Origin of the sequence: Streptomyces sp. NPDC047453, assembly GCF_040643155.1 — a bacterium.
Lineage (GTDB): Bacteria > Actinomycetota > Actinomycetes > Streptomycetales > Streptomycetaceae > Streptomyces.
Genome location: NZ_JBEYTS010000007.1, coordinates 57,241 through 172,583 on the forward strand (window position 1 = coordinate 57,241; position 115,343 = coordinate 172,583).

The 115,343-nt window shown below is 71.5% G+C and carries 98 protein-coding genes and 1 riboswitch (2 of these 99 only partly in view); of the genes, 43 read left to right on the forward strand and 55 right to left on the reverse strand.

The window, feature by feature from the left end; genetic code table 11:
- Both ABZ818_RS09190 and ABZ818_RS09195 read right to left on the reverse strand, forming a co-directional pair.
- A protein-coding gene (locus ABZ818_RS09190) for a serine/threonine-protein kinase (protein ID WP_361412573.1) crosses the window boundary here: on the reverse strand, positions 1–1,639 show its 5' portion. It extends 707 nt beyond the left edge of the window; 1,639 of the gene's 2,346 nt are visible here — the first part of the coding sequence; the start codon lies at positions 1,637–1,639; its stop codon lies beyond the left edge, outside the window.
- 189 nt (positions 1,640–1,828) lie between these two features.
- Positions 1,829–2,554 carry a VOC family protein gene (locus tag ABZ818_RS09195; RefSeq protein ID WP_361412574.1) on the reverse strand — a complete coding sequence of 242 codons (726 nt, stop codon included), beginning with the start codon at positions 2,552–2,554 and terminating at the stop codon, positions 1,829–1,831.
- A gap of 134 nt (positions 2,555–2,688) precedes the next feature.
- Here ABZ818_RS09195 and ABZ818_RS09200 point away from each other — a divergent pair, with 134 nt between their 5' ends.
- The gene (locus ABZ818_RS09200; protein ID WP_361412714.1) at positions 2,689–3,321 is read left to right on the forward strand and encodes a TetR family transcriptional regulator; all 633 of its coding nucleotides are present in this window, start codon (positions 2,689–2,691) and stop codon (positions 3,319–3,321) included.
- A gap of 128 nt (positions 3,322–3,449) precedes the next feature.
- On the opposite strand, the gene ABZ818_RS09205 is transcribed toward ABZ818_RS09200, so the two are convergent.
- Positions 3,450–4,121, reverse strand: a complete 672-nt coding sequence (locus tag ABZ818_RS09205; protein WP_361412575.1) for a hypothetical protein — start codon at positions 4,119–4,121, stop codon at positions 3,450–3,452.
- A gap of 171 nt (positions 4,122–4,292) precedes the next feature.
- Between ABZ818_RS09205 and ABZ818_RS09210 the strand changes: the two genes are divergently transcribed.
- From ABZ818_RS09210 to ABZ818_RS09225, 4 genes are all read left to right on the forward strand, one after another.
- A complete protein-coding gene (locus ABZ818_RS09210) occupies positions 4,293–5,507 on the forward strand; it encodes a HupE/UreJ family protein (RefSeq protein ID WP_361412576.1) in 1,215 nt (404 codons plus the stop codon).
- Positions 5,508–5,662: 155 nt separating this feature from the next.
- Complete coding sequence (locus ABZ818_RS09215) at positions 5,663–7,639, forward strand: metallophosphoesterase family protein (protein ID WP_361412577.1); 1,977 nt, start codon at positions 5,663–5,665, stop codon at positions 7,637–7,639.
- Positions 7,640–7,888: 249 nt separating this feature from the next.
- Positions 7,889–9,016 (forward strand): DUF916 domain-containing protein, encoded by a 1,128-nt coding sequence (locus ABZ818_RS09220; protein WP_361412578.1) that lies wholly within the window; start codon positions 7,889–7,891, stop codon positions 9,014–9,016.
- A gap of 29 nt (positions 9,017–9,045) precedes the next feature.
- Entirely contained in the window at positions 9,046–9,711 is a 666-nt protein-coding gene (locus ABZ818_RS09225; RefSeq protein ID WP_361412579.1) for a pyridoxal 5'-phosphate synthase, read from the forward strand.
- Positions 9,712–9,717: 6 nt separating this feature from the next.
- Here ABZ818_RS09225 and ABZ818_RS09230 read toward each other — a convergent pair whose 3' ends face one another.
- A complete protein-coding gene (locus ABZ818_RS09230) occupies positions 9,718–10,581 on the reverse strand; it encodes a GNAT family N-acetyltransferase (protein ID WP_361412580.1) in 864 nt (287 codons plus the stop codon).
- A gap of 40 nt (positions 10,582–10,621) precedes the next feature.
- A complete protein-coding gene (locus ABZ818_RS09235) occupies positions 10,622–11,224 on the reverse strand; it encodes a GNAT family protein (protein WP_361412581.1) in 603 nt (200 codons plus the stop codon).
- Positions 11,225–11,365: 141 nt separating this feature from the next.
- Here ABZ818_RS09235 and ABZ818_RS09240 point away from each other — a divergent pair, with 141 nt between their 5' ends.
- On the forward strand, positions 11,366–12,580 hold the full coding sequence (locus tag ABZ818_RS09240) for an NAD(P)/FAD-dependent oxidoreductase (protein WP_361412582.1): 1,215 nt from the start codon (positions 11,366–11,368) through the stop codon (positions 12,578–12,580).
- 41 nt (positions 12,581–12,621) lie between these two features.
- On the opposite strand, the gene ABZ818_RS09245 is transcribed toward ABZ818_RS09240, so the two are convergent.
- Positions 12,622–13,935 (reverse strand): MFS transporter, encoded by a 1,314-nt coding sequence (locus tag ABZ818_RS09245; RefSeq protein ID WP_361412583.1) that lies wholly within the window; start codon positions 13,933–13,935, stop codon positions 12,622–12,624.
- 72 nt (positions 13,936–14,007) lie between these two features.
- Here ABZ818_RS09245 and ABZ818_RS09250 point away from each other — a divergent pair, with 72 nt between their 5' ends.
- On the forward strand, positions 14,008–15,021 hold the full coding sequence (locus tag ABZ818_RS09250) for a helix-turn-helix domain-containing protein (protein ID WP_361412584.1): 1,014 nt from the start codon (positions 14,008–14,010) through the stop codon (positions 15,019–15,021).
- A gap of 394 nt (positions 15,022–15,415) precedes the next feature.
- On the opposite strand, the gene ABZ818_RS09255 is transcribed toward ABZ818_RS09250, so the two are convergent.
- From ABZ818_RS09255 to ABZ818_RS09265, 3 genes are all read right to left on the reverse strand, one after another.
- On the reverse strand, positions 15,416–15,925 hold the full coding sequence (locus tag ABZ818_RS09255; protein ID WP_361412715.1) for an ATP-binding protein: 510 nt from the start codon (positions 15,923–15,925) through the stop codon (positions 15,416–15,418).
- 698 nt (positions 15,926–16,623) lie between these two features.
- The gene (locus ABZ818_RS09260; RefSeq protein ID WP_361412585.1) at positions 16,624–17,136 is read right to left on the reverse strand and encodes an EF-hand domain-containing protein; all 513 of its coding nucleotides are present in this window, start codon (positions 17,134–17,136) and stop codon (positions 16,624–16,626) included.
- Between the two features lie 214 nt (positions 17,137–17,350).
- Positions 17,351–17,719 (reverse strand): STAS domain-containing protein, encoded by a 369-nt coding sequence (locus ABZ818_RS09265; RefSeq protein ID WP_361412586.1) that lies wholly within the window; start codon positions 17,717–17,719, stop codon positions 17,351–17,353.
- A gap of 416 nt (positions 17,720–18,135) precedes the next feature.
- Here ABZ818_RS09265 and ABZ818_RS09270 point away from each other — a divergent pair, with 416 nt between their 5' ends.
- Positions 18,136–18,717 carry a sigma-70 family RNA polymerase sigma factor gene (locus tag ABZ818_RS09270; RefSeq protein WP_361412587.1) on the forward strand — a complete coding sequence of 194 codons (582 nt, stop codon included), beginning with the start codon at positions 18,136–18,138 and terminating at the stop codon, positions 18,715–18,717.
- Positions 18,714–19,895: a zf-HC2 domain-containing protein gene (locus ABZ818_RS09275; protein ID WP_361412588.1), complete on the forward strand. Its 1,182-nt coding sequence runs from the start codon at positions 18,714–18,716 to the stop codon at positions 19,893–19,895. Before ABZ818_RS09270 ends, ABZ818_RS09275 begins: the two co-directional genes overlap by 4 nt.
- A gap of 43 nt (positions 19,896–19,938) precedes the next feature.
- Here ABZ818_RS09275 and purU read toward each other — a convergent pair whose 3' ends face one another.
- Positions 19,939–20,823 (reverse strand): formyltetrahydrofolate deformylase, encoded by an 885-nt coding sequence (gene purU / locus ABZ818_RS09280; RefSeq protein ID WP_361412589.1) that lies wholly within the window; start codon positions 20,821–20,823, stop codon positions 19,939–19,941.
- Between the two features lie 46 nt (positions 20,824–20,869).
- Positions 20,870–21,370, reverse strand: coding sequence for a hypothetical protein (locus ABZ818_RS09285; RefSeq protein ID WP_361412590.1), 501 nt, complete (start codon positions 21,368–21,370; stop codon positions 20,870–20,872).
- 117 nt (positions 21,371–21,487) lie between these two features.
- On the opposite strand from ABZ818_RS09285, the gene ABZ818_RS09290 reads away from it, so the two are divergent.
- Positions 21,488–22,789 carry an ABC transporter substrate-binding protein gene (locus ABZ818_RS09290; protein WP_361412591.1) on the forward strand — a complete coding sequence of 434 codons (1,302 nt, stop codon included), beginning with the start codon at positions 21,488–21,490 and terminating at the stop codon, positions 22,787–22,789.
- Positions 22,790–22,811: 22 nt separating this feature from the next.
- Here the strand turns inward: ABZ818_RS09290 and ABZ818_RS09295 are convergent, their stop codons facing one another.
- Positions 22,812–24,440, reverse strand: a complete 1,629-nt coding sequence (locus tag ABZ818_RS09295; protein ID WP_361412592.1) for a hypothetical protein — start codon at positions 24,438–24,440, stop codon at positions 22,812–22,814.
- Between the two features lie 188 nt (positions 24,441–24,628).
- Positions 24,629–26,014 carry a transcriptional regulator gene (locus ABZ818_RS09300; protein WP_361412593.1) on the reverse strand — a complete coding sequence of 462 codons (1,386 nt, stop codon included), beginning with the start codon at positions 26,012–26,014 and terminating at the stop codon, positions 24,629–24,631.
- Positions 26,015–26,343: 329 nt separating this feature from the next.
- On the opposite strand from ABZ818_RS09300, the gene ABZ818_RS09305 reads away from it, so the two are divergent.
- The 3 genes from ABZ818_RS09305 (at position 26,344) to ABZ818_RS09315 (ending at position 29,544) form a co-directional block, all read left to right on the forward strand.
- Positions 26,344–27,018, forward strand: coding sequence for a bifunctional DNA primase/polymerase (locus ABZ818_RS09305; protein WP_361412594.1), 675 nt, complete (start codon positions 26,344–26,346; stop codon positions 27,016–27,018).
- A 124-nt stretch (positions 27,019–27,142) separates the two neighbouring features.
- A complete protein-coding gene (locus ABZ818_RS09310; RefSeq protein ID WP_361412716.1) occupies positions 27,143–27,937 on the forward strand; it encodes an ABC transporter ATP-binding protein in 795 nt (264 codons plus the stop codon).
- Positions 27,934–29,544 (forward strand): transporter, encoded by a 1,611-nt coding sequence (locus ABZ818_RS09315; protein WP_361412595.1) that lies wholly within the window; start codon positions 27,934–27,936, stop codon positions 29,542–29,544. The genes ABZ818_RS09310 and ABZ818_RS09315 overlap by 4 nt, the downstream gene beginning before the upstream one ends.
- Before the next feature lie 12 nt (positions 29,545–29,556).
- On the opposite strand, the gene ABZ818_RS09320 is transcribed toward ABZ818_RS09315, so the two are convergent.
- From ABZ818_RS09320 to pdxH, 6 genes are all read right to left on the reverse strand, one after another.
- Positions 29,557–30,348: a class I SAM-dependent methyltransferase gene (locus ABZ818_RS09320; RefSeq protein WP_361412717.1), complete on the reverse strand. Its 792-nt coding sequence runs from the start codon at positions 30,346–30,348 to the stop codon at positions 29,557–29,559.
- 51 nt (positions 30,349–30,399) lie between these two features.
- The gene (locus ABZ818_RS09325; protein WP_361412596.1) at positions 30,400–31,302 is read right to left on the reverse strand and encodes an alpha/beta hydrolase; all 903 of its coding nucleotides are present in this window, start codon (positions 31,300–31,302) and stop codon (positions 30,400–30,402) included.
- A 455-nt stretch (positions 31,303–31,757) separates the two neighbouring features.
- Positions 31,758–32,450: a metal-dependent transcriptional regulator gene (locus ABZ818_RS09330; protein ID WP_361412597.1), complete on the reverse strand. Its 693-nt coding sequence runs from the start codon at positions 32,448–32,450 to the stop codon at positions 31,758–31,760.
- Positions 32,451–32,884: 434 nt separating this feature from the next.
- Positions 32,885–34,315, reverse strand: coding sequence for a PAS domain-containing protein (locus ABZ818_RS09335; protein ID WP_361412598.1), 1,431 nt, complete (start codon positions 34,313–34,315; stop codon positions 32,885–32,887).
- Positions 34,316–34,524: 209 nt separating this feature from the next.
- Positions 34,525–35,280, reverse strand: coding sequence for an SIS domain-containing protein (locus ABZ818_RS09340; protein WP_361412599.1), 756 nt, complete (start codon positions 35,278–35,280; stop codon positions 34,525–34,527).
- Positions 35,281–35,374: 94 nt separating this feature from the next.
- A complete protein-coding gene (pdxH, locus tag ABZ818_RS09345; protein WP_361412600.1) occupies positions 35,375–36,052 on the reverse strand; it encodes a pyridoxamine 5'-phosphate oxidase in 678 nt (225 codons plus the stop codon).
- Between the two features lie 375 nt (positions 36,053–36,427).
- Here pdxH and ABZ818_RS09350 point away from each other — a divergent pair, with 375 nt between their 5' ends.
- Positions 36,428–37,528 (forward strand): citrate synthase 2, encoded by a 1,101-nt coding sequence (locus tag ABZ818_RS09350; protein ID WP_361412601.1) that lies wholly within the window; start codon positions 36,428–36,430, stop codon positions 37,526–37,528.
- Between the two features lie 37 nt (positions 37,529–37,565).
- On the opposite strand, the gene ABZ818_RS09355 is transcribed toward ABZ818_RS09350, so the two are convergent.
- From ABZ818_RS09355 to ABZ818_RS09405, 11 genes are all read right to left on the reverse strand, one after another.
- On the reverse strand, positions 37,566–38,594 hold the full coding sequence (locus ABZ818_RS09355) for a 2-oxoglutarate and iron-dependent oxygenase domain-containing protein (protein WP_361412602.1): 1,029 nt from the start codon (positions 38,592–38,594) through the stop codon (positions 37,566–37,568).
- A gap of 247 nt (positions 38,595–38,841) precedes the next feature.
- A complete protein-coding gene (locus ABZ818_RS09360; RefSeq protein ID WP_361412603.1) occupies positions 38,842–39,471 on the reverse strand; it encodes a TetR/AcrR family transcriptional regulator in 630 nt (209 codons plus the stop codon).
- Positions 39,459–40,193, reverse strand: coding sequence for an enoyl-CoA hydratase family protein (locus ABZ818_RS09365; RefSeq protein WP_361412604.1), 735 nt, complete (start codon positions 40,191–40,193; stop codon positions 39,459–39,461). Before ABZ818_RS09365 ends, ABZ818_RS09360 begins: the two co-directional genes overlap by 13 nt.
- The gene (locus ABZ818_RS09370) at positions 40,190–41,791 is read right to left on the reverse strand and encodes a 4-coumarate--CoA ligase family protein (protein ID WP_361412605.1); all 1,602 of its coding nucleotides are present in this window, start codon (positions 41,789–41,791) and stop codon (positions 40,190–40,192) included. Before ABZ818_RS09370 ends, ABZ818_RS09365 begins: the two co-directional genes overlap by 4 nt.
- A gap of 27 nt (positions 41,792–41,818) precedes the next feature.
- Entirely contained in the window at positions 41,819–43,009 is a 1,191-nt protein-coding gene (locus tag ABZ818_RS09375; protein WP_361412606.1) for an acyl-CoA dehydrogenase family protein, read from the reverse strand.
- Positions 43,006–44,871, reverse strand: coding sequence for a biotin carboxylase N-terminal domain-containing protein (locus ABZ818_RS09380; protein WP_361412607.1), 1,866 nt, complete (start codon positions 44,869–44,871; stop codon positions 43,006–43,008). The genes ABZ818_RS09375 and ABZ818_RS09380 overlap by 4 nt, the downstream gene beginning before the upstream one ends.
- An 8-nt stretch (positions 44,872–44,879) precedes the next feature.
- On the reverse strand, positions 44,880–46,478 hold the full coding sequence (locus ABZ818_RS09385; protein WP_361412608.1) for a carboxyl transferase domain-containing protein: 1,599 nt from the start codon (positions 46,476–46,478) through the stop codon (positions 44,880–44,882).
- Positions 46,475–48,193 (reverse strand): acyclic terpene utilization AtuA family protein, encoded by a 1,719-nt coding sequence (locus ABZ818_RS09390; protein WP_361412609.1) that lies wholly within the window; start codon positions 48,191–48,193, stop codon positions 46,475–46,477. Before ABZ818_RS09390 ends, ABZ818_RS09385 begins: the two co-directional genes overlap by 4 nt.
- On the reverse strand, positions 48,190–48,984 hold the full coding sequence (locus ABZ818_RS09395) for a TIGR03084 family metal-binding protein (RefSeq protein WP_361412610.1): 795 nt from the start codon (positions 48,982–48,984) through the stop codon (positions 48,190–48,192). The genes ABZ818_RS09390 and ABZ818_RS09395 overlap by 4 nt, the downstream gene beginning before the upstream one ends.
- A gap of 89 nt (positions 48,985–49,073) precedes the next feature.
- On the reverse strand, positions 49,074–50,030 hold the full coding sequence (locus tag ABZ818_RS09400) for an EamA family transporter (RefSeq protein ID WP_361412611.1): 957 nt from the start codon (positions 50,028–50,030) through the stop codon (positions 49,074–49,076).
- 127 nt (positions 50,031–50,157) lie between these two features.
- Positions 50,158–53,085: an FAD-binding and (Fe-S)-binding domain-containing protein gene (locus ABZ818_RS09405; protein WP_361412612.1), complete on the reverse strand. Its 2,928-nt coding sequence runs from the start codon at positions 53,083–53,085 to the stop codon at positions 50,158–50,160.
- A 91-nt stretch (positions 53,086–53,176) separates the two neighbouring features.
- Here ABZ818_RS09405 and serC point away from each other — a divergent pair, with 91 nt between their 5' ends.
- The gene (gene serC, locus ABZ818_RS09410; RefSeq protein ID WP_361412613.1) at positions 53,177–54,295 is read left to right on the forward strand and encodes a phosphoserine transaminase; all 1,119 of its coding nucleotides are present in this window, start codon (positions 53,177–53,179) and stop codon (positions 54,293–54,295) included.
- Between the two features lie 172 nt (positions 54,296–54,467).
- Here the strand turns inward: serC and ABZ818_RS09415 are convergent, their stop codons facing one another.
- The 3 genes from ABZ818_RS09415 to ABZ818_RS09425 all read right to left on the reverse strand — a co-directional run bounded on the left by ABZ818_RS09415 (position 54,468) and on the right by ABZ818_RS09425 (position 58,284).
- Positions 54,468–55,418: an endonuclease/exonuclease/phosphatase family protein gene (locus tag ABZ818_RS09415; RefSeq protein WP_361412718.1), complete on the reverse strand. Its 951-nt coding sequence runs from the start codon at positions 55,416–55,418 to the stop codon at positions 54,468–54,470.
- A gap of 264 nt (positions 55,419–55,682) precedes the next feature.
- Positions 55,683–57,206, reverse strand: a complete 1,524-nt coding sequence (locus ABZ818_RS09420; RefSeq protein ID WP_361412614.1) for a cellulase family glycosylhydrolase — start codon at positions 57,204–57,206, stop codon at positions 55,683–55,685.
- 97 nt (positions 57,207–57,303) lie between these two features.
- Positions 57,304–58,284: a WD40 repeat domain-containing protein gene (locus ABZ818_RS09425; RefSeq protein ID WP_361412615.1), complete on the reverse strand. Its 981-nt coding sequence runs from the start codon at positions 58,282–58,284 to the stop codon at positions 57,304–57,306.
- A gap of 88 nt (positions 58,285–58,372) precedes the next feature.
- Here ABZ818_RS09425 and ABZ818_RS09430 point away from each other — a divergent pair, with 88 nt between their 5' ends.
- The 3 genes from ABZ818_RS09430 to ABZ818_RS09440 all read left to right on the forward strand — a co-directional run bounded on the left by ABZ818_RS09430 (position 58,373) and on the right by ABZ818_RS09440 (position 60,816).
- On the forward strand, positions 58,373–59,047 hold the full coding sequence (locus ABZ818_RS09430) for a GDSL-type esterase/lipase family protein (RefSeq protein ID WP_361412616.1): 675 nt from the start codon (positions 58,373–58,375) through the stop codon (positions 59,045–59,047).
- 113 nt (positions 59,048–59,160) lie between these two features.
- Positions 59,161–59,748: a Uma2 family endonuclease gene (locus tag ABZ818_RS09435; protein WP_361412617.1), complete on the forward strand. Its 588-nt coding sequence runs from the start codon at positions 59,161–59,163 to the stop codon at positions 59,746–59,748.
- Positions 59,749–59,820: 72 nt separating this feature from the next.
- Positions 59,821–60,816, forward strand: a complete 996-nt coding sequence (locus tag ABZ818_RS09440) for an aldo/keto reductase (protein WP_361412618.1) — start codon at positions 59,821–59,823, stop codon at positions 60,814–60,816.
- A gap of 154 nt (positions 60,817–60,970) precedes the next feature.
- Here ABZ818_RS09440 and thpR read toward each other — a convergent pair whose 3' ends face one another.
- Complete coding sequence (gene thpR / locus ABZ818_RS09445; RefSeq protein WP_361412619.1) at positions 60,971–61,543, reverse strand: RNA 2',3'-cyclic phosphodiesterase; 573 nt, start codon at positions 61,541–61,543, stop codon at positions 60,971–60,973.
- A gap of 104 nt (positions 61,544–61,647) precedes the next feature.
- Between thpR and ABZ818_RS09450 the strand changes: the two genes are divergently transcribed.
- Positions 61,648–62,235: a Uma2 family endonuclease gene (locus ABZ818_RS09450; RefSeq protein ID WP_361412620.1), complete on the forward strand. Its 588-nt coding sequence runs from the start codon at positions 61,648–61,650 to the stop codon at positions 62,233–62,235.
- A 31-nt stretch (positions 62,236–62,266) separates the two neighbouring features.
- Here the strand turns inward: ABZ818_RS09450 and ABZ818_RS09455 are convergent, their stop codons facing one another.
- Positions 62,267–63,628, reverse strand: a complete 1,362-nt coding sequence (locus tag ABZ818_RS09455; protein ID WP_361412621.1) for an MFS transporter — start codon at positions 63,626–63,628, stop codon at positions 62,267–62,269.
- A gap of 49 nt (positions 63,629–63,677) precedes the next feature.
- Positions 63,678–64,115: a MarR family transcriptional regulator gene (locus ABZ818_RS09460; RefSeq protein ID WP_100568981.1), complete on the reverse strand. Its 438-nt coding sequence runs from the start codon at positions 64,113–64,115 to the stop codon at positions 63,678–63,680.
- 153 nt (positions 64,116–64,268) lie between these two features.
- On the opposite strand from ABZ818_RS09460, the gene ABZ818_RS09465 reads away from it, so the two are divergent.
- The gene (locus ABZ818_RS09465) at positions 64,269–64,451 is read left to right on the forward strand and encodes a ribbon-helix-helix protein, CopG family (protein ID WP_361412622.1); all 183 of its coding nucleotides are present in this window, start codon (positions 64,269–64,271) and stop codon (positions 64,449–64,451) included.
- 21 nt (positions 64,452–64,472) lie between these two features.
- Here the strand turns inward: ABZ818_RS09465 and ABZ818_RS09470 are convergent, their stop codons facing one another.
- A complete protein-coding gene (locus tag ABZ818_RS09470; protein ID WP_361412623.1) occupies positions 64,473–65,924 on the reverse strand; it encodes an NCS2 family permease in 1,452 nt (483 codons plus the stop codon).
- A 248-nt stretch (positions 65,925–66,172) separates the two neighbouring features.
- Here ABZ818_RS09470 and ABZ818_RS09475 point away from each other — a divergent pair, with 248 nt between their 5' ends.
- Positions 66,173–66,442, forward strand: a complete 270-nt coding sequence (locus ABZ818_RS09475) for a DUF2530 domain-containing protein (RefSeq protein ID WP_361412624.1) — start codon at positions 66,173–66,175, stop codon at positions 66,440–66,442.
- Between the two features lie 87 nt (positions 66,443–66,529).
- Here the strand turns inward: ABZ818_RS09475 and ABZ818_RS09480 are convergent, their stop codons facing one another.
- From ABZ818_RS09480 to ABZ818_RS09495, 4 genes are all read right to left on the reverse strand, one after another.
- Positions 66,530–67,471: a sugar kinase gene (locus ABZ818_RS09480; RefSeq protein ID WP_361412719.1), complete on the reverse strand. Its 942-nt coding sequence runs from the start codon at positions 67,469–67,471 to the stop codon at positions 66,530–66,532.
- A gap of 5 nt (positions 67,472–67,476) precedes the next feature.
- Positions 67,477–68,127 (reverse strand): bifunctional 4-hydroxy-2-oxoglutarate aldolase/2-dehydro-3-deoxy-phosphogluconate aldolase, encoded by a 651-nt coding sequence (locus ABZ818_RS09485; protein WP_361412625.1) that lies wholly within the window; start codon positions 68,125–68,127, stop codon positions 67,477–67,479.
- Positions 68,128–68,289: 162 nt separating this feature from the next.
- Complete coding sequence (locus tag ABZ818_RS09490; protein ID WP_361412626.1) at positions 68,290–69,081, reverse strand: IclR family transcriptional regulator; 792 nt, start codon at positions 69,079–69,081, stop codon at positions 68,290–68,292.
- Positions 69,078–70,676, reverse strand: coding sequence for an amidohydrolase family protein (locus ABZ818_RS09495; protein ID WP_361412627.1), 1,599 nt, complete (start codon positions 70,674–70,676; stop codon positions 69,078–69,080). The genes ABZ818_RS09490 and ABZ818_RS09495 overlap by 4 nt, the downstream gene beginning before the upstream one ends.
- A gap of 182 nt (positions 70,677–70,858) precedes the next feature.
- Here ABZ818_RS09495 and ABZ818_RS09500 point away from each other — a divergent pair, with 182 nt between their 5' ends.
- The 7 genes from ABZ818_RS09500 (at position 70,859) to ABZ818_RS09530 (ending at position 80,132) form a co-directional block, all read left to right on the forward strand.
- Entirely contained in the window at positions 70,859–72,379 is a 1,521-nt protein-coding gene (locus tag ABZ818_RS09500) for an ABC transporter substrate-binding protein (protein ID WP_361412628.1), read from the forward strand.
- A gap of 4 nt (positions 72,380–72,383) precedes the next feature.
- Entirely contained in the window at positions 72,384–73,241 is an 858-nt protein-coding gene (locus ABZ818_RS09505; RefSeq protein ID WP_361412629.1) for an ABC transporter ATP-binding protein, read from the forward strand.
- Positions 73,238–74,251, forward strand: a complete 1,014-nt coding sequence (locus ABZ818_RS09510) for an ABC transporter ATP-binding protein (RefSeq protein WP_361412630.1) — start codon at positions 73,238–73,240, stop codon at positions 74,249–74,251. The genes ABZ818_RS09505 and ABZ818_RS09510 overlap by 4 nt, the downstream gene beginning before the upstream one ends.
- Positions 74,251–75,198, forward strand: coding sequence for an ABC transporter permease (locus ABZ818_RS09515; RefSeq protein WP_361412631.1), 948 nt, complete (start codon positions 74,251–74,253; stop codon positions 75,196–75,198). Before ABZ818_RS09510 ends, ABZ818_RS09515 begins: the two co-directional genes overlap by 1 nt.
- Positions 75,199–75,207: 9 nt before the next feature.
- On the forward strand, positions 75,208–76,173 hold the full coding sequence (locus ABZ818_RS09520; protein WP_361412632.1) for an ABC transporter permease: 966 nt from the start codon (positions 75,208–75,210) through the stop codon (positions 76,171–76,173).
- Between the two features lie 44 nt (positions 76,174–76,217).
- Positions 76,218–77,570, forward strand: a complete 1,353-nt coding sequence (locus ABZ818_RS09525) for a serine hydrolase domain-containing protein (RefSeq protein WP_361412633.1) — start codon at positions 76,218–76,220, stop codon at positions 77,568–77,570.
- 165 nt (positions 77,571–77,735) lie between these two features.
- Positions 77,736–80,132: an HAD-IC family P-type ATPase gene (locus ABZ818_RS09530; RefSeq protein WP_361412634.1), complete on the forward strand. Its 2,397-nt coding sequence runs from the start codon at positions 77,736–77,738 to the stop codon at positions 80,130–80,132.
- Between the two features lie 4 nt (positions 80,133–80,136).
- On the opposite strand, the gene ABZ818_RS09535 is transcribed toward ABZ818_RS09530, so the two are convergent.
- From ABZ818_RS09535 to ABZ818_RS09545, 3 genes are all read right to left on the reverse strand, one after another.
- Positions 80,137–81,066, reverse strand: coding sequence for a hypothetical protein (locus ABZ818_RS09535; protein WP_361412635.1), 930 nt, complete (start codon positions 81,064–81,066; stop codon positions 80,137–80,139).
- Positions 81,067–81,256: 190 nt separating this feature from the next.
- On the reverse strand, positions 81,257–82,015 hold the full coding sequence (locus ABZ818_RS09540; RefSeq protein ID WP_361412636.1) for a calcium-binding protein: 759 nt from the start codon (positions 82,013–82,015) through the stop codon (positions 81,257–81,259).
- 180 nt (positions 82,016–82,195) lie between these two features.
- Positions 82,196–83,662 (reverse strand): chlorohydrolase family protein, encoded by a 1,467-nt coding sequence (locus ABZ818_RS09545; protein WP_361412637.1) that lies wholly within the window; start codon positions 83,660–83,662, stop codon positions 82,196–82,198.
- A 260-nt stretch (positions 83,663–83,922) separates the two neighbouring features.
- Between ABZ818_RS09545 and ABZ818_RS09550 the strand changes: the two genes are divergently transcribed.
- From ABZ818_RS09550 to ABZ818_RS09575, 6 genes are all read left to right on the forward strand, one after another.
- Positions 83,923–85,002 carry an ABC transporter permease gene (locus tag ABZ818_RS09550; protein ID WP_361412638.1) on the forward strand — a complete coding sequence of 360 codons (1,080 nt, stop codon included), beginning with the start codon at positions 83,923–83,925 and terminating at the stop codon, positions 85,000–85,002.
- A 63-nt stretch (positions 85,003–85,065) separates the two neighbouring features.
- Complete coding sequence (locus tag ABZ818_RS09555; protein WP_361412639.1) at positions 85,066–86,784, forward strand: ABC transporter substrate-binding protein; 1,719 nt, start codon at positions 85,066–85,068, stop codon at positions 86,782–86,784.
- Positions 86,785–86,843: 59 nt separating this feature from the next.
- The gene (locus ABZ818_RS09560; protein WP_361412640.1) at positions 86,844–87,845 is read left to right on the forward strand and encodes an ABC transporter permease; all 1,002 of its coding nucleotides are present in this window, start codon (positions 86,844–86,846) and stop codon (positions 87,843–87,845) included.
- A complete protein-coding gene (locus tag ABZ818_RS09565; protein ID WP_361412641.1) occupies positions 87,845–88,858 on the forward strand; it encodes an ABC transporter ATP-binding protein in 1,014 nt (337 codons plus the stop codon). The genes ABZ818_RS09560 and ABZ818_RS09565 overlap by 1 nt, the downstream gene beginning before the upstream one ends.
- Entirely contained in the window at positions 88,855–89,856 is a 1,002-nt protein-coding gene (locus ABZ818_RS09570; protein WP_361412642.1) for an oligopeptide/dipeptide ABC transporter ATP-binding protein, read from the forward strand. The genes ABZ818_RS09565 and ABZ818_RS09570 overlap by 4 nt, the downstream gene beginning before the upstream one ends.
- Before the next feature lie 65 nt (positions 89,857–89,921).
- Positions 89,922–91,133, forward strand: a complete 1,212-nt coding sequence (locus ABZ818_RS09575; RefSeq protein WP_361412643.1) for an amidohydrolase — start codon at positions 89,922–89,924, stop codon at positions 91,131–91,133.
- Between the two features lie 71 nt (positions 91,134–91,204).
- On the opposite strand, the gene ABZ818_RS09580 is transcribed toward ABZ818_RS09575, so the two are convergent.
- The 4 genes from ABZ818_RS09580 to ABZ818_RS09595 form a co-directional block, all read right to left on the reverse strand.
- On the reverse strand, positions 91,205–92,392 hold the full coding sequence (locus ABZ818_RS09580; RefSeq protein ID WP_361412644.1) for an amidohydrolase: 1,188 nt from the start codon (positions 92,390–92,392) through the stop codon (positions 91,205–91,207).
- A gap of 56 nt (positions 92,393–92,448) precedes the next feature.
- A complete protein-coding gene (locus ABZ818_RS09585) occupies positions 92,449–93,087 on the reverse strand; it encodes a GntR family transcriptional regulator (protein ID WP_361412645.1) in 639 nt (212 codons plus the stop codon).
- Positions 93,088–93,207: 120 nt separating this feature from the next.
- Positions 93,208–96,336 carry a molecular chaperone Hsp90 gene (locus ABZ818_RS09590; RefSeq protein ID WP_361412646.1) on the reverse strand — a complete coding sequence of 1,043 codons (3,129 nt, stop codon included), beginning with the start codon at positions 96,334–96,336 and terminating at the stop codon, positions 93,208–93,210.
- Positions 96,337–96,456: 120 nt separating this feature from the next.
- A complete protein-coding gene (locus ABZ818_RS09595; RefSeq protein WP_361412647.1) occupies positions 96,457–97,383 on the reverse strand; it encodes a DUF3027 domain-containing protein in 927 nt (308 codons plus the stop codon).
- 947 nt (positions 97,384–98,330) lie between these two features.
- Between ABZ818_RS09595 and ABZ818_RS09600 the strand changes: the two genes are divergently transcribed.
- The 4 genes from ABZ818_RS09600 to ABZ818_RS09615 all read left to right on the forward strand — a co-directional run bounded on the left by ABZ818_RS09600 (position 98,331) and on the right by ABZ818_RS09615 (position 101,896).
- The gene (locus ABZ818_RS09600; RefSeq protein ID WP_361412648.1) at positions 98,331–99,764 is read left to right on the forward strand and encodes an MFS transporter; all 1,434 of its coding nucleotides are present in this window, start codon (positions 98,331–98,333) and stop codon (positions 99,762–99,764) included.
- Positions 99,765–99,843: 79 nt separating this feature from the next.
- On the forward strand, positions 99,844–100,317 hold the full coding sequence (locus tag ABZ818_RS09605; protein ID WP_141360165.1) for a DUF2771 domain-containing protein: 474 nt from the start codon (positions 99,844–99,846) through the stop codon (positions 100,315–100,317).
- Positions 100,287–101,045: a futalosine hydrolase gene (locus ABZ818_RS09610; RefSeq protein ID WP_361412649.1), complete on the forward strand. Its 759-nt coding sequence runs from the start codon at positions 100,287–100,289 to the stop codon at positions 101,043–101,045. The genes ABZ818_RS09605 and ABZ818_RS09610 overlap by 31 nt, the downstream gene beginning before the upstream one ends.
- A complete protein-coding gene (locus ABZ818_RS09615; protein WP_361412650.1) occupies positions 101,042–101,896 on the forward strand; it encodes a 1,4-dihydroxy-6-naphthoate synthase in 855 nt (284 codons plus the stop codon). The genes ABZ818_RS09610 and ABZ818_RS09615 overlap by 4 nt, the downstream gene beginning before the upstream one ends.
- A 27-nt stretch (positions 101,897–101,923) precedes the next feature.
- Here the strand turns inward: ABZ818_RS09615 and ABZ818_RS09620 are convergent, their stop codons facing one another.
- Positions 101,924–102,307 carry a cold-shock protein gene (locus ABZ818_RS09620; RefSeq protein ID WP_361412651.1) on the reverse strand — a complete coding sequence of 128 codons (384 nt, stop codon included), beginning with the start codon at positions 102,305–102,307 and terminating at the stop codon, positions 101,924–101,926.
- Positions 102,308–102,668: 361 nt separating this feature from the next.
- Positions 102,669–103,457 (reverse strand): BTAD domain-containing putative transcriptional regulator, encoded by a 789-nt coding sequence (locus tag ABZ818_RS09625; RefSeq protein WP_361412652.1) that lies wholly within the window; start codon positions 103,455–103,457, stop codon positions 102,669–102,671.
- A 602-nt stretch (positions 103,458–104,059) separates the two neighbouring features.
- Between ABZ818_RS09625 and ABZ818_RS09630 the strand changes: the two genes are divergently transcribed.
- The gene (locus ABZ818_RS09630; protein WP_361412653.1) at positions 104,060–104,311 is read left to right on the forward strand and encodes a hypothetical protein; all 252 of its coding nucleotides are present in this window, start codon (positions 104,060–104,062) and stop codon (positions 104,309–104,311) included.
- Here ABZ818_RS09630 and ABZ818_RS09635 read toward each other — a convergent pair.
- Both ABZ818_RS09635 and ABZ818_RS09640 read right to left on the reverse strand, forming a co-directional pair.
- On the reverse strand, positions 104,287–104,934 hold the full coding sequence (locus ABZ818_RS09635; RefSeq protein ID WP_361412654.1) for an HAD family hydrolase: 648 nt from the start codon (positions 104,932–104,934) through the stop codon (positions 104,287–104,289). The two genes, ABZ818_RS09630 and ABZ818_RS09635, sit on opposite strands and share 25 nt — an antisense overlap.
- A gap of 91 nt (positions 104,935–105,025) precedes the next feature.
- On the reverse strand, positions 105,026–106,027 hold the full coding sequence (locus tag ABZ818_RS09640; protein ID WP_361412655.1) for a hypothetical protein: 1,002 nt from the start codon (positions 106,025–106,027) through the stop codon (positions 105,026–105,028).
- Positions 106,028–106,145: 118 nt separating this feature from the next.
- Between ABZ818_RS09640 and ABZ818_RS09645 the strand changes: the two genes are divergently transcribed.
- From ABZ818_RS09645 to ABZ818_RS09655, 3 genes are all read left to right on the forward strand, one after another.
- The gene (locus ABZ818_RS09645) at positions 106,146–108,821 is read left to right on the forward strand and encodes a helicase C-terminal domain-containing protein (protein ID WP_361412656.1); all 2,676 of its coding nucleotides are present in this window, start codon (positions 106,146–106,148) and stop codon (positions 108,819–108,821) included.
- A 1,035-nt stretch (positions 108,822–109,856) separates the two neighbouring features.
- Entirely contained in the window at positions 109,857–110,126 is a 270-nt protein-coding gene (locus ABZ818_RS09650; RefSeq protein ID WP_361412657.1) for a hypothetical protein, read from the forward strand.
- Positions 110,127–110,470: 344 nt separating this feature from the next.
- On the forward strand, positions 110,471–111,823 hold the full coding sequence (locus tag ABZ818_RS09655; protein WP_361412658.1) for a cyclic GMP-AMP synthase DncV-like nucleotidyltransferase: 1,353 nt from the start codon (positions 110,471–110,473) through the stop codon (positions 111,821–111,823).
- Between the two features lie 28 nt (positions 111,824–111,851).
- On the opposite strand, the gene ABZ818_RS09660 is transcribed toward ABZ818_RS09655, so the two are convergent.
- The 3 genes from ABZ818_RS09660 to ABZ818_RS09670 all read right to left on the reverse strand — a co-directional run bounded on the left by ABZ818_RS09660 (position 111,852) and on the right by ABZ818_RS09670 (position 114,639).
- The gene (locus ABZ818_RS09660) at positions 111,852–112,643 is read right to left on the reverse strand and encodes a hypothetical protein (protein WP_361412659.1); all 792 of its coding nucleotides are present in this window, start codon (positions 112,641–112,643) and stop codon (positions 111,852–111,854) included.
- A gap of 8 nt (positions 112,644–112,651) precedes the next feature.
- Complete coding sequence (locus ABZ818_RS09665) at positions 112,652–114,127, reverse strand: RNA-directed DNA polymerase (protein ID WP_361412660.1); 1,476 nt, start codon at positions 114,125–114,127, stop codon at positions 112,652–112,654.
- A gap of 278 nt (positions 114,128–114,405) precedes the next feature.
- A complete protein-coding gene (locus ABZ818_RS09670) occupies positions 114,406–114,639 on the reverse strand; it encodes a hypothetical protein (RefSeq protein ID WP_361412661.1) in 234 nt (77 codons plus the stop codon).
- Positions 114,640–114,642: 3 nt separating this feature from the next.
- Positions 114,643–114,859, reverse strand: a riboswitch (cyclic di-AMP (ydaO/yuaA leader).
- Between the two features lie 239 nt (positions 114,860–115,098).
- On the opposite strand from ABZ818_RS09670, the gene ABZ818_RS09675 reads away from it, so the two are divergent.
- A protein-coding gene (locus tag ABZ818_RS09675) for an NUDIX hydrolase (protein ID WP_361412662.1) crosses the window boundary here: on the forward strand, positions 115,099–115,343 show its 5' end (the start). 289 nt of this gene lie beyond the right edge of the window; 245 of the gene's 534 nt are visible here — the first part of the coding sequence; the start codon lies at positions 115,099–115,101; the stop codon falls past the right edge of the window.

Consider the following 115,343-nt stretch of genomic DNA (forward strand, 5'->3'; position numbering starts at 1 on the left):
CCGTGCCGTCGTGGACGACGGGGCCGGCCTCGGGGGACTCGAAGTCGGTCTGGCAGCCGGCGATCTCCCACAGCTTCTGGCCGCCGGCGGCCTCCCAGGCCTGGACACCCCCGCCGCGGGTGCCGGTGACGACGGTGCCGCGGTCGGCCGTGAGGGAGTACACCCAGGAGTCGGTCTGCAAGCGCCACAGGTCGGCGCCCTCACGGGCGTCCAGGGCGAACAGGGTGGGCCCGTCGGAGGCGTACACCCGGCCGTCGGCGACCGCCATGGACCAGGCCACGTCGCGGGTCTTGAAGCGGCGGCGGCCGGTGGCCACGTCCAGGGCGTGCACCTCGAAGGAGGTGACGTAGACGAGGTCGTCGACGACGGACGGGGTGCCCCAGACGTCGTTGGACATGCGGAAGCGCCACGGCCGCCAGCCGGCCGGGGTCTCCGGCGGCGCCGGCGGCACGGCCGGTACGGCGGGGTCGGCGCCGTTGACGCCGGGATGCGGCCTGGACCAGGTGGCGGCCAGGCCCGCCTCGGGCGGGGGCGCCTTGACGGCGGCGGCACGGGCGTCGGCGACGCGCGGACCGGGACCGATCGGCACCTGGGCGCCGGCGAGCCGCACGGGACCGGAGTCGGGGACGCCCACCGGCGCGGGCCCGGGCAGCGCCGGTACGGCCGGGCTGTGCGAGGGCGGGGGCGGTACGGGGAGCCGACCGCCGCCGCGGGGGCCGGGCGCGGCGGGCTGCACGGCCAGGCGGCCGCCGCGGCGGGACTCGATGAGGCCGACGGCCGGCTCGGGCAGCCAGGCGGAGGCCGTACCGCTGTCGTCGGAGCCGGAGCCGAACAGATGCGGGGCGAGCTGGGCCTGAAGGTCGGCCGGCTTGGGCCGGCCGGTGGCCTCCATCTGCATGCACGACTCGATCAGCGGACGCAGCTCGTCCGGGAGCCCTTCCAGGTCGGGGCCCTCGCGCAGCAGCATGAAGACCGTCTCGACGGGGTTGGCGCCGTGGAAGGGCGGATGCCCGGTGGCGGCGAAGACCAGCATCGAGCCGAGCGAGAAGACATCGCTGGCGCCGGTGACGCTGCGCGAGTCCTTGGCCTGCTCCGGGGACATGTACGCGGGGGTGCCGACGGCGACGTTCGTCATGGTCAGCCGGGTGTTCGAGACCCCGGAGGCGATCCCGAAGTCGATCACCCGCGGCCCGTCCTCGACGACGAGGACGTTGGACGGCTTCAGATCGCGGTGGACGAGCCCGGCGCCGTGGATGGACTGGAGCGCCTCGGCGACGCCCGCCGCCAGCCAGCGCACCGCCTGGGCCGGGAGCGGACCGCACTCGGTCACTATCTCCTCGAGGGAGGGCGCGGGGACGTAGGCGGTGGCCAGCCACGGCACGGCGGCGCGCGGGTCGGCGTCGACGACCGCGGCCGTGTAGAAGCCGGAGACCGCCCGCGCGGCCTCCACCTCACGTGTGAAGCGGACCCGGAACAGCTGGTCCTCGGCCAGCTCGGTCCGGACCGTCTTGATCGCCACGCGCCGGCCGGACGCCGAGCGCGCGAGATAGACCAGCCCCATGCCGCCGGCACCCAGCCGTCCCAGCACCTCGAACGGCCCGATCCGCCGCGGGTCGTGCTGCGTCAGCTGATCCACCACTTGCCTGCCACCTCCCCGTACGAGCCGCGCCATCCACATATGTACGCGACCGAAGTGCAGCGTCTCACCACCGCACCGCCGCGGCGGCACGCACCCTGATTCTTCCTGTCCGGCGCACAGGTTGCGAACCCGGCGACACATCGGGATGTCATGCCGCAAAACCCCCTCTTCCCGGCCGGGGAGCGGAATTCACCTCTCCAGTAGGGCGAAGGACGCCCCCTGATTGTCGGCGACGACGGTGACGGTTCCGTACGACGCCCCGAAGGGCGGCACCTGCACGCGCCCGCCGAGCCGGGCCACCGCACCGAGGGCGGCCTCCGTCTCGGCAACCCGGAAGTGGACGAGGAAGTGCGGCGGCATCTCGGGCGGGAAGACGTCGGAGACGGCGGACCGGCCGAAGTCGGGCTCGGCACCCGGCCCGAACAGGGCATCGTGGAACAGTCCGCCGTAGAAGACGTTGGCGGCCTCGGTGTCGCGGGCGTAGAGCTGGGCCCAGGCGAAGGTGCCCGGCTCGTGGCGCCTGCCGAAGCCCTGGTGGCTGTCCGGCTGCCACAGCCCGAAGACGGCGCCCTCGGGATCGGCGGCGAGGGCGGCCGTACCCAGGCCGTCGACCCGGGCGGGCGGAGTCACGACCTGCCCGCCGGCGGCCCGGATCCGCTCGGCCAGCGCCCGGACGTCCGGGGTGGCGAAGTACACCGTCCAGACGGTGGGCATACGGCCGTCCGTCTTCGGCGAGAGCGCGGCGACGGGCTCCCCCTCCAGCCGGGCGGGCACGGATCCGCCGTACGTCTCCTCCGCGAAGCTCCACCCGAAGAGCTCACCGTAGAACCGCTTTCCCGCCTCGACGTCCGGAAGCTGCGCGTCCACCCAGCAGGGGATGCCCTCTGTGCTCACGGATGCCCTGTTTTCGGCCATGTCGCCAAACTAGCCGGGTCCCGTGCGACCCGCAGACCAGGCACACCAGCCTCTCTGAGCCCACGCACCCCATTTGCACTCGGCCGAATCGCGCTCCGATCACTGCTCGGTAAGCTGACGACATGACAGGACAAGTGCGTACCGTCGACGGCCGCGTGGCCGGTCGACGTGGGCAGGCGACCCGGCAGAAGCTGCTCGACTGCCTCAGCGAGATGCTCAGCTCCTCCCCCTACCGGGACGTCAAGGTCATCGATGTCGCCAGGAAGGCGGGCACTTCGCCCGCGACCTTCTATCAATACTTCCCCGACGTCGAGGGCGCCGTTCTGGAGATCGCCGATCAAATGGCCGCCGAGGGCGCCGGATTGGCCGAGCTGCTGGAAGGCCGGTCGTGGACCGGCAAGTCCGGCTGGCAGACGGCGCAGGAACTCGTGGACGGATTTCTCGAGTTCTGGCATCGCAACGACGCCATTCTGCGCGTGATCGATCTCGGTGCCGCCGAGGGCGACAAGCGCTTTTACAAGATCCGTATGAAGATCCTGAACTCCGTGAACAACTCCCTGACGGACTCGGTCACCGAACTCCAGTCCAAGGGCCGGGTCGACAAGGATGTGAATCCGGCCGCGATCGCCGGTTCGCTGGTCGCGATGCTCGCGGCGGTCGCCTCGCACCAGAAAGGTTTCGTCTCGGGGGTGAAACAGGCCGACCTGAAGCCGAACCTGGCTCTCCTGGTCCACCTGGGCATCACCGGCAAGAAGCCGACACGATAGCCCGCGCCCCGGCCTCGGACTCCCTCCAGGCCCCAAGTCCTGTCAGGCAGGCGGCGGTCCACCCAAGTGGACCGCCGCCTGCTGCGTTGGGGGGAGAACCGAACCACGCGGGGCGGGCTTGGTCGGGGCTAGACGTGGTCGAGCCGGATCACGATGCCCGTCAGGTTGTGGAGGACGGCCGCGACGCCCGCGCGGACGGCGGCCTCGCAGCGCCCGGCGGTGAACGACTCCGGGTCGTACGTCGAGGACATGCCGAGGCCCTCGCCCCGGAACGACGCACCCGACCAGTCGACCGCCGTCACGTTGTGGGTGGGTTCGGCCAGCTCCGCGCCGACGACGAGGAACTCCTGCGACAGATGGCTCGCGGTGACCACGGCGAGGGGGTCGACGAGATCGTTGCCCGCGCTGATGACGAGGTCCGGACCCATGTCGACGGCCCTGCCGATGCCGGGAACGAGGTCGTGGGGGCCGTCCGCGGTCACCGTCCTGAGATCGACGTGCTCGCTCGCGGCCCAGTCCTCGACCGCTGACACCAGGGCCCTGGTCGGACGGTCGTCGCCCGCGGTGAGCAGCACCACGCGGTAGCCCTTCGGCGGGTGCACCCCCTTCCAGGAACCGGGCCGCGGCGTGACCGTGACCTCCGGGGTGGGCGGGGCGGAGGGGTCGGTGAACCCCGCGCCGAGCATGCCGACGGCGGTGGGCTTCGCGTGCGGCCGTGACCAGTCGTCGCCGGAGCCGCATCCGGCGACCAGCGCGGCGGCCGCGGCCAGCGTGGCAACGGCCCGAAGCGGGGAGCGCAAGGCGATCGTCCTCCGAGTGATGAGGGGGTGCGCCGCCATCCTGCTATCCCGGTCACCGCAGGCCGCCTCCGCGAGCGCCCTTGCGGGGCTTGTTTCTCAACGGTTCGCCGATGGGCCGGAGTTTGTTCACCGGTGACATGCACCGTGCACGGGAAACCTCAAGGAGCCACCATGTCATCACGGATCCGCCGCGCCCTCGTCGGGATCATCGCGGCGGTGATCGCTTTCCTGGGCCTCGGGCAACCGGCCTCCGCCCACGGCTTCTCGTCGGTCGTGTACGTCCACGTCACGAACGGCGACGGCGGCGGCCGCATACGCACGGTGCTGGAGCTGGAGTACGACCTCTTCGTCGTGTCCGCCGCCGACGCGGAGCACGACGATCCCCTCTTCCGGGCGGGCACCGCCGCGTTCGAGGCCGGGGACACCGAAGGACAGGCAGCGGCGCTCGGCTCCCACGCGGAGTCGGCCGTCAGGTACGTCACCGAGCGCTTCTCGGTCGGCACCGACGGCAAGGCCTGCACACCCTCCCGGGCAGGCGACTTCACGATCGGCCGGCGGGAGGGCGTGCCGTACGCCGCCGTGCCGCTCGAGTGGGCCTGCCCCGGACAGGGCGGCGACCCCGAGGTGCGCAGCACGCTCTTCCCCGACTCCGAGGGCTATGTCCGCGGCACCCGGACGATCGCCACCTACGACCTCGCCGGCCTCTCCGGCAGCGCCGCGCTCGACGCCGACCATCCGTCCTTCTCGATCGGCCAGTCGTGGTACGAGCGGTTCTGGGAGTTCTTCCGTCTGGGCGCCGAGCACCTGCTGACCGGTGTCGACCACGTCCTGTTCCTGCTGGCGCTCATCGCCGGGTCCCGCCGCCTGCGCGAGATCGTGCTCGCGGCCACGAGTTTCACCCTGGCCCACTCGGTGACGTTCCTGCTCGCCGCCCTCGGCCTGGTGCACGTGCCGGAGCGGATCGTGGAGCCCGTGATCGCGCTGTCGATCGCCGTCGTCGCCGGCTGGCACCTGTGGCGGCTGCCGCGGCGCGGCGACCGTGCCGCCGCCCTTCCCGACCCGGCGGTTGAGGGCCCGTTGGGCCTGGACCGGGCCGGATGGCTGCGCCTCGGCGTCGTGTTCTGCTTCGGTCTCGTGCACGGTCTGGGTTTCGCGGGAGCGCTGGGGATCGACGAGCCGTGGTCCTGGACCCTGCTGTGGTCCCTGCTGGTGTTCAACGTCGGTATCGAAGCAGTGCAGTTGGGGATCATCGCGATCGTCTTCCCGCTGCTGGCGCTGCTGTACCGCCGTGCACCGAGGGCGGGCCTCTGGGCGACCGGCGCCCTGTGCGCGGGCGTGGCGGCCATGGGCCTGGTGTGGTTCGTGCAGCGGGTGCTCGAAGGCTGAGAGCGGCCGAAAACGGCCGAGGGTGGCCGAGAACTGCCCAGGTCTACCGCGAAGTTCAGCTGATCCCAAGATCACATTTGCGATTGATTTACCAAATCCGGAGACCTTGATGGCCTCCATTCCATGCACCCTCGTGCACTAAAGGAACGAATCTGATGATTTCGAGACCCTCCTCGCCGGCCTCCGGGTCGGCGCGGCGCCGCGTGGCCACTGGTGCCGCCGCGGCATTCCTGGGCCTGACCGTGGCCCTCGGCAGCGGCCTGGCCTCCCCCGTCCAGGCAGCCGAGACCAGCACGTTCACCGGCATCATCCTCGGCGTCGGCGCCAACGAGTCCCAGCGCACCGTGACCTGGTACTCCTCGGCCGACACCACGCAGAAGGTCCAGCTCGCCCCGGCGGCGCAGCTCGACAACGGAGAGTTCCCGGCCTCCGCCACCGTCTTCGACGCCCTCGGCGGCGAGAACATCTCCACCAGCGGCGGCTACAACCGCCACGCCACGCTCACCGGCCTCCAGGAGCACACGGCCTACTCCTACCGGGTCGGCTCCGAGGGCAACTGGTCCTCGACGTACACCTTCAAGACGCAGGACTTCAAGGGCGACTACGACTTCCTGTTCTTCGGTGACCCGCAGATCGGCTCGTCCGGCAACATCGCGAAGGACCAGGCCGGCTGGCAGGACACCCTGGACGTCGCGCTCGGGGCCAACCCGAACACCGAGCTGCTGGTGTCGGGCGGCGACCACGTCGAGACCGCCAACACCGAGCCCCAGTGGAACGCCTTCCTCGCCCCCGACCAGCTTCGCCAGTACCCGTGGGCCGCCACCATCGGCAACCACGACGTCGGCGGCAAGGCGTACGAGCAGCACCTCTACACGCCGAACACCGACCGCTCGGCGCCGCTGTACGCCAACGGCAACCCGGCTTCCAACTCGTCCGGGGGGAACTACTGGCACATCTACAAGGATGTGCTGTTCATCGACATCAACAGCAACAGCTACGCCACCACCCAGGGCGGCGGCGGCGACGCGGCGCACATCAACTACGTCACCGACGTCATCAACAAGCACGGCTCCGAGGCCAAGTGGAAGGTGCTCGTCTTCCACCACGCGATGTACTCGCCGGCCGCCCACGCCAAGGACGCCGACGCCAAGGTGCGCCGCAACGACCTGCCGGCCGCCTTCTCCAAGCTCGGCGTCGACCTGGTGCTGGCGGGCCACGACCACGCCTACTCCCGCAGCTACATTCTCAAGAACAGTGAGAAGCAGAACAAGGACGAGCAGCCTGGCGCCGCCGACGTGTACCCGGGTCCCGGCGGTGTGCTGTACGTGACGGCGAACTCGGCCTCCGGCTCGAAGTACTACGGCATCTCCAAGCCGGACAACAGCGGCACGAGCGGCGCCGGAAACGGTGCCGACCCGCTGAACCCGAGCAGCTACTGGTTCAACTCGGCCCAGAACCAGGAGAACGTCCGCACCTACGTCAAGGTCAAGGTGCGCAACGACAAGCTCGTCGTCGAGAACATCCGCAGCGGTACCTGTGCGGCTCCGAACGCGGCGGTGGAGCTCGGCAAGAGCTCCTGCACGAACACCCCCGAGGGTCAGCCGGTCGGCTCGTTCGTCGACCAGGTCGCCGTGCACCCGTACCACGGCGACGGCCAGGACATCCAGGTCAACGTGCCCAACCCCGCTCCGGGCGAGTTCGGCTGGACCATCGACGGCTACAACGGCCTGGTGGACCTCGGCACCGCGAAGGAGCACGACGGCGACTACTTCCAGGCGACCGGCCGGCTCAACCCGATCCTCGTCTCGGACAGCCGCCGCTCGCTCGCTCCGTGGTCGGTCTCGGCCAGCGTGGGCGACTTCAAGGACGCCGACAAGGTGTTCTCCGGCTCCTACCTCGGCTGGACGCCGAACGTGCTCCAGGCCGGCGCCGGTGCCAAGGCCAGCGGGGCGGTGGCCTCCGGCTACGACGGCGGCGCGGGTCTGTCCGTCTCGCGCGGGCTCGGCTGGGCCGACCAGGGCCACCCCAGGGGCAAGGCCAAGCTGGGCGCCGACCTGGATCTGAAGATCCCGGACAGCGTCGACAAGGGCGCCTACCGCGCCACCCTCACGATCACTGCGCTGAGCAGCTGACCGTAACCGCTTGACCTGGGGGGGGGGGGGGGCGGGCGGGGGGCGCCCCCCCCCCCCCCCCCCCCCCCCCCCCCCCCCCCCCCCCCCCCCCCCCCCCCGCCCCCCCCCGCCCCCCCCCCCCCACCCCTCATATTATCGTGGGGATTTTCGTTCAGTCGCATGGTGGTGGGGGGGGGGGGCCCCCCCCCGGCCCCCCCCCCCCCCTCCGCTCGCCCCCAGACCCGCACCAGACCGCCCGAGGACCCCGAGATGCCCCTGCCCGCAACGCGCCGGAAGACCACGGTCACGGCCCTCGTCCGTACCGCCGCCCTGACCCTGCTCATGGCCTTCGCCCTCACCGGGCTGCGGGCCACTCCGGCCGCCGCGGAGGGCGGCGACGTCACCTGGACGGTCAGGACGGCGCCGAACAGCTACGGTGCCGACCGGTCCAGCTTCAGCTACGCCGTGAACCCCGGTGGACGCGTCGAGGACGCCATGGTCGTCTCCAACCGCGGCAAGTCCCCGCTCACCCTGGCCGTCTACGCCGCCGACGGCTTCACGACCGACACCGGCCGGCTCGACCTGCTCACCAAGGACAAGAAGTCCGTCGGCGTCGGCGCCTGGGTGCACGCCGACCGCGAGAGCGTCGTGCTCCGGCCCGGCAAGTCCGTCCAGATCCCCTTCACGGTCACCGTTCCCGGCAACGCCACGCCCGGCGACTACGTGGGCGGCGTCCTGACCTCGCTGCGGCAGTCCGACGAGGCCGAGGGCATCAACGTGGACCGGCGCCTCGGCATCCGGGTCAAGCTGCGGGTCGGCGGCGACCTCAGGCCGAACCTGGCGGTCGAGAACCTGCGCGTGGACTACTCCGGCTCGGCCAACCCGTTCGCCGCCGGCGACGCCACCGTCACGTACACGATCCACAACACCGGCAACGTCATGCTCTCGGCCGGGCAGACGGTATCGGTCGCGGGCCCGTTCGGATGGCTGCGGACCGAGGCGGGCAGGATCCCCTCGCCGCCGGAGCTGCTCCCGGGCGAGAGCTGGAAGGTGAAGGTGCCCGTGCACGGCGTGACACCCGGCATCAGCCTGACCGCGACCGCCACCCTCACTCCCCTGCTCACCGACGCGTCGGGCTCCACCACCTCGCTCGATCCGGTCCGGGCCACCGCGCACGGCTGGGCCGTCCCGTGGATGCTGCTGCTGATCCTCGTCCTGCTGATCGCGGTCATCGCCGGCGCGGTCGTCCGTGCCCGTCGCGGCCGGACCCGGCGCAAGCTGCGCGAGGACGCCCGCGTGCGGGAGGCGGTCGAACAGGCGCTGCGCGACCAGCAGGCGGCCGAAGAGACCCCGGAGGCCCAGCAAGCCCCGGAGGCTCAGGAGGCCCGGAAGAGCTGAGCTCCGGCGTCGGGGGCGATACTCGGGGCATGGAACCGGATCTTCACGAGCTGCTGGCGTCACTTCGCGTCTGGGACCCGGAGTTCACCGAACTGCCCGCCCTCGACCCCGCGACGGCACCCACCACCCCGCTGCCCCTCTTCGCGCGGTGGCTGGCGGAGGCGGCGGCGGCCGGGCAGCCCGAGCCGCACACGATGTCGCTGGCGACCACGGACGAGGAGGGCCGGCCGGACGTCCGCATCGTGATGCTGCACGGCGCGGACGCCGCGGGCTGGTCCTTCGCCACCCACGCCGGCAGCCGCAAGGGCCGCCAGCTGGCCGCCCGTCCGCACGCCGCCCTCGCCTTCTACTGGCCGGTCCGGGGCCGCCAGGTCCGCGTCCGGGGCCCGGTCACGGCCGCCCCGCCGGAAGAGGCCCACTCGGACCTGCACGCCCGCTCGACAGGTGCCCTGGCCGCCGCCCTCACCGGCCACCAGAGCGAGGTCCTGGACTCCCTGGACGAGCTGACCCGCGCCTCGGAGTCGGCCTGGGAGCGGGCCCGGAGCGCCCCGGACACCGAGGTCCCCTCCTGGACCCTCTACCGCCTCCAGCCCGCCGAGGCCGAGTTCTTCCAGGGCGACGCCCAGCGCCGCCACGTACGGCTCCGCTACCGCCGCACACCGGACGGCTGGGCCCGCGAACTGCTGTGGCCCTGACCCGGCTCAGCCGAAGTCGTACACCGCGAAGTCGGACACCGGCCGGTAACCGATGCGCTGGTAGAGGCCGTTGCTGGTCGGATTGGCGAGGTCGGTGAACAGCAGCACCTCCTCGGCCCCCGACTCCAGCGCCGCCCGGCTGACCTCGACCGTGACGGCGCCCGCGTACCCGCGCCCCCGCAGGTGCTCCGGTGTGTAGACGCCGGCCACCCGCACCTGCCCGGCGACCTTCGGAGCCGTGCCCGCCATGGCGACGGGCGCCCCGTCCGGGTCCTGCCAGAACATGACGCCACCGCGCCGGACGCGCTCGTCCGCCCAGTTCTCCGGGTCCTGGACGGCCGCCTCACCGACGGCGGCGCAGAACTCCTCGTACCACCGCGCCAGCAGCTTCCGGTCCGCCTCGCCCGCCACCCTGGCCCGCCCCGGCGGGACCGGGTGCGGCACGGTCAACTCACCCAGCCGGTAGAGCCGCATCCGCTGGTGCAGGGAGACCTCGGCGCCGGTGAGGCGACGCCAGGCCCCGGCGAACGCGGCGGCGGTGTCGCGGTCCGCGGTGACACCGGACACCGCGCGCCCCTCATCGGCCAGCCGCGCCGCCAGCACGGCGGCCTCCTTCTCGGTCAGGGCGGTGAGGAAGGCCGGATGAGGCGGCGTGCGGAGGAAGGCGGCGCGCACACCCGCCCCGTCTTCCCCGGCCAGCACGCCGAACTCGGGGTCGGCGTCCCCGTAGACCCGCGCACCGCGCATGCGCAGGTTCTCCGTCACCGTCAGGTGCACGGTGTGCGGTGCGGGCCGTGAGCGGAGGAACTCCCCTGCACGCGCCAGGAATTCCTCGACGTCGTCGGTCAGGTACCAGTCGTCGGAAGGCATGCCCCATGGTCCTGCCCACGGCCGTCCGGCGCCTCCGAATTTACGGGGCGTCCGGCTCCGGATCCGTGGCCAGACGCGCGTGCAGGTGCGCGTCCCGGAAGGCGTCGCGGCGCCCTGACTCGAAGATCGCGCCGCGCATCGTGCCCTCGTACCGGAAGCCGCAGCGCTCGGCGACCCGGCAGGACGCCCCGTGCCCGACGGCGTGGTCCAGTTCCAGCCGGTGCAGGCGCAGTTCGCCGAACGCCCAGCTCGCCACCAGCTTCAGTGCCCGGGTGGCGACCCCGCGTCCGCGGGCCTCGGGCAGGACCCAGTAGCCGATCGCCGCGACGCCGAGCCGCGGGCGGATGTCGTTGACGCCGATGTGCCCGAGCGTCGTGGCGCTCCCGGCGTCCGCGATCACGAAGGACGCGCCCGAGCCCTCCCGCGCACGCGCGGCCCGTGCCCGCAGGGAGTCGCGGGCGCCGGTGAAATCCGTGACGGGCACGAGCGGTGTGTTCCAGCGGCAGAACTCCGGGTCGGTGATGCCGCGCAGCCACGCCCGTACGTCGGCGTCGGACTCCGGGTCCCACGGGCGCAGCAGCAGCCCGTGCCCCGAGGTCCGTACGGTCGCGAGGTTCCCGGGGTCACGAAGGTCGGCGGTCACCGGCCCATTAGACACCGCCGCGCACCCGGGCCGCACAGCTGTTCAGTTGTGAACATACGGTCGTTCACTTGTGATCAACCTGCAACCGATTCCCGCGTTGACCGCGACCCATCAACCACATCGGCGATTACTCTCGCGCTCATGACCGACTCGACCACCACCTCCGCGGCGCGGCACGCCGACCGTCCCGTCTACGTCATCGGCGGCGGTCCGGGCGGGCTGGCCGCCGCGCAGGCGCTGCGCGCGCGGGGGATACGCGCGGTCGTCCTGGAGAAGTCCGACCGGGTCGGGGCGTCCTGGCGGCGGCACTACGACCGGCTGCGCCTGCACACCACCCGGCGCCTGTCCGCGCTGCCCGGACTGCCGATGCCGCGCCGGTTCGGCAGATGGGTCGCGCGCGAGGACGTGGTGCGGTACCTGGAGAAGTACGCCGAGCACCACCGGCTGGAGATCGTGACCGGCGTCGAGGTCTCCCGCGTCGAGCCCGCGCCGGACGGCACCGGCTGGCTGCTGCGCGCCTCCGGCGGACGGGAGCTGACCGGCGGCGCGGTGGTCGTCGCCACCGGCCACAACCACACGCCCCGCGTGCCCGACTGGTCCGGCCGGGAGACGTACCAGGGCGGCCCCGGCGAACTCGTGCACGCCCGCGACTACCGCAACGCCGAGCCGTACGCCGGGCGTGACGTGCTGGTCGTCGGCGTCGGCAACACCGGCGCCGAGATAGCCGTGGACCTGGTGGAGGGCGGGGCCGCGCGCGTACGGCTGTCGGTGCGCACCGCCCCGCACATCGTGCGCCGGTCGACCGCCGGGTGGGCCGCCCAGTACACCGGGGTGCTCGTACGGCGGCTGCCGGTCCGGCTCGTCGACGTGCTCGCGAGACCGCTGGCGAGGCTGAGTGTGCCGGACCTGTCGGCGCACGGCCTGCCCCGTCCCCGCACCGGCCTGTACTCGCGGGTCGAGGAGGGCTCGATCCCGGTCCAGGACGCCGGTCTCGTCGACGCGGTCCGCAAGGGCAGGGTCGAGATCGTGGCCGCCGTGGAGGGCTTCGAGAGCGGCAAGGTCCTCCTCGCCGACGGCACGCGCATCCAGCCGGACGCCGTCGTCGCCGCCACCGGCTACGTGCGCGCCCTGAAAGGGCTCGTCGGCCATCTGGACGTGCTCGACTCCCGTGGCAGACCGGTCGTCCGCGGCCACCGCACACCGAAGAACGCGCCCGGCCTCTACTTCACCGGCTTCACCAACCCCATCAGCGGCATGCTCCGCGAACTGGCGCTGGACGCCGAGAGGATCGCCGGGGCCATCGCGAAGGAGAACGCCCGCAAGGGCGGCCGCCGGGTCTCCCGGCTGCCGGACTGACGACTTCCGACGCCCCGCCGGATGCGTTGCCGCCGGAGGCCTCACACGGCCGCGGGACTCAGGGCCGCCGGCCGCGGCCGGATCACGAGCGCCATCAGGGCCGCCGCGGCGCACAGCGCGCCCGAGGCGTACCAGACCACGTCGTAGGAGCCGAAGACGTCCCGCGCGAGGCCGCCGAAGTAGGCGATCAGCGCCGCGCCGACCTGGTGGGAGGCGAGCACCCAGCCGAAGACGATCGCGCTGTCCTCGCCGTAGTGCTCCCGGCACAGGGCGAGGGTGGGCGGCACGGTGGCGACCCAGTCGAGTCCGTAGAAGACGATGAAGAAGATCATCGGCGGGTGCACGCTCGGCGCCAGCAGCATCGGCAGGAACAGCAGCGAGACACCGCGCAGCGCGTAGTACACGGCGAGCAGGCGGCGCGGTTCGAAGCGGTCGGTGAACCAGCCGGAGGCGATCGTGCCGGCCACGTCGAACACGCCGATGACCGCGAGCAGCGAGGCGGCCGCCGTGATGGGCATGCCGTGATCGTGGGCGGCGGGCACGAAGTGGGTCTGGATCAGGCCGTTGGTGGAGGCGCCGCAGATGGCGAAGGTGCCGGCCAGCAGCCAGAAGGGGCCGGTGCGCACCGCCGAGGACAGGACGGCCAGGGTGCGGCGGGCGGCCCCGGGCACGGGCTCCGGCTTCGGTACGAACTCGTCGGCGCCGTACGGCTTGACGCCCACGTCCGCGGGGTGGTCGCGCAGCAGCAGCCAGACGAAGGGGACGACGGCGAGGGCCGCCAGCGACACCGTGACGGCGGCCGGGCGCCAGCCGTGCGACTGGACGGTCCAGGACAGGAACGGCAGGAAGATCAGCTGGCCGGAGGCGGAGGCGGCGGTGAGGATGCCGGTGACCAGGCCGCGCCGCGCGGTGAACCAGCGGTTGGTGACCGTCGCCGCGAAGGCGAGCGCCATCGAGCCGGTGCCGAGACCGACCAGCAGGCCCCAGCACAGCCACAGTTGCCAGGCGGCGGTCATCCACACGGTCAGGCCGGAGCCGACGGCGATCACCGTGAGCGCGGCGGCGACCACCCGGCGGATGCCGAAGCGGTCCATGAGCGCGGCGGCGAAGGGCGCGGTGAGCCCGTACAGCGCGAGGTTGATCGAGACCGCGGCGCCGATCGTGCCCCGCGACCAGCCGAACTCCTGGTGCAGCGGGTCGATGAGCAGGCCGGGCAGCGAGCGGAAGGCAGCGGCGCCGGTGATCGTGACGAAGGTGACGGCGGCGACGAACCACGCTCGGTGGACGCGGGCCGCACGGCGGGCGGACGGCGTCCGGGCCGCGGTGGCGGACGCGGGTTCGGTTGTCTGGGTCACGCCATAGAGCTTCCGGTATCGGCCCGGATCTCCTCCACTGGCCCGAAGGACAGCATTCGCTAGGATCGGGCCATGCACAGGACCACGGAGTTCCGCGCGCACCGCGTCGTCGTCCTCGCCCTCGACGGGCTGCTGCCCTTCGAGCTGGGCATCCCGCACAGGATCTTCGGACGGCCCGTGGACACCGCCGGACGGCACCTGTACGAGGTCGTCACCTGCTCGATCCGGCCTCCCGGGCCGGTGGACACGGACGCCGACTTCTCGATCCACGTGCCGCACGGGCCGGAGGTCCTGGCCACCGCCGACACCGTGATCGTCCCGGCCTCGTACGAACTCGGCCCGGTCTACGAGAAGGGGGTGCTGACCGAGGAACTGGCCGCCGCCCTGGCGTACATCCGGCCCGGCACCCGGCTCGCCTCCATCTGCACCGGCGTGTACGTGCTGGCCGCGGCGGGGTGTCTGGACGGGCGGCGCGCCACGACGCACTGGGCCGACGCCGACCGCTTCCAGCGGGTCTTCCCGCGGGTCGAGGTGGACGCGGACGTGCTGTTCATCGACGACGGCGACGTGCTGACCTCGGCGGGCGTCGCGGCCGGGATCGACCTGTGCCTGCACATGGTGCGCCGCGACCACGGCACCGCGGTCGCCAACGAGGTGGCCCGGCGGACCGTCGTACCGCCGCACCGCGACGGCGGTCAGGCGCAGTACATCCACCGGCCGGTGCCCGACCAGCAGTTGGCCACCACGACCACCGCGCGCGCATGGGCGCTGGGCCGCCTGCACGAGCCCATCCGGTTGCAGGACATGGCCGCGCGGGAGGCGATGTCGGTACGGACCTTCACCCGGCGCTTCCGCGAGGAGGCCGGGGTCAGTCCCGGGCAGTGGCTCACCCAGCAGCGCGTCGAACGGGCGCGGCACCTGCTGGAGTCCACGGACCTGTCCGTGGACCGGGTGGCCCGGGACGCCGGCTTCGGCACGGCCCAGTCGATGCGGCAGCATCTCCAGACGGCGCTCGGGGTGACCCCGACGGCCTACCGGCGGACCTTCCGGGTGAGTGGCTCCTCGCGGACCGGGGCGGAGGTCTGAGGCCTGAGGTCTGAGGTCTGAGGTCCGGAGAGTTGTCCACAGCCTGTGGACAAGCGTCCGGGTGCCGCGCAGGGCAGGACGAGCCCGGCTGGCGGCGCGCCCCTGCCCGCCCCGAACACGGCAGCGCGCGCCGCCATCCGATCCCGACGCGCCGGTCCCACCCCCTCGGACCCTGAAGGGACCGGTCGGCGCCGACATCGCGACCCACACTCGTCGAGGACTTCCGGTGCCCCAGCCCTCGTCGTCCCCTCGCGGCGAATCGCTGACCACCAGCGTGATCAAGCGAACACGACGCGTCAACACCGCCTTGGTGATTTACCCGTTATGCCCCACCACAACGGGGTGCGCACAGAAGCATGTCCCGGCGCACGGCCTCGCCGCCGGGACACCCGCCCTACACCGCTCCGTACGCCAGACCCCCGTAGACCCCGTAGACCCCGTAGGCCAAACCCTCGTACGCCGGGGCCGTGCGGCCGCAGTTGCTCGCCACCGCCGCCTCCGCCGCGTCCACCGTCGTGACACAGCGGTCGAGTTCGCACCAGATGCGCTTGCCCACACCCTCCGGACTCCAGCCCCACCGGTCGGCGAGACCGTCGACGAGGGCGAGGCCGCGGCCGCCGGTCGACTCGTCGCCGGGGCAGCGCGGCACGGGAGCCCGGGCGCTGGCGTCGGTCACCTCCAGGCGCACGGTGACCGCCCCGGCCGGGCCCGCGGACAGGAACAGCCGCAGCACGGCGGGGCAACCGGTGTGCACCACGGCGTTGGTGACCAGTTCGGAGACGAGCAGGACCAGGGTCTCGGCGAGCGGCTCGTCCGCCGCTATCCCCGACCCGGCGAGCCGGGAGCGGGCCCACCGCCGGGCTCGCCCCACCTCCGCGGGGTCGGGCCGGATCTCCAGCTGCACTTGAAGCACCTGCACCGCTCACACCATCCGAACCGGCGGACACACAGCCTCGCGCCTCACGAGGCCACGATCGTAGCCATTTTCTGCATGGCCAGAACAACAGCCAGAGCAAGGGTCACGGAACGTGACTCCCTTGGGAGACAGCATGGTTGACGTACCGTCACCGCAACAAGCGCTTCGGGCATATTCCAGCGCGAAGGAGTACCCGTGCGGCATACTGTGCGACGCTCGTCATGGGATGGCTCGGGCTCGGAACCACTCGCATCCCACACAAGGTACCCGAGCACGAGGGCGACCCCGGGACGTGACGAGTCACGCGCGGGACACAACCCGACATCAACGCTCCGTGATGAAGCAGTGCCACGATCGGTGACATTCATGCCCGGGAGACCGCGGCGCGGAGCCGTCCCGAACCGCCGATGTCACCACACGCGGGCACGACGCGCGGCGGCCCCGCGCGCGAGCGGCCGGGCCGCGCCGATGTCCACGAGGTCCGCCGGCGGCCTGTGCCGCGGTGTGCCGCACGGCCCGGAAGGCGCCGATCGACGCTCCGAACTGCTCACGAGCCCGGGCGTGTTGCACAACCCGGCCCCTCTGCGTGCGTGGCAACGCCCGCCACGGCGCGAGGCGCCGCGGAGGGGGCTCAAGTACCGGCCGAGCGAGGGCCGTTCGGCTGTGGTGGTGGGGTGGGGTGGGTACTACTCGGGGACGGTGAAGTAGCGGGCGAGGGCGGGCACGATCTCCTGCTCGCCCACCCTGCCGTCGCCGTCGGTGTCGAGCGCGGCGGCGATGGGCCGGGCGGCCTCCTCGGGCACGCCGAGGACCCGGAGCACGCGCACGGTGTCCTCGATGGTGGCGGCGCCGTCGCCGTCAGTGTCCGCGACGGCCAGGGCGGCGTGCAGGAAGGGACGGGCGATCTCGGCGAACCGCTCGGGGTTGTCGCGCAGGCGCTTGACCGCGCCGGTCACGAACTCCCCCCGGGTGATGCGCTGGTCGCCGTCGCGGTCGGCGATCCCGGCCATGCCCTGCCAGAAGGCCTCCGCGCCCGCGTACAGGGCCTGGCCCTTGTCGGAGCGGGCGGCGGTGGCGAACTCGGCAAGCAGCGAGCGGGCCGCCACGCTGAAGTCCTCGCGGTCGATGTAGCCGTTGCCGTCCTGGTCGAAGGTGGCGAACCGCGCCGCGATCCTGCGCTCGTACTCGCTGCTGACCATGTCTTACGGGCCGCCTTACGTGTGGGGTTGCGTCTGGCAGGGAGCGTACGACGCGGAGAGCGGTCCGGGGCACCAAAACCACGGTTGTGCCAAGACCGGGGGAACTCCGGGACAACGGCGCTCGACTCGTCACGGCTCGGCTCGTCACGGCTCGGTCCGTGACGACCGGACTCATGACGACCGGACGGCGCTGTCCGCCGGGGCGGCCGGCCGGTCAGGCGGACAGCGGCTCGTCGTCCACCGCGGCCGCGACGTCCGGGTAGACGTCGAAGAGGCGCCGGACACCGAGCGCGCCGAGGACCCGGTTGACGTGGGAGCCGTCGACCGCGCCGCGGGCCGGGAGTATCAGACGCAGCCGGCCCCGGCAGGAGCGGATCAGACGGCGGGCGGCGATGAGCACGCCGACGCCGCTGGAGTCGCAGAAGAAGACCTCGGAGAGGTCCAGGACGAGGTCGTGACGCCCCTGGGCCACCACCTCGTGCACTCTCTGGCGCAGCACCGGCGAGGTCACCAGGTCCAGTTCGCCGGCGACCCGGAGCACGCTCCACTCGCCCTGTTCGTCGTCGGTCACCTTGAACGCCACGGCCCGCCCTCCGTCAGCCGGAACTTCCCCGGAACCGCTCGGAAACGGAACCAGTCCCTACGCTTCTTTCCGCGCGGCTGCCCAGCGGCCGTTCCCCCAAACGCCGTAGAGCAAACCGAGACCGTTCGGTCAGGGGCTTGTTTCGGTCACCTTCGGTCGTGTTCGATCCGAGTTGACCTGAAAGCGAAAGACCAGGCGGGACAGAAGGGTCAAGACGCCTGACAAGGGTCATAACACTCCTGACTTCCCCTACCACCAGCGGCTCTTCAGGGGGCGCACATTGTCATAAAGGGGCGTGCACTGTCGGACATGCCGACTACATTCGAGAAGACGACGTCGGACACGCTGGACACACACGCCGGACGGGGGCGGACCGGGACGCGGGCCGCGGCACGGCCCGGCGCGGAGGGGGCCTCATGGCGAAGAAGGACGCACCGCCCCACTGGGACCGCGGAATGCGGCAGCGGCTCGTGCGGGGAGAGGCGGCCGCCCTCGGTGAGCTCTACGACCGTTTCGCCTCGCTCGTGCACGGCCTGGCCCACCGGGTCCTGGGCGACGAGCGGGCCGCCGACCAGATCACCCGCGAGGTGTTCGCCCACGTCTGGGAGCACCCCGACGCCTACGACCCCCGGCAGGGCCCGCTGCGCGCCTGGGTGGCCGGGCTGACCCACCGGCTCGCCGTGCAGCGGCTGCGCACCACCGAGACCGCCGCGCTGGCCCGCGGCGGGCCGGGCTCCGCCGAGGAGCTGGAGCACAGGGTGCGCCGCGCCTCCGCCGCCGCCCGCGCCGACTACATCGTCCACGCCATGCCGGCCCCGTTGCGCGCCGCCCTGGAACTGGCCTACTTCCAGCGCCGCGACTACCGGCAGACCGCCGCCGACCTCGGCGTCACCGAGGACGAGGCCCGCCGCCGCCTCCGACTGGGCCTCCAGCTCCTCTCCACCGCCCACCACACGGACACCCCCGACGCGCCCTCCGGCTACGGAGGCGCCGCATGACCCCGAACGCCCCCCAGAAACCGAAGGAACCGGCGGAGCCGGCGGAGCCGAAGGACCGGGGCGTGCCGGCGCACCACCTGCTGAAGTCGCTGCTCGGGGCGTGGGCGCTGGCCGCGTGTTCGCCGGAGGAGACGGCGGCCGTGGAGGAGCACCTCGGCGGGTGCGGCGACTGCGCGGAGGAGGCGCTGGGGCTGCGGGAGGCGGTCGGGCTGCTGCACCGGCCCGACACTCTCGACCTGGACCCGGAGCTGCGCACCCGGGTCCTGGAGAGCTGTCTCGAGCAGCGGCCGCCGCACCTCCCGGTGCCCGGCTGGGCGGCGCCCTACGACGCCGAGACCGCGCGCCTGGACGCGCTGCTCCAGGACATAGGCGACTCCGAGTGGCACGCGCCGGTGCGGCTGCGGTGGTTCGAGGGCGAGGACGCCACCAGTCGGCACACCACCGTCGCCGGGGTCATCGCGCATCTGATGAGCGTCGACGGGCTGGTCGCGGTGGCGCTCGGCCTGGACGACCCGCTCGGCGACGCGACCACCGCCGCGGACGGCCCCACCCCCGCGGAGCGCACCGAGGCGTACTGGCGGGCCGCGCTCTCCCCGCCGGCGCGTTCGGTGCGGACGCCGTGGCGGGAGCAGACGCACGCCCTGGTGCGGACGGTCTCCTTCGCCGCGAACTGCGTGAAGGCGCCGTCAGTGCTGTACGGCGCCTTCGAACTGCCGCTGCCCGACGCGATGCTGGACCGCGCCTTCGAGTGCTGGGTGCACGCCGAGGACATCGCGGAGGCGGTGGACTACCCGTACGACCCGCCGGCCCCGCGCCATCTGCACCGCATGATCGACCTCGCCGCCCGGATGCTGCCGGGTGTGCTGGCCGCCCGGCGGCAGGCCGGGCTCGCCTCCCCCGCTCACGCCCGGCACCTGGTGACCGCGGGCGAACCCGGGCGCAGTCTGCGGCTGGAGGTCGAGGGGCTGGGCGGCGGCCAGTGGCTGATCCCGCTCGACTCGCCCGGAGCGGTGGGCTCCGCGGACCACGAGGTGGCCCATGTGGCGCTGGACGGCGTCGAGTTCTGCCGGCTCGCGGCGGGGCACGTGGCCCCGCGGGAGGCGGCGGCCGGTCAGGTCGGCGACCGCGAGGCGATCCGGGACGTGCTGTGCGCGACGGCGTCGCTCAGCCGTATGTGAGACCGCCGCCGGCCGGCACCGCGGGCCGACTCCCCGGGCCGCGCTACGCGAAGACCACCGTCCGGCGCCCGTTCAGCAGGATCCGGCGCTCCGCGTGCCACTTGACCGCGCGCGCCAGCGCCTGGCACTCCACGTCCCGGCCGATCGCGACCAGCTGGTCCGGGGTGACGTCGTGGCCCACCCGCTCGACCTCCTGCTCGATGATCGGGCCCTCGTCGAGGTCGGCGGTCACATAGTGCGCCGTCGCACCGATCAGCTTCACTCCCCGGGCGTGCGCCTGGTGGTACGGCTTGGCGCCCTTGAAGCTCGGCAGGAAGGAGTGGTGGATGTTGATGATCCGGCCGCTGAGCTGCTTGCACAGGTCGTCGGAGAGGACCTGCATGTAACGGGCGAGGACGACCAGTTCGACCTTCTCCTCGCGCACGATCTCGAGCAGCCGCTCCTCGGCCACGGACCTGGTGTCCCTGGTCACCGGGATGTGGTGGAAGGGGATGTCGTACGACCCCACCAGCTCGGCGAAGTCGGTGTGATTGGACACCACCGCCGCGATCTCCACCGGCAGCGCGCCGATCCGGGCGCGGAAGAGCAGGTCGTTCAGGCAGTGCCCGAACCTGCTGACCATCAGCACGACGCGCATCTTCTCGTCGGCCCGGTGGATCTGCCAGTCCATCCCGAAGGAGTCGCCGATCGCCGCGAAGCTGGCGCGCAGCTTGTCCACCGTCACCGGCGCGTCGGCCGTGAAGTGGACCCGCATGAAGAACAGTCCCGTGTCGTGGTCGCCGAACTGCTGGCTGTCCTCGATGTTGCAACCCGTCATGAACAGGTAGCTGGACACCGCGTGCACGATGCCCTTCTTGTCCGGGCACGAGAGGATGAGGACGTACTGTTCGGCCTGCGCCGCGGCGGCGCGGGAGGACTGCTCGCTCATGCGGGACAGGGTCTCACGTCCGGGCCCCTGCGCGGCCCTCCGTCCGCTAAGCGGACCGCGTCATGATCCGCAGCACCTCCAGGCTGCGGGGCTGCGTGTCCGGGTCCTCGCCGTCGCTCGCCGCGAGGCGCACATGCGCGTCGCGGGCCGCCCGCACCGCCTCCGGCCAGGCGTGATGGTCGAGGTAGGCGGACACCGGCGCGTCCGGGCCGACCTGGTGCATGATGCGCAGCACCCGCAGGACCGCGGTGTCGACGAGCGCCGCCTCCTGGGAGTCCCGGAAGATCGTGCCGACGTACTTCTCGGCGGACCAGTTGTCCAGCCAGGTGTCCTCGACCAGGCGGTAGACGGCGTCGGTCACGTCGCCGTACCCTTCGACGCCTGCCAGCCAGACGTCCCGCTGGAACACCGGGTCGGAGAGCATGTGCAGCGCGGAACGCACATTGCTGCGCCAGCGCCACCACGGCATGTCGTTGAGTGGCATGCCGCCCATGGTGGAGGAGCGACGGCCGCGACGGGAAGAGTTCTCCGAACCTTGCACGGTCATCGATCGTACGTTCCCCGCCCCAGGGGCCCCACCTGCCCCCGCAATTCACCCATACGTCACTACTCGTTGACCGAGAGTCACCAAAGGGTTGGTGATGTGACGGAATCGTGCATGAGCATGACCGGCAGGCGAAGCTCCCGTGGCACATTCCTCCCCTCACTCACCCGGTCCGTGAGAAGAACCCTGCTGCCGGCATGGGCTCTGCTGGCATGTGCCTCGCTCGCCGCCGGCTGCGGCATCGTCCCCGGTGCCACGGGGGGCTCCGGGGACGGTTCCGTCACCGTGATGACGTGGGCGCCGGAGAACACCCGGGCGACCAACAAGCCCGGCATGCCCGCCATGGCCCGCGCCTACGCCCGCTGGGTGAACTCCCACGGCGGTATCGCCGGCCGCAAGCTCAACGTCCTGACCTGTAACGAGGGCAACGACGGTGTGGCCGCGGCGAAGTGTGCCCGCCGCGCCGTCAAGGAGAACGCGGTCGCCGTCGTGGGCTCGTACAGCCAGTACAGCGACTCCTTCTTCCCGCCCCTGGAGAGCGCCGGCATCCCGTACATCGGCGGTTACGGCGTCACCACCACCGAGTTCACCCGCGCCCTGTCCTACCCCGTCAACGGCGGTCAGCCCGCCCTGCTGGCAGGTCTGGGCAAGGAGCTCGCCGCGCACTGCGGCCCGGTCACCCTGGTGCGGCCCGACAGCATCGCGGGCGACGAGCTCCCCGGACTGCTCAACGCGGGGCTGCGGGCCGGCGGCCACGAACCGGCCCACGACCAGCGGGCCGCCGAGGACGCCACCGAGTACTCCGACCAGGCCGATCTGGCGCTGCGGCAGGCGAGCGCCGACCCGGCGCGGACGGGCTGCGTGATCCCCGTCCTCGGCGAGCGCACGAACATCTTCATGGACTCCTTCCGCCGCGCGCGCGACACCTATCCGCAGGTGCGCACCGCCGCCGTGCTCGGCAGCGTCGACCAGACCGTGATCGACGCCAGTGGCGGGCGGTCCGGTCCGTACGAGGGGTCGTACCTCAGCGGCTGGTACCCGGTGGCGAGCGACTCGCGCTGGGACGGCATGAAGAAGGTGATCAACGAGGCGGCCTTCGGCGACAACCGCGTCGATCCCGAGGACGCCGGGGTGCAGACCACGTGGATCGCCTACACGGTGCTCCGGGCCGTCCTCGAGCAGATCGCCGACGGGGAGGTGAGCACCTCCTCCGTGCGGCGCGCCCTCGACGGCGGGCTGGAGGTCCGCACCGGCGGGCTGACCCCGCCGCTGCGGTGGCGCCACTCGGGCCTGCTCGCCGCCACCGGCTTCGCCCGCCTCCCCAACGCCGACGTGTCCCTTCAGACGGTGCGGCAGGGCCGGCTGGTGCCGGCCACGAAGGGCTTCGTCAACGTGGCGAAGACGCTCGAGGACGCCAGCTGAGCCGCACGGCGCCGGCCGGCCCCTACAGCTGGGTCGGCTGGCGCTGGGTGAGGCCGTACGTCTTCGCGATCGCGTTCCACAACTGGGCGGCCTTGGCCTTCTCCGAGGTGGCGACGCCGCTCTCGCGGTTGCCGGCCCTGGTCTCATTCGTGTCCCGGGCGTGGCCCTTCTTGCACACCTTCTTGCCGTGGGCCTGGTCGGCCCAGGCCGCGTAGTGCAGGTCGGCCGACTCCGAGGCCTTCCATGCCTTGTTGAGGGCCGCCGTCAGCTCGGCGTGGGCGGGGAGCTTGTCGACGGACAGCTGTCCCAGGCGGGTGACCAGGCCCTTGCGCTGCTCGGCCGCGCTGCGCAGGTCGGAGGCCGCCTGGCCGAGGTTGTCGCAGTTCCTGACGTCGGCCACCGCCTTGATCACGGAGGCGCGGCTGCTGCCGCTGTCGGCCAGCAGCTTGTCCAGCTCGACCGCCTGCTCCCGGGCCGGGTCGGCGGCGGGCGAGGGAGAGGCATCGTCGGTGGCGGGCCCGGTGGCCGCGACGGTGGTGTTCTTGTCGCCGCTGTCGCTGTCCCCGTCGCCGCCGCTGAGCAGTGCCCCGGCGCCGATGCCGAGGACGGCGATCCCGACGCCCACGGCCGCGATCACCGGCACGCGCGAGCCGGTGCGGCGGCCTCCACGGCCGCCGTCGCCGTCGTACCCGCCGGGCGGGGCGGACGCGGGCCGGGCGTGGGGCTGGTCGGGCGGGCCCTGCGGGATCAGGGGCAGCTGCTGGGTCGCCGGGGCCGCGCCGCCGGCGTCGCTGCGGAAGAGGTTGTCGAACTCGGCGGGCGTCTGCCGCCCGCCCCCCTGGGCGTCCACGGGCGCGATGAACTGCGTCGCCTCGGCGTCGGGGTGGTGACCGGGCGCGGCGCCCTGGGGTATCTGCCCCGGGTACGGGGACGGCCCGCCGCCGGACGCCTCCGGCGGCAGGGCACCCGGCCCCACCGGCGGGATGTACTGCGTCGCCCCCTCGTCCACCGCCGCGCCCGTCATCGGCGGCAGGAACTGGGTGGCCCCTTCGTCCGCGGGTCCACCGGGGACCGGCGGGATGTACTGCGTCGCTCCCTCGTCGGCGCCCGGCATCCCGTGCGCCGCGCCCTGCGGTACGGAGTGGCCGGAGGCGCCGTACGGGTCGGCACCGGCGGGCGGCAGTCCGTGCGCGGGAGCGCCGTAGGGGTCGGCACCGGCGGGCGGCAGTCCGTGCCCGGGGTGCGCGGGGGCGCCGTAGGGGTCCGCGCCGGGCCGCTGGTACGGCGGGGCGCCGTGGGACGGGGCGTTCTCCGGGGGCAGGGGGCCCGCGCCCGGGTGCTGGGGGGCCTGGCCCTGCGCGTCCCACTGGCCCTGCTGCTGGTACGGCTCCGGGGAGCCCCAACCCTGCTGCCAGCCCTGGTCCTGCTGCGGGGGCTGCTGCTGGTCGGGACCCCAGGGCTGGCCCCAGGCCTGACCGCCGGCCGGGGCCGCCGCCGGCGGGGCCTGACCGCCCGGCCGCGCTCCGGTCGGATGGCCGCCCGAACCGCCGCTCATGCCCGGCAGCAAGGGCTCACCGCCGTCGGAGGGCAGCACGATGCCTTCGTGCGCGGGTCGCGCCGAGGGCTCCTCGCCCTGTCCACTCTGCGTCACCGGGACTCCTACGAATGGGGGACCTTCGGAATCGTCGGCTCACGCTACCGGGTCCCCGGAGCCCCGTGCCACGCAGCAGGGGACGAGACCTCCTTCCCTGTGACGGCAGTAACAAAACCCGCCCGTGGCACGCTGCTTATGTCCCAGGTCTCACGAGGAACACAAGAAGGGAGAACACGGACGCACGCTCACGCCGCCACCCGCGTCTCCAGCCGTGCCCCGAACTCCCGTACCACCGGCTCGTCCCGGAACGGCTCCAGGCACTGCTGGAAGTCCTCCAGGTACTCCGCGCCCCGGTTGGACCGCAGCGTCCGCAGCAGCTCCACCGCCTTCAGGCCGGTACTGCAAGCCTGTTCGACCTCCCGCTGCTGCACCTGCGCTGTGGCGAGCAGCACATAGCCGATGGCCCGCCGCCGCGCCCGCGACGCGGGATGCCCGGCCAGCGACTCCTCCGCCGCCCGCGCCGCCGCCTGCGCCTGCCCCAGGTCCCGGTGGCAGTGCGCCAACTCGTCGGCGAGATAGGCCTCGTCGAAGTGCGCGATCCACGCCGGATCGTCCCCGGAGTGCGGCTGGGCGGCCTCCAGCGCGCTCACCGCCCGCCCGGCGGACAGCTGGGCCGCCCGGGCGTCGCCCATGAGGGCGTGCCCGCGCGCCTCGGCCGCGTGGAACATCGCCTCCGCGCGCGGTGTCACGCGACCGCGCGCGCCCTCCTGCGCCGCACGCGCCAACTGCGCGATCTCCCGCGGGTTGCCGAGCTGCGCGGCGAGATGGCTCATGGAGGCGGCCAGCACGTAGCCGCCGTAGCCGCGGTCCCCGGCCGCCTGGGCGAGCCGCAGTGCCTGGATGTAGTACCGCTGGGCCAGGCCCGGTTGGCCGGTGTCGACGGCCATGTACCCGGCCAGTTCGGTGAGTCGGGCGACCTCGGCGAACAGATCGCGGCCCACCGCCTCCCGGTAGGAGCCGGCCAGCAGCCCGGAGACGACGCTGTTGAGGTAGTGCACGACCACCGGGCGCACATGCCCGCTGCCGTGGCTGTGGTCCAGGTCGACCAGCGCCTGCGTCATAGCCCGTACGGCGGCCACGTCGGACTGGCCCACCCGCGACCCCGCCGCCCGCGCCACCTGCGGGTCCGGCGCGGAGATCAGCCAGTCGCGGCTCGGCTCGACCAGCGCGGAGGCGGCGACGGCGGAGCCGGACAGGAAGTCCCGGCGGCCCACGTCGCTGCGCCACAGCTCGCAGACCTGCTCGATGGCTCCCAGCACCGTCGGCGAGAACTGAAGGCCCACGCCCGAGGCGAGGTTCTTGCCGTTGGCCATGCCGATCTCGTCGATCGTGACCGTACGGCCGAGCTTGCGGCCGAGCGCCTCGGCGATGATCGCCGGGGCCCGGCCGCGCGGTTGCTGCCCGCGCAGCCAGCGTGCCACCGACGTCTTGTCGTAGCGCAGATCGAGACCGTGCTCGGCGCCGCACATGTTGACCCTGCGGGCCAGCCCGGCGTTCGAGCAGCCCGCTTCCTGGATGAGCGCCTGCAGCCGTTCGTTCGGCTGCCGCGCGACGAGAGGCCTGGCGGCCATGGCGTTAACCCCCTGAGGCTGCGGTGCCTGCCCTCGCACCGGGTTGACGGCTCTTGCGCGGCCGGAACGCGATCCGCGCCCCGGCGGAAAATTCCGGCCGTGAAGATCAATGCCCCGTGGACATACCGAAAATGCGGGACATGTGAGGATTGCCGGGGTGAAGGCGAATACCGCCCCCCACCGAACTACCCAGCGCCCGCCGGAGATCCTCCTGCGCGCCCCCACACATGCACCCATGCGCCCCGGGCACCGAGAGGGTGCTCCTCCCCGGCGCGTCCGACCACCAGACCCGCCCGTAACTCCAGGTGGGCGCGGCAGTTGAGTGGGGCGTGGAAGAGACGATCGCGGGCGCGGAAGCCGCACAGAGCGCCGGTCAGGCGGCCGGTCACATTCCCCAGCAGCGCAGGGAGTCGCTGCTGGAGACAGCCGTTCGCTACACCGAGGAACGCCACTGGGACGTGTTCCCCGGCACCTGGCTGGTGGCGGTCGGCGGAGTGCAGCGCTGCTCCTGCGGGGACCCCCGGTGCACTGCGCCCGGCGCGCACCCGGCGCGCGAGGGCTGGGCGTCCCTCGCGACCGGCAGCGCGAGCACGGCGCGCCGGATGTGGGAGCTGCGGCCGACGGCGTCGGTCCTGCTGCCCACGGGGCGCACGTTCGACGCGGTCTCCGTGCCGGAGACGGCCGGGTTCCTCGCGCTGGCCCGACTGGAGCGGATGCGGTCGGCGCTGGGGCCGGTGATCCTGACCCCCGAGCGGCGGATGCAGTTCTTCGTGCTGCCGGGCACGTCCGCGAAACTGCCGGACCTCGTACGGAAGCTTGGCTGGTCGCCGGCCTCGCTCGACCTGGCCGCCCTCGGAGAGGGCGCGTATGTGGTGGCGCCGCCCACGCGGTACGGCTCGCGGGCCGTGCAGTGGGCCTGCCGGCCGACGCCGGCCAATCGCTGGCTGCCGGACGTCGAGGAACTGGTCCCGCCGCTGGCGTACGCGTGCGGCAGGGACCGGTAGCCGTTTCGGTACGTGCTCTCCGGCGCCCGCCGGTCCCGCGTGGCGGCCCGCCCTCGCACGGCGCAGCCGCAGATCAGCGCCGTCCCGCACCCCTCGGGCAGGGTTCTCCCCCGTAGGGTTCGTGCTGACGGAGGGAGCAGTCGCAGTGGGTACAAGCGCCGTACGCGTGCAGGGGCTCTGGAAGCGGTTCGGGCAGCAGGTCGCCGTCGCCGGGATCGATCTCGAACTGCCCGCCGGGAAGTTCATCGGGCTGGTCGGGCCCAACGGGGCGGGGAAGACCACCACGCTCTCCATGGTGACCGGGCTGCTCCGGCCCGACCAGGGCACCGTCGAGGTCGTCGGGCACGACGTGTGGCGGGACCCGGTCGCGGTGAAGGCGCGGATCGGCGTACTGCCCGAGGGGCTGCGGCTCTTCGAGCGGCTGTCGGGCCGCGAACTGCTGTCGTACTCCGGACGGTTGCGCGGGCTGCCGGGGGACGAGGTGGACCGGCGGGCCACGCAGCTGCTGGACGTGCTGGACCTCGCCGGCGCCCAGCACAAGCTCGTTGTCGACTACTCGACCGGCATGCGCAAGAAGATAGGACTCGCCTCCGCTCTTCTGCACAACCCGGAAGTCCTCTTCCTCGACGAGCCGTTCGAAGGCGTCGACCCGGTGTCCGCGCAGACCATCCGCGGCGTCCTGGAGCGGTACACCGGCTCCGGCGCCACCGTCGTGTTCTCCTCGCACGTCATGGAACTGGTCGAGTCCCTGTGCGACTGGGTGGCCGTGATGGCCGCCGGCCGCATCCGCGCCCAGGGCACCCTCGCCGAGGTGCGCGGCGACGCTCCCACCCTTCAGCAGGCCTTCCTCGAACTCGTCGGCGCGCGGAGCCGGGACGCCGGTTCCGACCTGGACTGGCTGGGCGGCGGTTCCCGGTGAGCGCCGGCACCCGCGCCCCCTCGATCACGCCCGTCGTCGTACGCCTGAAGCTGTCGCTGCTGCGCAACGGGCTCAGGCAGTCCGCCGGGCGGCGTGCCGCGTTCATCGCCTCGGCCGTCGTCGCGCTGCTGTTCGCCGCTTTGCAGATGACCGGCCTGATCGCGCTGCGCGACCACGCGCACATCTCCTCCGTGGCCGTCCTGGGCGTGGCCGTGCTGGCGCTGGGCTGGGCCGTGATGCCGCTGTTCTTCCCGAGCGGCGACGAGACCCTCGACCCGACCCGTCTGGTGATGCTGCCGCTGCGGCCGCGGCCGCTGGTCGGCGCGCTGCTGGCGGCGTCCCTGGTCGGCATCGGGCCGCTGTTCACGGTGCTGGTGCTGGTGGGCTGCGTGATCTCGGTGACACGCGGGGCGGCCGCGTCCGTCGTCGCGGTCCTCGCCCTCGTCCTCACGCTGCTGGTGTGCGTGGCCCTCGCGCGGGCCGTGGCCACCGCCAACATCCGGCTGCTGACCAGCCGCAAGGGACGGGACCTCGCGGTGCTCAGCGGACTGGTCATCGCGATCGGGGCGCAGGTCGTCAACTTCGGCATGCAGCACCTGGGGTCGGCGGGCCTGGGCCGGCTCGACCCGGTGGCGGACGTGCTGCGGTGGCTGCCGCCCGCCTCGGCGGTGGGCGCGGTGGACTCGGCGAGCAGGGGCTCCTACGGCGTCGCGGTGGCCCAGCTCGCGCTGACCGCGGCCGCCCTGGCCGCCCTGCTGGCGGTGTGGGCGCGCAGCCTGACCGGGCTGATGACCTCGCCCGACTCCTCGACCCTGCAAGCCGTCGACGCTCCCGCGCGCGATCGGGCCCGCGTGGGCGGCGGCCTGGCGCGATGGCTGCCGGCCGGCCGCACCGGCACCGTCATGGAGCGCAGCCTGCGCTACGTCTGGCGCGATCCGAAGACCAAGGCGGCCTGGGTGACCTCTCTGGCCATCGGACTGATCGTGCCGGTGTTCAACGCGGTCCAGGGCACCGGCTCGCCGTACTTCGCCTGCTTCGCCGCGGGCATGCTCGGCATCCAGATGTACAACCAGTTCGGCCAGGACACCTCCGCGTTCTGGCAGGTCGCGCTGACGATCTCGGCCCCGCGGGACGCCTACGTCGAACTGCGCGCGCGGGCGCTGGCCCTGCTGCTGATCACCCTGCCGTACGCCACCCTGGTCACGGTGCTGACGACGGGCCTGCTCGGTGAGTGGCGCCGGCTGCCGGAGGTGCTCGGCCTGTCCTTCGCCCTGCTCGGCGCGATGCTGGCGACCGGGGCGTGGACGTCGGCCCGCTTCCCGTACTCCATCCCGCAGGAGGGCCACAAGAACGTGGCCCCCGGTCAGGCCGGTCTCGCCTTCGTCTCCATCTTCGGCGGCATGGTCGCGGCGGCCCTGCTGTGCGCGCCGTTCATCGTCCTCGTCATCTGGTCCAACGTCAGCGCCACCGGCGACAGCTGGAGCCGGCTGCTGCTGCCGGTGGGCGCGGCGTACGGGGCGGCGATCACCCTGCTGGGCCTGCGCCTGGCGGCTCCGCGCACGGCGGCCCGGCTGCCGGAGATCCTCACAGCGGTCAGCAAGGGCTGAGGCGCGGGCCGCTCAGCGCAGGCGCGCCGTCACCACGTGGACGGTGAAGCCGCACGGAACCCGCCCGTCGGGACCTGCGAGCCCGGCCGCCTCCCGCACGAAGCTCTCCCGCAGCCGGGAGACGGCGACCGGGTCGAGCGGTCCGACGTCGTAGATGCCGGAAAGCGCCGCCCAGACCTGGTCCACCGGGCCGCTCAGGTCGATCGGGACGGTCTCCCGGTCCGGAGCGCCGAACCCGGGCGGCTCCAGGATCGCGCCGAGCCCCTCGCGGCTGTGGGTCCTGCGGTCCCCGAGCGGCGGAATGCGCTGCCCGACGGGTGCCCGTTGAACGGCGGCCTTCAGCAGGCCGCTGAACAGCTCGTACGCCTCCCCGCCGAGAGGACCGCCGCCGACCACGCAGGCCAGGACGCCGCCGGGCGACAGCACCCGGGCCGTCTCCGCCGCGACCCGGTCGACGTCACCCATCAGTATCAGCGCCATGTGGCAGACACAGGCGTCGAAGGCCCCGTCGGCGAACGGCAACCGCTGCGCCCTGGCCTGGGCCAATGCGGTGGCACGCAGGGACGGGCGGCGCCGGGCCAGGGCCAGCGCCTCGGGCGAGAGGTCCACGCCGGCGAGCCGCCGCCCCTCGGTGCGGGCCAGCAGGTCCAGCAGTACGCCGTCGCCGCAGCCGAGGTCCAGAACCCGCCGGGCGCCGGACACCCGGTCGCTCAGGAGCTCGTAGCTGGAGCGCCCGTCGGGCGCCCGCCCGGCGAGGAAGGCGTCCGCGGTGACCGCCGGGCGCTCGGCGTGGAAGGCCTTCAGGAACGCCTCCTGGGACGGCCGTCGGCACGGCGGGGGACGTGGGGGCGGCGCTCATCCGGTGAGCACCGCGTCCAGGAACGGTTCGATGGCCATGCGCCACGCCTCCGGCTGGTCGTAGTGGACGAGGTGACCGGCATCCGCCACCTCCGCGTACTCTCCGCGCGGCAGGACGCGGACCATCTCCTGGGCCTCGGCCCGGCCGAGTTCGCCGTCCAGGCCGCGGACCACGAGGGCCGGGCAGCAGACCTGGGCCAGCTCCTCCCAGTGGGCGTCGTACACCCAGGCCTCGCGGGAGGTCAGCATCTGCCGCGGTTCGAAGACGGGACGCCAGCCGTCCGCGCTCTCGTGCATGACCTCGGCGTAGAACTCGCCGCGTGCCGGGTTCGGGCGCTCCACCCAGGGGTCGTCCTCGCCGAACCACTTCCGTACGTCGGCGAGGGCGGCGAACGGCACCGGCCAGGCCCGGAACCAGTCCTCCCACTCCCGCTGGGAGGCGGCGCCGAGCGCGGAGGCCCGCATATCGCAGATGATCACGGCGCGCACCAGGTCGGGACGGCGGGCGGCGAGCTGCCAGGCGGTCAGCGCGCCCATCGCGTGCCCGATGACGACGGCCGGGCCGAGGCCGAGCTGTTCGAGGGCGGCCTCGGCGTCCTCCACATAGGCCTCACGGCTGTAGGCGGCCTGCGGCGGCTTCTCGCTCTGGCCGTGCCCGCGCTGGTCGAGGGCGACGGCACGGTGCCGCCCGGAGAGCCAGCGGGCGGTGGCGGCCCAGTGCGAGGCGCGGCCCATGAGGCCGTGCAGTAACAGCACTCCGTCGGTCCGGTCGGGTCCGGCGCCGGACCGCCCCGGTGTCCGCTCCCTCGCCTGCCCCGGCACGGCCTTCGGGGGCTCGGCGAACTCCCAGGCCGCGAGCCGTACACCGCCCGACCCGGTCACGTCGATGCGCCGCACCATTGGTCCTGGCACCCCCCTGGAACCGTGTTCAGCTTTCCTATGCCGTCGTGCACATTCCTGTAGCACGGGCCCTGGGGCCCTCATGCGCAGACACTCAGGCTATCGAATACTTATTCGAAAATTGTGGCTCCGTCACCAACACCCCTCGTTCGAGTGACGCCTGGCCAGGATTGATCGCCGCCCCCCTGGGGAGATCTTCAACGGGAGGCGGACCGCTCGGGGAAAAGGGGTCCGAGGGGGACGACCTTGAGAGCTCGGGGCTCCGGGTCGTCGAAGGGGAGGACAGGCCCCGGCGCCACACGGCGCCGGGGCTCTCCCCACATCTCCGGCACATTCTCCCCCACCCCTTCAAGCCCTATGCTCTCGCGACAGCCTCGCACGCCCGGCGCCCGCGCGCTGCGCTTCGACGCGCTGGACCACGGACGGGGGAAAGGGCGCCCGGACCGGCGGCCCGCTCAGCGCTTGGCGACGAAGACGTGGGAGGCGACGTCCGTGTCCAGCTCCGCCGCCTCGCCGCTGCTGCCGACCAGCACACCGCCCGCCGACTCGGTCACGCTGACCACCGAGCCGGGCTGCACGCCCGCGCGGCGCAGCGTGTACATCAGCTGCGCGTCCGTCTGGATCGGCTCGCCGATCCGGCGGACGACCACCGTCTTGCCGTCGGCCCCCGGGTCCAGGTCGGCCAGCGACACCATCCCCTCGTCCAGGAACGGGTCGGCGCCGTCCTTCTCGCCCAGCTCCTCCAGGCCCGGGATCGGGTTGCCGTACGGCGACTCGGTCGGGTGCCGCAGCAGCTCCAGCACCCTGCGCTCGACGGCCTCGCTCATCACGTGCTCCCAGCGGCAGGCCTCGGCGTGCACCTGCTCCCACTCCAGGCCGATCACGTCGACCAGCAGGCACTCGGCGAGCCGGTGCTTGCGCATCACGCGCGTGGCCAGCCGGCGGCCCTCGCCCGTGAGCTCCAGATGCCGGTCGGAGGCCACCGAGACCAGTCCGTCGCGCTCCATCCGCGCGACCGTCTGGCTCACCGTCGGCCCGCTCTGGTCCAGGCGCTCCGCGATCCGGGCGCGCATGGGGACGACGCCTTCCTCCTCCAGCTCGAGGATGGTGCGGAGATACATCTCCGTGGTGTCGATCAGTCCGGACATACGTGCCCCTCGATTACCTCGGCCGGAGGCCCGGAGGCTCCCCGGCGCGTGCGCTGGCCCTGGAGTCAATTCTGACGCATCCCACTGACAACCGGGCGGCCCGCGCGAAACACGGACGACCCGCGAGCTGGGTCCCTCCGCCTCGGCGGAGGAGCCGGCCGGACGTACCGGCAGCTCGCGGGTCGGGTGACTGCTTGAAATTGGGCCGGCCGCACGTCTCTGTCACGCGCTGGTCCGGCACCGCACAGGGTGGGGTGTCGGGCCGCTAGCCCGCAGCCACCTCACGCGTCCGGGTCTCACTCATCTACCGGATCACCTCCCTTCGTGTGTGCACAACACCCTAGGAAGCGGACCGGCGATACTCAACAGGTTTTTCTCACGGAACGCGTGTGCCGTCGCGGCGGGGGCCGCCCCGTGTGGTCAGGCGCGTGCGGTCAGGCACGGTCGTCCCTCGCCAGGAGCGCCAGGTCCAGGCCCGTGGCGATGCGTGCGGCCACGTCCTCGGCGTAGGCCGCGTCGGCGCGCTCGAAGGGGGTGCGGCCGGAGCCGCGCAGGAAGGTCACGACGCCGAGGGTGCGGCCGCGGCTGCGCAGCACCGCGCACAGGGCGTGCACGGCGTCGCCCGGCCACTGCCGGGCCTCGGCCCACTCGCGCGCCCGGTCGGCGGGTACGGCCCCGGCGGAGGCCCGTACGGAGCCGATGCGGTCGACGCACTGGAGGGCGGGGTGTCCCGTTCCGTAGCGGACGGGCAGCCCGGCCTGCCCGGTGAGCAGGCTGGGCCCGGGGCCGCCGGAGGGGGTGGCCGCGACGCGGACCAGCCGGACCGGGGCCGGCGCCTCCTGGTCGGCCGGGGCGGTGCCGCCCGCCACACGGTCGATCAGGGCGTGGTCGGCGAAGCCGGCGAGGGCGAAGTCGAGGTGGACGGTGGCGGCCTCGGCCGGGTCCTCGCACTCGGCGGCGGCGCGGACGGCCCGGTGCAGCTGGTTGGTGCGGAACCGCAGCAGCGCGGCCTCCTGCTCTCCCTGCTTGGCCTCGGTGACGTCGGCGAAGAGCCAGGCGACGCCGAGCGGTACCGGTTCCTCGGCGAGCGGAGAGGCGAGCCGGACGAATCCGCTGCGCCAGCAGCGCCGCCGGTCGCCCTCCGGGGTGCGTACGCCCACCCAGAACTCGGCGGGGGCGGGCGGGGCGCCCTCGGCCAGGACGTGAGTGAGCGCGCTCTCCAGTTCCTCCAGGCCCTGGGTGAGCAGTTCGCCGAGCGGCCGGCCCAGTGCCGCGGTGCGGCCGGTGCCGAGGGCCTGGGCGGCGTAGGCGTTGACGACGGCGGGCCGCAGGTCGGCGTCGACGAGGACGACGCCCCAGAAGGCGTCCTCGAACATGGCCTCGCTGAGCGCGATGGAACGCTCCAGGTCGATCTGCGCGTGCACCTCGCTGAAGGCGCAGTACAGGCCGGCGGGCTTGCCGTCGGGTCCGTGCACGGCCGCGGACTGGGTCCGCACCAGGACGCGGCCGCCGTCCTTGGTGAGCAGCGCGAACTCGTGCACCTGGCGTCCGGGGGCGTGCATGGCGGACATCAGCCGCCCCTCGACCTCCTCGGCGTCCGCGCTGCGCACGGCCCAGCCGGCGAAGCCGTGCCGTCCGACGGCCTCGGCGGCGGTCCAGCCCAGGATGCGCTCGGCCTCGCGGTTCCAGTGGGTGAGGACGCCGTCGGCGTCGAAGGCGCACAGGGCCGCGTCCATGCCGTCGAGGAGGGCGGCCAGCAGATCGGAGCCGTCGTGGGTGTCGGAGCCCCCCGGACCGTCCCGCTCCGGCTCGGGCTCGTCCGGCCCCAGCTCGTCGGTGGCCCCTTTACGCCGGGAAGCACTCACCTGGACCCCCTGCAGGCTGCGTCCGCACGTACGGCGCGTCGTTTCGCTCACTGCCCATCATTCAACTGGAACGTGACCCAACACACACCGGGTTCCCAAAACATTGAAGGAATTGCCGTCCGGGGAAATTCCCGTGCGCCGGGATCGACGCCGCGGGCGCGCGCATGCGGGCCGGGCCGGGGCGATCGGTACGCGGCGATCGGCCCGGGTCAGTGCCGGTAGAAGATCCGGTCGGCGTACCGGTCGAAGATCCGGCCGTTCCACTCGTGGCCGCCGTCGACGTTCCCGGAGCGCAGCAGCGGGGGTTCGATGCCGCGGTCGGCGAGGACGGCGGCGGTGGTGGCCATGACCGCCTGGAGGAGGGCGGAGGTGACGACGGTGGAGGCGGGGGCGAAGGGGGTCGCGACGGTGTCGAGGGTGAGTTCGGCGTCGCCGACCGCGATCTTGGAGTCGAGGACGATGTCGCAGTGGTCCTTCAGGAACGTCCCCGACGCGTTCCGGGAGGTGGTCCCGGTCGCGTAGGCCACCGAGGTCACGCCGACGACCCGTACGCCGAGGGCGCGGGCGTGCACGGCCATCTCCACGGGCAGGGCGTTGCGCCCGGACAGCGAGACGACGATCAGGGCGTCGCCGGAGCGGAGGGGGGAGCTGTCCAGGACGGCGGTGGCGAGACCGTCGACGCGTTCCAGGGCGGAGCCGAGGGTGGCGGGCACGACGTCGACGCCGACGGCGCCCGGAACGGCGAGCAGGTTCATCAGGGCCAGTCCGCCGGCGCGGTAGACGAGGTCCTGGGCGGCGAGGGAGGAGTGGCCGGCGCCGAAGGCGAACAGGCGGCCGCCGGCGGCCACGGTGTCGGCGAGGAGCGTCCCGGCGGCCGCGATCTGCTCGGCCTCCTCGTCCCGGACCCGCTGGAGCAGGCCGATGGCGGCGTCGAGGAACTGGCCGGCCGGCGTGCGGTCGCTCATGCGAGGTCCGTCCCTTCGGGGCGACTGTGTGTCGCGGATCACGGTGAGGTCTGGACCAGAGCCGTGTCAATACGGCACCCGCGACCGGTGTGCGTCAGGGGCTCAGCCGCTCCACGCGCCAGCCGCCGTCCGGCTCGGCGACGTACCGCAGGCGGTCGTGCAGGCGGTTCTCGCGGCCCTGCCAGAACTCCACCGACCGCGGGGCTACCCGGAAGCCGCCCCAGTGCGGCGGTACGGGCACCTGCTCGCCCTCGGGATAGCGGGCGGCCAGGTCGGCATAGGAGGCGTCGAGTTCCGCGCGGCCGGCGATCACCGTGGACTGGGCGCTGGCCCAGGCGCCGAGCTGGGAGCCGTGCGGGCGGGTGCGGAAGTAGGCGGCGGTCTCGTCGCGGCCGGTCCGGCGGGCCACGCCCTGGACGATGACCTGCCGTGCCATGGGGTGCCAGGGGAAGAGCAGGGAGACGTACGGGTTCCCGGCGAGGTCGCGGCCCTTGCGGGAGTCGTAGTTGGTGTAGAAGACGAAGCCCTGCTCGTCGAAGGACTTCAGGAGCACCGTGCGGGAGCTGGGCCGGCCGTCGGTGTCCGCGGTGGAGACGACCATGGCGTTGGGCTCGAACAGCCGGGCCTCGGTCGCGGCCTGCTGGAACCAGTGGGCGAACTGGGCGACGGGGGTGGCGGCCAGGTCGGCCTCGACCAGCCCCTCGGCCCGGTAGTGCATGCGCATGGAGGCGAGGTCGAAGGGCGCGGTTTCGCCGGCTTCTCGGTCGGTCACGCGGTCATCTTGCCGTATCCACCGGGCGCCTTCGCGGGGTACCCTCGCCCTCCACCGCCGTCCTGGGTGGCACTGAGTGCCGCTCCACTCCCCTTTTGTGGCACTCGGGGTTATGGTGCTGCTGTCGTGCTGGTGGGGTGACAGCCGGCCGCACGGGGCATCACAAGGATGCCCACAGGGATGCCCGCCATGGACCGCGAGTCACGGGACGCGACCGCGGATCCGCCGGCGGACGGCCCGATTCCCGACGTCCCGCACCTGATCGCCGTCCCAGTCACCCCAGTCACCCCACTCGTCACATCCCGCCACACCATCCCAGTAGCCCCAGTCGTCCCTGTCGCACCCTCTGCCGCACAGACCACAAGGAGCCGCCTGATGTCCGACTTCGTACCCGGTCTCGAAGGAGTCGTCGCGTTCGAGACGGAGATCGCCGAACCGGACAAGGAGGGCGGCGCCCTCCGGTACCGGGGCGTCGACATCGAGGAACTCGTCGGTCAGATCTCCTTCGGCAACGTCTGGGGGCTGCTGGTCGACGGCGCCTTCGATCCGGGCCTGCCGCCCGCCGAGCCGTTCCCGATCCCCGTGCACTCCGGGGACATCCGCGTGGACGTCCAGTCGGCGCTGGCGATGCTCGCCCCGGTGTGGGGCCTGAAACCGCTGCTGGACATCGACGTGGAGAAGGCGCGCGACGATCTGGCGCGGGCCGCCGTCATGGCGCTGTCGTACGTCGCCCAGTCGGCGCGCGGGCAGGGCGTGCCGATGGTGCCGCAGCGGGAGATCGACAAGGCCCGTTCCATCACCGAGCGGTTCATGATCCGCTGGCGGGGCGAGCCGGATCCCAAGCACGTGGCGGCCGTCGACGCGTACTGGACGTCCGCCGCCGAGCACGGCATGAACGCCTCCACGTTCACCGCCCGCGTCATCGCCTCCACCGGCGCCGACGTGGCGGCCGCCCTGTCGGGCGCGGTGGGCGCCATGTCCGGCCCGCTGCACGGCGGCGCGCCCTCCCGGGTCCTGGGCATGATCGAGGAGATCGAGCGGACCGGGGACGCGGAGGGCTACGTCAAGAGTGCCCTGGACCGCGGTGAGCGGCTGATGGGGTTCGGCCACCGGGTGTACCGGGCCGAGGACCCACGCGCGCGCGTGCTGCGCCGCACCGCCCGGGAGCTCGGCGCCCCGCGGTACGAGGTCGCCGAGGCCCTGGAGAAGGCCGCCCTGGAGGAGCTGCACAGCCGCCGCCCGGACCGGGTGCTGGCCACGAACGTCGAGTTCTGGGCGGCGATCATGCTGGACTTCGCCGAGGTGCCGGCGCACATGTTCACGTCGATGTTCACGTGCGCGCGTACCGCGGGCTGGTCCGCGCACATCCTGGAACAGAAGCGCACCGGCCGGCTGGTGCGCCCCTCCGCCCGTTACGTCGGCCCCGGTCCGCGCAGCCCGCGGGAGATCGCGGGCTACGACGACATCGCGCGCTGACCGAGCGCTTCACCGCACCCGGTCGGCGCACCCGGCGTCACGCGGGGCTCAGCAGCTCCGCGTGATGCCGCTGGGCGACCAGCGGGTGGGCGCGCAGCTTGCCCTTGAGCTCGTTCAACCCGTACTCCGCGAACAGCGGGTTGCCCGGGTCGTCCGTGACGCCGGGCGCGGTGGAGGCGTGCGGGAAGGGCAGCGGGGCGACGCGGGCGTCCAGGCGCGGGTTGTAGAAGAAGGGCACCGAGAACCGCTCGGTGGCGCCGGGCGGGGAGACGACCCGGTGGTTGGTGGCCACGAGGTAGCCGTCGGTGGCGACCTCCAGCAGCTCTCCGAGGTTGACGACGAACGCGCCCTCGATCGGCGGTACGTCGTGGAAGATCCCGTCCGCGCGCTGCACCTGGAGCCCGCCGATGCGGTCCTGGAGCAGCAGGGTGAGGAAGCCGTAGTCCTTGTGGGCGCCGACGCCCTGGTCGGTGCCGTCGTCGGCGCTGCCGGGGTAGCGGACGAGCTTGAGGTGCGGGTGGGCGTGCTCGCCGAAGACCGGGTCGTAGAAGTCGGCGGGTGCGCCGATGGCGGTGAGCAGTTCGTGCAGCAGCCTGCGGGCGACGGCGCCGAGCCGGTCGATCCAGGCGAGCGCGGCGGTGCGCAGCTCGGGCAGGGCGGCCGGCCACTGGTTGGGGCCCTGGAGCCACCAGTACGCGGGCTCGCCCGGCCCGGGGACGCGGGCGGGCCGCTCGGCGCCTATGTCGAGCTGGTCGCGCCAGTCGCGGGCACCGCCGGTGCGCTCGTCCCCGGTGCGCGTGTAGCCGCGGAAGTGGGGCGAGTTGACGTTGTCCAGGGCGAGGCGGTCGGCCTCGGGGAGCCGGAAGAAGGCGTGCATCGCGTCGAGCAGCGCGTCGGTCTCGGCCCGGGTGACGCCGTGCCCGACGAGCTGGAAGAAGCCCACGTCGTGGGCGGCGCCGTGCAACTGCTCGTGCAGCAGCGCCCGTTCACGGGGTCCGCGGTCCGCCGCAGCGAGGTCGATGATGGGGAGCTGGTCGTACGACGGGGTCGTCGCCGTGTTCGTCATGGGTCACGTCCGCAGGGTGTACGGGTCCCGGGCAGCCGCCATGGGTGGGCGCGCGGCGCGGGTGCCGGATGAGAGGAACCGGGTGAGAGGTGCGGGCGATCGGGTCGCCGCGGAAGGGGCCGGGGTCAGGCGGAGCGCCGACAGCCCATGCTCGTGACGCGCACGTAGTCCACGTGGCGGCGTCGCACGAGCAGCAGAAGCATGCGCACAGGGTACTGCGGGGTGCGCGATACGGGTGTGGCCCGGTTCACGCGGTCGCCGGGCCGCGGCCCAGTGCTTCCTCCAGCAGGGCCGACCACTGGGCCACCACGCGTTCGCGGCGGGCGGTGTCGTCGGTGAGGAGGTTGGCCAGGCCGAGGCCGCGGGCCATGTCGAGGAAGCCCTGGACGGTTTCGCGGGTGCCGGGGCGGGCCTCGTCCGCGCCCAGCAGCTGGACCGCTATGCGGTGCGTCTCGCGGCCGACACGGGCCTCCAACTCGGTGACGCGGGGGCGCAGTTGGTCCTCGTTGGAAGCGGCCACCCACAGATGGAGCGCGGCCCGGAAGAGGGGCCCGGTGTAGAGGTCGACGAGGGCGCCGACCACGGCTCGCCGGTCGTCGGCCGCGCCCTCGGGGAACAGGGCGCGCAGGGCGGTGGAGCGTTCCTCGGCCACGTACTCGACGGCGGCGGTGAACAGGTCCTCGCGGGTGGGGAAGTGGTGCTGGGCGGCGCCGCGGGAGACACCGGCGCGTTCGGCGACCACCGAGACCGTGGACCCGGCCCAGCCGTGTTCGGCGAGGCAGGCCACGGCGGCCTGGAGGAGCCGCTGCCGGGTGGCCCGGCTGCGGTCCTGCTTGGGGGCGCGTTCCGCGCGGTCGTGTGTGGTCACACCGCCCATTCCGGATCCCGTCGTTCGAGGAAGGCCGCCATGCCCTCGCGCGCCTGCGCGGAGGAGAACAGCCGGGCCGAGAGCGCGGTCAGGCCGGCCCCGTCCCGGTCGAAGGCTTCCAGCACCCTAGCCGTGAGCAGCCGTTTCGTCTCGGCCAAAGCCAGAGGGGAGGAGCGGCGCAGACCGTCGAGGATCGGCTCCAGTACGGCGTCGGCGTCGTCCCCGGCCGCCGTCACCAGCCCGGTCCGGACCGCCTCGGCCGCGTCGAACCGTTCCCCGGTGAGGCAGTGGCGGGCCAGCGCGCGCGGGTCGGCGCGGGGCAGCAGCGGCAGCGATATGACCGCGGGGGCCACCCCGATGCGCACCTCGGTGAACGCGAAGGTGGCCTGGTTCGAGGCGATCGCGATGTCGCAGGCCGCGAGCAGGCCGAGGCCGCCCGCGCGGACGTGTCCGGTGACGCGGGCGACGACCGGCTTGGGCAGTTCGACGATCTGCCGCAGCAGGGCGACCAGCGCGTCGGGCCGGGGAGGGTCGCGCAGGTCGGCGCCCGCGCTGAAGGTGTTGCCGGTGTGGGTGAGGACGACGGCGCGCACGGCGGCGTCCTCGGCGCAGTCGGCGAGCGCGGCGGCGAGTTCCCCGACGAGCGCCGCCGACAGGGCGTTTCGGTTGCCCGGCGAGTCGAGGCCGAGGGTTTCGACGGCACGCGCGCGCGTGCGTGCGATCGTCGTCACGGCCGCTCCCCCGCTTCCCGCGGCTGCTCGGGCCCCTGGTCCCGCAGCCGCCGCCGCAGGATCTTCCCGGAGGCGGCGCGGGGCACCGCGTCGAGGAAGGTGACGTGCCGGACGCGCTTGTAGGGGGCGACGCGTTCGGCGACGTACAGCATCACCTCGGTTTCCGACGGGCCGTCGGCGGACGGCCGGCGCACCACGTACGCGTGCGGTGTCTCGTTGCCGTCGGCGTCGTGCACGCCGATGACGGCGGCGTCGGCTATGCCCGGGTGGGTGAGCAGCAGAGCCTCCAGTTCGGCGGGCGCCACCTGGAAGCCCTTGTACTTGATCAGTTCCTTGACCCGGTCGACGACGAACAGCCAGCCGTCGCCGTCCACGTACCCGACGTCGCCGGTGTGCAGCCAGCCGTCGGGGTCGATCATCACGGCGGTGGCGTCGGGCCGGTCCAGGTAGCCCTTCATCACCTGGGGTCCGCGGATCAGGATCTCGCCCGGCTCGCCGATGCCGAGGTCCTTGTCCGGGTCGGCGAGGGAGACGACGCGCATCTCGGTGCCGGCGATGAGCCGGCCGACCGTGCCGGGGGGCGCGTCGTGCATGGCGTCCAGGGGGACGACGTGGGTGCCCGGGGACAGTTCGGTCATGCCGTAGGCCTGGCCCACCGGTGGCAGGCCGAGCCGACGGGAGCAGGCCGCCGCCAGCCGGGCGTCGAGCGGGGCCGCCGCGCTGATGACGTACTTCAGCGACGACAGGTCGTAACCCGCCACGGCCGGGTGCTTGGCGAGGGCGAGCACGATCGGCGGGGCCACGTACAGGCCGGTGATGCGGTGGTCCTGGATGGCCGAGAGGAAGGTCTCCAGCTCGAAGCGGGGCAGCACGACGACGGTGGCGCCCTGGCGCAGGGGTGCGTTCATCAGGGCGGTGAGCCCGTAGATGTGGAAGAAGGGCAGTACGGCGAGGATCCGGTCGCCGGGCCCGGCCGTGATCGCCGGTTCGAGCTGGGCGAGGTTGGTGGCGATCTGCCGGTGGGTGAGCATCACGCCCTTGGGGGTGCCGGTCGTCCCCGAGGAGTACGGCAGCGCCGCGACGTCCTCGGCCGGGTCGATGTCCACGGCCGGCTCGGGAGCGGCGCCCGCGAACATGTCGAGGAGCGAACGGCGCCCGGGAGCGCGGTCGCAGACGAATATCTCCTCCACCCCGCCCGCCAGTTCGGCCGCCCGCCGGGCCGCCCCGAGCAGCGGCGAGACGGTGACGATCCAGCGGGCCGCCGAGTCCTTCAGCTGCTTGGCGAACTCCTCCGGCGTGGCGAGCGGGTGAGAGGTGGTGACCGAGGCACCCGCGCGCGTGGCGGCGTAGAAGGCCACGGGGAACAGGACCGTGTTCGGGCTGTGCAGGGCGAGGACGTCGCCCTTGCGCACGCCGGCCTCGGCGAACGCGGCGGCGGCACGCCGGTGGAAGCGGTCCACCTGGTCGTACGTGAGGGTGGTGCCGTCCGTGCCGTCGATCAGCGCGGGGGCCCCACCGAACCGGGCGGCTCGGCCCAGGACGGCCTCGTGGATGGGCAGTTCTACGGCCGGGACGTCTGCGTACTCGCTGCGGAACACGGTTCCTCCTCGCACACGGCGGGCGGGTCAGTACGACTTGGGCAGGCCCAGGGTCTGGTGGGAGACGTAGTTGAGAATCATCTCCCGGCTCACCGGGGCGATACGAGCCACGCGCGCGGCCGTTATCAGCGAGGCGAGCCCGAACTCGCGCGTGAGGCCGTTGCCGCCAAGGGTGTGCACGGCCTGGTCGACGGCCCGCACACAGGCCTCACCGGCCGCGTACTTGGCCATGTTGGCGGCCTCTCCCGCGCCCACGTCGTCGCCCGCGTCGTACAGGTGGGCCGCCTTCCCGGTCATCAGGCGGGCGAGTTCGAGGTCGATGTGGACCTGGGCGAGCGGGTGGGCGATGGCCTGGTGGGAGCCGATGGGGGCCTTCCAGACGGTACGCTCGCGCGCGTACTCCACGGCCCGGCCGAGCGCGTGACGCCCCATGCCGATCGCGAAGGCAGCCGTCATGATGCGCTCGGGGTTGAGTCCGGCGAACAGTTGCAGCAGGCCCGCGTCCTCTCCCCCACTGCCGAAAGCGTGGGAGGTGCCCCCACCGACAAGCGCGTCCGCGGGCAGCCGCACATCGTCCAGGACCAGCTCGAACTGCTTCTCGGCGGCGGTGAGTTCCATGTCGATCGGATGCCGCTGGAAGCCGTCCGCGTCCGGCGGGACGATGAACAGGCAGGGCTTGAGGCGGCCGGTGCGCGCGTCCTCGGTGCGGCCGACGACCAGGACGGCATCGGCGATGTCGACACCGGAGATGAACACCTTGCGGCCGGTGAGCACCCAGTCGGCGCCGTCGCGGCGGGCGGTGGTCGTGATGCGGTGGGAGTTGGAGCCGGCGTCGGGTTCGGTGATGCCGAAGGCCATGGTGCGGGTGCCGTTCGCCAGCGGGGGCAGCCACGCGCGCTTCTGCTCCTCCGTGCCGAACCGGGCGATGACGGTGCCGCAGATGGCGGGCGAGACGACCATCATCAGCAAGGGGCAGCCGGCCGCGCCCAATTCCTCCAGCACGATGGCCAGTTCGGTGACGCCTCCGCCTCCCCCGCCGTACGCCTCCGGCAGGTTGACGCCGAGGTAGCCGAGCTTGCCCGCCTCGGACCAGAGTTCGGTGGGAGGGCGTCCCTCGGCGACGGTGCGGGTGAGGTAGGCGCGGCCGTAGCGTTTGCCGAGCGCCGCCACGGCGGCGCGCAGATCCTTGTGTTCATCGGTTTCCAGCGTGGCGCTCACTGATCCTCCCGGGTGGCCTCTACGACGGCGAGCAGGGCACCGACCTCGACCTGGCGGCCGGGTGCGGCATGCAGGGCGCTGAGCGTGCCCGTGACGGGCGCGGAGATCTTGTGCTCCATCTTCATCGCCTCCAGCCACAGCAGCGGCTGTCCGGCCCGTACGGCGTCGCCCACGGCCAGTCCGTCGGCGACGCGCACGACGGTGCCGGGCATGGGCGCCAGCAGTGAGCCGGGGAGACGCTGGGCGACGGGGTCGGGGAAGCGGGGCAGGGCGGTGAGCGCGGTCGGTCCGGCGTACACCCGCTCGCCGTACCGGGCTATCTCGTACCGGCGCCGGATGCCGCCGGCTTCGAGGACGACCAGACACGCGTCCGCGTGCACCACCCGCACCCCTACGGCGTCGGCTGCCAGGCCCGTGCGGGTGTGCCGGTAGCGCACCTCGTGCTCCTCGCCCGCCATCAGGTACCGCTTGACCTGCGGCTGCGAGGGCACGTTGCGCCAGCCGCCGAAGCGGGAGCGGCCGTGCGCGTCGGCGAGCGCGGCGGCCAGGGGCGCGTACGGGTCGGGGGCGGGCGCGGTCAGTTCGGCGAGATGGCGGTCGTAGAAGCCGGTGTCCATACGGCCGCTCGCGAACTCCTCGTGCCGCAGGGACCGCACGAGCAGGTCCCGGTTGGTGACCGGGCCGTGGACGGCGGCCCGCTCCAGCGCGCCGGCGAGCTTGCGCAGCGCCTCCGCGCGCGTGGGGGCGTGGGCGACGGCCTTGGCGAGCAGCGGGTCGTAGTGGACGCCGATCGCGTCCCCGTCGCCGTAGCCGGTGTCCAGGCGGACGCCGGGGACGGACAGGCGGTGCAGGGTGCCGGTCTGCGGGGCCCAGTCGCGGGCCGGGTCCTCGGCGTACAGGCGGGCCTCGACCGCGTGCCCGCGCGCGGCGGGCGGTTCGGCGTCCAGGGCGTGGCCCTCGGCGACACGGATCTGCAGGGCGACCAGGTCCACGCCGAACACGGCCTCCGTGACCGGGTGTTCCACCTGGAGGCGGGTGTTCATCTCCAGGAAGTGCGCCCTGCCGTCGGCCACCAGGAACTCGACGGTCCCCGCACCGGTGTAGTCGACGGCCCGCGCGGCCCGTACGGCCAGCTCGTGCAACTCCCGCTCGGTGTCCGCGGGGAGAGTGGGCGCCGGGGCCTCCTCGACGACCTTCTGGTGGCGCCGCTGGAGGGAGCAGTCACGCGTGCCCAGCGTCCACACGGTGCCGTGGGTGTCGGCGAGGACCTGCACCTCCACGTGCCGCCCGCCCGCCTCGCCCCCGAGGTACGGCTCGACGAACACCTCGCCGTCGCCGAAGGCGCTCAGCGCCTCCGCGCGCGCGGCCGCCAGTTCGGCGTCCAGGTCCTCCAGCCGCCGTACGATCCTCATCCCGCGCCCGCCGCCGCCCGCGGCGGCCTTCACGAGGACCGGCAGGTCGGCCTCGGTGACCTCGCGCAGGGGCCGCACGCCCATCAGCTCCTTGGCGCGGGTCTTGGACGCCATCGCCTCGATGGCCCGCTGGGGCGGCCCGATCCAGACCAGGCCCGCGTCCAGGACGGCCCGCGCGAAGCCGGCGTTCTCGGCGAGGAAGCCGTAGCCCGGGTGCACGGCGTCCGCGCCGGCCGCCACCGCCGCCTTCACGATCAGGTCGCCGCGCAGATACGTCTCGGCGGGCGTCATGCCCGGCAGGCGCACCGCGGTGTCGGCCGCGCGCGTGTGCAGCGCGTTCTCGTCGGCGTCCGAGTGCACGGCGACCGTCCGGATGCCCAGCTCGGCGCAGGTGCGGAAGACACGGCAGGCGATCTCGCCCCGGTTGGCGACGAGCAGAGAAGAAATCAAGGGGTCCCTCACATCCGGAAGACGCCGAAGCCGCCGCGCGCGCCCTCGAAGGGCGCGGTGTGGACGGCCGACAGGCACAGGCCGAGGACGGTGCGGGTGTCGCGCGGGTCGATGACGCCGTCGTCGTACAGCCGCCCGGACAGGAACGCCGGCAGCGACTCGGACTCGATCTGCCGCTCCACCATCGCCCGCAGCGCGGCGTCCGCCTCCTCGTCGTACGGCTGCCCCTTGGCGGCCGCCGACTGCCGGGCCACGATCGACAGCACGCCCGCGAGCTGCTGCGGCCCCATCACGGCGGACTTGGCGCTGGGCCAGGCGAACAGGAAGCGGGGGTCGTAGGCCCGTCCGCACATGCCGTAGTGCCCGGCGCCGTAGGACGCCCCCATGAGGACGGACAGGTGCGGGACGCGCGAGTTGGACACCGCGTTGATCATCATCGCGCCGTGCTTGACGATGCCGCCCTGCTCGTACTCCCGGCCGACCATGTAGCCGGTGGTGTTGTGCAGGAACAGCAGCGGTACGTCCCGCTGGTTGGCGAGCTGGATGAACTGGGCCGCCTTCTGCGACTCCTCGCTGAACAGCACGCCCCGGGCGTTGGCGAGGATGCCGACGGGATAGCCGTCCAGGGTGGCCCAGCCGGTGGCCAGGCTCGTCCCGTACAGCGGCTTGAACTCGTCGAAGTCGGAGGCGTCGACGATCCGGGCGATGACCTCGCGCGGGTCGAAGGGGATCCGCAGATCGCCGGGAACGATCCCCAGAAGCTCCTCCTCGTCGTACTCCGGTGGCGCCGCGGCGGGCGGATCGGGGTGCGCCTTGCGGTGGTTGAGCCGGGCGACGACGCGGCGGGCCTGCCGCAGGGCGTCCGGCTCGTCGAAGGCGAAGTAGTCGGCGAGACCGGACACGCGCGCGTGCATCTCGGCGCCGCCCAGGGACTCGTCGTCGCTCTCCTCGCCGGTGGCCATCCTCACCAGCGGCGGACCGCCGAGGAACACCTTGGCCCGCTCCTTGACCATGATCACGTGGTCGGACAGGCCGGGGATGTACGCGCCCCCGGCGGTGGAGTTGCCGAAGACGACGGCGACGGTCGGGATGCCGGCCGCCGACAGCCGGGTCAGGTCCCGGAAGACCGCGCCTCCGGGGATGAAGATCTCCTTCTGGGACGGCAGGTCGGCGCCCCCGGACTCGACGAGGCTGACGCAGGGCAGCCGGTTGGCGAGCGCGATGTCGTTGGCCCGCAGCGCCTTCTTCAGGCTCCACGGATTGCTGGCACCGCCGCGCACGGTCGGGTCGTTGGCGGTGATCAGGCATTCCACGCCCTCGACGACCCCGATCCCGGTGACCAGCGAGGCGCCCACGGTGTAGTCGCTGCCCCACCCGGCCAGCGGCGACAGCTCCAGGAACGGCGTGTCGGGGTCGAGCAGCAGCTCGATCCGCTCACGGGCGAGCAGTTTGCCGCGCCGCCGGTGCCGCTCGACGTACTTCGCGCCGCCGCCCGCGAGCGCCTTGGCGTGCTCGGCGTCGAGTGCGGCGAGCTTGCCGAGCATGGCCTCGCGGTGGGCCTTGTACTCGGCGGAGCCGGTGTCCAGGGCGGAGGAAAGGACCGTCACAGGAGGGCCTCCGGTATGTCCAGGTGGCGGGAGCGCAGCCATTCGCCCAGGGCCTTGGCCTGCGGGTCGAACCGGCGCTGGGCGGCGGCGCCCTCGCCGAGGATCCCCTCGACGACGAAGTTGAGGGCGCGCAGACCGGGCAGTACGTGCCGTTCCACGGCCAGCGTCCGGCTCTCGGGGACCAACTGCCGGAACGTCTCGGTCGTCAGCGCGTGCGCGAGCCACCGCCAGCCCTGTTCCGAGCGCGCCCACACGCCGACGTTGGCGTCGCCGCCCTTGTCCCCGCTGCGCGCCCCGGCGACGAGTCCGAGCGGGGCCCGCCGCGTGGGACCGTCCGGGAGGGGGTCCGGCAGCGGCGGCCGCTCCACGTCCGCCAGGGCGCGCGTCTCCTCGGGCGGTGGCACGGCGACACGGCGGCCGTCGTGGAGGACGGCCACCTGCTCGACGGCGTCCTGGGGGACGTACACGGCCTCGAAGACGCCGTAGGGCGCGCCCTTCCCGGGAGGCGCCGGCATGTGGAAGCCGGGGTATCCGGCGAGCGCCAGCTCCACGGCGGCCCCGCTGAACGCCCGCCCCACCGCCCGCGGGTCCCGGTCCCGTACGACCAGCCGGAGCAGGGCGCTCGCCGTCTCCTCGGTGCCGGCGTCGGCCCGGTCGGTCCGCACCAGGTCCCAGCGCACCTCACCCGGGGGTGACCCGGCGGTGCCGAGCGCGTCCCGCATCTGCTGCCGCACCAGCTCGGCCTTGCGCTCGATGTCGAGTCCGGTGAGGACGAAGGTGACCTCGTTGCGGAAGCCGCCGAGGCGGTTGAGGCCCACCTTGAGGGCGGGCGGCGGGGCCTCCCCGCGCACGCCCTCGACGCGTACCCGGTCGGGTCCGTCCTGGCTGAGCCGTACGGTGTCCAGCCGCGTGGTGACATCGGGCCCGGCGTACCGGGCGCCGCCCGTCTCGTACAGCAGCTGGGCCGTCACCGTGCCGACGTCCACCACCCCGCCGCTGCCGGGATGCTTGGTGATCACGCAGCTGCCGTCCTCGTGGATCTCGGCGAGCGGGAAACCGGGGTGGCGCAGCCGGTCGAGGGCGTGGTCGGCGAAGAAGGCGTAGTTGCCGCCGGTGGCCTGGGCGCCGCACTCCAGCACGTGCCCGGCGACGACGGCGCCCGCCAGCCGGTCGTACTCCCCCGGCCGCCAGCCGAAATGGGCGGCGGCGGGCCCGGTGACCAGGGCGGCGTCCGTGACCCGCCCGGTGACCACGACGTCGGCGCCCGCGCGCAGGCAGGCGGCGATCCCGAAGCCGCCGAGGTAGGCGTGGGCGGCGAGGGGGGTGTCTCCCTCGGGGGCGGAGCCGAGAGCCCGGGGGAGGTCGGCGGTGAGGTCGTCGCCCTCGACATGGGCGACGCGCAGTGGGATCCCGAGCCGCTCGGCCAGTTCCCGCACCCGGTCGGCGAGCCCGGCCGGATTGAGCCCGCCCGCGTTGGTCACGATCTTCACCGACCGCTCGTGGGCGAGTCCGAGGCACTCCTCCATCTGCCGCAGAAAGGTGCGGGCATACCCGGCGGCCGGGTCCTTGAGCCGGTCCCGGGCCAGGATCAGCATGGTCAGCTCGGCGAGGTAGTCGCCGGTGAGGACGTCCAGTTCACCGCCGGTGAGCATCTCGCGCACGGCGTCGAACCGGTCACCGTAGAAGCCGGAGGCGTTGCCGACGCGCAGGGTCATCCGGCCACCCCCCGGGGCGCCCGGCCGGCACCGGGCGGTCCGGCGAAGGCCTGGGCGATGTCCAGCCAGCGGTCGGCGTCCGGGCCCTCGGCGCGTACCGCGAGATCGGCGCGGTGGGCGCGCTGGGTGACCAGGAGGCAGAAGTCGAGGGCGGGCCCGGTGACACGCTGCCCGGCGTCCTCGGGGCCGTACGTCCACAGCTCCCCGGAGGGCCCGCGGGCCTCCACGCGGAACTCCTCCTCGGGCACGGGCAGCCCCCGCACCCCGAAGGCGAAGTTCCGCGCCCGCACCCCGATGCGCACCACATGCTTGAGCCGGTCGGTGGGTGTGCGCACCACACCGAGCGCATCAGCCACGTCCTGCCCGTGCGCCCAGGTCTCCATCAGCCGCCCGGTCGCCATGGAGGCGGCCGACATGGGCGGCCCGTACCAGGGGAAGCGGGAGCCGGGCGGCGCCGCTCGCAACGCCCGGTCGAGAGCGGCCCGCCCCTCCCGCCAGTGCGCCAGCAGCATGTCGGGGGCCAGCCGCGCGCCTTCCGCGGCCCCCTCGTCCACGAACGAACCGGGTGCGGCCAGCGCCTTGTCCAGGAGTTCCCGGAAACCGTCGGAGTCGGTGACGGCGCGGAGGGCGGACCGGTCGGTCCAGGCGAGATGGGCGATCTGATGGGCGATGCTCCATCCGGGCGCCGGCGTCGGGCGCCCCCAGTCCCCGGGGCCCAGCCCGGCGACAAGCCGATCTAGTTCGTCACTCTCAGCACGCAGATCGTCGAACACCAGCGTCGGATCGGACATGCGTGGAGCATGGCAGCGGCCCTTGAAACAATCAAGCATGCTTGCATGAATTCATGGTCCCGCCGTGCGGCGCCGAAAGCCGGCACCGGTTACGGGTGCGCCTCCGGAAGCGGCGCCTTGCTCCGCGCCACCTGGGTCCGCACCGCCCCCATGCTCGCCGCGATGACCAGGACGATCGCCACGGCCTGGAGGGCGGTGAGGGACTGGCCGAGGATGAGGAAGCCGGCCGTGGCCGCGAGGGCCGGTTCCAGGCTCATGAGGACGGCGAAGGTGGAGGCGGGCAGCCGGCGCAGGGCGAGCAGTTCGAGGGTGTACGGCAGGACGGAGGACAGCAGCGCCACCCCCGCACCCAGGGCGAACGTCGTCGGGACGACCAGCTTCGACCCGGACTCGGCGATCCCCAGCGGCAGGAACAGCAGCGCGCCGACCGCCATCGCCAGGGCCAGCCCGTCGGCCTGCGGGAAGCGCCGGCCGGTACGGGCGCTGAAGACGATGTACGCCGCCCACATCACGCCCGCGCTCAGCGCGAAGGCGACACCGGCGGGGTCGAGGCTGTCGAAACTCCCGCCGCCGAGCAGGAAGACGCCGGCCAGGGCCAGGGCGGCCCACACGAGGTTGATCAAGCGGCGCGAGGCCAGCACCGACAGGGCGAGCGGGCCGAGCACTTCGAGGGTGACGGCGGGGCCGAGCGGGATGCGGGCGGCGGCCTGGTAGAAGAGGCCGTTCATCCCGGCCATCGCGACACCGAAGACGACGACCGTGCCCCAGTCGGCGCGCGAGTGCCCGCGCAGCCGGGGCCGGCAGAACAGCAGCAGCACGATCGCGGCCACCAGCAGCCGCAGGGTCACCACGCCGAGCGCGCCCGCCCGCGGCATCAGCGTCACGGCCACCGCAGCGCCGAACTGCACCGAGATGCCCCCGGCCAGGACCAGCCCGACCGGGCCGAGCGAGCCGAAACGGCCCGGGGATCCGGGCGAGGGCGCGGTGGCCGGCGCGGAGGCGACCGTTGACGGCGAGGAGGGGGTGGCGGCGCTGGGCGTGGTCACGGGGCGGTCCAGTTACGGGGCTAGGGGTTTGTTCATCGCGATGTACTGATGGGTCCAGGGTAGTGGACGCGGTCAGGGGCGTGAACCCGTACACCACTGTCCACGATGCCCCGCCCGTCCCCACGGTTCACAGGCCGACGCACCCCTCCGGTCCCTCTGGTGGTCCTTCCAGTCCCTCCGCCAGGACCTCCGCCAGATGACGTCCCCGTACTCCGGCCAGCTGGTCCAGCTGGGTGCGGCACGAGAAGCCGTCCGCGAGGACCACCGCGCCGTCCGGGGCCCGCCGTACCGACGGCAGGAGCTGTTCCTCGGCGCAGGCGGCCGACACCTCCCAGTGGCCCTTCTCGAAGCCGAAGTTCCCGGCCAGGCCGCAGCAGCCGCCGGACAGTTCGCCGGTCAGGCCGGCCGCCTCGCGCAGGCGCCGATCGGCCGCGTCGCCGAGCACGGCGTGCTGGTGGCAGTGGGTCTGGCCGGCGACCGGGCGGTCCAGGCGGGGCGGGGTCCAGCCGGGGGCGTGACGCCGCAGGGCCTCGGCGAAGGTCAGGACGCGGTCGGCCAGGCGGCGGGCCCGCGGGTCATCGGGCAGCAGCTCCGGCAGGTCGGTGCGCAGGGCGGCGGCGCAGCTCGGTTCCAGGACGACGACCGGGGCGGCGGTCTCCAGCACCGGTTCCATCAGGTCGAGGGTGCGGCGCAGCACCGCGTGGGCCCGCTCCAGCTGACCGGTGGAGACGTACGTCAGGCCGCAGCAGACGCGGCCCCGGCCCCGCAGGACGGACACGGGGTTCAGCAGCGCCGAGCTTCCGTCGCCCACCGGAGGGCGGCGCAGGCGCAGGGTCGGCGGGAGCGCCACCCGCAGCCCGGCCGCCTCCAGTACGCGTACGGCCGCCCGGCCCACGGACGGCGACAGGTGCTCGGTGAAGGTGTCCGGCCACAGGACGACCAGATCGCCCGCTCCCTCCCCCCCGTCCGCCCGTGCGTCCGCCCGCGTGCGCCACCATCGGGTGAACGGCTCACGCGCCAGTCGCGGGATCCCTCGTTCGGGTGTGATTCCACCGAGCCGTTTCACGGCCGCCGCGAACGGCCGCAGTGCGGCGAGCGCGTTCAGCAGTGGCGCGGTGCGCGTACGGGCGGTCCAGCGCAGCCACACCGGAAGCCACCCCAGGGCGTAGTGGGCGGCCGGGCGGCGCCGTCCGGCGTAGTGGTGGTGCAGGAACTCCGCCTTGTACGTGGCCATGTCGACCCCGACCGGGCAGTCCGAACGGCACCCCTTGCACGACAGGCACAGGTCGAGCGCGTCCCGGACCTCCACCGACCGCCAGCCGTCGGTCACCACCTCACCGGCGAGCATCTCGTGCAGCAGCCGGGCACGCCCGCGCGTGGAGTGCTCCTCCTCGCCCGTGACCCGGAAGGAGGGGCACATGACCGCGGCGCCCGACACCTCGGTCGTACGGCACTTCGCGACCCCGACGCACCGGCGCACCGCCGCCGAGAAGTCCCCCTGGTCGGCCGTGTAGCCGAAGGCCACGTCGACCGGGCGGCGCGGCAGCACGGCGAAGCGCAGGTTCGCGTCCAGGGGCGCCGGACGGACCAGCATCCCGGGATTGAGCAGGTCGTCGGGGTCCCACAGTCCCTTGACCTGTTCGAAGAGGGCCACCATCCGCTCCCCGTACATGGTCGGCAGCAACTCGGCGCGGGCCTGCCCGTCCCCGTGCTCCCCGGACAGCGAACCACCGTGCGCCACCACCAGCTCGGCCAGCTCCTGCGAGAACCGCCGGAACCGGCCGATCCCGGCCGGGGTCAGCAGGTCGAAGTCGATACGGACGTGGATGCAGCCGTCCCCGAAGTGCCCGTACGGGGCGCCCCGCAGCCCATGGGCGGCCAGCAGCTCCCGGAACCGCCGCAGATACGCGCCCAGCCGCTCCGGCGGCACCGCGCAGTCCTCCCACCCCGGCCACGCCTCTGTGCCGTCCGGCATCCGGGTGGCCGTCCCGCTCGCGTCCTCCCGGATCCGCCACAGCGCGCGCTGCGCGGCCGGGTACTCGACGATGGCGGCGTCCACGGCGTCGGCCGTCCGCGCGATCGCCTCCGCACGCGCGCGTGCCTGCCCCGCCGTCTCCCCGCCCGTCTCCACGAACAGCCAGGCGTCCCCGCGCGGCAGCCCGGCCGCCGCGGACGGCACCAGGTCCCGCGCCATCCCCTCCACCGTCAGCGGCCCGTGCGTCAGCAGTCCGGCCGCGGCGTCGGCGGCGGCGCCCTCGTCGGCGTATCCCAGCACGGCCAGCACGCGCGCGGGGGGCGTCTCGACGAGCCGTACGACCGCTTCCGTCAGCACGCCGAGGGTGCCCTCCGAGCCGCAGAAGGAGCGCGCCACGTCCGCGCCGTTCTCGGGCAGCAGGACGTCCAGGGCGTACCCGGAGATACGGCGGGGCAGTCGCGGGAAGCCGGTGCGCAGCCGGGCGAGTTCGCTCTCCACCAGCTCCCGCAACCCGTCCGGTGCCCCGGCCCACTCGCGCCCCAGCCGCAGCCTCCGCCCGCGCGCGGTGACCACCGACAGCTCCCGCACGCTGTCCGCGGTCGTCCCCCAGGCCACCGAGTGGGAGCCGCACGAGTTGTTGCCGATCATCCCGCCGAGCGTGCACCGGCCGTGCGTGGAGGGGTCCGGGCCGAAGCGCAGCCCGTGCGGCGCGGCGGCCTCCTGGAGCCGGTCCAGGACCACGCCCGGCTGGACGACGGCGGTCCGCTCGCCGGGGTCGAGCGCCAGCACCCGGTTCATGTGCCGGGTGAAGTCCAGCACCACCCCCGTCCCGGTCGCCTGGCCCGCGATCGACGTCCCGCCGCCCCGCGCGACCACCGGCACTCCGCGCGCCCGGCAGACCTCCAGCACCGCCGCCACGTCGTCGGTGTCCCGCGGAGCCACCACACCCAGCGGGATCCGCCGGTAGTTGGACGCGTCCATGGTGACCAGCGCCCGTGAGGTGGCGTCGAACGCCACCTCCCCGCGCACGGCCCGGCGCAGCTCCGCCCGAAGCTCCGAAAGATCCGCGAGATCGGTCATGCGTCCAGCATGCACGCGATCGATTCGGCGGCCGTCTCACCCGGCGGAATGCGTTTCACCCGGATTTCTCCGACCCGCTACTCTCCCGTTCGTGGCTGAGATCCAGATTCCCTCTGACATCAAGCCCGCGGACGGACGTTTCGGCGCGGGACCCTCCAAGGTGCGGACGGAGGCGCTGGACGCCCTCGCCGCCACCGGCGCATCCCTCATGGGCACCTCCCACCGCCAGGCCCCGGTCAAGAACCTGGTCGGCCAGGTGCGCGAGGGCATCCGCGAGCTGTTCCGGCTCCCCGACGGCTACGAGGTCGTGCTCGGCAACGGCGGCTCCACGGCGTTCTGGGACATCGCGACCCACGGAGTGATCGAGAACAAGTCGCAGCACCTCACCTTCGGCGAGTTCAGCTCGAAGTTCGCCAAGGCCGCCAAGCTCGCCCCCTGGCTCGCCGAGCCCACCGTCGTCTCCTCCGACCCCGGCACGCACCCGGAGCCGCGGGCCGAGGCGGGCGTCGACGTCTACGCCTTCACGCACAACGAGACCTCCACCGGTGTCGCCATGCCCATCAAGCGCGTGGCCGGCGCCGACGAGGGCGCCCTGGTCCTGGTCGACGCCACCTCCGGTGCCGGCGGCCTCCCGGTCGACATCGCCGAGACCGACGTCTACTACTTCGCCCCGCAGAAGTCCTTCGCCTCCGACGGCGGCCTGTGGATCGGCGTGTTCTCCCCGGCCGCGCTCGAACGCGCCGAGCGCGTCCACGCCTCCGGCCGCCACGTACCGGAGTTCTTCTCGCTGCCCACGGCGATCGACAACTCCCGCAAGAACCAGACGTACAACACCCCGGCGCTGGCCACCCTCTTCCTGCTCAACCAGCAGCTGGAGTGGCTCAACGGCCAGGGCGGCCTCGCCTGGTCCACGGCCCGCACCAAGGACTCCTCCTCCCGCCTCTACGCCTGGGCGGAGGAATCCAAGTACGCGGCCCCGTTCGTCACCGACCCGGCCAAGCGCTCCCAGGTCATCGGCACGATCGACTTCTCCGACGAGATCGACGCCGCCGCCGTCGCCAAGGTCCTGCGCGCCAACGGCATCGTGGACACCGAGCCCTACCGCAAGCTCGGCCGCAACCAGCTGCGCATCGCGATGTTCCCGGCCATCGACCCGGCGGACGTCGAGGCCCTGACGAAGTGCGTCGACCACGTGATCGAGAAGCTGTAACCGTCCCCGCACACGACGGCGAAGGGCGCCCGGCGGTCTGCATCCGCCGGGCGCCCTTCGTGGTCCGCGCCCCTGCCGGTGCCCCTGTCGGTCCGTGCCCCCTGCCGGTCCGTGCCTCTGCCGGTCCGTGCCTCTGCCGGTCCGTGCCTCTGCCGGTCCGGGTCGGACGCTCTCAGTCCAGGTCGATCCGGGCGGCGACCGGCAGGTGGTCGCTGCCGGTGGCGGGCAGGGTGCGGATGTGGGCGACGGCCGCCGAGCGGGCCATGACCTGGTCGATCCGGGCCAGCGGGAAGGCGGCGGGGAAGCTGAGGGCGAACCCCCGTTCCGCCACGTTCAGCCGCGAGGTCAGCGGGGCCAGCCCGCGGTCCTCGACCGTGCCGTTGAGGTCGCCCAGCAGGATCACGGTTCTCAGCTCCTCGGCGGCGACGGCCTCGCCCAGCAGCAGGGCGCTCTCGTCGCGCCGGCCGGACGCGAGGCCGCTCGCCCGGACGCGGAGGGAGGGCAGGTGCGCCACGTACGCCGCGATCCGGCCGTGCGGGGTGTGCACCACGGTCCGCAGCCCGCGGCTCCATGCCTCCGTGATCCCCCGGGGCTTGATGTCGAGGAGCCGGGTGCCGCTGAGCGGATGCCTCGACCAGAGTCCGACGGTGCCCCGGACCTCGTGGTAGGAGTAGGCGGCGGCGAGGGTCTTCTCGTAGACCGACAGCGCCGGGGGCACCAGCTCCTCCAGCGCGATGAGGTCGGGCCCGGCGTCGGCCAGGGCGCGGGCCGTGCCCGCCGGATCGGCGTTCTCGTCGCTGACGTTGTGCTGCACCACGACCAGTTGGCGCGCGCCGGACGCCGGGCCGGGCAGGAGCAGCCCGCCGAAGAGGTACGTCCAGGCCGCCACCGGCAGCAGCAGAGCCACCAGCGCCACGGCCGAACGGCGCAGCAGCGCGAGGGCGAACAGCACCACGACCACCAGGCCGAGCCACGGCAGGAACGCCTCCAGCAGACTGCCCAGGCGGCCCACCGAGTTGGGCACGGCACGGTGGAACGCCAGCAGCCCGGCCGTCAGCGCCGCGAGCGCGGCGAGCACCCGCCCCCGCCGCCACGCCGACCGGTGCCCCGCGTCCCCCTGCACCTCCTGGCCGGGAGCACGCCGCCCCGCCCGGCGCCGCGCCCACGGGGGCACCACCACCCGCACCGCCGCTGCGGCACCGCCGCCCGCCCGTTCCCGACCCACCCTGGCTTCCCCTCCACTCGGCCTCGCCGTCCAAGACGCGCCTCCGAATGGATCAGTTTCCGCCATCCGCGCGTGGGCGCCGGAACGACCGGACGCCGTCCGTTCGACGACGGGCCGCAACCGTGAGGCGCCCGGCGTCGAGCACCGGGCGCCTCGCGGTCGTCAGGACGCCGTGCAGCTCACGCTCGGCACACCCCCGCCCCCGGGCGCGCCACCGAAGCCGAAGGCGGTCGAACCATTGGCCGCGATCGCCCCGTTGTGGGCGGCGTTGACCGCCGTCACGGTCGCCCCGCTCTGGGTGTACGACGCGTTCCACATGTTGGTGACCTTCTGGGAACCGCTCCAGGTCCAGGTCACCTTCCAGGACTTGATCGCGGTGGGGCCCGTGTTGGTCACCGTCACATCGGCGTTGAAGCCGCTGCCCCAGTCGCTGCTGACGACGTAGGCGGCCCGGCAGGCGGCCCGGCCGCCGCCGTCACCGCCGCCGTTGTCGCCGCCGCCCCCGGTGCTCGGGAAGCCCGGTGCCTTGACGGTCGCCAGATAGCCGTCCTTCGCCGTGTCCACGGTCTGCCAGTCGTCCTTCAGGATCCCGCCGGTGTCACCGGAGTTGGGGTTCCAGGACCAGAAGGTCCAGTGGAAGGAGTCTCCGCCGTACGTCGAGGTCGGGCGCAGGTAACTGACCAGCGCCGCCAGCCACTTCTGGTCCACCGTGGACTGGAGCGTGGTGCCGAACTCGCCGACCCAGACGGGGGCGATGTTCTGCTTGAAGATGTAGCCCCAGTACTTGTCCCAGATGTCGGGCATGTTGTTGGGGAAGGACGGGTCGCTGAACCAGCTCTGCTGGGCGACGCTGGTGGCGTAGTCGTGGGCGGAGTACACGACCCGGTTGGCCACGTCGAGGCGCACCGGGTACTGGCCGACGCCCATCAGGTTGCCGCCCCACCAGCCGGAGACGCCGTTGAAGGTCTGGATGCCCTCGACGAAGATCAGCAGGTCGGGGTTGGCGGAGAGGACCGCGTTGCCGGCCCGCTCGGCGGCCAGGCGCCAGTCGGTCGCCTGGTCCCCGCAGCCCCAGCAGGCAGGGTCGTGGGGCTCGTTGTGCAGGTCGATGCCGATGACCGTCGCGTTGCCCTTGTAACGGGTCGCCAGCGACTTGAGGTTGGCGATCCACGTCGACTCGGGGACGGAGGCGGTGTACCAGAGGGCCGACTGGCCGCCCGAGTCCGGCCGGTGGCGGTCGAGGATGACCTTCAGACCGTCCTGGCCGGCGTACGCGACGAGCTTGTCGATGACCTGGAGGGAGGTCAGCCCCTGCAGGTCGGCGTTCTTGCCGGCGGAGAAGTCGATGCTCGACGGCTTGGCGCCGGACTTGAGGATGTCGTCGCTGTAGGGCAGCCGGATGGTGTTGTAGCCCAGCGACTTCATCTGGTCGATCATGCTCTTGTAGTCGCGGGACCACAGACCGTGGACGACCTGGTTGCTGGTCTCGAAGCCGAACCAGTTGATGCCGGCGATCCGGACGGACTGTCCGGACGCGTCCAGGATCTGGCGTCCGCTGGTGTGCCAGTAGCCGGCACCGCCCGCGGTGGGGGCCGCGTGCGCGGTGGCCGGCAGGCCGAGTCCCAGGCCCAGCGGTAACAGGAGCGCCGCGGCGGCGCAGAGCGCTCTTCGCAAGGTGCGGAACATGTTGCTGCTTCCTCCCGAGGGGGCCGCGGGACCGGAACTGGTGGGAGCGCTCCCACACACCCGCGCCTCCCAGTGGAAGCCAGGTGGCGACCACCCGTCAAGAGCGCCGACGCAACAAACGCCCCAACCCCCACACCGCGGCCACCACGCCGGCCACCACGACGACGGTGCCCGCGCCGAAGCGGCCGCCTCCGTCCGGACCGGCCCCGGCGGAGTTCGAACCGCCCTGCCGGGACGGCGACTTGGCGGACCCGTCGGCATCCGGCGCGTCGCGCACCTGCACCGGGCTCTCGGATCCCTCGCTGCCGTACAGGAGCTTCGTGCCGTCCACGCTGTAGGTGACGGACTCCCCCTGCCCCTGGAGCGGCACGTCGAGCCGGCCCGCGCGCTTGATCCTGCCGCCGTTCCAGTCGTAGTGGATGCCACCGAAGTAGCCGCGCACGGCGAGGTGCGTGCCGTCCGGGGAGAGGGCGGCGTCGGTGGCCCACAGGTCGACGGGGGCGATCGGCTTGAAGACGTTCGTGCCCGAGGGGGACAGCTCGGCCGGGCCCTCGTAGAGGTGGCCGCCGTCCTCCTTCTTGTCGATGATGTAGACGCGCCCCGTCTTCGGGTGCACGACCATCGACTCGGCGTTGCGCGGCCCGTCCGCGTACTTCACGACGTACTGCGTGGCCCGGATCGTCCGGTCCTTCAGCTCCTTCGGCTCGGGCAGCCGGTAGATCCACACGTACGGCCAGGTGCCGTCGAGGTTGTCGCCGATGTCGCCGACGTAGATCTGGTCGCCGGGCCCGATGGAGATGGCCTCCATGTCGCGGGGCTTGCCGATGCCGCTGAGGGTGACGGTGGCGACGGTCTCGCCGGTCCTGCCGTCCACGGCGTAGATCTGCGGGCCGTAGCCGCTGTCGTTGTGCGTCCAGTAAACGCCCGGATGCAGGTGCGAGGCCGCGAGACCGCTGGACTCCTTGATCCGTGGGTCCTTGATCGTGAACCCGTCGTCGCCGTCGGCGGCGAGGGCGGCGGGCGCGGCGAGCGCACCCGCCAGAAGGGCCCCGGCGAGCAGGGCGAACGGTCGGCGCATCCCCCAAGCCTGCCATCCCGCACGGATGTTCACACTGCGTGGTGGGCCTCACATCGCACCTCCCCCGTCCATCGTCCATGATGAGCGGATGCTCAGGTTCATGCCCGTCGGTGACTCCATGACGATCGGCAGCGCGAGCGAGTACACCTGGCGTTACCGCCTGTGGCAGCACCTGTGCGCGACGTACGGCGGTCCGTTCACCCTCGTCGGCCCGCGCGAGACGCTCTACGACAAGTCGGCGGACGCGCCGACCTCCCTCGCCTACGCCGATCCCGACTTCCCCCGCGCGCATCTGGCCGGCTGGGGCGAGGGCTGGGGGCACATGGTCCCGCTCGTCGGCGACGCGGTACGCGAGTGCCGCGCGGATGTGCTGCTGGTCTCGCTCGGCCTGATCGACCTGGGCTTCTACACGAACGCCGAGCAGACGGCGGTGCACGTGGAGGCCTTCGTGGCCCAGGCGCGGGCCGCCAACGCGCGCATCCGCGCGGTCCTGCTCCCGGTGATCACGAACATCCGCGCCGAGGCCGACCCGCTCTTCGCCGCGGAGGTGGACCGCTTCAACGAGCTGCTGGCCGAGACGGTGGCCCGCCTGGACGAACCCGGCTCCCCGCTGCTCCTGGCACCCCCGCCGCCGACGTACGACGTCCACACGGACACCTACGACGGCACCCACCCGAACGAGAGCGGCGAGCACAAGATCGCGGCGGCGTTCGCGGGGGCGCTGCACCAGAGGTGGGGGTGGGGTGGAGAGTACGAGGGGTGAGCCGCGTCGCCTCCTCTTGGCATATGCGCTGCCACCCGTGCCCTCGTCACTGTGCGTATCGTTGTACTGCGCGGCTGCGCTCGTCCACGGGGCAGCCGGGGAGGAGCGCCACGATGACCGTCCTGGAAGACAGGATCACGATGGCCGAGGAGAGCGACGAGCTGACTCTGGACGTGATGTTCGAGTGGCTCGAGAAGATGCCCGTCCCCGAGGGAACGAAGGTCGAGATCGTCGGGGGAAACATCTTCATGTCACCGCAACGTCACACCCACTGGCAGATCATCTTCGACATCGCCCGACAGCTGAGCGCCAAGTACCCGGCCAAGCGGCTGGCCTCGGACGTACGGATCGATTTTCCCGGGCGCCTGAACGGATTCGCCTGTGATGTCGCGGCGATGGCCGACCGCTCGGTGCAGGACGCCAAGGGCCGCTGGCACTACCGGGACATCGAGTTCGTGGCCGAAGTCATCTCCGAGAACACGGCCGCCAATGACTACGGTCCCAAGAAGCTCACCTACGCGCTCGCCGAAGTTCCCGTCTACCTCATCGCCGATCCGTACGAAGGCGAATGCCGCGTCTACACCCATCCCATGAACGGCGACTACACGACCGAGACGAAGCTCCCCTTCGGCGAGGACCTGGACCTCGCCGACACCCCGGTCGGCCTCGTCCTCAGGACCGGCGAGTTCCCCCGCGACTGACCACCGGCCGCCGGCGCCCCGTCCACAACTCCCCTTGCATCGAGCGCACTCCAAGACGTTGGCTTGGGGACCATGAGGTACACACAGCTCGGACGCACAGGACTCAAGGTCAGCCGACTGGTGCTCGGCACGATGAACTTCGGTCCGCAGACCGACGAGGCGGACAGCCACGCGATCATGGGCGCGGCACTGGACGCGGGGATCAACTTCTTCGACACGGCCAACGTCTACGGCTGGGGCGAGAACAAGGGCCGTACCGAGTCGATCATCGGCAACTGGTTCGCCAAGGGCGGGGACCGGCGCGACAAGGTCGTCCTGGCCACCAAGGTGTACGGGAACATGTCCCCGGACAACTCCAACGTCTGGCCCAACCACGACAAGCTCTCCGCCGTGAACATCCGGCGGGCCGTCGACGCCAGCCTCAAGCGGCTGCAGACCGACCACATCGACGTCTACCAGTTCCACCACATCGACCGGGACACCCCCTTCGAGGAGATCTGGCAGGCCGTCGACGTACTGATCCAGCAGGGCAAGATCCTCTACGTCGGCTCCTCCAACTTCCCCGGCTACAAGATCGCCCAGGCCAACGAGATCGCCGCGCGGCGCTCCGGCACCATCGGGCTCGTCAGCGAGCAGTGCCTGTACAACCTCGCCGAGCGGCGCGCCGAGATGGAGGTGATCCCGGCCGCGCAGGACTACGGCCTCGGGGTCATCCCCTGGTCGCCGCTGCACGGTGGGCTGCTGGGCGGTGTGCTCAGGAAGCAGGTCGAGGGCGGTCGGCGCGCTTCCGGCCGGTCCGCCGAGGCGCTCGCCGACACCGCCGTGCGCGACCGGATCCAGGCGTACGAGGACCTGCTCGACAAACACGGTCTCGAGCCCGGCGAGGTCGCGCTGGCCTGGCTGCTCACCCGGCCCGGCGTGACCGGCCCGATCGTCGGCCCGCGCACCGCCGAGCAGCTCGCGTCGGCGCTGCGGGCGGTCGAGCTGGAACTGAGCGGGGAACTGCTGGCCGGACTCGACGAGATCTTCCCGGGACCGGGTCCGTCGCCGGAGGCCTTCGCCTGGTAGGCACCTCCCGCGCCGCCCGAGCGGCCGTACCGTCCCTGGCGTCCGTGCTCCGCGTCACCTGCCGAGCGCGGACGCCAGGGCGACGACGGCGAACATCAGCACGAGCGCACCGGCCATGATCCGGTTCCGGGTTTTCGGGTCCACGTACTCGAGACTAACCGGCCGCCCGCAGTGGCCAGCGGCCGACCGGCTCGTAGCGGGGCTGCTCCCCCTGCACCCCGGACCTCGGCAGCAGGCTGCGCATGAGGACCAGCTCCTCCACGGTCCACGCACCGCTCGTGAAGTCCCGCAGCGCCTGGACGTACGGCCGTACGTCAAGGCCGTCCCGGCTGCGCGCCACCGTCAGGTGGGCCTGGTAGGGGCGGTGCTCCTTCATGGTCACACCCGCCTTCCGCGCCGCCGCCTCCGCGCGGTCGGCCAGCAGCCGCAGGGTCGCGAGGTCGCCCTCCGCCCCCGTCCACAGCGCCTTGCCGCGCCCGAACTGCCCTCCCCCGCGCAGGGCGAGCGAGAAGGCCCCGGTCCGGTGTGCGGCCTTCTCCAGGCGGGCCGACAGTCCGGGTACGACCTCCTCGCCGACCTCGCCGTAGAAGGCGAGCGTGAAGTGCCAGGCGGGCCGCTGCGTCCAGCGCAGCCGGTCCGCGCCCGGCAGCTTCCGCAACCCGGCGATCTCGTCCGCGAGCGCGCCGAGCACGTCCCGCGGGGGCAGTACGGCGGCGAACAGTCTCATGGGCCCAGTGTCCCGCCGCGCTCCCGGACGTGACCTGGTCACCGTGCGTATCGTTGTACCGCGCGGCTGCATGCGACCAGGCAGCAGCGGGGAGGAGCGGCACAGTGACTGTTCTGGCAGACAGGATCGAGATGGCCGACCAAAGCGACGAGCCCACACTCGACGACATGTTCGAGTGGCTGGAGCAGATGCACATCCCCGAAGGTTTCAAGACCGAGATCGTCGAGGGGGGCATCTTCGTGACGCCACAGCGGGACACCCACTGGGAGATCATCCTGGACATCGTCGAGCAGTTGCGCGCCAAGTACCCGCGCAAGCGCGTGAAGTCCGACGTCCGCATCGACTACCCCGGACACCTCAACGGCTTCTCGTCCGACGTCGTGGCACTCGCGGAGGGCGCCCGGAAGGACGAGAAGGGGCACTGGCGTCCTGGGGACGTCGAGCTGGTCGCCGAGGTGATCTCCCAGGGCACTGCCAGGAACGACTACGGCCCGAAGAAGGAAGCGTTCGCGGCCGCCGGAGTGCCGGTGTACCTGATCGTGGACCCGTACACCGGAACATGGCACCTGCACACCCTGCCCAAGGACGGCGAGTACCGCGGTGTCCTCAGCCTCGACTTCGGTGACGAGGTCGACCTGAACGACACCCCGGTCGGCCTCGTCCTCAAGACCGACGAGTTCCCCCGCGACTGACCGCCTGCCCGACGGACCGGACGCACCCGGGCTACGCCGCGGCGGCCAGTTGCTTTCGGTGGTGGCGGGGGACCAGGTCCACGCGGGGGTGTCCGCGGTTCCAGCCGAACGACAGGCGCAGACCGCCGGCGCGGGCCAGGACCAGGCCTATGGTGGCGGCCGCGGCGAGCGAGACGACACCGCCCGCGGCGAAGCCGACGCGGGCGCCGTAGGCGTCGGTGATCCAGCCGACGAGGGGCGCGCCCAGCGGTGTACCGCCCATGAAGACCATCATGAACAGGGCCATCACCCGGCCGCGCATGGCCGGGTCGGTGCCCATCTGCACCGCGGTGTTCGCCGTGACGTTGACCGTCAGGCCGAAGATGCCGATGGGCGCCATCAGCAGCGCGAACAGCCAGTACGACGGGGCCAGCGCGGCGACGATCTCCAGCGCGCCGAAGGCCGCGGCGGCCGCGATGAGCACGCGCAGCCGGGCGGTGCCGCGGCGGGCCGCGAGCAGGGCGCCGACCAGGGAGCCGACCGCCATCACGGTGTTGAAGAGGCTGTAGGCGCCGGCTCCGGAGTGGAAGACGTCCTCGGCGTAGGCCGACAGCCACACCGGGAAGTTGAAGCCGAAGGTGCCGATGAAGCCGACCAGGACGATCGGCCAGATCAGCTCGGGGCGGCCGGCGACGTAGCGCAGGCCCTCGCGGAGCTGGCCCTTGCCGCGCGGTGCGCGCTCGACGACGTGCAGCTCACGGGTGCGCATCAGCAGCAGGCCGACGATGGGGGCGACGAAGGACAGGCCGTTGGCGAGGAACGCCCAGCCGGTGCCCACGCCGGTGATCATCACGCCCGCTGCGGCGGGGCCGACCAGACGGGCGGACTGGAAGTTCGCGGAGTTCAGGCTGACCGCGTTCTGGAGTTGCTTCGGGCCGACCATCTCCGAGACGAAGGACTGGCGGGCCGGATTGTCGACGACCGTGGCGAGGCCCACCGCGAACGCGGCGAGGTAGACGTGCCACACCTGGACCTGGCCGGTGAGGGTGAGCACGGCGAGTGCGAGGCCGGTGACGGCCATGGCCGACTGGGTGACGAGCAGCGTGGGCCGCTTGGGCAGTCGGTCGACGAGGACGCCGCCGTAGAGGCCGAAGAGCAGCATCGGCAGGAACTGGAGGGCCGTGGTGATGCCGACGGCGGCCGAGGAGCCGGTGAGGCTCAGGACCAGCCAGTCCTGCGCGATGCGCTGCATCCAGGTGCCGGTGTTGGAGACGACCTGGCCCAGGAAGAACAGGCGGTAGTTCCTGACCCTCAGCGAGCTGAACATCGAGGACTTGCGGGGGGTGTCGGGGGCGGCGGGGGAATCGTGGGTGGTCGGTGCGGGGGCGGAGTCTGCTCCGGATCCCGTACTCAAAGGGGTTCGCCTCCTTGGCCGGCTGCTCACTCGCCGAGTGGTACGCGTTTTACAGGTGTGCGAGCTTCTCCAGTACGGGGGCGGCGGCGCTCAGTTTGGCCCACTCGTCCTCGTCCAGACCCTCGACCAGACCGGCCAGGAAGGCGTTCCGCTTGCGGCGGCTCTCCTCCAGCATGGTTTCGGCCTGGGCGGTCCTCGTGACCACCTTCTGACGCCGGTCCTCGGGGTGCGGCTCCAGGCTGACCAGCCCCTTGGCCTCCAGCAGCGCCACGATGCGGGTCATCGACGGCGGCTGCACGTGCTCCTTGCGGGCGAGTTCGCCCGGGGTGGCGCTCCCGCAGTTGGACAGGGTGCCCAGCACCGACATCTCGGTGGGGCTCAGCGACTCGTCGACGCGCTGGTGCTTGAGCCGACGGGACAACCGCATCACGGCGGAGCGCAGGGAGTTCACGGCGGCAGCGTCGTCGCCATGGGTGAGGTCCGGCATGTTCTTTAGCGTAACTCATTACTCTCTCTAAATACCACCGGGAACACGCCCTACGCCCGTGACTCCCGCCACTGAAGATCACATCACTCTTTCGAGTGATCCATGCCCGAAACACCACGCCTCGCGCGGGAAAGTCCCGCGACCCTCGTGCCCATGGGGACCAGTGTGCTCAGCCTGCGCATGGACCACGAGCTGCTCGAACGGCTCAGGTGCCACGCCGCCAAAAGAGGAATGAGCGTCCAGGACTATGTCGTCCGGACGCTCATTCGGGATGACTTCGACGAGCGGTTCCAGGCCGCCGTCGAGGAGACGAAGAGGTTCTACGGGGTCACATGACCCGCGCCGAACCGGGTCGGATCAGGTCAGGCCGAGGGCCGGCATCAGGTAGTAGAAGGCGAAGACCGCCGCCACCACGTACATCGCCACCGGGACGTCCTTGCCGCGGCCGGCCGCCAGGCGCAGCACCACGAAGGTGATGAAGCCCATGCCGATGCCGTTGGTGATCGAGTAGGTGAACGGCATCATCACCATCGTCACGAAGGCCGGGATGGCGATCGTGTAGTCCGCCCAGTCGATCTCCTTGACCGAACCGGACAGGATCAGGAAGCCCACCGCGAGCAGGGCCGGGGTGGCCGCCTGGGACGGCACCATGGTGGCGATCGGGGTCAGGAACAGCGCCACGGCGAACAGGGCACCGGTGACGACGTTGGCGAAGCCGGTCCTGGCGCCCTCGCCGACGCCCGCCGTCGACTCCACGAAGCAGGTGGTGGCGGAGGAGGAGCTGGCGCCACCGGCGGCGACCGCGATGCCGTCGACGAAGAGGACCTTGTTGATGCCGGGCATCTGCCCCTGGGCGTCGGTCAGCTTCGCCTCGTCGCTGATGCCCATGATCGTGCCCATGGCGTCGAAGAAGGTCGACAGCAGCACGGTGAAGACGAAGAGGACGCCGGTGAGCACGCCGACCTTCTCGAAGCCGCCGAACAGGCTGACCTTGCCGAGCAGGCCGAAGTCGGGAGTGGAGAACGGGCTGCCCGGCCACTTCGGGGTGGTCAGACCCCAGGACGGCACCTTGGCGACGGAGTTGATCACGACCGCCAGGACGGTCATCGCGACGATCGAGATCAGGATCGCGCCGGGCACCTTGCGCAGGATCAGCGCCAGCGTGAGCAGCGCGCCCAGGATGAAGACGAGAACGGGCCAGCCGTTGAGGTGACCGTCGGCGCCGAGCTGGAGCGGGACGGTGGTGTGGGCGGCGTCCGGGATGCGGGAGACGAAACCGGAGTCGACGAGCCCGATCAGCATGATGAACAGGCCGATACCGATGGCGATGCCCTTGCGCAGGCCGAGCGGCACGGCGTTCATCACGCGCTCGCGCAGGCCGGTGGCGACCAGCAGCATCACCACGAAGCCGGCGAGGACGACCATGCCCATGGCGTCCGGCCACGACATGCGCGGCGCCAGCTGGAGCGCGACGACCGTGTTGACGCCGAGGCCTGCGGCGAGCGCGATCGGCACATTGCCGATGACACCCATGAGGAGAGTGGTGAACGCGGCGGTCACGACGGTGGCGGTGACCAGCTGGCCGTTGTTGAGCTGGTGCCCGTACATGTCCTTCGCGCTGCCCAGGATGATCGGGTTCAGCACGATGATGTAGGCCATCGCGAAGAAGGTGGCGAAACCGCCGCGGACCTCCCGGGACAGGGAGCTGCCCCGCTCGGAGATCTTGAAGTAGCGGTCGAGAGCGCCGTACGGGGGTGGCGTTCCCGGCTGCTCGGGGGCGGAAGCCTTGGCGGTGGCCGAGGTGGGCATGCGGGTGACCTCAAAGGTGCGGGTGGGTACGGGGTTCCGGGCCGGACCGAGGATCAAACCAAACCGACAACCAACAGGTTCCCCCAGGTCCCTGTCGCGACTCTGTTGGTGATTCCTACGAAGAGAAGTGGCCAGACTCGGACCGTTTCAGTATGAACATATGAAGCCGAAAAGACCATCTCCGCGCGTAGACAACGGTCCTGCCAGGGGCGGGACGCTTCTCATCCGGGCCCCGTAAGCTGACCCCCATGGCGAAGTGGACCCCCAAGCACGAGGCGCCGGAGCCCCTGGAGGGCCCCGTGGTCGCCACCATCACCGGCGGCACGATCGTGTGGTTCGTCCTCTTCCTGGCCCAGCTCCCCTTCTACGGCTGGTTCCACGACCACGGTCACACCTGGTGGCTGTGGACGTGCCTGGCCGGCGGGGGCCTCGGCCTGATCGGCATCTGGTACGTCCGCAAGCGGGACGCCGCCATCAAGCGGGCGGGGCTGCCGCAGCAGTCGACGTCCGCGGAATAGGCGGACCCGCGCACCCGACGTGAGGGGGCGGGCCGGGGCAGGGTGCGCCTGCCCCGGCCGAAGGCCCCCGGACCGGGACCGCCTGCGTCAGCGGACGACGTCGGTGCCGAGGGCGGCGTCGTCGATCTCGGCCGCGAACGGAGCGCCCTCCCAGTCACCGGCGACGGTGACGGCACGAGCACCGCACAGACCGGCGATCCGGAGGCGCTCGGCCGCGTCCTCTCCGGCGAGCACCGCGCTGAGGTAGCCGGCGGCGAACGCGTCTCCGGCGCCCACCGGGTCGACCACGGCGACCGGCTGGGGCCGCTGCCGGTGGACGACCCCGTCGACGCACGCGACGCTGCCGGCGGAGCCGAGCTTGATCACGACTTGGCCGGGACCGAGTGCGGCGATGGCCCTCGCCTGCGCCTCGGGGTCCTTCTCGTCGGTGAACAGCAGGGCTTCCTCGGTGGTCGCGAAGAAGATGTCGGCCTTGCCGAGCAGATGGCCGAGGACCGGGCGGGCCCGGTCCTGCGGCCACAGCCGGGAGCGGAAGTTGACGTCGAAGGAGACGGTGACACCGTGCTCCTCGGCGAGGGCGACGGCCCTGCGCACCGCGTCGGACGCGGACGCGCTCAAGGCTGGCGTGATGCCGGTGACATGCAGGATCCTCGCGCCGGCGATCACGGCCTCGTCGAGATCGGCGGGCGCGAGCCGGGAACCGGCGCTGTGCGTGCGGTAGTAGCTGACCTGCACCCGGCCCGAGGCCTGGCGGGTCTTCAGCATCAGGCCGGTCGGCGCGGGATCGCGCACGATCGACGTCGACACGGCCTCGGCGCGCAGTTCCCGGGCGATGAGCTCGCCGACCTCGTCCGTGCCCAGCCGGCCGATCCAGTGCGCGGCGCGGCCGAGCCGGGCCAGACCTATGGCCACATTGCTCTCGGCGCCGCCGAAGCCGAGCCGCAGGGTCGGCTGCCGGATCAGCGGCACGTTCGCCGACTGGGTGAGCAGCCCGATGGACTCGCCCAGGGTGACGACTTCGGGACCCATCGCGCTCACACCGCTTCCTCGATCGACTTGAACAGGGTGGCCGCGCGCCGGGCGATCACCGATACGTCGCCGTCGCGCAGCGCGCTGCCGGTGAGCGCGCCGCCCAGGCTGACCGCGACCGCCCCGGCGGCCACGTACAAGCCGGCGGTCTCCACGGTGATCCCTCCCGACGGGACGAACGGGATGCCGGGGAACGGTTCGCGCAGGCTGCGCAGGTGGGCGGGGCCGCCGGTCGCGGCGGGGAAGATCTTCACGGCGTCCGCGCCGAGGGCGTGGGCCCGCAGCACCTCGGACGGCGTCCAGGCGCCGACGATGCTCGGTACCCCGTGCGCGGACGCGATCCGGGGCAGCTCGTCCACCAGGCCGGGAGACACGGCGAACCCGGCTCCGGCGTCGATCGCGGCGCGGGTGAGGGCCTCGTCGGTGAGGGTGCCGGCGCCGATCACCGCGTCGGCCGAGAACTGCCTGACGGTCCGTTCCAGGACCGCCGGGAAATCCGGGGTGGTGGCGGTCAGTTCGATCGTTCGCACTCCGGCGCGTATGAGCGCGGCCACGGTGGTGGCGAGGTGCTCGGTCGTCGCGGGACGCAGGACGGCCACGACACGGGTCTCGGTCAGGGCCACGGGCAGGTGCAGGGGGGCCGCCGATTGGGCCACGGAACAGCTCCTTCTCACAACAGGGTGCTGGGGGCGGACTGCCTGGTCGCCTTCGACGAGGCAGGACACGCCGTTGGTCGGGTGTGGTCAGCGGAACCTGGTCGGGCTTCGGCCGCGCCGCGCGAGCGGGTTCCGGCCGGGTCAGTCATCGGGGCGCCGTGGTCATCCGCGGCCTCCCCACCGCTGCGAGATGTCGCGGGCCGCCGCTCTCACCAGGGGCACCACCTGCGAGACCCGCTCCGGTGGCATGCGTTCCTCGGGCGCCGACACGCTGATCGCATGGGTCGCGGCTCCGGTCACGTCGAAGACCGGGGCGGCGACGCAGCGCACCCCCGCCTCGTTCTCGACGTCGTCGATCGCCCAGCCGCGGGCACGGGACCTGGCGAGCTCGGCGCGCAGCGCGTCGCCGTCGGTGATGGTGTTCTCGGTGCGCGGGGCCATGCCCGCCGCGATCACCGCGTCGACCACGGCGTCGTCGGCGTAGGCCAGCATGGCCTTGCCGACGCTGGTGCAGTACGCCGACTGGGTGCTGCCGACCCGCGAGGCCATCCGCACGGGAAGCGGGCTGTCGACCTTGTCGACGTAGACCACGTGCGGGAAGTCCGCCGTGACCACGTGAACGGTCTCGCTCGTCGCCTCCGACAGGCCCTTCAGCACGTCGCGGGTGTCGCGGTGCGGGTCGTTCCCGGCGAGATACACCTGGCCGAGCTGGGCGTTGCGCCAGCCGAGCCGGTACGCGCCGCTCGGCAGGACCTGGACGAAGCGGGCGTCGACGAGCGGTTGGAGCAGACGCAGCACCGTGGACTTGCTCAGGCCCTGCTGTGCGGCCAGCTCGGTGAGCGTGCAGCCGCGGCCCTCGACGTCGTCGCCGAGCCTGATGAGGATTCCGAGCGCCCGGCGCAGCGAGGCCGAGTTGTTGCGTGCGCCGGGGGTGGGGGCGAGCCGGTCGGTCAAGACGAGCCTCCTCGTCGAATCGCGCGGCCGGCCGTGGCGTTGCGCAGGTGGCCGTCGCGGAGTGCGAACGCGCCACCGATCACCACGTGGTCCACACCGTCCGCGAACTGCAGTGAGTCGTCGTAGGTTGCCAGATCGGCGACGCGGCCGGCATCGAGCACGACCAGATCGGCGATCTTCCCCGTCGCGATCAGGCCACGGTCCCCGAGCCCGAACCGGGCCACCGCCCGTGTCGACAGGTGCTGGACCGCGTCCGTCCAGCTCCAGTTGGCGCGCTCCATCACCTGGTCGCGCAGGAACCGGGCGAACGCGCCGTAGGCCCGGGGGTGCGGGGCGCCGCCCATGAAGATGCCGTCCGAGCCGGCCATGTGCACGCGGTGCTGGGCGAGTTCGCTGACGTCGTCGTCGGTGTTCGCGGCGGGTTGCTGCACCAGGCAGCCGACCCCCAACTCGCAGTCGACCAGCAGGTCGCAGATCAGCTCGCCGACCGGCCGGTCCACCGTGGCGGCCACCTCGGTCAGGCGGCGCCCCTCGGCCCATCTCCAGGAAGGGGCGGCGGTGTAGGCGAGGATCACCCGCTCCGGCAGGTCTCCGAGGGTGGGGAACCAGGTCCGGCCCAGTTCCCGGCGGGTGGCGGGATCCTTCAGCAGGGCGAGCGTCCCGCCCGAACGGCCGGTCTGGAGTTCCGGAGGCAGGGTGAGCATCGACAGGATGGTGCTGCCGCGTGTGTAGGGGTAGCTGTCGAAGCTGAAGTCCAGTCCGGCGTCGAGGGCGGAGTCGAGCAGCGGCCGCAGGGCGGCGGCCGGGCCGTGGAAGTGCGAGACATGGGTGGCGACGCCGCTTCGCGCCGCGATCCGTCTCAGTTCCTCGATGCCGGTGTGCGCGTGTTCCTCGTATCCGCGCATGTGGGAGACGTGCACCGCGCCGGCTTCGGCCACCGGGCGGCACAACTCGGCGAGTTCCGCCGCGTCGGCGAAACCGCCGGGGACGTACTCGAGGCCGGTCGACAGCCCGACCGCTCCGTCGGCCAGTCCGCGGGCGACCAGCGCGCGCATGCGCCGGAGTTCGTCCGCCGTCGGCGTGCGCGGCGCGAAACCGGCGACCTGGGCGCGGATGTTGCCGGCGGGCACCAGGGCCGCCGCGTTGACGCCGATGCCGGTGTCGAAGTGGGCCAGGAGTCCGGCCGTCGACGCGTCGGCGGAAAGGGCGCCGGGCCGCGGTCCGTTGACCGCCGAGAAGTAGCGGTCGAGTTCGCCGGCGGTGGCGGCGCAGGACGGTGCGAAGGAGACGCCGTCCTGTCCGACGACGACGGTGGTCACGCCCTGCCGCAGATGGGCCTCGGTCACGGCCGGGTCGCCGAGGCGGCCGTCCGCGTGGCTGTGGGCGTCGACGAAGCCGGGCAGCACCAGGCGCCCGGAGACGTCGACGACCTCGGTCGCGGCGGCCGCGTACCGCCTGGCGTCCGGGCCGACGTGGACGATGCGCTCGCCGCGGACCGCGACATCCGCCACGCGGGGTGGCCCGGAGCCGCCGTCGACCACCGTCCCGCCGCAAAGGACCAGATCGGGGGGTGGTTCTGAGGTCGCGTCAGTCATCGTCACCTCGGAAGGCCGGCCGTCGGCTCATGGGTGTCTTCCCCTTTCGCTCGGCCTGCAGGGTCTTGCGCCGATTACGCCAAGCATTGTATTCATGCCCCGTGCACTGCAAGACCAAGTTCTGCACTGCACAACGTAATTGGGGTCGCGCTCACCCAGGGCGCAGGTGAAACGAGGATCGAATGCCCCCAGCGCGCAAACGCGCCATCGCGGCGAGTGCTCCGTGCCTCGCAGCCGCCCTTCTGCTGTCGGCCTGCTCCGCGCCGATGGCCGACAGCGCGCGGCCGGACGGCCTGGTGGTGGCCGAGACGACGGCGCCCAGCACCCTGGACCCGCAGGGCTCCAGCATGTACGCCGACCGGTTCGCCTGGCAGCTCTCCTACGAGTGCCTCTACACCACGACCGCCGACGGCCGGGTCGAGCCCGCCCTCGCCACCGGCTACGACGAGTCGGCGGACGGTCTGACCTACACCTTCACGCTGCGCCACGGTGTGCGCTTCCACAACGGCTCTCCGCTCACCGCCGACGACGTCGTCTACTCCTTCGACCGGCTGCACAAGGGCTCGGACGGCATCGACGAGGAGCTGTTCCCGACGCTGAAGGGCGTCGAGAAGGTCGACGCCGAGAAGGTCAGTTTCAAGCTGAAGACTCCGGACGCCGGATTCATCAACAACATGGCCAACCCCCTGGTGTGGGGGTGCGCGATCATGAGCCGGCACGCCGACGCGTCCAACCCGGCCACCACCATGGTGGGAACCGGGCCGTGGAAGCAGACGTCGTACCGCGCCAACAGCGAACTACGGCTGGAACGCAACGACGACTACTGGGGCAAGAAGGCCGCCGCGCCCGCCCTCTCGGTGCTGTACATCCCCAATGTCGCCACCCAGGTGGCCAATCTCCAGGTCGGCAAGATCGACCTGATGTTCCCCGACGCGGCGAGCGCCGCGGCCCTGAAGGGCCGCCACGACGTGGCCCTCGACAAGGTCGAGACCGACTCGACGATCTTCCTCCAGATCAACAACCTCCGTAAGCCGCTGGACAACCAGCTCGTACGGCAGGCGCTGGCACTCGCCGTCGACCGCGGGGAGCTGGCCGAGGGCGCCTACCACGACGGTGCCCGGCCGAGCGTCTACATCCCGCCGTCGTCGGCCTGGGCACCCTCCGTCGACCGGCTGCCGTACTCCCAGCCGGACCTCGACCGGGCCAAGAAGCTGCTGAGCCGGGCCGGCTATCCGCACGGGTTCTCCACCACGCTCATGTACATCAGCGGGTACGACCCGGGCACCGACAACCTGATGACCCTGATGCAGGCCCAGCTCGCCCGGGTGGGGATCAAGGTCAAGCTGCTGCCCCTGGAGCGGGCCGCCTGGAGCTCCAAGCTGACCGGGCCGGACTACGACCTCTCCTGGAACGCGCAGTCGTACTACTCCAACCCGATCCAGTACGTGCTGCCCGCCGAGGGCCGGCAGGGTCCGACGCCCGCGGAGCTGCGGAAACTGCTCGACGACGCCCGCGCCGCCGGCGACCAGGCCGCCTACCAGCAGGCACTGACGAAGATCTCCGAGTACGAGGCGACGCACGTCTACCCGACCGTCACCCTGCTCGCCACCAACACGTTCGCCGCCTACCGAAACGTCCTCGACCACGTGACGGTACCGCCGAGCCAGAGCCGCACCTTCCTGACCGACGTGACGAAGGAGTAGCGCGATGACGACCGCGCAGACAGCGCCCGGCGCACCCGCCGACACGGCAGCCCTCTCGGTACGCGATCTGACCATCGGCTATCGACGCGGCGACCGCGAAGTCCCCGCCGTCGTCGGGGCGGGCTTCGAGATCTCCGCCGGCGAACGGGTCGCCCTCGTCGGTGAATCCGGGTCGGGCAAGTCGACCCTGGCCTCGGCGATCCTGCGGACCCTGCCCGACAACGCGAACGTCGTGTCCGGGTCGATCTCGCTCGGGGGACGCGACCTGCTCCGCCTCGACCCGGCCGGCCTGCGCGGGATCCGCTCCACGCGGATCGCGCGGGTGCCGCAGGACCCCCTCGCCAGCCTCAACCCCGTCTTCCCCGTCGGCAAGCAGCTGACCGACGTCGTCCGGGCCCATCACGCGGTGTCCAGGAGCGAGGCGACCGGCATCGCCGAGGAGATCCTCCGCCAGGTCGGGCTGCCCGATGTCGCGGTGAAGCGCCGCAGCTTCCCCCACGAGCTCTCCGGCGGTATGCGCCAGCGGGTGCTGATCGCCATGGCGCTCATCAACCGGCCCCAGCTGCTGATCGCCGACGAGCCGACCACCGCGCTCGACGCCACGGTCCAGGCGCAGATCGTCGACCTGCTGCGCACCCGCGTCACCGCCGCGGGGATGTCGCTGCTGCTCATCACCCACGACATCGGCATCGTCGGCGAACTGTGCACCCAGGTCATGGTGATGTACCGCGGCCAGATCATCGAGCAGGGCCCGGTGACGGACGTTCTCACCAACCCCCGGCACGACTACACCGCCTCACTGCTCGCGGCCGCACGCGGAGAGCCGAAGGCGTACCGCAGAGAACCAGGAGTGACCGCATGACCAGCCCTACGACGGCCGAGGCGCCCAGCCGCGTGCTCCAGGTCGACAGCGCGCGGAAGTACTTCCCGGTCCGCCGGGCCAGGCTCCGCGACCCGCGCCGCCACGTCCACGCCGTGGACTCCGTGACCCTGGCCCTCGGCGCCGGCCGGACCCTCGGGATCGTCGGCGAGTCCGGGTGCGGCAAGTCGACCCTGGGCCGGGTGATCGTCGGGCTCGAACGGCCCGACGCCGGCACCGTGCGGGTCGGCGTGGACGCCGCCGCCGCGGGCACCCCCCGCGCCCTCGGAGTCGTCCAGGCGGTGTTCCAGGACCCGGCCAGCGCGCTGGACCCGCGCATGACCGTCCGGCAGAGCATCGGGGAGGCCCTTCCCGACGTGGACCGGGCCACCCGCGCGCGGCGGGTCGTGGAAGCACTGGAGGAGGTCGGACTCACCGAGGAGTACGCCGACCGCTACCCCCACGAGCTGTCCGGCGGGCAGCAGCAGCGGGTCTGCATCGCCCGCGCGGTGGTGGGCCGCCCGGAGCTGATCCTGCTCGACGAGGCGGTCACCTCGCTGGACGCCTCCTTGCAGGCGCAGGTGCTCGACCTGCTGAGCCGGCTCCAGGAACGCACCGGCGTGGCCTACGTGTTCATCTCGCACGACCTGCGGGCCGTGCGCCGGTTCAGCGACCAGGTGGCCGTGATGTACCTCGGCCAGCTGGTCGAGGTCGCCCCGGCCGCCGACTTCGACGCCGGGCTGCTGCACCCGTACTCGGTGGCCCTGCGGTCCACCGAACCGAGCCTCCCCGGCGACGACGGGCCGCGGCTGCCGAGAATCGTCCTGGACGGCGAGCCCCCCAGCGCGATCGACCCGCCGCCCGGCTGCCGGTTCGCCGCGCGCTGCCCCGTGGCGGAGGCCCGCTGCCGGGAGACGCTGCCGGAACTGGTCGAGGAACGCCCCGGCCACCTCGTCCGCTGCGTCAAGCCGGGAGCGCTCACCCCCGCCTCGGACTCGGGAGAGGCCGCCTGATGCTGCTCTACACGCTGCGCAAACTGGTGGGCGCCGCCGCCGTCCTGCTCGCGCTCTCCGCACTCGTCTTCATCGCCGGCCGTGCCCTCACCCCCGGTGACGCGGCACAACTGATCGCCGGCTCCAAGGCCAGCCCCGAGACGATCGAGAACATCAGGCACTCCCTGGGCCTGGACCAGCCGATCCTCGAGCAGTACCTGAACTGGCTGGGCGACGCCCTGCGCGGGGACTTCGGCACCTCGCCGTTCTCCGGTCAGGCCAACCGCGACGTGATCCTCCAGCAGGCCCCGGTCTCCCTGGAACTGGCGCTGCTGGGCCTGCTCATCGCCGTGGTCATCGGCATCCCCGCCGGTGTGTACGCCGCCACCCGCGCACGGTCGGCCCGCGTCTGGGCCGTACGGCTGCCGCTGCTGTTCGCGTTCGCCTTCCCGGCGTTCGTCTCCGGCTCGTTCGCGCTGTACGCGGCCACGCACTACTTCCCGAACCTGTACTCGCCGAGCTACATCCCGGTCGACGACGGCCTGATCGCCAATGTGCAGACCATGCTGCTGCCGGCGCTGGCCGTGGGCATCCCCACCGCGCCGCTGATCATGCAGATGACCCGGTCCTCCATGCTGGAGGTGCTGGCCGCCCCGCACATCTCGACCGCGCGCACCAACGGCATCGCCGAATGGCGCATCACGTACGTCTACGCGCTGCGGACGGCACTGCCTCCCGTGCTCACCCTGATCGGCATGATCTTCGGGCTGCTGGTCGGTGGCCTCTTCATCGTCGAACAGATCTTCAGCCTGCCGGGTCTCGGCCGCGGCATCCTCGGCTCCATCGAGATGCGCGACTTCACCCAAGCGACCGGGCAGGCACTCGTGCTCGCCGCGGCCTTCATCCTGGGCAACCTGGTCGTGGACCTGGTGCTCCCGCTCGTCGACCGCCGTATCGCGCGCTCCTAGGAATCCGCCATGACTTCAACCCCGGAACGCACTCCGACTCAGGGCACCACGTCCACCGACTCGTCCGCCCCGTCCGCCCCGTCCGCCCCGTCCGCCTCGTCCGCCTCGTCGAAGGGCAGTAGCGCCGGACCCCGCGCCGTGCGCCGGCGCTGGCCGATACGCGGCATCCTCGCCAACGCGGCCTTCGCCGTGCTCGTGCTCTACGTGCTGGCCGCGCTCCTCGGGCCGCTGATCGCCCCCTACGCGCCGAACGAGCTCAACGCCGGTCCGCGGCTCGTCGGACCTTCGGCCAGTCACCTGTTCGGGACCGACGCCCTCGGCCGCGACCAGTTCTCCCGGGTGATCGCCGCCGCCCGCCCCGCGGTCGAGGCCGCCCTGATCTCGGTCACCTTCGCCATCGTGGTGGGCACCGCGATCGGCACCGCCGCGGGCTTCCTGCGCGGTGTGACGGACGGGATCCTGTCCCGCGTCACCGACCTGCTGTTCGCCATTCCGGAGTACCTCCTGGCGATCCTGGTGCTCGCCATCATGGGCAGCGGGCTGGTCAACGCGGCACTCGCCATCGGCCTGGTCATCATCCCGCGCTTCGCCCGGATCGCCCGGGGAGCGACGATCGAGGTCGCCGGGCGCAGCTACATCGACGCGGCACGGCTGTGCGGCCGCGGGAGATGGTGGATCCTGCGCCGCCACATCCTGCCCAACATCAGCTCGCCGCTGGTCATCATGACCGCCATCAACCTGTCCACCGCCGAGGGCGCCTACGCGGCGCTCAGCTTCCTCGGCTTCGGCGTCGCGCCCCCGGACGCCGACTTCGGCAGCATGATCTCGGCCGCGCAGCAGTACATGCTCACGGAACCGTGGCTGGCGGCGTACCCGGCGCTCGCGTTCGTCGCGCTCGTGCTCGCGTTCAACCTGCTCGGTGACGCGCTGCGCGACCAGCTCGATCCCCGCAGCCGTACGGCGGCCGGCGCGTGAACCGCGCCGACCGCGGAACGAACCCCGAATCTGGAGAGACCCCCGTGCCCGACCTGCGCGCCCGGCTCGATTCCGCCGTCCCCGACCTGCTCGCCGAGCACCGTGTCCCCGGTGCCGCGGTGGGGGTCGCCCTGGACGGCCGGACCTGCGCCACCGGTTATGGCATCACCAACGTGGCCCACCCGATCGCCGTCGACGAGAACACCCTCTTCCAGGTGGGCTCGATCTCCAAGACACTGCTCGGCGCCGTCATCGGCCGGCTTCTGGAGCAGGGCGTCCTGGAACTCGACGCACCCGTCGCCCCGCTCCTCGGCCCGGACTCGGGCCTCGACGAGCGCATCACCCTGCGCCACACGATCACGCACACCTCCGGCATCGACGCCCAGAACATGATCGCCGACGCGCCGCGGCTGCTGGCCGGCCACGCCGACGACAGCATCCAGGCCTCGCTGCGGCACTTCGCCGGCCGGCCGCTGATGTTCGACCCGGGCACGAACTTCACCTACAGCGGCCCCGGCATCATGGTCGCGGCCGCCGCCGTCGAGCGCGCGACCGGCCGGCACTACGCCGACCTGCTCCGCGAGCTGGTGATCGAGCCCGCCGGCATGGAACTGACCTGCACGTCGGCCGACGAGGCGATCTTCCACCGGGTGGCCGCGCCCCACGGCCACGGCCCCGACCGCTCCCCGGAGCTCCTGGTCGACCGCGGCTGGCAACGGCACTGGCAACTGCCCGGCTGGGACGTGCCGGGCGGCGGCGTCGTCTCCAGCGCCGGCGATCTGCTGCGGTACGCCGCCTGGTCGGTCTCCGAGGCGGCCCCCAAGCGCCTCTTCGAGCCCCTGGCGAGCCAGGGCATCGCGGGCCACGACATCGGACTGGCCTGGCACCTCGGCGAGACCGGCGGCCGTCCGGCCATGTCGCACAGCGGCCTGACCATCGGGTACGCCTCACGGCTCGTGCTCGTACCGTCCACCGGACTGGCGTACGCCGTCCTGACCAATTCGCTGCACGGCGAGGAGTTCATCCGCGACCTGGAGAAGGTGATCCTGGACGCGGCGGGCGTCGACACCACGGCCGCGAGCACCCGGCCGGTGCCCTCCGACCTCGCCGAGGCGCTCCAGGGCACCTACGACTGCGGCTTCTACGGGACCGTCTCGATCGTCCCGGGCGCCCGCCCCGGAGAGCTGGCGATCATCGCCAACGGCGCGCGGGCCGAGGAGGACCAGTACGTCATCGAGCTGGAAGGCGCCGACCGGGCCGTGCTCGCCGGCCCCGACTCGCTCGTCACGCTGTCCGAGGACGGTGCGCAGGGCTCGCTCGTCGGCTTCGTCCGCGAGGACGACGGGACCGTCTCCGCCATCCGCTACCACGGCCGGCTGGACCGCCGCATCGCCTGACCCCACGTCAGGGGTGGGACGGCCGTCCTCGGGGCCCGCGCCCCGGGGACGGCCGTCCCGTCGTGCACCGCCCGTACGACCGACGTACGAGGCCTCTCCTCCCCAGGTCGGATCTTCCACCCCCTCGACGAGTAAAGCCGCACAACCGCACGTACCGTCGAATGCATGACGCATATCGACGCGGGCGCGGAGCTCGACCCGGTGCACCCCGTGCCCGTCCCGGTCGTCCGGACGACCGGACTCACCTCCGCCGAGGTCGCGGAGCGCATCGCCCTCGGCGAGATCAACGACGTGCCGGTGCGCAGCAGCCGCTCCCTCCCCGAGATCGTCCGCGCCAACGTCTTCACCCGGTTCAACGCGATCATCGGCGTCCTGTGGGTGATCACCCTCTTCGTCGCCCCGATCCAGGACGGCCTGTTCGGCTTCGTGATCATCGCCAACACGGGCATCGGCATCATCCAGGAGTGGCGGGCGAAGAAGACCCTCGACTCGCTCGCCGTCATAGGCGAGGCCCGCCCCACGGTGCGCCGCGACGACACCGCCGTCGAGATCGCCACCTCCGAGATCGTCCTCGGCGACCTCATCGAGATCGGCCCCGGCGACAAGGTCGTCGTCGATGGAACCTGTGTCGAGACCGACGGGCTGGAGATCGACGAGTCCCTGCTCACCGGCGAGGCCGACCCCGTCGTCAAGCGGCCCGGCGACCGTGTGATGTCCGGCAGTTTCGTCGTCGCCGGCGGCGGCGCCTTCCAGGCGACCAGGGTCGGCCGCGGCGCCTACGCCGCCCAGCTCGCCGAGGAGGCCTCCCGCTTCACGCTCGTGCACTCCGAGCTGCGCACCGGCATCTCCACCATCCTCAAGTACGTGACCTGGATGATGGTCCCGACCGCGATCGGCCTGGTCATCAGCCAGCTCGTGGTGAAGAACAACGACCTCAAGGAATCCGTCGCCCGCACCATCGGCGGCATCGTCCCCATGGTCCCCGAGGGGCTGGTCCTGCTCACCTCCGTCGCCTTCGCCATCGGCGTGATCCGGCTGGGCCGCAAGCAGTGCCTCGTGCAGGAGCTGCCCGCCATCGAAGGCCTCGCCCGCGTCGACACGGTGTGCCTGGACAAGACCGGCACCCTCACTGAGGGCGGCATGGACGTCACCGAGCTGAGGTCGCTGGACGGCTACGACGAGTCGTACGTGCGCAAGGTGCTCGGCGCGCTCGGCGAGTCCGACCCGCGCCCCAACGCCTCCCTCCAGGCGATCATCGCCGCGTACCCGGACAGCGAGGAGTGGCGCTGCGTGGAGTCGCTGCCCTTCTCCTCGGCCCGCAAGTACAGCGGCGCCAGCTTCAGCGAGGGCGACGGCGATTCCAGTACGTGGCTGCTGGGCGCCCCGGACGTGCTGCTGCCCGCCGAGGCCCCCGCGCTCGCCGAGACCGGGCGGCTGAACGAGCAGGGCCTGCGCGTGCTGCTGCTCGCCCACGCCGCCCGCGACCTGGACGACCCGGAGGTGGCCAGGAGCGTCCGGCCGGCCGCGCTCGTGGTGCTGGAGCAGCGGCTGCGGCCCGACGCCGCCGAGACCCTGCGCTACTTCGCCGAGCAGGACATCCGCGCCAAGGTCATCTCCGGCGACAACGCGGTGTCCGTGGGCGCGGTCGCCGCGAAGGTCGGCCTCGACGGGACCGCCGTCGACGCCCGCCGGCTGCCCGCCGGGCGGGACGAGATGGCCCCGGTGGTGGACGAGGGCACGGTGTTCGGGCGGGTCACCCCGCAGCAGAAGCGGGACATGGTGGGCGCGCTCCAGTCACGCGGGCACACGGTCGCGATGACCGGCGACGGCGTGAACGACGTGCTGGCACTGAAGGACGCCGACATCGGCGTGGCGATGGGCTCGGGCTCGGAGGCCACCCGGGCGGTCGCGCAGATCGTGCTGCTGAACAACAGCTTCGCCGTCCTGCCGTCCGTGGTCGCCGAGGGGCGTCGGGTGATCGGCAACATCACCCGGGTCGCGACCCTGTTCCTGGTGAAGACGGTCTACTCGGTGCTGCTGGCGGTACTGGTGGTCTGCTCGCAGGTGGAGTATCCGTTCCTGCCCCGTCATCTGACCCTGCTGTCCACGCTGACCATTGGCGTCCCGGCCTTCTTCCTGGCCCTCGCCCCGAACACGGAACGGGCCCGGCCCCACTTCGTACGGCGGGTCATGCGCTACGCGGTACCGGGCGGGGCGGTGGCCGCCGTGGCGACCTTCGTGACGTATCTGGTCGCCCGCGACCACTACACCGGCCCGGGCGCCCTGGACGCGGAGACCAGCGCGGCCACGCTCACGCTGTTCCTGGTCTCGATGTGGGTCCTGGCGATCGTCGCCCGCCCCTACACCTGGTGGCGGATCGCGCTGGTGGCCTCCATGGGCGCGGCGTTCCTCGTCGTCCTGGCCGTGCCCGCGTTCCAGGACTTCTTCGCCCTGAAACTGGAGGGCACGGCCATGCCGTGGCTCGCGGTGGGCATCGCGGTGGTGGCGGCGGCCGTCCTGGAGTTCCTGTGGAAATGGACCGGCCGCCGCTTCCCCGTCTAGCGGATTACTTCGTCACGCGGACCAGGTCACCCGCGGCGTTGACTGCCGGGGTGGTGGTGTTGCCCACGAAGATGAAGCGGTAGTAGCCGTCGACGGTGGCCTTCGTGGTGGTCTTGAGGGCGCCCGTGGAGTTCGTCTTGACGGTCTTCAGCGTCTTGTAGGTGGTGGTGCCCTTCTTACGGAACTGAAGCTGCACCGCCTGACCGCTGTACCCCGAGTACTTGCCGCTCTCCCAGTTGGCCCGGGACAGCTTGCCGGTGACCGTGACGGTCTTGCCCTTCTTCACCGGCTTGGGCTTGGCGCCGGTGGTCAGCTTGGAGTTGCGCTGCACCAGCGTGGTGCCGAGGCCGCCCTTCTCGGCAACACCGACCTTGCTCCAGTCGAAGTCGCGGGACTCGGGGTCCTGGCCGTTCCACGCGACGGCCACGGCGCCCGCGCGCCAGGTACCGGCGTCGACGTTCCGCAGTTCCCCGTCGGCCGGGTAGATGTCGATCTTGCCCTTGCAGTTGGCCGTGGTCGCCGAGGTGACGGAGCAGGTGGCCGGGAGGTCGCCGGAGAGCTCGTTCTGCGGCATGTCGTAGGAGCCGCGGTAGAGGAACGGGCCGGTGAAGAAGTCCTCGGCGCGCACGTCCACGTCGGCGCCGAACTTCATGGTGTAGGTGATCGTGGTGGACACGTGACTGGTGGTGCCGACCTTGACCGCCTTGGCGACCTTGAGGTTGGAGAAGGTGACGTCCAGGTCGTACGGCATCTCGTCGCCCGCGACGCGCGCGCTGATCCCGGCCTTGGCGGCGGAGGGAGCGTGGGCGGCCTGGAAGACCTTCGCAACGTCCGCGCGGTAGCTGGAGGGGCCGGCGGCGTGCGCGGCGGGCACGGCGAGGGCGGAAAGGGCCAGGGCGCCGGACACGGCGGCCACAGTGGCTCGTATACGCATGCGTTTCCCCAAGTGGAGAAAGGGGGCCGGCGCCGGTCGTTCCTCGCGGTCCGTCTTCGGCGCCGGGCCCAATGATCGTGGAGTCTGTCTGACTCACACGATCAGATCCCTGATCCGTGAAGAAGGTTGCACGGGAATCTGGATTTCTTGCGTCGGCCGCCCTCCCGTGCCGGAGCAGGGCCGGTGCCGCCTACTTCACGTCGACGAAGTCGGCCTTGGAGTCGACCGCCGAGGTGGCCGAGTTGCCCGCGAAGGAGTAGCGGTAGTAGCCGTCGGCCGTGGCCTTGGTCGTGGTCCTCAGCTTGCCCTTGGAGTCCGTCTTGATGGTCTTCAGCGTCTTGTAGGCGCTGGAGCCCTTCTTGCGGAACTGAAGCTTCACCGGCTGGGAGGCGTAGCCGCCGTACTTCAGCGTCTCCCAGTTGGCCCGGGTGAGCGTGCCCGTGACGGTGATGGTCTTGCCCTTCTTCACCGGCTCCGGCGTGGCGTCGGCCGTGAGCTTGGAGGCGCGCTGGAAGAGGAAGGAACCGGCCTTCTCCTTCCAGATGTAGTCGCCGTCGTTGGCGTCGATCCACGCGTCGACGTACCAGCGGCCGGCGTTGCTGTTACTGAGGAAGTCGACCTTCGGGTCGACCTTCACCGAGGCGGTGCAGGTCGAGGTGGTGGCGTTGACGACGGTGCAGGTGGGCTTGCCGGTCGACGCGAAGCCGTAGCCGGGACCGTCCAGCGTGAACGACTCGGCCCGCTTGATGCCCGAGTTGTCCGTCGCTGTAACACTGACCTTGATCGTCTTCAGCCCGGATGTCGAGATGGCCACCTTGTTGTCGCCGTCGACGACGACCTTGGTGATCCGGGTGTCGCCGGACCCGCCGTCAGCCTGCGCTGCCGGGACGGCGAGGGCGGACAGGGCCAGTGCGCCGGTCACGACGGCGACAGAGGCACGAATACGCATGTGTTGTCCCCACGTTCGAGAGGCCGGGCGGCCACAACTCGGCGCCGTCGCACGCCCGGTCCACGTCTGAGGAGTCTGGTGACTCCACTTACATGACCGGGGGCGGAAGTGAAAGGTTGTACTGATGAGGGATATACGGCGGATGCGTGAAGGTCGGTCGAACCAGCGGTCCCGCGCCGCTCAACTCCGCGGGAAGACCGGCGGAAAGAGTTCGTCCACCGTGCGCCGGCGGTGGTCGCGCTCCGGGTAGGCCGCACGCATCGTGTCGAACAACTGCTGGCCGGTTCGCCTCAGTTCGGTGAGATCGACGCCTGGGATCGAGCCGTCGCGCATGACCACCCGGCCCGCGACCATCGTCAGGACCGCGTCGCGGGCGGTGCCGTTGAGCACCAGGGTGCGCAGCGGATCCTCGGTGACGCCCATACGGAAGTCGTCCAGAGCGAACGCCGACAGGTCGGCGGTGGCCCCCGCGGCCAGCCGGCCGAGATCCGGTCGGTGCAGCGCGGTCGCCCCACCGGTCCACAGCGCGTCGAAGTAGCCGGTGAGGTGCCCCTGGCCCAGGTCGCCGGCCTGGAGCCTGGCCACCTGGGTGCCCACGTCGATCCCCCGGATCAGGTCCGGCGGGAAGGAGTCGGTGCCCAGGCACAGGTTCACTCCCCGCGCGCGGTAGTCGCCGAACGTGTGCAGGTTGTGGGCGTAACGGGCGTTCGTCAGCGGGCAGTGCACGATCGAGACGCCGGCGTCGGCCAGCACCGCGACATCTCCGGTGTCCCTGCCGAGCACCTCCGGGTGCACATCCAGCACCACCCCATGCGGAACGATCAGCCGGTCGGACAACAGCCCCGAGTCGGCGATCAGTTGCAGCGGTGTGCGGCCATAGGCGCGCTGGATGTAGTCACGCTCCGACACGCCTTGCAGCGCGTGCAGGCGCACCAGCGCGCCGCGCTCGTCCGCGGCGCGGGCGACGTCGCCGAGCAGCTCCGGGAGCAGGGTCTCGATCCGGCACGGCAGCAGCACCCCGGTCACCAGGGGATCGGCGAGCCGAGCGGTGTGGTCCAGGAAGCGCAGCGCGTCGGCCAGACCACGCCGGCCGGCCTCCTCATCGAACATCACGGTGCGCTTGCCGTCGGCACCGATCACGTTCACCCCGGACCGGAACGACGGCCCGAGGAAGCCCCGCAGACCCAGCCGCGACGACACCTCGGCCATCGCCACGAAGTCCTCGTAGGTCTCCGCCCAGTCGCTGTGCACCTCCGAGGCGATCGGCATGTAACTGGTGATGCCGTGCAGGGCGAGCTGGACCAGCGCGTACTCGCGTACCGCGCGGCGTTGCGCGGCGTCGAACACCGCCCGGGGCGCGGCGAAGTAGTCGGCCGACCAGGTGAAGCCGGACGCCAGATCCGGGGACGCCCAGGAGTCCAGGATCAGGTGGTCGATGTCGGTGAGGGCGTCCAGATCGATGAGGCCGGGGGTGACCACCGCGTCACCGAGGTCGATGCGGACGTCGGCCTGCCGCCGGTCGAGTTCGGCGCGATCGCCCACATCGACGATCGTGTCGCCGTCGATCAGCACGGCGCCGTCCGGCACCTCCACGTGCGAGCGTCCGTCGTGGGCGATCACCCAGGAAGCAGTGACCAGGGTCTTCATCGACGCGCCTTCCAGATTTGGTACACCAACCGACTGACCCGGTCGCCCGACCCCCGGGAGCAGTCCATGCTTCCCCGGGCCCGGTAACAACCGGCTATGGCCTGCGCAAACTTTTACACAAGCCGGAAATCGCGCCCTACAAGGGCTGATGCCCCAGCGACGACCATCCGCCGGGTTATCAAAGAACCCTAGTAGAAATCGCGATTGCTGGTATACCGTTTCGGCCACCTCCCCTCCCCTCGAGCACCAAAGGATCGGACGTGCCGGATCCGCATGAGCCGCCGAGTCCGCCGCGCCACGCCGCCGCGCCGGAACCCACCGATGGGCAGGTGGCCACTCTGCCTCCCCCAGAACCCACAACCGCCGAGCGCAGGCCCGCAGCGGAGATCGCCACCGCGCGGTCGCTGCTGGGCACGGCGTGGCTTCGGATACGGCGCAGCCGGATCGCCATCGCCGCCCTGATCGTGGTGGCCCTCATGGTGCTGTTCGCGATCCTGGCGCCGGTGTTGGTGGCCATCGAAGGATCGGACCCGTTCACCTCCCGGACGGGGCCGGACTTCCTGGACTCCTTCTACGCGCCGGGCCTGCCGCTGCCGTACTACCGCTTCCCGTCGAGCGAGCACTGGCTCGGCCTCGAACCGGGGCTCGGGCGCGACATCTTCGCCCGGATGGCCTACGGCGCGAGGATCTCCCTGACCATCGCGCTGCTGTCCACGGTGGTCTCGGTGGTCCTGGGCACCGTGCTCGGCGCCGCCGCCGGATACTTCGGCGGCAAGATCGACATGGTGATCAGCCGGGTGATGGACCTGTTCCTGGCCTTCCCCCATCTGCTGCTGGTGCTGTCGCTGACCCCGATCATGCAGTCCCGGCTGCGTGGCACCGCCCTCGACTCGGGGAGCCTGGTGCCGATCGCCTCACTGGTGATCATCCTCGGCTTCTTCGGCTGGGCCTACCTGGCCCGAGTCGTGCGCGGCCAGGTGCTCTCGATCCGGGAGCAGGAATTCGTCGAGGCCGCCCAGGCCTACGGGGCCTCGCACCTGAGCATCATCCTGCGGCAGATCATCCCGAACGTCATGGGCGTCGTGCTGGTCTACGCGACCATGATGATCCCGACCAACATCACCGCAGAGGCGGCTCTGTCCTTCCTCGGGGTCGGGGTCAAGGACCCCACACCCTCCTGGGGCCAGATGCTCAACGCGGCCCAGGCAGGCAACTGGTACCTGTCCGACCCGTGGTTCCTCGCCGTCCCGGCCGGAGCACTGGTGATCACCGTGCTCGCGTTCAACCTGCTCGGCGACGCGGTCCGGGACGCGTTGGACCCCAAGTCCTCCCGAAGCTGACCTCCCTCGACGCGCCGTCCTCCCCCGACGCGCCGTTCCCTTCCTTACCCTCAAGGAGACGCAGTGAAACGAAGCACCATGGCGGCGATCGCCCTGACGGTGAGTGCCGGGCTGACCCTGACCGCCTGCGGCGGGTCCAAGCCCACCCCCGGTTCCGGCTCCGGTCCCAGAGCCGACGCCTACGCGCCGGTGGTGATCGGGAAGGACTACACCACCAAGGGCGGGAACATCAACGTCCTGATGTCCTCGGACTTCCAGACGCTGGACCCCGGCAACAGCAACTACGTGCAGACCGCCAACGTGGGGCAGCTGTACTACCGCACTCTGACGATGGCCAAGGAGACCGCCGGCAAGCCGCCGACCATCGTGCCGGACCTCGCCACCGATCTGGGCAAGCAGTCCGCCGACGGCCTCACCTGGACCTACACCCTGAAGAAGGGGCTGAAGTTCGAGGACGGCACGCCGATCACCAGCAAGGACATCAAGTACGGGGTCGAGCGCACCTACGCCCGCGACGTCTACACCCAGGCACCGCAGGAACTGAACGCCGCCCTGTCCGACGACAGTTACAAGGGCCCGTACACCGGTGGCGACTTCAAGGCCATCGACACCCCGGACGACAGCACCGTCGTCTTCCACCTCAAGCAGCCGTTCGCCGAGTTCCCCGCCCTGGTCTCCCGGTCGAACACGGCGCCGGTGCCGAAGGCCGAGGACACCAAGCTCGACTACACCAACCACCCCGTCTCGTCGGGCCCGTACAAGATCCAGTCGTACGACCGCGGCCGCTCGATGAAGCTCGTCCGCAACGACCAGTGGAACCCGGCCACCGACCCGAACCGGACCGCCCTGCCGGACACGTTCACCTTCACCCTGTCCACGGCCCAGGCGACCATCAGCCAGCAGCTGCTCGCCGACTCGGACCCGACGGCCGTCACCCTGGACAGCAACGGCGGTCTGCAGGCGTCCGACGCCGCCAAGCTCAACGCGGCCGACGTCAAGAAGCGCACCGCGGGCGGCCTGCTGGGCTGCACGGACGTGCTGGACTTCAACACCGAGACGATCAAGGACCCGCAGGTCCGCAAGGCACTCGCGCTGTCCATCGACCGGAGCGCCATCCAGGTGCAGTACGGCGGCGAACGGTTCGGCAAGCTGACCCAGTCGTACATCAACTCGGCCCAGCGGGGATACGTCGAGCAGCACACCGGCCTCGACCCGACGGGCAAGCCCAAGCTGGACGAGGCCAAGAAGCTCCTGGCGGGCAAGACCTTCCCCAAGAAGCTGGTGTACGGCTACGCCGACGCCAACCCGCGGTACAAGAACGTCGGCACCGTGCTGCAGCAGAACTTCAAGCAGCTCGGCATAGACCTTCAGCTGCGCCCGATCCCGACCGCCAACTACTACACGGTGCTGGCCGGTGACCAGATGCCGGACATCGCCCGCAGCGGCTGGTGCGGGGGCGCGGACAGCGGTTCGGTGCGCACCACCGTCGACCCGAACCTGGGCCCGAGCGTGGACGGCAAGACCTACGGCTTCTCCAACATCCCGCGCTACTACGACCCGAAGATCTCCCGCGCGATGTACGAGCTGCGCGGCACCAACGGGTCCAGCGAGGAACTCGGCAAGAAGTGGGCGACCCTGTTCGACCAGGCCATGCAGGGCTACCCCCTGGTTCCGCTGATCCGCAGCTACACCAACAGCGTGGTCGGCTCCAAGGTCCGTAACGCCCAGGTGGGTTACTTCTTCGGCGGCATCGACCTGTCCATCCTCGGCGTCCAGCACTGAGACTCCGTCACAAAAGAGGTAGAAACGGTGAGTCCATCCCGAGCCGACGGGTCGCGCCCATGACCAGATTTCTGACGCGGCGATTCGTCGCGATGATCCTCCTGTTGTTCGTCATCAGCTTCGTGACGTTCAGCCTGTTCCAACTGGGCCCGGCGGACCCGGCCGCGGCGGCCTGCGGTCAGGAGTGCACTCCGCAGCGCATCGCCGAGGCCCGGGTCGCGCTCGGGATGGACAAGCCCTTCCTCACCCAGTACTTCGACTACATGTCGGGCCTGATCGGCAGCCGCCACGTCGGCGCGCCGGGCAGCCAGACGCTGTGCTCCTGGCCGTGTCTGGGCAAGTCGTTCCAGACCAACGAGGAGGTCACCGCGATCATCGGGCGAGCCCTGCCCTACACCCTGTCCGTGGCCAGCGGCGCGATCGTGCTGTGGAGCGTCGTCGGCGTCGGTCTTGGCCTGCTGGCGGCGCTGCGCAAGGGCCGGTTCACCGACAAGCTCATCGTCGGCGCCGCCTCGGTCGGGGTGTCCCTGCCCATTCCGGTGACCGGTCTGCTGCTGCTGCTGTTCTTCGTCAGCACGATGCACCTGCTGCCGTTCACCACCAACGCGATCACCTCACCGTTCGGCGACGCGGGTCCGGGCGGCTGGTTCCTGAACTACCTGCTGCCCTGGGTGGCCCTCGCGGTGCTGTTCAGTGCGCAGTACATCAGGGTCACCCGCGGCAACATGCTGGAGACCTTCGGAGAGGACTTCATGCGCACCGCGCGCTCGAAGGGCCTGTCCCGGCGGAGCATCGTGTTCAAGCACGGTGCGCGGGCCGGCATCACTCCGGTGGTCACCATGCTCGGTCTCGACATCGGCACCCTGCTGGGCGGCGCGGTGCTCACCGAGCAGATCTTCTCGGTGCCGGGCGTCGGATTCACCGCGGTGCACGCCGCCCAGGCCGGCGACCTTCCGGTCACCATGGCCATCACCATGATGGCCGCGTTCTTCATCATCGTCGCCAACGTCGTGGTCGACGCCACCTACGCCGTGATCGACCCGCGAGTGAGGGTTGCCTGATGACCACGCCCAATGCCGCGCCCATGCTGGACATCCGCGATCTGCGGGTGAGCTTTCCGACCGACGACGGCGTGGTGCACGCGGTCAACGGAATGGACCTGACCCTGGCGCGCGGGGAAACCGTCGGCATCGTCGGCGAATCCGGCTCCGGCAAGACCGTCACGAGCCAGGCTCTGATGGGCCTGCTCAAGGACACCTCCGCCACCGTCACCGGGCAGATCCTCCTGGACGGGAAGGACCTCAACCCGCTGAGCGAGGCGCAGATGCGCGCCTACCGCGGCAAGAAGATCGCGATGATCTTCCAGGACCCGCTGTCGGCGATGCACCCGTTCTATCCCGTCGGGGTGCAGATCGCCGAGGCCTACCGGGTGCACAACCCCGTGTCCAAGAAGGCCGCGGCGGCCGTCGCCGTCGACATGCTCGGCCGGGTCGGGATTCCCGACCCCAAGCGCCGTTACTCGGCCTACCCGCACGAGTTCTCCGGCGGTATGCGGCAACGCGCGATGATCGCCATGGCGCTGGTCTGCGAACCCGAGCTGCTGATCGCCGACGAGCCCACCACCGCGCTCGACGTCACCGTGCAGGCCCAGATCCTCGATCTGCTCAACGAACTGCAGGCCGAGACCGGGTCCTCGGTGATCCTGGTGACCCACGACCTCGGCGTGGTCGCCGAGGTCTGCCACCAGGTCGTCGTGATGTACGGCGGGGTGTGCGTGGAGCAGGCGACCGTCGCCGACCTGTTCAGCGACCCGCGGCACCCCTACACCCAGGGGCTGCTCGCTTCGATGCCGTCGCTGGCGGGGAGGTCCGAGCGGCTCAACCCGATCCCGGGCTTCCCGCCGTCGCTGCTGGCCCTGCCCGAGGGCTGCCTGTTCGCGGACCGCTGCCCGAAGACGCACCTGGTGCCCGACGGCGCCTGCGGCACCCGCAGGCCGACGCTGACGGGCCCCGTCGGGCACCCGTCGCGGTGCCACCTGCAGACCCTGGAACCAGCCGGAGAGGTGGTCCGATGACGCCGCTGCTGGAGGTCACCGACCTCACCAAACACTTCCCGATCCGCTCCGGCGCCTTCCGGTCCGCCGGCGGTGTGATCAAAGCCGTCGACGGGGTCAGCTTCTCGGTCGAGGCCGGGCAGACCCTCGGACTGGTGGGAGAGTCCGGTTGCGGCAAGTCGACCACCGGCCGACTGCTCATGCGGCTGCTGGAACCCTCGTCCGGGAGCGTCAGGCTCGACGGTCAGGAGATCTCCGAACTGCGCCGGTCGAACCTGCAGGAGTACCGGCGCCGGGTGCAGATGGTGTTCCAGAACCCGTCGTCCTCGCTCAACCCGCGCCAGTCCGTGGGCAGTGCGATCGCCGCACCGCTGCTGGCCCAGCGGATCACGCCGCCCGGCGGCGTCAAGGCCAAGGTGCGGGACCTCATGGACCGGGTGGGGCTGCGCCCCGACCACTACAACCGCTTCCCGCACGAGTTCTCCGGCGGCCAGAAGCAGCGCGTGGGCATCGCCCGCGCGCTCGCCCTGGACCCGCAGCTGATCATCTGCGACGAACCGGTGTCCGCGCTGGACGTCTCGGTGCAGGCCCAGGTGATCAATCTGCTGGAGGACATCCAGCGGGACACCGGGGTGGCGTACCTCTTCATCGCCCACGACCTGTCCGTGGTCAAGCACTTCGCCGACCGCATCGCGGTCATGTACCTGGGCCGGATCATGGAACAGGGCGACACCGAAGAGGTGTTCGACGCTCCGCGGCACCCCTACACCCGGGCGCTGCTGTCCGCCGTCCCGCAACCGGACCCGACGGCCGACCGCAGCGGGCGGATCCGGCTGTCCGGCGATCTGCCCAGCCCGGCCGACCCGCCGCGCGGCTGCGTCTTCCAGTCCCGGTGCCCGGTGCATCCGCGGCTGGACCCGCAACGCCGGGAGCTGTGCACCGGCAGCGTGCCGAGCGGCGACATCGCCTGCCATCACACCGACGTCGCAGCCGAGACCCTGGCCACGACGCCCGGGTGAGCCGTGCCGCGTCCCGTGAACCGCCGTACCGCGCAACAGAACCGCGCGACAGAGAGGTGACAACCGTGTTGATCCGTGACGTCCGCCCGTGGGGTGGCGAGCGCAGCGACGTCGAGCTGTCCGGCGATCGCATCGCGGCGATCCGCCCGCACGACCCGGCCGCGCAACCGGCCGGTGAGGTGGTGGAGGGTCGCGGGCGGCTGTTGCTGCCGTCGTTCAGCGACGTGCACGTGCACCTGGACTCCACCCGGATCGGCCTGCCGTTCCGGCCGCACACCGGCGGCCCGGGAGTCTGGACGATGATGCTCAACGACCGTGAGAACTGGCGCACCGCGGAGGTTCCCCTCAAGGAGCGGGTGGCCGGCACGCTGGAGCGGATGATCGCCCGCGGAACCACCCGGGTGCGGTCGTACGCCCAGGTGGACGTGGACTGCAAGCTCGAGAAGTTCGACGCCGTGGTGGCCGCGAAGGAGAAGTTCGCCGGGCAGGCCGACGTCCAGATCATGACGTTCCCGCAGGCGGGCATCCTCCGCGAGAAGGGCACCGTCGACTACCTGGAGGCCTCGCTGAAGGCGGGCGCCGAGGTGATCGGCGGCATCGATCCCTGTTCCCTCGACCGGGATCCCAAGGGGCACCTGGACGTCGTGTTCGGGCTGGCCGAGAAGTACCAGGTCGAGGTGGACATCCACCTGCACGAGCCGGGACATCTCGGAGTGTTCTCCACCGATCTGGTGCTCGAGCGCACCCGGGCGCTGGGCATGCAGGGCCAGGTCACGATGTCCCACGCCTACGAGCTGGGTTCGATCTCCGAATCGGTGAGCCGCCGCATCATCGACGACTTCGCCGACCTGGACGTCGCGATGGCCACCGTGGCGCCGCCGGACCGCGGGCAGCTGTCGCTGGAGGCGCTGACGGAGGCGGGCGTCCGGGTGGGCCTGGGCGAGGACGGCCAGCGTGACTACTGGAGCCCCTACGGCAACTGCGACATGCTCGACCGCACCTGGCAGCTGGCCTTCACCAACAACTTCCGCCGCGACGAGCTGATAGAGATGTCGCTGGCGGTCGCGACCGTCGGCGGCGCCTCGATCATGAGCCACGACGTCGCCCGGCCGGCCGGGGTCGCCGACCGGCCCGGTCTGGCCGTCGGCGACCGTGCCGACCTGCTGCTGGTCGACGGCGAGACGCCGGCCAGTGCGGTGATGGACCGCGGTACCGACCGCACCGTCCTGCACGACGGCGTCGTCGTCGCCGACCAGTTGGCCCTGGTACGCCACTGAGCCCGCGAACGTCATTGCCCTGAGAGGTGGGAACCTCTCAGGGCAATACGTCACATGGACAAGCAGCTCGCCTAGACGAGCAGCTCGCCGCCCTGGACCACCACTCGCCCGCCGGACATCACGAGTTCACGGCGAGGTGCCCGCATCAGAGCGTCCTGCACGTTCTCGGCATCGACCAGCACGACGTCCGCGGGTGCGCCCGCCGAGAGGTCGTGGATGCCCCGGTGCACGAAGCCCGCCGCGCGGCTGGTGGCGAGTTCCACCGCGTAGGCGAGGTCCTCGTCGGTCCGCATGCCGTGCAGCCGCGCGAAATCCAGGGCCACGCGGAGCAGATCACCGTCGCCGAACGGCGACCACAGGTCGCGGATCCCGTCGGTGCCCAGCCCCACCGGCATCCCCCGGTCCCGCATCCCGCGCCAGGGCAGTGGCGCCATGCGCACCGGGGCGACCGTCGACCAGGAGACACCGGCCTCGGCCAGCTCGTCGAGCAGATCGGCCTGCCGCTCCGGCGGCAGCTCCCCGAGGGCGAAGCCATGGGAGACGTTGACCTTCCCCCGCAGCCCCGCCCGGCGCGTGCGGTCGGCGATGAGCTCGAACTGGAAGGCGCCGAGCGCGCCCCCGTCGTGCAGGTGGATGTCGATACCGACCCCGCGCCGCTCGGCGATGTCGAACAGCCCGTCGAGCTGCTTCACCGGATCGCGGTCGATCGCCGCCGGGTCGAGTCCACCGATACTGGTCGCACCGTTCGCCGCCGCCTGATCCAGCAGGTCAAGGACGCCGGGCCGACGGACCACCCCGTCCTGCGGGAACGCGACGATCTCCACCTCGATCGCGCCGCCGAGTGCGTCCACCGCCTCGCGGACGGCGTCGACCCCCCGCAGGCCGACTCCGAGGTCGACGTCGACGTGGCTGCGCACCGCGGTGACGCCGTGCCGCAGGAACTCCCTCAGCACCGTGAGGCTGTTGGCCGCGCTGGGAATGCCGAGCGCGTCCCGCTCGGCTCGTTCGTGCGCGATCCGGCCCAGCGTGGTCGGCTCGCCGCCGTAGGGCACCCAGGGCCGGCCCCACCAGCTCTTGTCCACATGGGCGTGTGCGTTGATGAAGCCGGGCAGGGCGAGCAGTCCGCCGCCCTCCACCCGCTCGCCGGGTCCGCTCGCGGCACCGGCGGGTACCAGATCGCGGATCTCCCCACCGGAGACGACGATGTCGACAGCCTTCATGCCCCAGGGTCGGACATTGGTCAGAATCAGATCAGCCATTCAAAAATGGTATACCGAAGCGCGGGGGCTGGACCCTGCCCACCCGGCCGCGGGGATCACTGGTGATGGGCGTCGATCGCGAGCCGGCTGTTCTCCAGGTGCTCGGCCACCAGTTCGTCGACGAGCGCGACGTTCCGGTCCGCGATCGCGGCATAAAGGGCCTCGTGCTCCCGCGCGATCGCCATGAGGTCGTCGTGCTGTCCCAGCAGCCACCGCAACCGGCTGCGGAAAGTGCTCTCCAACTCGCTCAGCAACTCGTTGGCGGCCATCGACGTGACGGTCTCGTGAAAGTCCGCCGCCGCACGCCGGGCGCGAACGCCGTCCCCCGCACCGGCGGCTTTCAGCTCTTCTTCCAGGTTGGAGCGGAGCCGGTCGAGGCCTGCGCGGTGGCGCCGTTGAGCGGCGAGCCGGAAGGTCAGCGCCTCCAGGGCCCCGCGGACCTCGTTCAGATCCGCGATGTCCGATGACGTGAACTCCCGGACGACCGCCCATGTCCGCGGCCTCGGCGTGACCAGACCCTCGGCGACGAGCACGCGCAGAGCATCGCGAACGGGCACCCTGCTCACGCCCATCTGCGCCGCCAGCTCGCGCTCGACGAGCTTGCTCCCGGGTTTGCGAACACCAACGAGAATGTCGTCCCGGAGCTGCCGCGTGACCCGCTCGGACTCCGGCTGGAACTCCCCAGATCCTGCCATGCCCACCAGTGTCCCATGGGGGGCGCGACTATTTGGTATACGGGTCTGGGTTCGACGTGGCGTAGTCCGCCGCGGCGAGTCGGCCGCTTTGCCACGGCGCGGCCGCGCGGCGGAGGCCACTCAGTCGAACCAGCGGTCCCGGGCCAGTTCCTCCGTTCGGGACGGGTCCTCCAGGAGTGCCGCGACCTCGAAGCGGCGCGGCCACTGGCCCGACGCCCAGGCGAGGCCCGCGGCCACGCCCTCCAGGGTGGCGGCGTGCAGGACGCCGTCGGACGTCAGCCGCCAGTCCAGCTCGGTTCCGTCGACGACCAGTTCCTCGTGCTCGACGTAGGTGCGCGGGGTGCGCGGGCCGAGCAGCACCCGCACCGGCTCCGGTACGTCGTGCTCGGTGCCCTCGGAGTCGATCCCGCCGGTGACGGACTCGCTCAGCCGCCGCACCTGGAACAGTTCGGCCAGCTCGGCGGCCAGCGCGGGCCGTACGGGCAGCAGCGGGAGACCCCCGGTGAACGGCAGCAGGTCCGGGGAGTCGCACACCACGGCGTCGGCGGCGTCCACGACCTCCACCCGGCCGTCGACCACGGCCCGCACCTCGTCCGGCAGGGTCACCTGGTCCGGATCGAGTTCGGCCAGCGCGCCGTACAGGGCGTGCAGTTGGGCGGAGGTCACGGGACGCTCAGGGTCGGCGAGCCGTTCCAGCAGCTCCGCGGCGCCGCCCGGTTCCTCCAGCAGGGCGGCGACGCTCGTGCGCACGCCGAGTGCCCGCAGCACCTGCTCGTCGTCGAAGCCGGCGGCGTCGGCCTCCTCGTACAGGCCGCGCAGCAGCGGATCGGACCCGGCGGCGCGCAGACCGGCCGGGCGGCGCCCGCCGAGCACCGGGTGCCCGCGCAGCCACCAGGCGGTGTACGGCCGGACGATCTCATGCGTGCCGTCGGGCAGCAGGATCCGCACCGGCTGGATGAGCGCGTCCCGCAGCGGCGGCCGGGCGAGCAGCGCGAGGGCCTGGGGCCACTGGTCGTCGCCGACGAGGTCCAGATCGCGCACGGCGACGATCTCGGTGGCGACCGGCGGCACGGGGGTGTCCGGGAACCGGTCGAGCAGGTCCTCGCACCACACGTCGACCGCGTCGAGCTGCCCGGGGTCGTCCGGCTCGGGGAAGTCCCCGTCACGCGGATCGAGTTCGTCCGGGTCGAGGACGACGTCCGTGGCCCGCACCAGGGCGAAGTTCGCGAGCACACCGCACGCGGCGAGCGGCTGCTCACCCCACTTCCCGGCCAGCTCGGCATCCACGGCCGGGAGTTCACCCTCGCGCATGAGACGCGCGAACGGGCCGCCGGGGAGGACGAGTTCGCCGGCCGGGGCGAGTTCGCCGTCCTCGTCGGGCAGGGCGAGCGCGCCGAGCCAGGGCTCGTCGCCGGGGTCGAGTCCGGCGTCCCTGACCAGGGCGAGGACGGTGTCGGCGAGTTCCTCGGCGTCCGGGGTGTCCTCGTCCCATCCGCCGGTGTCCTCGTCGAGGGAGGCGGCTACGGCGGCCCGCACCTGCGGGGTGGTGAGCACGGCACGCGGCGTCGCGGGCAGGGAGCCGAGCTTCTCCAGGAGGGGATGAACGGCGTCCGGGTGGGCGACCTTCAGACCGAGCCGGGCCAGCACCCCCGGGTCGGTGAGGGCGGCGCCTGCCACGGGCAGCAGGACCTGCCGGGGCCCGATGGTCGTGCGGCTGTCGGCCAGCGGCACAGGCAGCCCGGAGAGCCGGTCGGGGTCGACGCCGGCGAGGCTGTCGTACAGCCGCCGCCACCAGCCGGGCTCCTTCTCGAGGCCGGCCAGCCGGTCGACGGCGTCGGTCAGCGGCAGGCGGGCCACGCCCAGCGTGCGCAGCTCCACGCGCCGTTCGAGTCCGGCGGGCAGCAGGGTGGGCAGCACCTCGGCGAGGACGCGCACGGTGTCGGCGCCCGCGCCCTCGACCACCTCGGCGTCCCGGGGGCGGAGGGTTTCGGGCAGGTCGGAGTCGTGGTCCTGGTGGGCGGCGGCTACGGCCGCGGGCGGCAGGAAGGAGGTACGCGGCAGCCGGTCGAGGATGGCCTGCCGCAGCGCGCCGTCCAGCTCGCCCTTGCCCAGCGGGCCGGGCACGAGGCCGATGACACCCTCGGTCACCGGCCGCCAGTCGGCGAGGAGTTCGGCGTAGGCGTCGGCCGCGCGCTGCACGAGGAAGTCGGTGAGCGGGCCGGGCGCGGTGTGGCGACGGGTGCTGTCCAGCGGGAACGAGGCGATGAGCAGGGCCGGCACGCCGAGGGGTTCGTCGCTGGGGGTGGGGGCGTGGACGACCGGGCTGGTGCGGGGGCCGGCCGGGGTGCCGTCGGCGTCCACGGGGACGGCCCAGGTGACCGACCAGTGCGGGCGAAGGCGTTCCTCCACCGGGCGGTCGGCGAGGAGTTCCGGGGTGAGCGGGCCGTGCGCGCCCGCGGTACGCCAGCGGGTCGTGCCCTCGCGGGTGTCCTCCACGACCGTCAGGGCGCCCTCGGTGCGGCGGCGCAGGGTGCGCGGTGCGGTGTCGCCGATCTCGACCACGACCTCCTCGAGCCCGGGCAGGGCGAGGAGCAGGGCGTCGTCGACGGCGTGCAGGAGGCGTTCGGCGAGGTCGGCGGCGGCCGCGTCGCGCAGGCGCAGGATGACGACCGTGTCGTAGGGGTCGGGCGCGGTGCCCTCGGCGGCGAACGGCAGCCGCAGCAGCGGTACGTGTCCTTCGCGGCGGCGGATCTCGTCGCCGAGGCCGGGGCTGTGCCGGGCGGTGTCCTCCGCCAGCGCGCGGGCCTCGGCCAGCGACCATCGGACACCGCCGTGCCGGCCGACGACGGCGGGCTCGTCGGTGACGGCGAGGACGGCGGCGAAGCCGACGCCGAAGCGTCCGACGGCGCTGTCGCGGGCGTCGCGCTTGGCGGAGGCCCGGAGCGTGGCCAGCGACTCCACGCCCGCCGCGTCGAGCGGGGCGCCGGTGTTGGCGGCGAGCAGCACGTCGTCGCGCAGGGTGAGCCGCAGCCGGCCGGGCACGCCGGCGCGGGCGGCGGCGTCGGCGGCGTTCTGCGCCAGCTCGACGACGAGCCGGTCACGGTAGCCGCCGAGGACGAGGTCCTCCTCCGCGTTGGCGTCCTCCCGGAACCGGGCCGGGCTGGTGGCCCAGGCGTCCAGCACACCGCGCCGCAGGCGCGCGGTCCCGAACGGATCGCCTCCGGCGGACGGCTGCACCAACATGCTCACGTTCACTCTCCTCATCGGCGTGACGACGAAGGTACCGCGCGTGGGAGAGGTCATTCGCCCGGCGGACGGACGGACCGGACCGGACCGGTCGCGGGGCGGGTCCTGGTCGCGGGGCAGGTCCTAGGAGTGCCCCAGCTCGGCGGTCTCGTCGTCCCCGGTCACCGGCACCGAGCCGGAGTCCTGTGCCGGACGCAGCGGGAAGGGGTCCACCCGCGTCTCGTCGATCACCGGCGGGGGCGGCTGCGGGGGCTTGGGCATCACCGCGGCCTCGGAGTGGCCGCCGCAGCCGTACGTCAGGGAGACCACACGGCCGTCGGCCGGGGAGAACTCGTTGGCGCACACGCCGAAGGCCTGGCCCAGCGAGCCGCCGAGCGGCACCAGGAAGCCGCAGCTCACGCAGGCCGCCGGGGCCGCCTGGGCCATCGGCGTCTTCGCGCCGAAGCCCTCCTCCCAGCGGTCGGCGGCGACGTGCAGGCCGTAGCGGGACAGGACGCGGGCGCGGCGCATGCCCAGTTCCTGGGCGAGCGCGGAGATCGAACCGCGGGACGGGACGGTGGGCAGGTTCCTCGGCGGGCCCGCCGTGACCTCGGCGTCCTCCGCCTCCGCCAGTTCGGCCATCTCCTGGGAGACCGCGGCGTTCGGCGCGGGCTCGTCCTCGCCGGAGTAGCCGGGCTCCAGGCGGAGGTCCTCGGCGTCGGTGGGCAGCAGGTCGCCGGGGCCCATGTCGCCCGGGCGCAGGCGCTCGCTCCAGGGCACCCACTCTGGCGCGAGCAGCGCGTCCGGGCCGGGCAGCAGGACGACCTCGTCCAGGGTGACGATCTTGGCGCGCGAGGCGCGGGCCACGGTGACGGCCCAGCGCCAGCCCCGGTATCCGAACTCCTTGCACTCGAAGAAGTGCGTGACGACCCGGTCGCCCTCGGAGAGCACTCCCGCGTGCTCGCCGACGACACCGGGCGCGGCTGCCTCCTCGGCTGCGGCCCGGGCGAGGTCGACCGCCTCGGCGCACAGGCGGTCGGGGGTGCGGCTTCGCGTGGTCGCTGCGCTCACAGGTATCGCTTCTCTCCTACGCCGTCTTTCGGGTGCGCCGGCCTGAAGGCGGCGGGGCGGACGGAGCGGACCCTGGGACCGCGTCGACGTCCGCGCCCGATCGCGCTCGGGCGCACCTACGTCATCCATTCTGCGGTATGCCCGTAAGGCGCGCGGTCGAGAACGTTCGCCACGGCGCGCTACGCACGCTACCTTCTCGTCGCCGCTCGGCCTACACCGACGTTGTCTTCACCGCGCCGCGCCCGAACTTTCCGACCCCAACACCGCCCCACCCCGCAACAAACCCACCACCAGAGCCACGAACCCGTTCCCGAGCACGCCCCGCGGGGCCGAAGGGCAGCCGCGGCCGGGCCCACGGCGCCCCGCACCGAGCACGCCAGGGGGCAGCCGCACCGTCCGCTGAGACGTCTAGTGCTGCGACCGAGGCGAACCACCGGCCCAGGCCGCCGCAACCGGCCTGGCAGAGCCGCCAGGGGCCGACCGGCCCGAGCCGCCGTAGCCGGCTCGGCAGAGCCACCGGGCTCCGGCCGAACCGGGCCACCGAGGCCCGCGATCGAGCAGGCAATCCACGGCGACGGCCGAATGGGCCCGGCAAGCGACGCAGCGATGTCCCGCCCCCGCGAACGCGGCCGAATCGGAGGCGAGGACGGCCCCACCATCGCGAGCACGGCCGAGCCGGGGCCAGGGATCACTTCGCTGTCGGGAGCCCAACGTATTCCGGGGCCGAGACCGCCCCGCCATCAGGAGCGCCGCCACGCCCAGAGGAACGGGACCGCCCCGCCACCGCAAGCGCGGACTCGAAAACACCCCGCCCCCGCGAGCGCGGTCGCGTCAAGGTGTCGTGGGTGGGGACTGTCGGGGCCGGGTGGGTGCCTTAGGGATGTCTGGTTGGTCGCATCCGTGCCGCCATGGCGCTACCGGTGCCGTTTCCGGGGCAGTATGACGGGGTGGCAGCCGCGAGGACGCCCCCGGGAACCACCGGCGTCGGTGGGGACAAGGGGGTCAAGGGGAGCAGCCGGGGCAGCGGTTCGGGCCGGTTCGGCGGCCCCGTCCGCGCGGTCGGGCGTGCCCTGCATCTGCCCGTGACCGGGGCGGTCCGCGGCATCCGCAGGGCGACCAACGCCCACGGCGCCGGCGAGTCCGGGCTCGGCCGGCTGATCGAACTGCACGCGGTGAACGGCGCCGGCGACGTCATGATCACAGTGGCGCTCGCCTCCACCGTTTTCTTCTCCGTGCCCACCGACGAGGCCCGCGGCCGGGTCGCGCTGTACCTCGCGATCACCATGGCGCCGTTCACGGTCCTCGCGCCCGTGATCGGCCCGCTCCTCGACCGCCTCCCGCACGGCCGCCGCGCCGCGATGGCCGCCGCGATGCTGGCCCGCGCGCTGCTCGCGCTGATCATCGCGGGCGCCGCCGCCAGCGGCAGCCTGGAGCTGTACCCGGCGGCGCTCGGCGTGCTGGTCGCCTCGAAGGCGTACGGCGTGGTCAGGAGCGCCGTCGTACCCCGGCTGCTGCCGCCTCGGTTCTCCCTGGTGAAGGCGAACTCACGGGTGACCCTCGGCGGGCTGCTCGCCACCGGCGTGGCCGCCCCCATCGGCGCGGGCCTTCAGGCCCTGGACTCGCACTGGCCGCTCTACGGCGCCTTCGTGATCTTCGTCGCGGGAACGTTCCTGTCGTTCGCCCTGCCCCCGAAGGTCGACTCGGCCAAGGGCGAGGACCGGGCGCTGCTCGCCGCGGACGAGCAGCACCTGCGCGGTCCGCGCCGCAAACCGCTGAAGCGTCCCGGCCTGCGCACCGTCGGCACGGCCGTCACGCACGCCCTCGCCGCGAACGCCGCGCTGCGCTGCCTGTCCGGGTTCCTGATCTTCTTCCTCGCCTTCCTGCTCCGGGAGCACCCGCTGACCGGCGAGAGCGCGGCGGTCTCGCTGGGCATCGTGGGCGTCGCGGCGGGCGCGGGCAACGCGCTCGGCACGGCGGTCGGCGCCTGGCTGCGGTCGCGGGCACCGGAGATCATCATCGTCACCGTCGTCGCGATCGTGATGGGCGCGGCGGTCATGGCCGCGGTCTTCTTCGGCGCGTTCCTGGTGGCCTGCCTGGCCGCGATCGCCGGCTTCGGGCAGGCGCTGGCCAAGCTGTCCCTGGACGCGCTGATCCAGCGGGACGTGCCCGAGCCGGTGCGGACCTCGGCGTTCGCCCGCTCCGAGACTCTGCTGCAGGTGGCCTGGGTGCTCGGCGGCGCGATCGGCATCGTGCTGCCGCTCAACGGCGTGCTGGGCCTGTCGGTGGGCGCCGGGCTCGTGGCCGCCGGCTGGCTGTCCACGGTCCGCGGTCTGCTGGCCTCGGCCCGGCACGGCGGCGCCGCGCGCCCCCGGGTGGCGTGAGGCCCGCGCCTCACGGCCATCTGCCACGCCCGCACCCCCGCGTGGGCGGGCAGGCGGGCGCGCCCGATAGCCTTCGGCCATGACCACGCTGCATTCCGCCGTGCGACGCCGCCGCGCCGTCGCCGCTGCCGGCGCCGTTTCCGCCGGACTGCTCGTCCTGTCGGCCTGTTCCAAGCCGACCCCTCTGTCCACGATCACCGTCGGCAGCTCTTCCGTGAGCTCGGAAGCCAACTGCTACAACGACGGCAACGCGATCAAGACCGCGGACCTGGCCAAGTGCCTCAAGTCCAAGGACATCAAGACGATCAAGGTCGACCCGGACGAGACCGTGCGCTTCGGGGTCGACCCGAAGATCGCGGACACGGGCTGGACCATCCTGATGAACGGTCAGCCGCTGACCGACTCCAGCACCAAGACCTACCGGACGATCCCGGGCAGCGTCTTCTTCAACGCCCAGTACGGCGCCAGCGGCAACTCGACGCTGGTCTCCATCAAGGAGGGCGAGAAGGACGTACGAGGTCTGTGGTCCTTCAAGCTGACGAAGAACTCCTGACCACGTCCGCGCCACGCGTCCTGGTCGCCACCGCGGTCGCCGTCGAACGGGACGCGGTGGCACGGGCGTTCGCCGGGCCCGCGGATGAGGAGCCGCTGCGGCCGCTGCCCGGGGCGGCCGTGTGCCGGATCCCCGGGCCGCCCGCCGTCGACCTGATCGCCGCCGGGGTCGGCCCCGCCCTCGCCGCCGCGACCACCGCCTCCGCCCTGACCGCCGCCGCGCTCGCCGGCGCCCCCTACGACCTCGTCGTCTCGGCCGGTATCGCCGGCGGCTTCGCGCCCCACGCGCCCGTCGGCTCGCTCGTCGTCGCCGACGAGATCACCGCCGCCGACCTGGGCGCCGAGACCGGCGACGGATTCCTGCCGGTGACCGAACTCGGCTTCGGCACCGTCACCCACCGTCCGCCCGAAGCGCTCGTACGGGCGATCGCGGCCGCCGCCTCGGCCCGTACCGGCACGGTGCTGACCGTCTCCACGGTGACCGGCACCGCCGCCCGCGCCGACGCCCTGCGCGCCCGCCACCCCCGTGCTCTCGCCGAGGCCATGGAGGGCTTCGGCGTCGCCGAGGCGGCCGCCGCGCACCGCGTCCCGGTGCTGGAGGTGCGCGCGGTCTCCAACCCGGTCGGCCCGCGCGACCGGGCCGCCTGGCGCATCGGTGACGCCCTGACCACCCTGACCGAGGGCTTCGGGAAGCTCGCGCCCGTCCTCACGAGTTGGAAGATTGCATGAGCCCTGACAGCAGCCGACTGCGGATCGCCTACTCCCCCTGCCCCAACGACACCTTCGTCTTCGACGCGCTCGCCCACGGCCGCGTCCCCGACGCGCCCGCGCTCGACGTCACCTTCGCGGACATCGACGTCACCAACGGCATGGCCGAGCGCGGCGAGTTGGACGTGCTGAAGGTGTCCTACGCGGTGCTGCCGTACGTCCTCGGCGAGTACGCGCTGCTGCCGTGCGGCGGCGCGCTGGGCCGGGGCTGCGGGCCCCTGGTGCTCACCAAGGAGCCGGACGCCGACCTGACGGGCCGCACGGTCGCGGTGCCGAGCGAGAAGTCGACGGCGTACCTGCTGTTCCGCCTGTGGGCCGCGGACGTCGTCCCCGGCGGGGTGGGCGAGATCGTGGTCATGCCGTTCCACGAGATCATGCCGGCCGTGCGGGACGGGAAGGTCGACGCCGGTCTGGTGATCCACGAGGCGCGTTTCACCTACCGGAACTACGGCCTGCACAAGCTCGCCGACATGGGCGAGCACTGGGAGCGCATCACCGGGCTGCCGATCCCGCTCGGCGCGATCATCGCCAGGCGGTCGCTGGGCGAGCGGACGCTGACGCGGCTCGCCGACTCGATCCGTGCGTCGGTGCGCGCGGCCTGGGACGACCCGGAGGCCTCCCGGCCGTACGTCATGGAGCACGCCCAGGAGATGGACCCGGCCGTCGCCGACCAGCACATCGGGCTGTACGTCAACGAGTTCACCGCCGGCCTCGGCGAGGACGGCTACGCGGCGGTCCGCGGACTGCTCACGCGTGCGGCGGCCGAGGGGCTCGTACCGCCCCTCGGCCCGGACGCGCTCGCTTTTCCCTGACTCCCTGACCTTGTCAGCCCCGTCGGGTCATACGTCCAGTTGGTCGGCGACCGCGCGCAGCAGTCCGGCGACGTTCTTGCCGGACGTCTTGTCGGGGTAGCGGCCGCGCTCCAGGGTCTGCGCGACGCCCTCCAGGAGGGTGGTCAGGTCCTGCACGATGGACGCCAGTTCGTCCGGCTTCTTGCGCTGGGCGGCGGCGACCGAGGGGGTCGGATCCAGGAGCGTCACGGAGAGGGCCTGGTCGCCGCGCTGGCCGGCGACCACCCCGAACTCCACCCGCTGCCCCGGCTTGAGCGCGTCCACTCCGGCAGGGAGCACCGAGGAATGGACGAACACGTCGCCGCCGTCGTCGCGGGAGAGGAAGCCGAAGCCCTTCTCAGCGTTGAACCATTTGACCTTGCCGGTAGGCAAAGCACGCACCCCATCTCACCGGTCAGCCGAACCACAGTTGCCGCAGGTCAGGCTATCTAGCGCTCGCTCGTGCCTGCCGTTGTCCCGAAGCCTCCCCAGCTCTTTACCCGCCGTCAAGCCCGCCCACTCCAGTCGGCCGAACCTGACCGATCGGCGTGCGCGCGCTCGCTCGGGGGCGAGGGAGACAGGGGATATCTCAGCACATGAGGGGGCCGCTCCGGCAACCCGTATTCGCGGGCGGTGACGGCACCCGGACGGCGTGCGCGGCGGGTCCGAAAAGTTCGTCGCCCGCGAGATCCACCGGCACCGGTGGCCGGCCGCGAGTGTGCCGGCCGGCCACCGCGGGCGTCGCCCGGATGCGCTACGACAGCGCGGAACCGTGGCCCGCGGGGTCCGTCCGCTCGCCGTCGTCGGCGCCCAGCGTGCGGGCCGCCACCAGGCGGAGGGCGTCCTCGCTGTTCCAGCTGAGGGCCGCCGCCCGCATCGCCTCGACGTTGGGCGGCAGGTCGAGGCCCAGGTCCTCGGCGAACAGGGTCTGGCAGCGCTTGATCGCGCTGAGGGCGCTGGCGGCGTCGCCGTCGATGCAGTGCACCGCGGCCAGGAGTTCCCACAGCCGCTGGCGGTAGGGCGCTTCGGCGATGATGCTCTCGATCCGGTAGGAGAGCGTCTCGGTGCGGCGGGCGAGTATGCAGCTGGTGAACAGGTCCTGGTAGGCGTCGAAGCGCGCGTTGTTGACGCCCGCGACGTGGGCGGTGAACCACCGCGTCGGCGGCAGGTCCTGCCCGAACGGGCCGCGCCACCAGGCCAGGGCTCCCTCCAGGACCTCGGCCGCCGGCTCCGCCTCGCCGCGCAGCAGCAGATTCCGGCCACGCCGTGCGGCCAGCGTGAACTGCGCCAGGTCGAACTCGTCGGGCGTGACCGCCAGCCCGTAGCCGCTCTGGCCGCCCCGATAGGTCCGCACCCGGCAGCTCAGGCCCGGCCGTGCCTCGTCGAGGTCCCGGCGCAGGGCGGTGAGATGGCTCCGAATGTTCGCCGCGGCCGAAGTCGGCGGGTCGTCCCATAATCTTTCGGCCAGTTCGGTGATCCCTATGGGCTGCCCGGGCCGAAGCAGGAAGGCGGTCAGAATCGCACGCCGCACCGGCGATGCCATCTCCACGTTTCCCTGGACCTGGAGTGGGCCGAGAATCCTGAAAAGGATAAGCCCCCGTGTCTCATCTCTACATCCGGCCGCGAGGCGAGCTGCTACGCCTCTTGGCTTGATTTGAACGCAAGTCGTGCGCGATGCCGCCAGGCCCGCCGATCCCGTCGGCAGAGCGAGTGCACCGCTGGATCCGGAGCGTGCGCGAAATGAGCATTCGTTTAATTGTCAACCACGTCGGGAAGGTATTCTCAAGACCGCGGTCAACGACCTTCCCCCTTCGCGTCGGCGCGAAATCGGCACCCCCTCGTCATTACCCCACCGAGACTGGCCGAATTTCGCAGCGCAACGCGCGCCACTATGGCAGGTGAGCGTCCGCCATCAATGGAACTGCCGGGTAATTTTCCACCAAGGCAAGTAGACGTTCAGCGTGCGTGTATAGCGAAAGTCAGCTATGTCCGGAGCGGTTGCGAAATCATTCCCTCTTGCGGCAAAACTCCGGTCCGGTTCGAATATGCCGGGGTCGTCCACCGTTGCCGACCGCCCCGCCGACGCCCGCTCCATGGTCATCCGGGGCTCTCGGCACCCGCGCACCAGGAACTATCCTTGGCGGCGTGCGTGACAATACCCGAACGAATTCCGCCACAGCCGGCGACCGGCTGGTCCGTGCAGGTGCCATCGTCTTCTTCGTCGGTGCGCTGGCCACCGCGGTGACGGTGGCGCCGCTGTTCCTCGGCGCGAAGCCCTTCCCGACCTACATGTTCGGCCTGAGCATGCTCATGGGCGTCGGCTTCCTGATCGCCGGTGCGGGCGTGCTCCGGTCGATCGCCGCGGGCCGCCGTCAGGCGCGCGGCGACTCACGGTAGCGGCTGAAAAGCGTGCGGTTGGCCGCGAGCCAGTCCGGGAACGCGGCCAGATCCGCGAGCACGACATCCGCGCCCGCCGCCCGCAGTTCCCCCTCGTCGCACGGTCCGGTGGCCACCGCCACCGACAGCGCGCCGGCCGCGCGGGCGCCCCGTACGTCCCCGACGTGGTCGCCGACGTACACCCGGGCGCCGTACTCGCGCAGCGCCTCGGCCTTCCGCTCGGCCCACAGGTCGCCGATCACCGCGTCCGGCTCGATGCCCAGGTGCTCCAGGTGCAGCTTGGCGTTCGGCTCGTACTTGGCGGTGACGACGATCGCCCGGCCGCCGCCCTGCCGCACGGCCTCGATCGCCTCGCGGGCGCCGGTCAGCGCGGGCGTGGCGGAGACGGCGATCGCCGGGTACAGCTCCCGGTACAGATCCCCCGCCGCCTCCACCCGCTCGGCCGGGAACCAGTTGCCCAGCTCCTCCGCGAGCGGCGGACCGAGCCGCGTGACCGCCAGGTCGGCGTCGATGTACGTCCCCGTCCGCTCGGAAAGCTCCAGGTAGCAGGCGTGGATGCCCGGGCGGGAGTCGATGAGGGTCATGTCGAGGTCGAAGCCGACGGTCAGCGGGCGAGAGGTCATACGGGCCATTGTGCCCAGGGGCCGTGTCCGCGAGACCTCCGGCCCGTGTGACGTACAACCACCTCCGGTGACTCCGGCGCCGCGAGCGCGGCTACCTCCGCCGCTGCGAGCGCCACACCAGGAACAGCGCCGACAGCACGGCCGCGGCCCGCACCACCCACGGCCAGGTCTGGGAGAGCGCGTCGTTCATGTGGCCCTCGGCGATGGGGGTGCCCCAGCGGTCGTCGGTGCGGCCCCACAGCCAGACCACCCCGGCGGCGAGCGCCAGGCCGGGCATGCCGACGACGGCCCACTTGGACTCCGCGGGGGTCAGCCGGCGGGAGGCGTAGGCGATGATCCAGCCGAGCAGCAGCGCGTACCAGTTGCCCAGGACCGCGCCGACCACCAGCAGTCCGGCCGCGAGCAGCAGCAGGGGATTGCTCCGGCCCGCCATCAACGGGGGCAGCGCGAAACGCCGGCACCCGGCGGGCGCCTCCGGCTCGGCCGCCTCCACCGGCTTCGCCGTGCCGGCCGCCTCGGGCGCGGGCTCCGCCTGGGCGGATTCCTTCGCCGGCGGGGGCTTGAGCAGCTCCGGGATCTCCACCCCGCCCATGAAGCCGGGCACGTCGTCACCTGTCCCCAACGGGCTCTGATCCAGGCGCCACCACTCGGAACCGGCCACCGGGCCGCCGAGCTCGTCGGCGCTCGCCAGGTGCGGCGGGGCCGGGCTGCCGGACGCCACGGGGCCCGCCGGCGGCTGCGACGGACGCGGCCGCGGCCGCGGCACGACCTTGCGCAGCCCCTTGGGGCGCGCCGGCTCCGCCTCCGGTTCACGCTGCGCGGGCACGGCCGGGACCGCTGCCCGCGATCCGCCCCCACCAGAGCCGCCCGCCGCCGCGGCCGCGACGACGGCGGCGGGACTGCCGAGCCCGTCGATGATGCGGCGGACGGCGGCGGGACTGTCCACGGCGGCCTTGGCACGGCGCCGGTCGATCTCGTTGCGCAGCTCCGCGACCAGACGCATCCGCGTGGCCGAGGACAGCTGGCGTTGCTGAGCGACGTCCCCGACGCTGCTCAGATACTCGTAGACGACCTGATCGCTCTCGATCCCCACGAAGCCCCTCCGGGGTGGCTGGCCGATGACCCCGTTGGACGACGGTACCGTCTCCGGCGCGGTGCCCGGTGCCGCTGTACGGGGCCGGGCGCGACACTCACCCGGTACCGTGAATCGGATGAGCAGCGATGAGAAACCGGCGGCCCCGCGTTCGCTCGCGGAAGCGCTCCGCGCGCGCGACGACGCCTCCCTGGCCGCGCTCCTGCGCAGCCGCCCCGACCTCATCACCCCGGTCCCGACCGACCTCACCCAGCTCGCCACCCGCGCCGGGACCCGCGCCTCGGTGGTCCGTGCCCTGGAGCGGCTGGACCTGTTCGCCCAGCAGACGGCCCAGGCCCTCGCGGTGGCCGGCGACCCGGCCACGTACGGCGAACTGCTCGGCCTGATGGCGTCCGACGCCCGCGATCCCGTCGTCGCCGCCGCGCTGCCCCGCGCCCTGGGCACCCTGCGCGAACAGGCCCTCGTCTGGGGCGGCGACGACCGGCTGCGCCTGGTGCGCACGGCCCGCGAGCTGCTCGCGCCGTCGCCCCAGCACCCGTCCCCGACCGGGCTCGGACCGACGGTGCGGGAGGCCACGGCGGGCATGTCGCCGGGACGCATCCAGGAGATCGTGGCGACCACAGGACTGCCCTCGACCCACGACTCCGTCTCCGCCGTCGCCTCGCTCACCGACCTGTTCACCGACCGCCAGCGGATGTCCGCGCTGCTCGCCGGGCTGCCCGCCGACTCCCTCGAGGTGCTGGAGCGCCTGGTGTGGGGTCCGCCCTACGGCCAGGTCACCCCCGACCCGGCGCCGCGTCTGCGCCGGCTGCTGGACCGCGGACTGCTGCTGCCCACGGCGCCCGGAACCGTCGTCCTCCCCCGCGAGGCGGCCCTGCACCTGCGCGCGGGCCGCGCCCACCGCGCGCCCGAGCCGGTGCCGCCGGCCGTGGCGGCCGCCGCGACCCACGGTCCACAGGTTGTGGACGCGACGGCGGCCGGGCAGGCGTACACCGCCCTGGCCACCGTGGAGGAACTGCTGCGGGACTGGGACGAGGGCGGCCCGAACGTACTGCGCGCGGGCGGACTGAGCGTGCGCGACCTCAAGCGCACCGCCGTCGCCCTCGACGTGCCCGAACCGGTGGCCGCCTTCTGGGTCGAACTCGCCTACGCGGCCGGTCTGCTCGCCTCCGACGGCGAGGCCGACGAGCGGTACGCGGCGACCCCGGCCTACGACGAGTGGCTGGAGCGGCCCGCCGCCGAACGCTGGGCCCACCTCGCGGCGGCCTGGCTGGCGGCCACGCGGACCGCGGGTCTGACCGGCGGACGGGACGCCAAGGACCGGACCCTGTCGGCGCTCGGCCCCGGCCTCGACCGCTCGGCGGCACCGGAGGTACGGCACCGGGTGCTCACCCTGCTCGCGGGGCTGCCGCTGGGCGCCGCACCGGCCGGTGAGTCGGTGCTGGCCCGGCTGCGCTGGGAGCACCCGCCGCGCGAACCGCGGCAGGAGGACGACCTGCGCGGCCGCCTCGCCCGGTGGACGCTGTCCGAGGCGGAACTGCTCGGCGTCACCGGCCGGGGCGCGCTGTCCGCACACGGGCGCGCGCTGCTCGGCGCGTCCGCACCGGCTCCCGCGGAGGCGGAGCCCGCGCCCGGGACGAGCCCCGCGGGCGAGGGCGGGCACGGTCCCGCCGCACGCGCGATGGCGGCCACGGACGCGGCCGGGGCCGCGCCCGCGAGCCCCGGAGACAAGCTGCCCGTCCACAAGCACCGCCGGCCGGAAGGAACCCCCGGCACCCCGGAACCCCAGTCCCCGCCCACGCCGGTCTCCCCCCTCTCTCCCATCACCCCCGTCGCCCTCGCCTCCGCCGCCGAACAAGCCGCCGCGGCCCGCGTCCTCGCCCCGCTCCTGCCCGAGCCCCTGGACCACGTCCTGCTCCAGGCGGACCTGACCGCGGTCGCGCCCGGACCCCTGCGGCGTCCGCTCGCCGAGACGCTGGGCGTGCTCGCGGACGTGGAGTCCAAGGGCGGCGCGACCGTCTACCGGTTCACCCCCGCCTCCGTACGCCGCGCCCTCGATGCCGGCCGCACCGCCTCCGACCTGCACGCCTTCCTCACCGCGCACTCCCGTACGCCGGTGCCGCAACCGCTGGCGTACCTGATCGACGACGTGGCCCGCCGGCACGGCCATCTGCGGGTCGGCGCGGCCTCGGCGTACCTGCGCTGCGACGACGACGCGCTGCTGAACGAGATCCTCGCCGACAAGCGGTCCGCCGCGCTGCGCCTGCGCCGCCTCGCGCCGACCGTGCTGGCCGCGCAGGCCGACCCGGCCGCGCTCCTGGAGGGCCTGCGCGCGATGGGCTACGCCCCGGCCGCCGAATCCGCGGCGGGCGACGTCCTCATCACCCGCGCGCACTCCCACCGCACTCCGCCGCGCACCGCCCCCGAACCGGTCCCGGAGGGCCCGCCCGCCCCGGACGCCACGCTGCTGTCCGCCGCGATCCGCGCGATCCGCGCCGGCGACCTGGCCTCCACCGCCCCGCGCAAGCCGACCACGGTCACGCGGGAGGACGGCGAACTGCCCCGCACCGGCTCCGCCGAGACCCTCGCCACCATGCAGGCCGCCGTCCTCACCGGCGAGGCCCTGTGGATCGGCTACGTCAACGCCGAGGGCGCCGCCAGCCAGCGCGTCATCGCGCCGATCCGCGTCGAGGGCGGCTTCGTCACCGCGTACGACCACACCGCGGACGAGGTCCGCACCTACCCCCTGCACCGGGTCACGGGGGTCGCCGAGCTCGCGGACGACCAGCCGTGATCCGCCTCGGATAGGGCAGACTGGACGTTTGACCACACGGAAAGGGCGCTGCGCGTGAATGGTCCCCTAATCGTCCATACGATCAGGCGTGATGCACACACTAAGGGATAGGTCCGAGCTCTGGAGCGGTTTACCTCACAGCGTTCGAGCCTTCTACCTTCTGATCCGTAGGATCGGGCACCACGCCGCGAGGAGGGCTGACGGCCTCCCGTTCTGATCGTTCAGGTTAGCGATCATGCGCGTCTGTGTGCCGTCGTTGCCGTCAGCGCTGCCGTCAACTCCGAACGGTGGCGCCTCCGCCACGACGGCTTCGGGCCCGCCCGCCTCAGCTCCAGCCGCACCGGCCCCGACGCCCACTGCAGCAGTCGCTGACGGTAAAACCGGGCGGAACCGTCAAGCATCGAGTGACGTCAACACGTCAAGCATCAAACCAAGTTGGACAGCAGCGTAGGAACGACTGAGTTACAACTTCCTTCACTGGTTCAAGCCCCGGCTCCGCTGCGCGCTGCGCCGACGCGCGCCCACTGGTGGATAGGGCCGGTGGCCATGAGTCGATCACCGCATACGCGGACGGTCAGAACAGAGCCTCCGGCGGGGGATCGGCCGGCACCGGGATGGAGGGGGCGCCGTCGCCGACTGCGGGTTCGTAGTGGCGTGCGGTGATGGATTGAGCCCGGAAGTGAGACCAACCAACTTTTTGATTTTTGTGATCTCAATCACTGTTCAAACTGGTACATAAATAAGCAAGTTGACTTTATACAAAACGCGAGCCTCAGGTTCGCGTCCTGCTTTGTCAGTGGGGTGTGATATGAGAATGAGTCCTCGCAGGTCAGGCAACTGACGCGTGATGGCCTAAGTTCGCCTAAGTCAGCCTAAGTTCGTCTCACCTGGAGTGCCGCGTACAAGTCGGCGACTTGACCCTGAGGAGCACCTACCCTCAGGAGCGTGTCATACCTTGTAAGCACCAACACCGAAGGGCGCGCCCGCCTTTGGGAAGAGGCTCCGGGCGCGCCCTCCTGACAACCAAGGAGGACCATGCCCATCCCGGGTCTCGGTGGACTGTCGGCGCTTGACACCCACCTGCTTGCAACTCTCGCACGAGGGACTGACAGCCGCAAGAAAATCACGCTGCCGCTGGCTGTGGTCATGGCGTGCGTGATCAACGGTGACACGACGACTGGCGTTCTGCGTCAGGCCACCTGGCTGGTGGTTGCGGTGGTCGTTCTGATCGTCGTGCAGGCGATTGCTCTGCACCTCCCGCAGCTGCGTTTCAAGCCGACCGTTACGCCTGACATCGATGGCTGACATCAACAGCCGCGTACGGGGCTGGATCGGGGCGGCCTGCGGCGTCCAGCGCTAGGGCGCTGAACAGACGGGCACCAAGCCCGTTGGGTCGCCTCGAAGCCTTGACCCCGCACGGGCGCCGTCCTCACTGTGGGCCGGCGCCCGTCAACTTGACTCGGTTATTGAGTCTCCGCCGACCTCATCGGCGACCAGAAGAGCCCAGCAATCCGGGAAACAATTCGAGACGCGCAACAACCCGTTACCCACAAGCCGCTCGAATGCATCACTGATGCATCGTCACAAATAGGGGTAGGGGCGTGATCGGGATCCCACGACTGGCAGCGCGCAAAACAGGAGAAACCGACATGAAGCTGATTAAGCACTTCAATTCATTTCTAGCAGAGCATGTCAACCTGTCTGAAGTTCGCCTGCACACTCTGGATTCCCGAGTGAACAGCATTTCTAATTTTCTCAAGAATGGCGAGAATCCCGTCTCCGATCGCTACATTGGAATAATTCCTCAGGGATCCTACGCCCATAGAACCATGATCGACCCTGTCGGCAAGTACGACGAGTTTGATGCCGATGTATTGCTAGAGATGGACGAAAATCTAGACTGGTCCCCAAGAGACTACGTGGAGGAGCTGTACAAGGCATTTCGAGCAAGTGGAAGATACCGGCACATGGTGAGTCGACATGCACATTGCGTGAAGGTTGACTATGCAAATGAGTTCCACATTGATGTCGTCCCCTATCTTGAACGGCACGGCAGCTATTACGTGACAAATCGCGACGACGATGTATTTGAACTAACGAATCCAGAAGCCTTCAACGAATGGCTGGATGAAAAAAACAGGATCACAACCGGCCGACTCATCAAGGTGATCCGACTTTTCAAATATTTGCGGGATTACAAGAACACCTTTTCGGCCAGGTCAATCATCCTTAACATCCTTCTCGGCGGCCGAGTGAACAGCGTGCTGCTCCTAGGAGACCCCAAGCGCTACAGTGATTTGCCGACTGCATTCATGAACATCCTTTCGGACCTGAACGATTACCTGCAAGCCAATCCGCAGATGCCAAGCGTCGACGATCCGAGTTGCCCTGGGCAGAACTTCAATCATCGCTGGAGTGAAGACCAGTATCAGAACTTTCGCAACAGAGTCCAGCTCTACTACACCTGGGCCCGCGCAGCGTACGATGAGGAGGGCCGGGACGAAAGCATCCGCCTATGGCGCAAGATCTTCGGTGATTCTTTCGCCGAAACATCAGTGGCTCCACTTGCAAAATCTACGACAGCATCGTTCACGGCGCGCGATCTCACAGATACTGAGCAATTCCTCGATCGCGATTACGGAATTCCTGAGATTCTGGACGCAAGATATAGGGTCAGGCTCACGGCCACTGTGAGGGCAAAGCCCGGGTTTCGTACTTTCAATCTACGCAGGCATGGGAACGTTGTTGGGCGCGATCGAAATATTGAGTTTCGAGTCTCAGAATGCACAGTGCCTGGCTCGTACCAGATATATTGGAAGGTGAAGAACACGGGGGCAGAGGCTATGTCAGCAAACTGCCTCCGAGGGAAGATCGAGCAGGATGACGGTTCTCGGTATCGCAGCGAACCAACGAAGTACCAGGGAAAGCACTATGTTGAGTGCTACGTCGTCCAGAATGGAGTATGTGTCGCGAAAGACCACCAGGTGGTCATAATCAAATAGCTGCCCACCGATCGGAAGCCTGACAACCTCAGAGGATCCGCTGACTGTGTGCAGAAATCTCGATCGAGGGAGGCTGTCCAGGAACTATGCCTCGGCGCTTGATCTGGTCAGCTGACACCCATGCGACCTCAGGGTTATGGGCTGACGCTAGATTCCTAAGGGCCTGCGTTTGCTCTGGGGTCGGGACAAGTTCGTAGATGTCAGCCACGAGGATCTCGTAAGCCTGCGCCCATTCGCTCCACCGAATGGGGTCCACATCGCGCCGTAGGTAGTTGTGCATGATATGGGGAAATTCGTCCGGGGGCAGGATTTGTGAGGCCAGCAGTTCCTCTTGAAACTCCCGCCAGGGAGAATCTTCACGGCCCAGCCGAGAGTCAAACCAATGAAAAAACTTATAGAGGTGCCGCCCGGGGACTCGTACGCGCAAGTCTCGATAGCTAGCCGCGTCTACTGGAATTAGATTGTCGTCAGTTACACTCATATCGGCAAGAATCCCACTGCCCTGCGGCGATACCTTATGGACCCCGCCAACCGGCTGAAACTGATTACGCCACCGAGAGCCGCGAATCAAAAGATACTTGCCGTCCACATAAATCTTGAACAGGTACGAGGTGGAAATCCGCACAGACTGCTTCCGGTAGCGGAGCGAATACCAAAGGGTCCGCAATTTTTCCCGGTTTTGCATGATCTGCTCAACGGCCGGAACCGCCAACCCCATGCTGAGACCAGTCGTCATATTGACAACGGTCGAGTTAGTGATAAAGAAGCTAGCTACCCCAGAGGCGACGGCAAGCAGGAAGTAGATGATAAGCCGCAGCACGGGAACTCCTATCGCGGTAGTGGCACTAGCGGATTTCCGAGCAGGTATCGACTAACCCATGTGAGTTGCGACCGAGAGCCGGCTAGAGCCTCTAGAAGCGGGCGGGATACGGATCTCGCTTCATACATCGCAACGAGGAGGGCGCGCCTTACGTTCACGTTCGCCTCATTCTCAAACTCGCGTCGCAGGAGCTGCCCGTCAGCGATGGTACTTACTCTTCCTAGGTAACGGGCAGCGAACTCGCGCGGTAGGCTCGACTTATTCTTGTCCCCCAATATACTCCAAGCCAAATCGCGGATTTCCGTGGAATTGATGCTTAGCCGTGCAGCTGCTTGCAGTAGCCGCTGTTCCAAACTGTCGTACTGATGGCCAGCTGCGCGCTGCATAGCCGATACATAGGCCCTAGTAGTAGCTGAAAGTCGATTCGGGAAGCATTCCAGATATCGAATGAGCTCGCTTGCTAAGTGGTGACTTTCTTTTAGGTTACGCAATACCCAGGGAATTGCTCGATCGTCGCTATGGTTTCCCATGCGAAAAAGAGAGAACTTGACGTCTCGATCATTCTGTTCATCCTCGGTCGCCGCCAGGAATAGCTTATAGAGTCTTTCTTCTGCTCCTACTTCACCGATTCTGAGTCCGTAAGCAATTGCGTCTTTTTCCAGGCTCTCTAGCTGGGATACAGCGGATACCGGGTCGTAGATATCAGTTTTCGTCATCGACATGGATAGGCGACGCGACCGCAGAATGGAATTTACTTCCAAAAGGGCGTCACGCAAGGATTCGCGCTCTGTGTCAAATATCATCATGTCGTCGGAATACCGCAGGTACTTGAAATTGGCGCGATGTACGAACTCATCTACTGGCAACATGTAGAGGTTCGCTAGAATCGCCGAGGCATCCGGTCCCTGAGGTATCCCCCATGCGCGACTAGACGACTGAAACATGCGGAGCCAGGAAATCAATCTGTCGGTAACCCATGGGTTTGCCCCTGCTGATTGAATGTCCACTGCGAGGGCGCCTACGTCAATGTGCTCATAGAAAGAGACAACATCCGTGCGGGCTAGCTGAAACGGTGTCTTGCTGATCATCTTGACACCACGCTTTTGCATGGCCACCCACGAATCGATCGGTTTCCAAAAGGACTTACCGTTTTCCCCCCACCTTGCGCTGTAGACGCTATCGTGTAGTTGTTTTTCGACTAGTTCAGCAATAGAAAAGATCAGCGTGTCATAGACGAGTCGGTCATGCACTGAAAGTCGCGAGATTGGGCGTACTGCTACCGCATTCTTCGGTAGGTCTAGAACTTCGACATATTCAGGTCCGACTTGGCCACTTTGCAAGGAATCAATTACGGCGCGACGGACGTCACCCCATGACGCATCTATGTCTGCCCAATTGATGATGTCAGGTATCTCAGAGCGTCCGCGGCCGCGCAATAGGCGATTCCATGCATCATCCAGATTGACCCAGAAGGGACGCCCCATAGTCCGCTGTTCTCCCCTCCGATCAGACCCCCACGATCAAGCACAAGCGTAGTAGAGCAGGGAAGCCGTAGACCACCTGAGCTTCCCAAGCTGATGGCTCACGGGCGGTTGTCGCAGGCCGGCCGAGGCCGTTTCTCTCGTTCGACAGCCCAGTAGCGTGGCTGAGGTCGACAGGGACACACCGAGGCACACCAGCAGAGAGACCCCGGCCTGTGCGCCAGGGTCTCATCCACGTTCGTCAACGTTCTCTCACGGGGTCTCCGTGATGAACTTGCTGATCAGGGCCAGATGTAGCCCAAGATCATGAAGAAGAGAACCGCGAGTCCAACGGCCGTTCCGCCCGCTGTCTTAATGGCCTCGTAGTACGACACATCCTCCATGGTCCGATGGAGGACGCCCGCAAAGATTCCAATGATGATCGCGATCAGGACCGCGATCAAGGAATCGGTCTTCTTGTTCCTCGGGGACTGGTGAGGAACGGGAAACTGCGGGGTGTTCTGCGGCGCACTCATGCGCAACCCTTCGTCTGCCGCCTACGAAGGGATGACCTGTCGGATTCGGGCTGGCGAAGTTGCCCGGCCGCGTTGCCTTGCCGCGGCTTCACCCCAAGGGTGCTCAGACCGGTCGTGGCGTGACCGTTCCAGCGACCCGTCGTGCTTGGGTCCTCCGTTCCTGCCTCGCCATACGTCGCGTTGGCATCCAGGCGTCGGCAGGACTCGGCGCACGCCCAGACCGCCCCACCTACGTCGGTGGGGGCTTGTCGTCAGACATGGAGCTTGGCTCACGAATGTCCGAAAATCCCAACCGATCAAGAATTTGTGGGGTTAGTCACCTCTCTCCTCGCTCGGGTGGACAGCCCGACCAAGCCGGTGAGTGACGGATCCTGGGCGAGGACGTGATCACGCTCAAGAGCTGCGTCCGTCTCCGGGACGGTCTGAGATCCTGGAGACCGATCGAGAGGGGCCGCAGGTATGGAGTGGAAGACCCACGGTGAGCGACAGATCTACACCAACAAGTGGGTGAATCTGTGTCTGGTCGACGTCCAGCAGCCTGATGGGCGCAGGTGGGAGTACCACGTCGTTCGCCTCCGACACCTGGCCGTAGCCGCCGTGGTGAATGATCGTCAAGAAGTCCTGATGATGTGGCGTCACCGCTTCATCACGGACTCGTGGGCCTGGGAGTTGCCCATGGGCCTGGTCGAGGACGGCGAGACCCC

Coding starts and splice junctions, on each gene's coding strand:
- ABZ818_RS09260 (WP_361412585.1), bottom strand. CDS start 17,136: ATGGTCAGCAGCGAGTACGAGCGCAGGATCGCGGCGCGGTTCGCCACC.
- ABZ818_RS09670 (WP_361412661.1), bottom strand. CDS start 114,639: ATGAGTGCGCCGCAGAACACCCCGCAGTTTCCCGTTCCTCACCAGTCC.
- ABZ818_RS09545 (WP_361412637.1), bottom strand. CDS start 83,662: ATGAAGACCCTGGTCACTGCTTCCTGGGTGATCGCCCACGACGGACGC.
- ABZ818_RS09390 (WP_361412609.1), bottom strand. CDS start 48,193: ATGACCCTGCGCGTCGGCAACGCCTCCGGCTTCTACGGTGACCGGTTC.
- ABZ818_RS09465 (WP_361412622.1), top strand. CDS start 64,269: ATGGGGACCAGTGTGCTCAGCCTGCGCATGGACCACGAGCTGCTCGAA.
- ABZ818_RS09355 (WP_361412602.1), bottom strand. CDS start 38,594: ATGACGAACACGGCGACGACCCCGTCGTACGACCAGCTCCCCATCATC.
- ABZ818_RS09605 (WP_141360165.1), top strand. CDS start 99,844: ATGACCACGCTGCATTCCGCCGTGCGACGCCGCCGCGCCGTCGCCGCT.
- ABZ818_RS09270 (WP_361412587.1), top strand. CDS start 18,136: ATGGCGAAGAAGGACGCACCGCCCCACTGGGACCGCGGAATGCGGCAG.
- ABZ818_RS09585 (WP_361412645.1), bottom strand. CDS start 93,087: ATGGCAGGATCTGGGGAGTTCCAGCCGGAGTCCGAGCGGGTCACGCGG.
- ABZ818_RS09300 (WP_361412593.1), bottom strand. CDS start 26,014: ATGGCCGCCAGGCCTCTCGTCGCGCGGCAGCCGAACGAACGGCTGCAG.
- ABZ818_RS09470 (WP_361412623.1), bottom strand. CDS start 65,924: ATGCCCACCTCGGCCACCGCCAAGGCTTCCGCCCCCGAGCAGCCGGGA.
- ABZ818_RS09210 (WP_361412576.1), top strand. CDS start 4,293: ATGTCATCACGGATCCGCCGCGCCCTCGTCGGGATCATCGCGGCGGTG.
- purU (WP_361412589.1), bottom strand. CDS start 20,823: ATGAGCGAGCAGTCCTCCCGCGCCGCCGCGGCGCAGGCCGAACAGTAC.
- ABZ818_RS09440 (WP_361412618.1), top strand. CDS start 59,821: ATGAGGTACACACAGCTCGGACGCACAGGACTCAAGGTCAGCCGACTG.
- ABZ818_RS09645 (WP_361412656.1), top strand. CDS start 106,146: ATGAGCAGCGATGAGAAACCGGCGGCCCCGCGTTCGCTCGCGGAAGCG.
- ABZ818_RS09565 (WP_361412641.1), top strand. CDS start 87,845: ATGACCACGCCCAATGCCGCGCCCATGCTGGACATCCGCGATCTGCGG.
- ABZ818_RS09635 (WP_361412654.1), bottom strand. CDS start 104,934: ATGACCTCTCGCCCGCTGACCGTCGGCTTCGACCTCGACATGACCCTC.
- ABZ818_RS09515 (WP_361412631.1), top strand. CDS start 74,251: ATGCTGCTCTACACGCTGCGCAAACTGGTGGGCGCCGCCGCCGTCCTG.
- ABZ818_RS09215 (WP_361412577.1), top strand. CDS start 5,663: ATGATTTCGAGACCCTCCTCGCCGGCCTCCGGGTCGGCGCGGCGCCGC.
- ABZ818_RS09540 (WP_361412636.1), bottom strand. CDS start 82,015: ATGCGTATTCGTGCCTCTGTCGCCGTCGTGACCGGCGCACTGGCCCTG.
- ABZ818_RS09230 (WP_361412580.1), bottom strand. CDS start 10,581: ATGCCTTCCGACGACTGGTACCTGACCGACGACGTCGAGGAATTCCTG.
- ABZ818_RS09275 (WP_361412588.1), top strand. CDS start 18,714: ATGACCCCGAACGCCCCCCAGAAACCGAAGGAACCGGCGGAGCCGGCG.
- ABZ818_RS09495 (WP_361412627.1), bottom strand. CDS start 70,676: ATGACTGACGCGACCTCAGAACCACCCCCCGATCTGGTCCTTTGCGGC.
- ABZ818_RS09480 (WP_361412719.1), bottom strand. CDS start 67,471: ATGGGTCCCGAAGTCGTCACCCTGGGCGAGTCCATCGGGCTGCTCACC.
- thpR (WP_361412619.1), bottom strand. CDS start 61,543: ATGAGACTGTTCGCCGCCGTACTGCCCCCGCGGGACGTGCTCGGCGCG.
- ABZ818_RS09435 (WP_361412617.1), top strand. CDS start 59,161: ATGACCGTCCTGGAAGACAGGATCACGATGGCCGAGGAGAGCGACGAG.
- ABZ818_RS09615 (WP_361412650.1), top strand. CDS start 101,042: ATGAGCCCTGACAGCAGCCGACTGCGGATCGCCTACTCCCCCTGCCCC.
- ABZ818_RS09420 (WP_361412614.1), bottom strand. CDS start 57,206: ATGTTCCGCACCTTGCGAAGAGCGCTCTGCGCCGCCGCGGCGCTCCTG.
- ABZ818_RS09500 (WP_361412628.1), top strand. CDS start 70,859: ATGCCCCCAGCGCGCAAACGCGCCATCGCGGCGAGTGCTCCGTGCCTC.
- ABZ818_RS09650 (WP_361412657.1), top strand. CDS start 109,857: ATGCCCATCCCGGGTCTCGGTGGACTGTCGGCGCTTGACACCCACCTG.
- ABZ818_RS09510 (WP_361412630.1), top strand. CDS start 73,238: ATGACCAGCCCTACGACGGCCGAGGCGCCCAGCCGCGTGCTCCAGGTC.
- ABZ818_RS09425 (WP_361412615.1), bottom strand. CDS start 58,284: ATGCGCCGACCGTTCGCCCTGCTCGCCGGGGCCCTTCTGGCGGGTGCG.
- ABZ818_RS09340 (WP_361412599.1), bottom strand. CDS start 35,280: ATGAGCGACCGCACGCCGGCCGGCCAGTTCCTCGACGCCGCCATCGGC.
- ABZ818_RS09505 (WP_361412629.1), top strand. CDS start 72,384: ATGACGACCGCGCAGACAGCGCCCGGCGCACCCGCCGACACGGCAGCC.
- ABZ818_RS09520 (WP_361412632.1), top strand. CDS start 75,208: ATGACTTCAACCCCGGAACGCACTCCGACTCAGGGCACCACGTCCACC.
- ABZ818_RS09655 (WP_361412658.1), top strand. CDS start 110,471: ATGAAGCTGATTAAGCACTTCAATTCATTTCTAGCAGAGCATGTCAAC.
- ABZ818_RS09395 (WP_361412610.1), bottom strand. CDS start 48,984: ATGTCCGATCCGACGCTGGTGTTCGACGATCTGCGTGCTGAGAGTGAC.
- ABZ818_RS09330 (WP_361412597.1), bottom strand. CDS start 32,450: ATGTCCGGACTGATCGACACCACGGAGATGTATCTCCGCACCATCCTC.
- ABZ818_RS09560 (WP_361412640.1), top strand. CDS start 86,844: ATGACCAGATTTCTGACGCGGCGATTCGTCGCGATGATCCTCCTGTTG.
- ABZ818_RS09405 (WP_361412612.1), bottom strand. CDS start 53,085: ATGACCGATCTCGCGGATCTTTCGGAGCTTCGGGCGGAGCTGCGCCGG.
- ABZ818_RS09250 (WP_361412584.1), top strand. CDS start 14,008: ATGCACAGGACCACGGAGTTCCGCGCGCACCGCGTCGTCGTCCTCGCC.
- ABZ818_RS09240 (WP_361412582.1), top strand. CDS start 11,366: ATGACCGACTCGACCACCACCTCCGCGGCGCGGCACGCCGACCGTCCC.
- ABZ818_RS09580 (WP_361412644.1), bottom strand. CDS start 92,392: ATGGCTGATCTGATTCTGACCAATGTCCGACCCTGGGGCATGAAGGCT.
- ABZ818_RS09290 (WP_361412591.1), top strand. CDS start 21,488: ATGACCGGCAGGCGAAGCTCCCGTGGCACATTCCTCCCCTCACTCACC.
- ABZ818_RS09625 (WP_361412652.1), bottom strand. CDS start 103,457: ATGGCATCGCCGGTGCGGCGTGCGATTCTGACCGCCTTCCTGCTTCGG.
- ABZ818_RS09360 (WP_361412603.1), bottom strand. CDS start 39,471: ATGGGCGGTGTGACCACACACGACCGCGCGGAACGCGCCCCCAAGCAG.
- ABZ818_RS09475 (WP_361412624.1), top strand. CDS start 66,173: ATGGCGAAGTGGACCCCCAAGCACGAGGCGCCGGAGCCCCTGGAGGGC.
- ABZ818_RS09225 (WP_361412579.1), top strand. CDS start 9,046: ATGGAACCGGATCTTCACGAGCTGCTGGCGTCACTTCGCGTCTGGGAC.
- ABZ818_RS09460 (WP_100568981.1), bottom strand. CDS start 64,115: ATGCCGGACCTCACCCATGGCGACGACGCTGCCGCCGTGAACTCCCTG.
- ABZ818_RS09350 (WP_361412601.1), top strand. CDS start 36,428: ATGTCCGACTTCGTACCCGGTCTCGAAGGAGTCGTCGCGTTCGAGACG.
- ABZ818_RS09220 (WP_361412578.1), top strand. CDS start 7,889: ATGCCCCTGCCCGCAACGCGCCGGAAGACCACGGTCACGGCCCTCGTC.
- ABZ818_RS09285 (WP_361412590.1), bottom strand. CDS start 21,370: ATGACCGTGCAAGGTTCGGAGAACTCTTCCCGTCGCGGCCGTCGCTCC.
- ABZ818_RS09430 (WP_361412616.1), top strand. CDS start 58,373: ATGCTCAGGTTCATGCCCGTCGGTGACTCCATGACGATCGGCAGCGCG.
- ABZ818_RS09665 (WP_361412660.1), bottom strand. CDS start 114,127: ATGGGGCGTCCCTTCTGGGTCAATCTGGATGATGCATGGAATCGCCTA.
- ABZ818_RS09195 (WP_361412574.1), bottom strand. CDS start 2,554: ATGGCCGAAAACAGGGCATCCGTGAGCACAGAGGGCATCCCCTGCTGG.
- ABZ818_RS09530 (WP_361412634.1), top strand. CDS start 77,736: ATGACGCATATCGACGCGGGCGCGGAGCTCGACCCGGTGCACCCCGTG.
- ABZ818_RS09535 (WP_361412635.1), bottom strand. CDS start 81,066: ATGCGTATACGAGCCACTGTGGCCGCCGTGTCCGGCGCCCTGGCCCTT.
- ABZ818_RS09325 (WP_361412596.1), bottom strand. CDS start 31,302: ATGGTGCGGCGCATCGACGTGACCGGGTCGGGCGGTGTACGGCTCGCG.
- ABZ818_RS09570 (WP_361412642.1), top strand. CDS start 88,855: ATGACGCCGCTGCTGGAGGTCACCGACCTCACCAAACACTTCCCGATC.